The organism is Escherichia sp. TW09308, assembly GCF_000208565.1.
In the GTDB taxonomy this organism is placed as follows: Bacteria; Pseudomonadota; Gammaproteobacteria; order Enterobacterales; family Enterobacteriaceae; genus Escherichia; species Escherichia marmotae.
Genome location: NZ_AEME01000001.1, coordinates 399,923 through 515,265 on the forward strand (window position 1 = coordinate 399,923; position 115,343 = coordinate 515,265).

Here is a 115,343-nt window from a genome sequence, read left to right on the forward strand (position 1 = left end):
GTTTTCTCTCAATTTTTTTATCTAAAACCCAGCGTTCGATGCTTCTTTGAGCGAACGATCAAAAATAAGTGCCTTCCCATCAAAAAAATATTCTCAACATAAAAAAGTTTGTGTAATACTTGTAACGCTACATGGAGATTAACTCAATCTAGAGGGTATTAATAATGAAAGCTACTAAACTGGTACTGGGCGCGGTAATCCTGGGTTCTACTCTGCTGGCAGGTTGCTCCAGCAACGCTAAAATCGATCAGCTGTCTTCTGACGTTCAGACTCTGAACGCTAAAGTTGACCAGCTGAGCAACGACGTGAACGCAATGCGTTCCGACGTTCAGGCTGCTAAAGATGACGCAGCTCGTGCTAACCAGCGTCTGGACAACATGGCTACTAAATACCGCAAGTAATAGTACCTGTGAAGTGAAAAATGGCGCACATTGTGCGCCATTTTTTTTTGCCTGCTAATGACTGCTATTGCGTCGCGCGTAACATATTTCCCTGCTCAGGCTCGCCATTCTGCGCTGACTCAACTGCGGACGCATTGCTGGCTGCGGGCGTCGCTCCGTTGCTCACCGCAACCGGATACCCTGCCCGACGATATAATGCTTTATCAACTAGCGTCTGATCTACCGCCTTATTATCTTTGAATTGTGTAAAACCAACGGGCAGTTTATACGGCATCGTCTGAACGTTCTGCTGTTCCTCTGCCGATAGCGGTCGATGCACTTCCACATAACGCATTCCGTTCGGTTCTACGGAGTATTTCACCGGCTCATTGATCACTTTAACCGGCGTTCCCGTTCTCACGCTGGAGAACAACGCTTTAATATCCGGCGCATTCATACGAATACAGCCCGAACTGACGCGCAAACCAACGCTGTCCGGCGCGCTGGTGCCATGAATGAGATACTCGCCATTACCATGCGCCAGGCGCAGTGCGTAGCGTCCTAGTGGGTTATTTGGCCCGGCGGGTACAACTGGCGGTAATTTGATGCCTCGCTCCAGTGAGCGTTGACGAATACCTGCAGTTGGCGTCCAGGTAGGATTCGGGATTTTTTGCCCTACCCGTGTTTCCATCACCGGCGTTTCCAGTCCCTGCAAACCAATTCCTATCGGGTAGACCTGTACGATATTTTCTCCCGGCGGATAATAATAAAGTCGCAGCTCAGCAAGGTTAACAATAATTCCCTGACGCGGCGCATCAGGTAATAACAATTGCGAAGGGATGGTTATCATCGTGCCAGGTTTTGGTACTGGTGCAATGGTGTTATTGGCTTCAAGGATCAACATTGCCGCAGTATCAAAACGTCGTGCGATAGCCTGAAGGTTTTTATCCCCCTCTTGAACCGTATAGGTTTGATTCTGCCCAACCAGTCGGCTTCCGGTTGGTGGAAGCGGATAATCTACCGCCCAGGCCGCGTGGATGGCGCTAAAAGCACCGATAAGAGTCAGTGTAAGCAGAGACGCGCGTTTCATTGTAAACCTCCTGTATTTGCCGGAGACCCACGCTGAGACGTCGGATGGTGCTTTTGCTTACCTGAAGCCAAAACACTCCTGTGCTGGCCAGAGTAAACATCGACCATCCGGCAATGTGAGTCATCCGGATGAAAGCTGTTCTTTTAGTTTAGCTAAGTGCAGCGGCTTTGGCGCGAATTGCACGAATCATCGCTTCCAGACCTTGTGAGCGAGACGGGGTGAGATGTTGGGTGAGCGCCATTTTTTCAAACCACGGACGCACGTCAAAATTAATAATATCCTGCGGCGTCATCTGGTCGTAGAGAATAAAGACGACCGCGATAAGCCCTTTCACAATGGTGGCATCGCTGTCGCCCTGTAATTCAATAATTCCCTGCGCATTCTGGCGCATCACAATCCACACCTGACTCTGGCAGCCCTGAATGCTATTTTGCGGGCTTCTGTCTTCGTCACGTAATTCAGGCAGACGCTGGCCCAGCTCAATAATGTAGAGGTATTTTTCTTCCCAGTTGGTGCAACGTAAAAAATTACGCAGCAATTTTTCTTTATCTGGCAACACAGCCATAGAGCCTCCCTGTTATCCCAGCAGACGGTGAATACGTTGTAATCCTGTTACCAGACGATCCACTTCTTCATGGGTGTTATACATAGCCAACGATGCCCGACACATAGCGGGCACGTTGTAATACGCCATTAATGGCATCGCGCAGTGATGACCGGTACGCACAGCAATGCCATAGTTATCAAGAAAACTGCCGACGTCATAGGCATGATGTTTACCGAGATTAAAGGCAATAACGCCAAGTCTGTTCTGTGGGCCATAGAGAGTAAGATCCGGCACTGCTGCCAGTTGTGACAGCGCGTAATGCATCAGATTCTGTTCATACTCAGCAATGTGCTTAAGCCCCAGCGCCGAAACATATTCCAGCGCCGCGCCAAGTCCAATAATGCCGCCGGTATTGGGCGTACCTGCTTCAAACCGCCACGGCGCTTTGGCCCAGGTGGTGCCTTCGCTAAGACTAACGGTGGCGATCATTGATCCGCCCCCTTCCCACGGCGGCATCTCCTGCAACAAGGCTTCTTTAACATAAAGAATGCCAATCCCGGTGGGACCATACAGTTTATGCCCGGAGAAAACGTAGAAATCGCAATCCAGCGCCTGCATATCCACCGGATGATGCATCACTGCCTGAGCACCATCCACCAGCACTTTTGCGCCATGCTGATGTGCAAGAGCAATCATTTCCGGTAGCGGATTTTCCGTCCCCAGCACATTAGACACGTGAGTAATCGCCAGCAGGCGGGTTTTCTCATCGAACAGATTAGGCAGCGTCTCCAGTTGCAGCGTGCCATCGGGGTTGAGGGGGATCACCCGCAACTCTGCACCAACGCGCGCACAAAGCATTTGCCAGGGAACGATGTTAGCGTGGTGCTCCATCTGACTGATAATGATGTTATCGCCCGCCCGCACGTTGCTGTTGCCCCAGCTATTGGCCACCAGATTGATGCCTTCCGTTGTACCGCGAACGAACACCAGTTCTTCCGCCGAGCGGGCATTGATAAACAGCGACGCCCGCTTGCGTACGTTCTCCATTTTCTCGGTCGCCTGGGCGCTCAACGTATGAATACCGCGATGCACCGCCGCATAGCCGTGACGATAGAACCCGGCTTCAGCGTCAATCACCTGGCTCGGTTTCTGCGCGCTGGCGGCGCTGTCGAGATAAGCCAGCGGCAGACCGTTCACCTCACGCGAAAGCACCGGAAAGTCGGCCCGCACTTTGTCGACGGAAAAAGTCATCTTGCACCTCCCGGCAGCCGTTGACCGATACGGGCCAGCACCTGCTGTTTAAGCCCCTCATCACGCAATGCTTCTGTCAGTTCAGCAGCAAAGGCGTAGATAATCATCTGCAGGGCATCCTGCTGATTGATCCCGCGCGAACGCAGATAGAACATCTGTTCGTCATTGATGCGCCCGACCGTTGCGCCGTGGCTACATTTCACATCATCAGCATAGATTTCCAGTTGCGGTTTGGTATCCACTTCCGCCAGCTTGCCCATCAACAGATTATTGTTGGTCATCTGGCCGTCAGTTTTAATGGCGTGCTGCGCGACGTTAATCAAACCATTAAATACCGCGCGCCCTTTGTCGCTGACGATGGTTTTGTGCAACTGACGGCTGTTACAAAACCCTTTATTATGTTCAAGCCAGGTGCGGGTATCACATACCTCGTTTTTCACCGGCATCGCCAGGCTATTAATACGTAACGTGCTGTTTTCGCCATTGAGTTGCGTACTGGTGTTATGGCGTAAAACAGCGCCACCAAGCAGGAAACTGTGGCTAAATGCGGTGGCATCGCCCGCCAGCAGCAAATCGTTATGTGCAAAGTGGTGGCTTACAGGATTTTCAAACGCGAGCTTGATATGCTGCAAGTGGGCGTTCGCGGCAACGTTGATAGTGAACCGCGCTCCGGTAAAATGACGAGCGTCATTCAGGCTGACAAAATGTTCAATCACCGTGGCTTCGGCACCTTCCGCCAGATCCAGATGATGCCGATAGTGGGCGGTGTTCACTTCTTCACCTGCCACGCCCTGGGTAATATGCATTAACAGCAATGGCTTCGCGGGCCGTTGACCGCGCTTCACGGCAATATGTGTCACGCTTTGTGCCAGGCTTTCCGTCAGATGCAGAAACACTTCCGGCTGTATGGCATCAGGCAGTCCCTGACGTTCGTCGTTAATACTCACCTCATAGCCGCTGCCTTCGGTCGTATCGCTAAGTGATGGCACGTAGCGTCCATCGACAAACACCAGCCGCACGGCGTCTAAAGTGAGTGCTAAAGCATCTCGCTGTTGCGGGGATATCTCACCCGCAATGCTGACAAACTGGCTATTGGTCAGCCCTTCCAGTGGCGTATATTTCCAGTGCTCATGTTTACGTGTCGGCAGTCCGGTACGCAGCAGTTGTTGTAAATGCTGCTGTGCTTGCGGGGAGCGTTTCGCCCCTCCGACCTCAAACAAGTGATGCCACTGTTGCAGCATGTTACTGCTGTTCGCTAAGCCAGCCATAACCCTGCTCCTCCAGTTGTTTGACCAACGTGAAATCACCGGATTTCACAATTCGCCCCTGATACAAAACATGGACATAATCAGGTTTGATGTAATCAAGAATGCGCTGGTAATGCGTAACGATGATGAACGAGCGTTTGCCATCACGCAGCGAGTTCACACCATCAGCAACCACTTTTAATGCGTCAATATCCAGCCCGGAGTCCGACTCATCAAGAATACACAGTTCCGGCTCCAGCACGGCCATTTGCAAAATATCGTTGCGCTTTTTCTCGCCCCCGGAAAACCCAACGTTAACCGAACGGGTTAATAAATCTTCCGGCATTTTCAGCAGGGCGATTTTCTCTTCCATCAAATCCTGAAAATCGAAGCGGTCGAGTGTTTCCTGGCCGCGATAGCTGCGCACCGCATTGAGCGCCGTTTGCAGGAAAAACTGGTTACTGACGCCAGGGATTTCCACCGGATACTGGAAGGCCATAAAGATACCTTCACCTGCACGATCTTCCGGCGACAACTCAAGCAAATCTTTGCCTTTAAACTCAACCGTCCCCCCCGTCACTTCATAATCTTCGCGCCCGGCAAGCGTTGCCGATAAGGTACTTTTCCCCGAACCGTTTGGCCCCATAATGGCGTGAACTTCACCTGGACGAACGTCGAGGCTTAATCCGCGCAGGATAGCTTTATCTTCCACGCTGACGTGTAAATCTTTAATACTTAACATATTTATTCCTTATCCGACGCTATGTTCAAGACTAATGGCGAGGAGTTTTTGTGCTTCAACGGCAAATTCCAGCGGCAGTTCAGAGAACACATCTTTGCAGAAACCGTTAACAATCATCGAGATGGCGTCCTCTTCACTGATCCCGCGTTGCAGGCAATAAAACAACTGATCTTCGCCAATGCGCGACGTAGTCGCCTCGTGCTCCAGTTGCGCGCTGTTATTGCGACACTCGACATACGGGAAAGTATGCGCCCCGCAGTTAGCGCCAATCAGCATTGAGTCGCACTGAGTGAAATTGCGCGCATTGGTTGCCGTTGGCATGATTTTCACCAGGCCGCGATAACTGTTCTGGCTGTGCCCTGCGGAGATCCCTTTCGAGATAATGGTCGATTTGGTGTTCTTACCGATGTGGATCATCTTGGTGCCGGTATCAGCCTGCTGATGGCCACTGGTCAGCGCCACCGAGTAGAACTCACCGATTGAGTTATCGCCGCGCAGAATGCAGCTTGGGTATTTCCAGGTAATCGCTGAACCGGTTTCCGATTGCGTCCACGACATTTTACTGTTTTCTCCTTCACACAAGGCGCGCTTGGTGACGAAGTTGAGAATACCGCCAGTATTGTTATCGCCTGGGAACCAGTTTTGCACCGTGGAATATTCCACCTCGGCGTTTTTATGGATGATGACTTCCACCACCGCCGCGTGTAGCTGATAGCTATCTCGCACTGGTGCGGAGCAGCCTTCGATGTAGCTGACATAACTGTCTTCGTCGGCTATCAGAATAGTGCGCTCAAACTGCCCGGTTTTTTCCGCGTTAATACGGAAATAGGTCGAAAGTTCCATTGGGCAGCGCACACCTTTAGGTACATAAATAAACGTACCATCGGAAGCTACTGCCGCATTGAGTGCGGCAAAGAAATTGTCATTACCTGGCACCACAGTGCCGAGATATTTCCTCACCAGTTCCGGGTGTTCATGAATCGCTTCGCCAAAGGAGCAGAAGATGATCCCTTGCTCTGCCAGTTTTTCACGGTAGGTGGTGGCAACCGAAACAGAATCGAAAATGGCATCCACCGCCACCTCTTTGCCTTCACGCACCGGTACGCCCAACTGCTCAAATGCCGCTTCCACCTCTTTACTTAAAAAAGCGTTCGCACCCGTTTGTTGCACGGCACCAGGTTCCGACGCACAAGTATCATCACAGTTACCGCACGATGGTGCCGAGTAATAGCTGTAATCCTGATAATTCAGCTTGTCATAGTGGCCTTTCAGCCAGTGCGGTTCTTCCATCTCCAGCCATGCGCGGTAGGCATTGAGCCGAAATTCCAGCATCCATTCTGGCTCATTACGCTTAGCCGAAATTGCGCGCACCACTTCTTCGTTTATGCCCTTAGCCAGCTCATCAGTGGCTAACTGGGTGAAGAATCCTTCTTTATAATTCAGTGGGCCGCCGGTCCAGGTTTTGACATCGTCAGTTGCTTCAGTATTACGAGACATAGTACCGCCTATACCCCAAAGCTTTCGCCACAGCCACATTCATTCTGGGCTTTCGGGTTGTGAAATTTGAATATCTGATTAAGTCCTTCGTGAACGAAATCGACTTCCGTGCCATCAATAAACGGCATCGCTTGCAGCGGGACGAACAACTTCGCGCCGTCGTGTTCAAACAGCAGATCGTCTTTGTCCGGCTCGCTGACGCTGTCGAGTACATAGCCAAAGCCCGCACAGCCCGTTTGTTTAACACCTAATCGCACGCCGACCATGCCCGACTGCTTCGCCACCAACTCACGGATGTGTGCTGCCGCTGCCGGTGTTAGCGTTAAGCCTTGCCAGGCGAAATCCTCTGGATTAAACGTTCCTGAATGCATGTCCATCGATTTACCTCACTTAAATCGCTTACCGCGGATAACAGCATGTTAGTGATAATGATTATCAGTTCAACCCAGCAAACGCAGGGGCTTTCCCATAAAACATGCTTTTTGCCTGCATTTAATAAGCATAGACCCTGATTTGTGGGTTAACAGGCACGCTAAGAATTAGGTATCTCATTGTTAGATAATGATTATTATAGAAATAGAGTTAAGGCGGTGATGGAAAAGGAAAAGTTGTATCGAAAATGACTATTTAAGGGATAGGTAAAAAAGTAGCGAGTTCAGAAATAAGAAAACCCTTAAGTCTGTTCGACACAGACTTAAGGGTTTCTACCCCATCCGGCGCTTATCTCCGGCACTCACAGTGGCTTAGCTCTTGAAGGGGCGATAAGAATAATCTCATAAGACCAGGCCACCGTTTTAACACAAACTGCGATTTGTATTCTTTTTAAGCGAGATCAAGCGGGTAAAATAAGCAGCATTAAGGAAGCCGTCGAGCCTGGACGGAGGTTAATCCAGGTCGATTTGGCGAGCTTTCGGCATTACACCACAATCAATGCACGCCCAGACGCCAGGCGAAGTAGATTTCTTCTTTTAATTCAGCAGAAGAGAGTGTGAGCAGGTCAGCGAATTCAAGTTCTAATTGTTTCAGTCGTTTGAGATATTGGGCAGGAGAAAGATTGCTCTGGTCACGGCGTAAAAATTCCATAGCCAGTTGGGTGGGATCAAGTTGAGTAGACATAGCATCCTCGTTTGTAGACAAGACCTGCACAGTATACCACCGTTTACTGCGCAGATAATAACCAAAAACAATATGCGTCACATTTTTCTGGTGACAACGTCACAAAATGGCGGTCGTCAATCGTGACGAACAGCACAAACGCTCTTTCTCATCGAAGATTTCAATCTGCCAGACCTGGTGCCTTGAACCGAGATGCAGCGGTTTGCAAACGCCGCGAACCCGCCCTTCTCGCGCCGACCGGACATGGTTGGCATTGATTTCCAGACCAACGACTTTTTGCTCGCCTTCGGTACATAAATAACCGGCAACGGAACCGATACTCTCAGCCAGAACCACAGACGCCCCGCCATGCAGCAACCCAAAAGGCTGCTTCGTCCGCTGATCTACTGGCATTGTCGCTTCCAGCGTGTCATCACCAATATGTTCAAAGCGAATATCCAGTAACCCCACCATGTTTCCTTCACCCATGACATTCAGCGCCTCAAGGGTGATTTTACGTTTCCATATCATTTAATAATCTCCAGTAATGCCTGCACAGGATGGCGTACCCCCGTGCCTTCAACCCGTTTTACCTGGCTTCGGCAGGAATATCCGGTTGCCAGGCAGCGATTACGCGGCAGTCGCTGCATCGCCTGATGCCAGGATAACTCATAGATCCCGAGCGAATTTTTATGATTTTTCGCTTCATGTCCGTAAGTCCCCGCCATGCCGCAGCAACCCACACTGACATTTTCCAGCTTCGCGCCAAAACGGGCAAATATCGTGGCCCACTGCGCTGGCGCACCCGGCAAGGCGGTGACTTCGGTACAGTGGCCAAAGAAATACCACGGCTCGCCACTAACCGCTGCCACCGGCTGTGGCTGAAGTGCGTTTGCCAGCCATTCATTTGCCAGTAAGACCTGAAAATCACCGCGCTCCTCGCCCAGCGTCAGCTTATATTCGTCGCGATAACAAAGCACCAGAGCTGGATCGACGCCCACCATTGGCATTCCCAGCTTCGCCATGCGGTTGAGGAAATCCGCCGTCTTTTTCGCTGTCTTTGCAAAACGATTGAGAAAGCCTTTGATATGCTGCGCTTTACCATTTGGTGAGAACGGCAGTAACACGGGCTGGAAACCTAATTTCTCGACCAGACGGACAAAATCCGCTACCACCTGTGCATCGTAATAACTGGTGAAAGGGTCTTGCACCACCAGCACCGTGCGTGCTTTCTGCTCAGCATTAAGCACTTCAAGCTGTTCCAGCGTCATGTTTGCCGAGCGATGCCCCACCATTTGTTGTTGCAACGACGGCACCGAAAGCAGCGGCAAGTCGACCATGCCGATATGTTTTTTCGACAGTTTGCGCACCAGCGGTTGGTTAATGAAGAAGTTAAACGTCTTCGGCGCTCGCGCCATCAGCGGCGCATAACTCTCGACCGTCGCCACCAGATGGTCACGCAGCGGGCGTAAATAACGGGTGTGATAAAGTTGCAGGAAACGAGAGCGGAACTCCGGCACATCAATTTTGATAGGGCACTGGGTTGAACAGGCTTTACAGGCCAGGCAGCCAGACATCGCCTCTTTGACTTCGTGGGAGAAGTCATACTCACCTTTATTGGCATGCCAGCTATTACGAGTGCGGGCAATCAACGTGCGCAAACTGGCTCGCGTTTCAGGCAGTTCTTGTTCCAGTTTTAATGGGTCAACACCACGGTCAGCCAGCAAACGCAACCATTCGCGCACCAGCGTCGCGCGCCCTTTCGGTGAATGGATACGATTCTGGGTTATCTTCATCGACGGGCACATTGGGCTACGAGCATCAAAGTTGAAGCATAAACCGTTGCCGTTACATTCCATTGCCCCGCGCCACTGCTGACGAACTGCGATAGGGATCTGCCGGTCAAACGTACCGCGTTTCACCGCGTCCACTTTCATCATCGGCGCGTCGATACCTTCTGGCGGACAAATTTTCCCCGGATTAAGCCGATTATGCGGATCAAACGCCGCTTTAACTTTGCGCAGTTCAGCGAAAAGTTCCTCACCGAAAAACGCCGGGCTGTATTCGGCACGAAAACCTTTACCGTGCTCCCCCCACAACAAACCACCGTATTTCGCGGTAAGCGCCACCACGTCATCAGAGATTTGTTTCATCAAAATCTCTTGTTGCGGATCGCACATATCCAGCGCCGGACGGACGTGCAAGACCCCCGCATCGACGTGGCCAAACATGCCATAGCTTAAACCGTGACTGTCGAGCAGTGCGCGAAATTCAGCAATATAATCCGCCAGATGTTCCGGCGGTACGCAGGTATCTTCGGCAAATGGGATCGGTTTGGCTGCCCCTTTAGCATTGCCAAGCAGGCCAACAGCTTTTTTACGCATCGCATAAATGCGCTCGACTCCAGCTAGCTCACAACACACCTGCCAGCCGATCACGCCCGCTTGCTGGCTGGCGATCAGCTCATCCAGCCGCGCACAGAGTGCGTCTACCCGCTCGTCGATCAACGCCTCATCGTCCCCGGCAAATTCAACAATGTTCAGCCCGAGCATCTCTTTGTCGGGCACATCGGTAATCAGCTCGCTAACGGAATGCCAGACGATATCTTCCCGCGCCAGATTCAGCACTTTAGAGTCCACCGTCTCTACTGAAAGCGCGCGCGCCTCAACCATAAACGGCGCATTACGCAGCGCGGAGTCAAAAGAGTCATATTTGACATTCACCAGACGGCGCACTTTAGGCAAACGAGTAATATCCAGTCGCGCTTCGGTAATAAAGGCCAGCGTCCCTTCTGAACCCGTCAGAATACGAGTCAGGTCGAACTCGGTCATCTCATCGTTAAAGACATGGCGCAGATCGTAACCGGTAAGAAAACGGTTAAGTTTGGGGAACTTGTCGATAATTAACTGCCGCTGCTGGCGGCAGCGTTGATAAACCGTTTTATAGATACGCCCGATAGCGGTGTTGGTTTTACCCAGCGTTTCAGCCAGTTCTACGGGTAAAGGTTGCGTATCGAGAATATCGCCCCCCAACAACACCGCCCGCACGCCCAGCACGTGATCTGACGTTTTGCCATAGACCAGCGATCCCTGACCGGAAGCATCGGTATTAATCATCCCGCCGAGCGTTGCCCGGTTGCTGGTCGAAAGTTCCGGTGCAAAGAAATATCCGAACGGTTTCAGATACTGGTTAAGTTGATCTTTAATCACCCCAGCTTCAACGCGCACCCAGCCCTCTTCAGGATTAATTTCGATGATGCGGTTCATATGGCGAGACATATCAACAATAATCCCCTGGTTGAGCGCCTGACCGTTAGTGCCGGTGCCACCGCCGCGTGGGGTGAAGATCAGCGATGAATAGCGTTCCTGCGCAGCCAGACGGGCGATTAACGCCACATCTGCGGTTGAACGTGGAAATACCACCGCATCGGGGAGAAGTTGGTAAATGCTGTTGTCGGTCGACATTGTCAGACGATCGGCATAACTTGTCGCCGTATCGCCAGTAAAACCCTGTTGCTCCAGCTCTTGCAAAAAATTAAGCACCAGTTGAACGACGCCGGGTGCCTGGGAAATCTGTGGAATCATTATATTGACCCTTTCCTGCGGTCTGTGATGAGAGATTAATCGTTTGCGTGTTATGTCACTTGTTGTACCACATTTTTTTCTTACACGCCCATCAGAATTAAGGGCAGAATCGGCCTGTTAAAAACCGCTGAAATTGCTCATCATTATGCAGGTGAGTTTCACGTGTTCACGTCGCGTCGACGATTTGACGCACAAAAAAGGTGAAAAGTAGTTATGGTAAATGTTCGTCAGCCCAGGGATGTCGCACAAATTCTGCTTTCGGTGCTGTTTTTAGCCATCATGATTGTGGCATGTCTGTGGATTGTTCAACCCTTTATTCTCGGCTTTGCATGGGCCGGTACGGTGGTTATCGCCACCTGGCCGGTATTGTTACGTTTGCAAAAAATCATGTTTGGCCGCCGCTCTCTCGCCGTTCTGGTAATGACGCTGTTGTTGGTGATGGTGTTTATCATCCCTATTGCCTTACTGGTTAACAGTATTGTCGATGGCAGCGGTCCGGTAATTAAAGCCATTTCCAGCGGTGACATGGCGTTACCCGATTTAGCGTGGCTTAATACCATTCCGGTGATTGGCGCGAAGCTGTATGCAGGCTGGCACAATTTGCTGGATATGGGGGGGACGGCGATCATGGCGAAAGTCCGTCCTTATATTGGCACCACCACCACCTGGTTCGTCGGACAAGCGGCACATATTGGTCGCTTTATGGTGCATTGTGCGCTGATGCTGTTATTCAGCGCCCTGTTGTACTGGCGCGGTGAACAGGTAGCGCAAGGTATTCGCCATTTTGCGACTCGTCTGGCAGGCGCTCGCGGTGATGCCGCTATACTGCTGGCGGCGCAGGCTATCCGCGCAGTAGCGCTGGGCGTTGTGGTGACTGCGTTAGTACAAGCCGTTCTTGGTGGGATCGGTCTGGCCGTTTCCGGCGTTCCTTACGCCACGCTGCTGACGGTATTAATGATCCTCTCCTGCCTTGTCCAGCTTGGTCCGTTGCCGGTGTTGATTCCAGCGATCATCTGGCTTTACTGGACCGGCGATACCACCTGGGGCACGGTATTGTTAGTGTGGAGTGGCGTGGTCGGCACACTGGATAACGTTATTCGCCCGATGTTAATTCGCATGGGAGCAGATTTACCGCTCATCCTCATCCTCTCCGGGGTCATCGGTGGTTTGATTGCCTTCGGTATGATCGGCTTGTTTATTGGTCCGGTACTTCTGGCTGTTTCCTGGCGTCTGTTTGCCGCGTGGGTGGAAGAAGTCCCGCCGCCGACTGACCAGCCGGAGGAAATTATCGAAGAACTGGGCGAAATTGAAAAAACGAATAAGTAAATCTCTCATCAGGCGGCTTTGCCGCCTGATTGTTAATCAGGGCTAATTAATATTTCCTTTTTTTCATTCACCCTCTTGCTTACTGCCATTCAGCAACGCTTACCTGTCGCAAATCCTTTACAGTTTTTAAACTAATGAGACGAATCTGATCGACGCAAAAAGTCCGTATGCCTACTATTAGCTCACGGTTATAAATCAACATATTGATTTATAAGCATGGAATCCCCTGAGTGAAAAACGAATTGCTGTGTGTAGTCTTTGCCCATCTCCCATGATGGGCTTTTTTTTAACACTTTTTCGCCCCAACAACTCGCCTCTCGATATCTCCAGGAATATTGCACAAGATACTGTGATTCTCTTCAAGCCGTTAGCTGGCTGATAGTGTTATTTATATTTTATCCTTTTATTCATGCAGCCATTACACAATGAACGCTTATGAACTCCAGGCACTACGCCATATTTTTGCCATGACTATTGATGAATGCGCGACCTGGATTGCCCTGACGGGTGACAGTGAAAGCTGGAAACAGTGGGAAGACGGCAAACGTGCCATTCCTGATCGCGTTGTTGAACAACTGCTGGCTATGCGTCAGCAAAGAAAAAAACATCTTCACGCTATCATAAAGAAAATAAATAACCGCATCGGCAATAATACCATGCGTTCCTTCCCTGACTTAACTGCGTTTCAACGTGTCTACCCTGATGGCAATTTTATTGACTGGAAGATTTATCAATCGGTAGCCGCTGAATTATATGCGCACGATCTGGAACGCCTGTGTTGATATTTTAACGGGATACGACGGACGTCATGACAAAAATAATAAACGGATGCTGACATAACAACAGCAACTTTTAAGCAATATTGCTAAGTAGATCTTATGAAAAATCCCTATCTCCCTACCGCACTGGGACTGTATTTCAATTACCTGGTGCATGGTATGGGCGTCATTTTGATGAGCCTGAATATGGCCTCGCTTGAGACGCTTTGGCAGACTAATGCCGCGGGCGTCTCGATAGTTATCTCATCGCTGGGCATTGGTCGATTAAGTGTCTTGCTTTTTGCAGGATTATTATCCGATCGCTTTGGTCGCCGCCCTTTTATTATTCTGGGTATGTGCTGCTATATGGCCTTCTTTTTTGGCATCCTGCACACCAATAACATCATTATTGCTTATGTTTTTGGTTTCCTGGCGGGCATGGCGAACAGTTTTCTCGATGCTGGTACCTATCCCAGTTTGATGGAAGCCTTTCCTCATTCACCGGGTACAGCCAATATTTTAATTAAAGCCTTTGTCTCCAGCGGGCAATTTTTATTGCCGCTAATTATCAGCCTGTTAGTGTGGGCTGAAATGTGGTTCGGTTGGTCTTTTATGATTGCCGCAGCAATTATGATCGTTAACGGTCTGTTTTTATATCGCTGTACCTTTCCACCACATCCGGGCCGTCGCTTGCCTGTGGTAAAGAAAGCGACCACTTCTGCGGGGCATCGCTGCTCAATTATTGATTTAGCCAGTTACACCCTCTATGGCTATATTTCAATGGCAACCTTTTATCTGGTTAGCCAGTGGCTGGCACAATACGGGCAATTTGTCGCTGGCATGTCATACACCATGTCGATCAAATTACTCAGTATCTATACCGTGGGTTCGCTGCTGTGTGTATTTATTACTGCTCCACTCATTCGTAAAACCGTTCACTCAACAACATTGTTGATGCTGTACACTTTTATCTCATTTATCGCCCTGCTTACCGTCTGCCTGCATCCCACATTTTATGTGGTGATAATATTTGCTTTCGTCATCGGTTTTACCTCCGCAGGTGGTGTTGTACAAATTGGCCTGACGTTAATGGCGGAACGTTTTCCCCATGCCAAAGGCAAAGCTACGGGGATCTATTACAGTGCGGGCAGTATTGCGACCTTTACTATCCCGTTGATTACTGCCCATCTTTCGCAAAGAAGTATTGCCGATATTATGTGGTTCGATACCGCCATCGCTGCTATCGGCTTTTTACTGGTGCTGTTTATTGGCGTACGCAGTCGAAAAGAAGCACAACATCCATCATTAAAGGAGAATGTTTCTATAGGCGGGTAATGCAATATTCTTTTCAGGTCATGCAAGATTTTACGGATAAATTACTCTTTCTGCGCTAATTAAGGAAAATCGCGATCAAAAACAAACTATCACATGCAATATTCCTGGAAACATAAACTTTATGCCATGTACCCAGAGAAAATTATCTTCAGTATAGTGATTATGAAAACCGTCGAAATACAACACGGACGGTAACAAAATTATCTTTCAGCAAGGAGCTGTGAAAATGTCTCAAAATAAGGCTTTCAGCACGCCATTTATCCTGGCTGTTCTTTGTATTTACTTCAGTTATTTCCTACATGGTATTAGTGTTATTACACTTGCACAAAACATGTCATCTCTGGCAGAAATATTTTCTACCGATAACGCCGGTATCGCCTATTTAATTTCCGGTATCGGTCTGGGTCGTCTGATCAGCATTTTATTCTTCGGTGTAATCTCCGATAAATTTGGTCGGCGAGCAGTAATATTCATGGCCGTCGCCATGTATATGCTGTTTTTCTTTGGTATTCCGGCCTGCCCAAGTTTAGCTCTCGCTTACGGTCTGGCAGTGTGCGTTGGTATCGCCAACTCGGCCCTGGATACCGGTGGATATCCGGCGTTGATGGAATGCTTCCCGAAAGCCTCGGGTTCAGCCGTAATATTGGTTAAGGCGATGATATCGTTCGGACAAATGCTCTATCCGATGCTGGTGAGTTATATGCTGTTGAATAACATCTGGTACGGTTATGGGCTGATTATTCCAGGCATCGTGTTTGTGCTGATCATGCTGATGCTATTGAAAAGTAAATTCCCAGGTCAGTTGGTGGATGCCAGCGTAGCTGGTGAACTACCGCAAATGAACAGTAAGCCGTTAGTCTGGCTGGAAGGTGTTTCATCAGTACTGTTCGGTGTTGCCGCGTTCTCGACCTTTTATGTAATTGTCGTGTGGATGCCCAAATATGCGATGGCATTTGCCGGTATGTCGGAATCCGAGGCATTAAAAACTATCTCTTATTACAGTATGGGTTCGCTGGTCTGTGTCTTTATTTTTGCCGCACTATTGAAAAAAATGGTACGTCCCATCTGGGCTAACGTGTTTAACTCAGCACTGGCAACGGTAACCGCTGCTATCATTTATCTGTACCCTTCTCCACTGGTGTGTAATGCAGGGGCTTTTGTTATCGGCTTTTCTGCTGCTGGCGGTATTTTACAGCTTGGCGTTTCAGTCATGTCAGAGTTCTTCCCGAAAAGCAAAGCCAAAGTCACCAGTATTTATATGATGATGGGTGGTCTGGCCAATTTTGTTATTCCGCTGATTACCGGTTATCTGTCGAATATAGGTCTGCAATACATCATCGTTCTCGATTTTACTTTCGCGCTGCTGGCCCTGATTACCGCAATTATTGTTTTCATCCGCTATTACCGCGTTTTCATTATTCCTGAAAATGATGTCCGGTTTGGCGAACGCAATCTTAGCACCCCGGTTAAACACAATTAAGCAAAGAAATTAGAGGAGTTAATTATGGATGTTACCGCTAAATATGAATTGATTGGCCTGATGGCCTATCCTATCCGCCACAGTTTATCGCCTGAAATGCAAAACAAAGCCTTAGAAAAAGCGGGATTACCATTTACCTATATGGCCTTTGAAGTGGATAACGATAGCTTTGCCGGTGCAATTGAAGGATTAAAAGCCTTAAAAATGCGCGGAACCGGTGTTTCGATGCCAAACAAACAACTGGCGTGTGAATATGTTGATGAATTAACACCTGCGGCAAAACTGGTTGGCGCTATCAATACCATCGTTAATGATGATGGCTATCTGCGTGGCTATAACACCGACGGCACGGGCCATATTCGCGCCATTAAAGAGAGCGGTTTTGATATCAAAGGCAAAACGATGGTGCTGCTAGGTGCCGGTGGTGCATCAACGGCAATTGGCGCGCAGGGCGCGATTGAAGGTTTAAAAGAGATTAAAATCTTCAACCGTCGGGATGAATTCTTCGATAAAGCCCTCGCCTTCGCGCAACGAGTCAACGAAAACACCGATTGTGTCGTCACCGTTACCGATCTCGCCGATCAGCAAGCCTTTGCTGAAGCCTTGTCTTCCGCCGACATTTTAACCAACGGCACAAAAGTGGGTATGAAGCCTCTTGAAAATGAATCATTAGTTAACGATATCAGTTTGTTACATCCAGGACTGCTGGTCACTGAATGCGTGTATAACCCGCATATGACGAAGTTATTGCAGCAGGCGCAACAAGCAGGTTGCAAAACGATTGATGGATACGGCATGTTGTTGTGGCAAGGGGCTGAACAGTTCACGTTATGGACTGGCAAAGATTTCCCTCTGGAATACGTTAAACAGGTCATGGGGTTCGGCGCCTGACAGGCTGACCGCGTGCAGAAAGGGTAAAAAATGAAAACCGTAACTGTAAAAGATCTCGTCATTGGTACGGGCGCACCAAAAATCATCGTCTCGCTGATGGCGAAAGATATCGCCAGCGTGAAATCTGAAGCTCTCGCCTATCGTGAAGCGGACTTTGATATTCTGGAATGGCGTGTGGACCACTTTGCCGACCTCTCCAGCGTGGAGTCTGTCATGGCAGCGGCAAAAATCCTCCGTGAGATCATGCCAGAAAAACCATTGCTGTTTACCTTCCGTAGCGCTAAAGAAGGCGGCGAGCAGGCGATTTCCACTGAGGCTTATATTGCACTCAATCGCGCAGCCATCGACAGCGGTCTGGTCGATATGATCGATCTGGAGTTATTTACCGGCGATGATCAGGTTAAAGAAACCGTCGCCTATGCACATGCGCATGATGTGAAGGTTGTCATGTCCAACCATGACTTCCATAAAACGCCGGAAGCCGAAGAGATTATTGCCCGTTTACGTAAAATGCAGTCCTTCGACGCCGATATTCCTAAAATTGCGTTGATGCCGCAAAGCACCAGCGATGTCCTGACGTTGCTCGCCGCTACCCTGGAGATGCAGGAGCAGTATGCCGATCGACCAATCATCACGATGTCGATGGCAAAAACTGGCGTAATTTCCCGTCTGGCTGGTGAAGTATTTGGTTCGGCCGCAACGTTTGGCGCAGTAAAAAAAGCCTCTGCGCCTGGGCAAATATCGGTGAATGATTTGCGCACAGTATTAACTATTTTGCACCAGGCGTAATAAATAACGTACCGGCGGGAGTAATCTTCCCCGCCGTATTAAAAAAATTTTTTTAAAGAGTATTTGATAAAAATATTCTGTGGGTATCTGTGCGCTATTTTTAATTCTTGCGCAGAGAAATCCACACCTGAATCAGGAAAAAATAATGAAACCTGTAAAACCACCTCGTATTAATGGACGCGTGCCGGTCCTGTCGGCACAGGAAGCGGTAAGTTATATTCCCGACGAAGCAACACTTTGTGTATTAGGTGCAGGTGGCGGTATTCTGGAAGCCACCACATTAATTACCGCTCTTGCTGACAAATATAAACAAACCCAGACACCGCGTAATTTATCGATTATTAGCCCTACAGGGCTTGGCGATCGCGCCGATCGTGGTATTAGTCCGCTGGCGCAAGAAGGTCTGGTGAAATGGGCATTATGCGGCCATTGGGGACAATCACCGCGTATTTCTGAACTCGCAGAACAAAATAAAATTGTTGCCTATAACTATCCACAAGGTGTGCTCACTCAAACATTGCGCGCCGCTGCTGCCCACCAGCCAGGAATTATTAGCGATATTGGTATCGGAACGTTTGTCGACCCTCGCCAACAAGGCGGCAAACTGAATGAAGTGACTAAAGAAGATCTGATTAAACTGGTCGAGTTTGATAGTAAAGAATATCTCTATTACAAAGCGATCGCGCCAGATATTGCCTTTATTCGCGCCACCACCTGCGACAGCGAAGGCTACGCTACCTTTGAAGATGAAGTGATGTATCTCGACGCATTGGTTATTGCCCAGGCGGTGCACAATAACGGTGGTGTCGTGATGATGCAGGTGCAGAAGATGGTTAAGAAAGCCACGCTGCATCCTAAAGCTGTCCGTATTCCAGGTTATCTTATCGATATTGTGGTGGTCGATCCGGACCAAACCCAACTGTATGGCGGTGCGCCAGTTAATCGTTTTATTTCTGGTGACTTCACACTGGATGACAGTACCCAACTTAGCTTGCCTCTTAATCAGCGTAAATTAGTCGCGCGACGCGCATTGTTTGAAATGCGCAAAGGTGCTGTGGGGAATGTTGGTGTCGGTATTGCCGACGGTATTGGCCTGGTCGCCCGGGAAGAAGGTTGTGCTGATGACTTTATTCTGACGGTGGAAACAGGCCCAATTGGCGGTATTACTTCGCAAGGTATCGTCTTTGGCGCGAACGTGAATACCCGCGCCATTCTGGATATGACTTCCCAGTTCGATTTTTATCACGGCGGTGGTCTGGATGTCTGTTATTTGAGTTTTGCCGAAGTCGACCAGCACGGTAACGTCGGTGTGCATAAATTCAATGGCAAAATCATGGGTACCGGTGGATTTATTGATATCAGTGCCACCTCGAAGAAAATCATTTTCTGCGGCACGTTAACTGCGGGCAGTTTAAAAACAGAAATTGCCGATGGTAAATTAAATATCGTCCAGGAAGGACGGGTAAATAAATTTATCCGTGAACTACCGGAAATTACTTTTAGCGGAAAAATCGCGCTCGAACGGGGACTGGATGTTCGTTACATCACCGAACGTGCTGTATTCACCCTGAAAGAAGACGGTCTGTATTTAATCGAAATCGCCCCTGGCGTCGATTTGCAAAAAGATATTCTCGACAAAATGGATTTCACCCCAGTTATTTCGCCAGAACTAAAACTGATGGACGAAAGATTATTTATCGATGCGGCGATGGGTTTTGTCCTGCCTGAAGCGGCTCATTAACAGGAGTATCACGATGGATTTTTCTTTAACTGAAGAACAAGAACTGCTGCTGGCCAGTATTCGCGAACTGATTACGACTAACTTTCCGGAAGAGTATTTCCGCACCTGCGATCAAAACGGGACATATCCGCGTGAGTTTATGCGGGCGCTGGCAGATAACGGTATTTCCATGCTTGGCGTGCCGGAAGAATTTGGTGGTATCCCTGCGGATTACGTCACCCAGATGCTGGCGCTGATGGAAGTGTCAAAATGCGGTGCTCCGGCGTTTTTGATTACCAACGGTCAGTGTATTCACAGCATGCGCCGTTTCGGTTCTGAGGAGCAGCTACGTAAAACGGCAGAAAGCACGCTGGAAACCGGCGACCCCGCCTATGCCCTGGCGTTGACGGAACCCGGTGCTGGCTCAGATAACAACAGCGCCACCACCACTTACACGCGTAAAAATGGCAAGGTTTACATCAACGGACAGAAAACCTTTATTACCGGTGCGAAAGAGTACCCGTATATGCTGGTGTTGGCGCGCGATCCAGAACCGAAAGATCCGAAAAAAGCCTTCACCCTGTGGTGGGTTGAGTCCAGTAAGCCCGGCATTAAGATCAATCCGCTGCATAAAATCGGCTGGCATATGCTTAGCACCTGCGAAGTTTATCTCGACAACGTGGAAGTTGAAGAGAGCGACATGGTAGGCGAAGAAGGAATGGGTTTCCTCAATGTGATGTACAACTTTGAGATGGAGCGCCTGATCAACGCCGCGCGCAGCACCGGCTTTGCCGAATGCGCATTCGAAGATGCCGCCCGCTATGCCAACCAGCGTATCGCTTTTGGTAAGCCAATTGGTCATAACCAGATGATCCAGGAAAAACTGGCACTAATGGCGATTAAGATCGACAACATGCGCAATATGGTGCTGAAAGTGGCGTGGCAAGCTGATCAGCATCAGTCACTGCGCACCAGCGCGGCGCTGGCAAAACTGTACTGCGCGCGTACTGCGATGGAAGTCATTGACGATGCGATTCAAATCATGGGCGGTCTGGGCTACACCGATGAGGCGCGCGTCTCCCGCTTCTGGCGTGATGTCCGCTGTGAACGAATTGGCGGTGGTACTGACGAGATTATGATTTACGTTGCAGGTCGGCAGATCCTGAAAGATTACCAGAATAAATAATCTTCAGGCGGCGCAGCTTCAGATAAAAACTGCGCCGCCACATTTACCCGGCAAAACTTACAGGTGCAGAAAATTCAGACAAGATTTCTTGTTCCGCAAAACAGTTTTTAAATTGCCTGCGATAATCGCCTGGCGAACAGCCGACATGGCGCAAAAACAATTTGGCAAAGTGGTCGACATTTTCATAACCCACGCGCCATGAGATTTCTGCCTGCGACAAATCGGTATTGGTCAGCAGCCATTTTGCTTCGGTCATACGCCGTTGAATCACATAGTTGATGGGAGAAATACGATACTCTTTAGTAAATTCATGGCAAATATAACTGACGCTGGCACGAAATTTTTTCGATAACTGTTCTAAAGTGATTTTTTCGCGGTAATTATTATTAAGATAAAAGAGAATATCTTTTATCAGGACATCTTTTTTAATATACCCCTGCTCCGAACGATAAGCATTTTTAAAGTTTTCGTAATAGAGAATCGCTAACGTATAGGAAAATGCATCCCACACTGAAGATGTGTTGCCATTTTTACTTTGCGGTAAAATCACACTTAATTCATTAAAAAGCGTTTTGATGACCTCTTTTCCCTGCCCTGCGGCAATTACCGGGCAAGAATGCGGTTGCAGTAACTGATTTTCTTCTGCGCCCTGAAACTGAAAACCGTATAGCGCACAGGTACAGGTCGTTGCCGGGTCGTTAGCATCTGAGGCCACCGCGTGCAGCCTGCCACGTTCTATCACTACAATGTCATCGGCATGTGCCACATATAACGAAGAATCAATGGTAAATCTTGCCACCCCTTTCTTAACATAGATCAGCTCGGTTTCATTATCATGAACGTGATGTCCCGACTCCCATTTAGGATCATCACTAAACGCAAAGCGCGAAAGTCGTGGTATTTTACCGGCGACAAACAGCGTTTCGCTGGCATTATCAAAACAGCGTTGATACATGACAACCTCCCTATTCCATAAGCAGGCAAAAGCAATATATGCAGGATAAAATACGGTGTGTACTGCACTTATACAACTGCGTTTAGCGAGAGCTAAACAAGATTATTTACACTGAATGCAAGATAGTACGTCCACGACGGCATAATATTGCCGCTTATTGTGCTTTTGTTTTAACGATCTCATTTTTTTTGCAAGATTGTTTGCAAGGAAAACAGATTGCTCCGTCGAAAACCCCTTCCTGCTATCGCACACTATTTTCAGGCAATTTTTACCTTCCATCGGAGATGGTTCCGTATGCGACCCACAGGAGAAATCATGAAAATAATAACCTGCTTTAAGCTGGTGCCTGAAGAACAGGACATTGTTGTCACTCCCGAGTACACCCTCAATTTCGACAATGCCGACGCCAAAATTAGCCAGTTCGATCTCAATGCCATTGAAGCCGCAAGCCAGCTTGCAATGGATGATGATGAGATAGCCGCGCTGACCGTTGGCGGCTCATTGTTGCAGAACTCAAAAGTGCGTAAAGACGTGTTATCCCGCGGACCGCACTGTCTGTATATGGTGCAGGATGCCCAGCTTGAGCATGCTCTCCCCCTTGATACGGCTAAGGCACTGGCCGCGGCGGCAGAAAAGATCGGCTTCGATTTACTGATCTTCGGTGAAGGTTCTGGCGATCTCTATGCCCAACAGGTTGGTTTACTGGTAGGGGAAATTCTGCAGCTTCCGGTAATTAACGCTGTCAGCGCCATTCAACGTCAGGGCGACAGCCTGATTATCGAACGCGCTCTGGAAGAGGAAGTTGAAGTCGTTGAGCTTTCACTGCCAGCAGTGCTGTGTGTCACGTCCGATATTAACGTGCCACGTATTCCTTCAATGAAAGCCATTCTCGGCGCGGGCAAAAAAACGGTACATCAGTGGCAGGCGAGTGATATCGGCTGGAGCCAGGCCACGCCGCTTGCTGAACTGATCGGCGTTCGCGTACCGCCGCAAACAGAACGCAAACACATCATTCTCGATAACGATTCGCCGGAAGCCATTGCCGAGCTGGTGGAACATCTGAAGAAAGCCCTGAACTAAAGCCAACGGAGAAGAAACGATGAATCAATTAAACAACGTCTGGGTCTTTAGCGATAATCCTGAACGTTATGCTGAACTGTTTGGCGGCGCGCAGCAATGGGGCCAACAGGTTTATGCCATTGTACAAAATACCGACCAGGCACAGGCTGTTATGCCTTATGGTCCAAAATGTATTTATGTTCTTGAGCAAAACGATGCACTGCAACGCACTGAAAATTACGCTGAAAGCGTTGCTGCCCTGCTGAAAGATAAACACACCTCTATGCTACTGTTGGCCGCGACAAAACGCGGTAAAGCGCTGGCTGCACGGTTAAGTGTGCAACTGAATGCGGCGCTGGTGAACGATGCCACTGCGGTTGATGTGGTCGATGGTCACGTTTACGCCGAGCACCGTATGTATGGCGGGCTAGCGTTCGCCCAGGAAAAGATCAATAGCCCGCTGGCGATCATTACCCTTGCGCCCGGTGTTCAGGAACCTTGCACCAGTGACGCCTCGCATCAGTGTCCGATTGAAACTGTGCCTTACGTTGCTCCGCGTCATGAAATTCTTAGTCGCGAACGCCGTGCGAAAGCGGCAAGCAGCGTGGACCTGAGCAAAGCAAAACGCGTGGTCGGCGTCGGTCGTGGTCTGGCGGCGCAGGATGACCTGAAAATGGTCCACGAACTGGCAGCGACACTCAATGCCGAAGTCGGCTGTTCACGCCCGATTGCCGAAGGCGAGAACTGGATGGAGCGTGAACGTTATATCGGTGTCTCCGGCGTGTTGCTGAAATCCGACCTCTACCTGACGCTGGGGATCTCCGGGCAGATCCAACATATGGTTGGCGGCAATGGCGCAAAAGTGATTGTCGCCATCAATAAAGATAAAAACGCGCCAATCTTCAACTATGCCGACTACGGTCTGGTGGGCGATATCTACAAAGTCGTCCCTGCCCTGATTAGCCAGTTGAGTCGCTAATTCCCTTTCAACCACATCTCCCGCTGTAAACGCAGCGGGAAGGGAGCATAACGCATGTCGGATGACAAATTTGATGCCATTGTGGTCGGTGCGGGCGTTGCCGGTAGCGTTGCCGCATTGGTCATGGCGCGAGCCGGACTGGATGTCCTGGTGATCGAACGCGGCGACAGTGCCGGATGTAAAAATATGACCGGCGGGCGTCTTTATGCCCACACGCTTGAAGCGATCATTCCAGGCTTTGCTGCATCAGCGCCGGTAGAACGCAAAGTCACACGCGAGAAAATCTCCTTCTTAACCGAAGAGAGCGCCGTTACCCTCGATTTTCACCGCGAGCAGCCAGATGTTCCGCAACACGCTTCTTATACCGTATTGCGCAATCGTCTCGACCCGTGGTTGATGGAACAAGCCGAACAGGCGGGCGCGCAGTTTATCCCGGGCGTTCGCGTCGATGCGCTGGTTCGTGAAGGTAACAAGGTCACTGGCGTCCAGGCCGGGGATGATATTCTTGAAGCCAATGTGGTGATTCTGGCTGATGGTGTTAATTCGATGCTTGGCCGTTCGCTGGGAATGGTTCCCGCCTCCGATCCGCATCATTACGCTGTTGGCGTTAAAGAAGTCATTGGCATCACGCCGGAGCAAATCAACGATCGCTTTAACGTCACTGACGATGAAGGTGTCGCCTGGCTGTTTGCCGGTTCCCCTTCTGACGGCCTGATGGGCGGCGGATTCATCTACACCAATCACGATTCCGTATCGTTGGGTCTGGTTTGTGGATTGGGTGATATCGCCCATGCGCAAAAAAGCGTGCCGCAAATGCTGGAGGATTTTAAACAGCACCCCGCCATTCGCCCACTGATTAGCGGTGGCAAACTGCTTGAATATTCCGCGCATATGGTGCCGGAAGGCGGTCTGGCAATGGTACCGCAACTGGTCAACGATGGTGTGATGATCGTCGGTGACGCAGCAGGCTTCTGCCTCAATCTGGGCTTTACGGTTCGCGGAATGGATTTAGCCATCGCATCGGCCCAGGCGGCAGCCACAACGGTGATTGCCGCCAAAGAACGCGCGGATTTTTCTGTCACTAGCCTGGCGCAATACAAACGCGAACTGGAACAAAGCTGTGTCATGCGTGATATGCAGCATTTTCGCAAGATCCCGGCGCTGATGGAAAACCCGCGCCTGTTTAGTCAGTATCCGCGCATGGTCGCCGATATCATGAACGACATGTTCACTATTGACGGTAAACCAAACCAGCCGGTACGAAAAATGATTCTCGGACATGCGAAGAAAATCGGGCTGATTAATCTGCTGAAAGATGGCATTAAGGGAGCAACCGCGCTATGAGCCAGAACGCTACGGTCAACGTTGACGTCAAATTAGGCGTCAACAAATTCCATGTTGATGAGGGCCACCCACATATCATTCTGGCGGCAAATCCCGACATCAATGAATTTCAAAAATTAATGAAAGCCTGCCCTGCCGGACTGTATAAGCAGGATGACGCGGGAAACATTCATTTTGATTCCGCCGGTTGTCTGGAGTGCGGCACCTGTCGGGTGCTGTGTGGCAACACTATTCTCGAACAATGGCAATACCCCGCAGGCACCTTCGGTATTGATTTCCGTTACGGCTAATTACGCTTCCCACAGGCTCGCACCTCGGGCCTGACGTTCTGTTTCGAGAGTCCAAAATGAAAGTGACATTAACGTTTAACGCGCAGCGTCGTGCAGCCTATCGACAACAAGGATTGTGGGGAGACGCTTCGCTGGTCGACTACTGGCGGCAGACTGCATGCGCGATGCCAGACAAAATAGCCGTTGTCGATAATCATGGCGAATCGTACACCTATAGCGCACTCGATCACGCCGCGAACTGTCTGGCAAGCTGGTTACTGGCTAACGGTATTGAATCGGGCGATCGTATCGCTTTTCAATTGCCTGGCTGGTGTGAATTTACTGTTATCTATCTTGCCTGCCTGAAAACCGGTGCGGTTTCCGTGCCGTTGTTGCCTTCCTGGCGAGAAGCTGAACTGGTGTGGGTGCTCAATAAGTGTCAGGCAAAAATGTTTTTTGCACCGACATTGTTTAAACAAACGCGTCCGGTAGATTTAATCCTGCCACTGCAAAATCAGCTTCCACAACTACAACAGATCGTCGGCGTGGATAAGCTGGCTCCCGCCACCTCGTCTCTCTCGTTAAGTCAGATTATTGCCGACAATCCCCCGCTGGTCGCCGCAACATCGGTCCACGGCGATGAATTAGCGGCGGTGCTATTTACCTCCGGAACTGAGGGCATGCCAAAGGGCGTGATGCTAACGCATAATAATATTCTCGCCAGCGAACGGGCTTATTGTGCACGGCTTAACCTGACCTGGCTGGATGTCTTTATGATGCCTGCACCACTCGGTCACGCGACGGGGTTTCTGCATGGCGTAACAGCGCCGTTTTTGATTGGCGCCCGCAGCGTGTTGTTAGATATTTTTACCCCGGAAGCCTGTCTCTCGCTGCTTGAGCAACAACGTTGCACCTGTATGCTCGGAGCAACGCCGTTTGTTTATGACCTATTGAATCTACTTGAGAAACAGCCTGCCGACCTTTCTGCGCTGCGTTTCTTTCTTTGCGGCGGCACCACGATCCCCAAAAAAGTGGCGCGTGAATGCCAGCAGCGCGGCATTAAATTATTAAGCGTTTATGGTTCCACAGAAAGCTCGCCACATGCAGTGGTGAATCTCGACGATCCTTTGTCGCGCTTTATGCACACCGATGGTTACGCTGCCGCTGGGGTGGAGATCAAAGTGGTCGATGATGCACGCAAAACCTTACCGCCAGGTTGCGAAGGTGAAGAGGCCTCGCGTGGCCCTAATGTGTTTATGGGTTATTTTGATGAACCTGAATTAACCGCTTGCGCGCTGGATGAAGAGGGCTGGTATTACAGTGGCGATCTCTGCCGCATGGATGAGGCTGGCTATATAAAAATAACCGGACGCAAGAAAGATATTATTGTCCGCGGCGGCGAAAATATTAGCAGCCGTGAAGTGGAAGATATTCTATTGCAGCATCCTAAAATTCACGATGCTTGTGTGGTTGCAATGCCCGATGAACGCTTAGGTGAACGTTCATGCGCCTATGTCGTGCTGAAAGCACCGCATCATTCATTATCGCTGGAAGATGTAGTGGCATTTTTTAGCCGTAAACGGGTCGCGAAATATAAATATCCTGAACATATCGTGGTGATCGAAAAATTACCGCGGACTGCATCAGGTAAAATACAAAAGTTTTTGTTACGCAAAGATATTATGCGGCGATTAACTCAGGATGTCTGCGAAGTGATTGAATAAGTTTCATCTTCAGGGATCACGTAAACCCGGCGACTGAACGCCGCCGGGTATTTATTTTACTTTTTCAGTTCAGCCAGACTTAACCATGTTTGCACCACGGTATCCGGGTTCAGGGACAAGCTATCGATCCCTTCCTCCATCAACCATGCAGCAAAGTCCTCGTGGTCAGACGGGCCCTGACCGCAAATCCCGACATATTTGCCCTGTTTCTTCGCGGCACGGATCGCCATTGATAACAGTGCTTTCACGGCGTCATTGCGCTCATCGAACAATTCAGAAACTACGCCGGAGTCACGATCCAGACCGAGCGCCAACTGTGTCATATCGTTTGAGCCGATAGAAAAACCATCGAAATATTCGAGGAACTGTTCAGCGAGCAAGGCGTTGGACGGAATTTCACACATCATGATGATCTTCAGCCCGTTCTCACCACGTTTCAGCCCCTGACGCGCCAGTTCTTCAACCACCGCTTTCGCCTGCTCAACGGTACGCACGAACGGGATCATGATCTCAACGTTGGTTAACCCCATGTCGTTGCGCACACGTTTCACCGCTTCACACTCCAGCGCGAAGCAGTCGCGGAAACTTTCGGAAACGTAGCGCCCCGCGCCACGGAAGCCAAGCATCGGGTTCTCTTCATGCGGCTCGTAACGCTCGCCGCCCACCAGGTTGGCGTATTCGTTAGATTTAAAGTCCGAGAGACGAACAATGACGCGCTTCGGATAAAACGCAGCGCCCAGCGTCGCGATCCCTTCGGTCAGACGACCAACATAAAATTCACGCGGAGAATCAAAACCTTTCATCATCTCGCGGATTTCGTTTTGCAACTGCGGTTCCTGGTCGTCAAACTCGAGCAGTGCGCGCGGGTGAACGCCAATCATGCGGTTGATGATAAATTCCAGACGCGCCAGACCCACGCCTTCGTTTGGCAGGCAGGCGAAGTCAAACGCACGATCCGGGTTACCGACGTTCATCATCACTTTCAGCGGCAGATCCGGCATGGTTTCCACGCTGGAGCTTTTCACGCTGAATTCCAGCAGTTCGGCATACACGTAACCGGTGTCACCTTCGGCACAGGAAACGGTAACCTTCTCACCGTCTTTCATCCGTTCGGTTGCATCACCACAGCCGACTACCGCCGGAATACCCAGTTCACGAGCGATGATCGCCGCGTGACAGGTACGCCCACCACGGTTAGTGACGATGGCCGACGCTTTCTTCATGATCGGTTCCCAGTCCGGGTCGGTCATGTCGGTGACCAGCACATCACCTGGTTCGATGCGGTTCATTTCGCTGATGTCATGAATGACTTTCACCGGGCCTGCGCCAATGCGATGGCCGATAGCACGGCCTTCTGCGATAATCTTGCCCTGTGAATGCAGGGTATAACGTTCCGTGACCTGGCCGCGTGAACGCACGGTTTCTGGACGCGCCTGCACAATGAACAATTTGCCGGTGTGACCATCTTTTGCCCACTCAATGTCCATCGGGCGACCGTAGTGTTTCTCAATTTGTACGGCCTGTTTTGCCAGTTCCTGCACTTCTTCGTTGGTCAGCGAGAAGATGTCACGCTGTTCCTGTGGCACATCTTCAATTTTAACCTGTTTGCCATGTTCCTGAGTCGGCGCGTAGACCATGCGGATTTTTTTCGACCCCATCGTGCGGCGCACGATAGCCGGACGATTCGCCGCCAGCGTCGGTTTATGCACGTAAAATTCATCCGGGTTAACCGCGCCCTGCACCACCATTTCACCGAGGCCCCATGCGGAAGTGATAAACACCACCTGGTCGAAACCGGATTCGGTATCAATGGAGAACATCACGCCAGAGGATGCGAGGTCGGAACGCACCATCCGCTGAACACCGGCGGAGAGCGCCACGCCACGGTGATCGTACCCCTGGTGAACGCGATAAGAGATAGCGCGATCATTAAACAGGGACGCAAAGACATGTTTCACAGCTACGAGGACGGCGTCAAACCCCTGAACGTTAAGGAAAGTTTCCTGCTGACCGGCAAAGGAGGCATCCGGCATGTCTTCTGCGGTGGCGGAGGAACGCACTGCAAAAGAGGCGTTTTCGTCATCGGCAGAAAGCTGGGCATAGGCTTCGCGGATGGCATTTTCCAGCTCAGGCTGGAAGGGAGTGTCGATAATCCACTGGCGGATTTGCGCGCCCGCTTTCGCAAGCTGGGTAACATCGTCAATATCCGTTTTATCCAGCAGTTCATAAATGCGCTGGTTTACGCCGCTTTGATCCAGAAACTGGTTAAACGCATCGGCGGTTGTGGCAAAACCATTCGGAACGGAAACACCCATTCCGGAAAGGTTAGTAATCATTTCACCCAGGGAGGCATTTTTGCCCCCAACCCTGTCTACATCATTCATGCCGAGTTGGTTATACCAAAGCACCAGCGGTGACGAGCCATTGTTGGACATCGAACAATCCTTTTGTGATAAATGAACGGTTTGAGAAACACATTTCTGCGCATTTATCTTTGCATATTTAACCAGATGAAAAAAACGGTGAATCGTTCAAGCAAATATATTTTTTTGCTTTTTAAGACTGCTCCCAGCGTTGCGCAAATCCACTATCTTCGATAATTCCCACATAAACCATCGGTATAAACGAAACCATAAAAATGAAATGCTATTTTCATAAAAAATAAAATTGAAGGTTCATTTTATAAACCAGTCATAACGTTCTACGCTTCTGTGCATTTTTAATTTATGCTTTCATAGAATTATGTCTGCATCTCGGGAAGAACAAAATGGATAATGCTGTTGATCGCCACGTTTTTTATATTTCTGATGGTACGGCAATTACTGCGGAGGTATTAGGTCACGCAGTCATGTCGCAATTTCCCGTTACTATCAGCAGCATTACGCTGCCGTTTGTCGAAAATGAGAGCCGTGCACGGGCAGTGAAAGATCAGATCGACGCGATTTACCAGCAGACGGGCGTGCGCCCGCTGGTCTTTTACTCCATTGTGTTACCGGAGATTCGCAACATCATTTTGCAAAGCGAAGGGTTTTGTCAGGATATTGTTCAGGCGCTGGTTGCTCCGCTACAACAAGAGATGAAGCTGGACCCGACACCAATTGCTCACCGTACCCACGGCCTGAACCCTAATAATCTTAATAAATATGATGCGCGCATTGCGGCGATTGATTACACCCTCGCCCATGATGACGGCATTTCGTTGCGCAATCTGGATCAGGCGCAAGTGATCCTGCTCGGCGTCTCTCGCTGTGGTAAAACACCTACCAGCCTTTATCTCGCGATGCAGTTTGGCATTCGCGCAGCAAACTACCCCTTTATTGCCGATGATATGGACAACCTGGTCCTGCCTGCGTCGCTCAAACCACTTCAGCATAAGTTGTTCGGCCTGACTATTGACCCGGAGCGGCTGGCAGCCATTCGCGAAGAACGTAGAGAGAACAGCCGCTATGCCTCGTTGCGTCAGTGCCGGATGGAAGTCGCAGAAGTGGAAGCGTTGTACCGTAAAAATCAGATCCCGTGGATCAACAGTACCAATTATTCGGTAGAAGAGATTGCCACCAAAATCCTTGATATCATGGGACTTAGTCGGAGAATGTACTAGAAAACTAGTATAGAAGTTCGTTTTTTTGTTACTATGCCGTCAATTGCGCGGGGTGTTGCCTGCCTCGCACTTGAAATCAACAGGGATTGGTTTATCGTGATGCGCATCACTTCCTGGCAACCCTGCCGTTGAAGCAACAAATTTCTGAGACTTGTAATGAACAGAACTGACGAACTCCGTACTGCGCGTATCGAGAGTCTGGTAACGCCCGCTGAACTCGCGCTGCGGTATCCCGTAACGCCTGGCGTTGCCAGCCATGTAATTGATTCCCGGCGCAGAATTGAAAAAATATTGAATGGTGAAGACAAGCGACTGTTGGTCGTTATTGGTCCCTGTTCGATCCACGATCTTACCGCTGCAATGGAGTACGCCACCCGTCTGCAGGCGCTGCGTAATCAGTACCAGTCACGGCTGGAAATCGTAATGCGCACTTATTTTGAAAAACCGCGCACCGTTGTCGGCTGGAAAGGATTAATTTCCGACCCGGATTTAAACGGCAGCTATCGCGTAAATCACGGCCTCGAACTGGCGCGCAAGTTACTGTTGCAGGTGAATGAACTGGGTGTGCCCACTGCCACTGAGTTTCTCGATATGGTGACCGGTCAGTTTATTGCCGATCTGATTAGCTGGGGGGCGATTGGCGCACGCACAACCGAAAGCCAGATACACCGTGAAATGGCTTCAGCTCTCTCCTGCCCGGTAGGTTTTAAAAATGGCACTGATGGCAACACGCGGATTGCCGTAGATGCAATCCGTGCTGCCCGCGCCAGCCATATGTTCCTCTCGCCAGACAAAAACGGCCAGATGACCATTTACCAGACCAGCGGCAACCCGTATGGCCACATTATTATGCGTGGCGGCAAAAAACCGAATTACCATGCCGATGATATCGCCGCCGCCTGCGATACATTGCACGAGTTTGATTTACCAGAACATCTGGTGGTGGATTTCAGCCACGGCAATTGCCAGAAGCAGCATCGTCGCCAGTTAGAAGTCTGTGAAGATATTTGTCAGCAAATCCGCAATGGCTCTACGGCGATTGCCGGCATTATGGCGGAAAGTTTCCTACGCGAAGGTACGCAAAAAATTGTCAGCGGTCAGCCGCTCACCTATGGCCAATCCATTACCGACCCGTGTTTAGGCTGGGAAGATACCGAACACCTGATCGAAAAACTCGCCTCTGCGGTAGATACCCGCTTCTGAATGCGTGCCCATTCCGTCGGGAATGGGCATTTCTGCTCAACCTGTTGTCTTCACAACGAATTATTACTTGCCCTGACGCAATATTATATTGATAATAAGAATCATTGTTATATCAATTATTATTAATTTTTATGAGCTATACGGATAGCAGCAGACTCACGCCTAAAACGGATGCAAATCAGAAGGCTCCTTCCCCACAGCCCATTCGGCGGATTGCCAGCCAGACACTGCTAGGTCCGGATGGCAAGCTCATCATTGATCATGACGGACAAGAATATCTGCTACGTAAACACAGGCAGGCAAACTGTTGCTGACCAAGTAGCGTTTAACTTGAACAACTGACTTCCAGCCGTTTGCCCCAGTCCGGTGGACGGCTGACATAATCATCATCTCTGTCGCTGAAAGGATTTCGCAACGCCTCATGCAGGCGATGTAACTCCGTCATATCGCCTTGTTCTGCCGCCTCGATGGCCCGTTGTGCCAGCCAGTTACGCAACACCAGCGCCGGATTGACGCTCTGCATAAGTTGCTGACGTTCGCTGTCGGTGACTTCATCTTGCTGCAAACGCGCCCGATAACGCGCAAACCAGTTATCAAACGCCGCACGATCAAAAATTCATCACGCAGTGGTGATGCCGCGCTGTGCTGCCCGGTCAGACTCAACATGCGGAATGTGCGGGTATAATCGCTGCGCTCTCGCGCCATCAGGCTGAATAATTCACTCAGCAAAACGTTATCCTCTTTTTGTTCCGTCATGAAGCCCAGTTTTCGGCGCATCCGTTGCCCATATTGGCTCAACAAAACCTGCTGATAGCTGTCCAGTGCCTCATTCAACGCATCCACAGAAATAAATGGCGATAATGTCTGTGCCAGACGCTGTAAATTCCACAACGCGACGGCAGGTTGATTATCAAAACTGTAACGCCCTTGATGATCCGAGTGATTACAGATAAAGCCCGGTTCGTAATCATCAAGAAAACCAAACGGTCCGTAATCGAGCGTCAATCCGAGAATTGACATATTGTCAGTGTTCATCACGCCATGTGCAAAGCCGACTGTCTGCCAGTTAGCAATTAACGACGCGGTACGTGCGACAACATCGGTAAACCAGAGACGGTATTTGTTCTCATCATCCTGAAGGTGCGGCCAGTAATGACGAATGGCAAAATCAGCCAACTGGCGAACTTTTTCCGGCTCGCGGCGATAATAAAAGTGCTCGAAGTGGCCAAATCGTAAGTGACTGCGCGCCACACGCATCAGCATCGCGCCCGATTCCACCGTTTCCCGATAAACCGGCGTATCGCTGGTGACAATACTTAAAGCGCGCGTCGTTGGAATGCCCAGGTAATGCATCGCCTCGCTGGCGAGGCTTTCGCGAATCGTAGAGCGTAATACCGCCCGTCCATCGCCCATTCGCGAATAAGGCGTCAGCCCCGCACCTTTCAAATGCCAGTCCATTGTGGTGCCATCGGCAAGCTGTTGCTCACCAAGTAGAATGCCGCGCCCGTCACCCAACTGGCCCGCCCAGACGCCAAACTGATGACCACTGTAGACCTGCGCCAGTGGTGACATGCCCGGTAGTAATGTTTCTCCTCCCCAGACGCCCGCGCCACTTTCAAACAGCGACGATGGAATACCCAGCGTATTAGCCAGTTCGGCGTTATACCAGATCAGCCGGGCATTATTTAAAGGCGTGGGGGAAAGTGATGTATAAGTTGCAGGTAATTCATCACGCCAGCGAGTAATAAAAGACAGGGTCATAGATCCTCCTGTCTGATAGTGTAGACGGTAACCCTCGTCTTAAACACCAGCAAACAAAGGGGTTATCGCTGAACCAGAGTTGTTACCTTGCTTACGGGAACGGCTGGCCATAAGCTTCCTTGTAGGGCATGGAAACCATACGGCGTTATTTTCGCCAACATTCCTGAGGTATCAATACCCGCCGCAATGATATAGTTGCAACAGGGTGATATTTGCGCATGAATAGCACGAATAAATGGCGCGAAGGATGTATTAGCTATTTGTTGCTGAACAAAGCCTTTATCCAACATAACTCGGGTGAAAAGACCATCAAATATCGCTTTCATGGTACTGTTTCCCGCACCTAAATTTCCCAATACCAATGGAAAAATTTGCGATAAGTGCAAAAGGTTGTAATTATCTTTCCCCTCATTAAGCTGTGGATAATTTTCATTAATCCGCAATTCAACAAAGGGAATTTTTAATAGTTGGGCTGCGTAATTATTATCAATTAATAATAACCTTGCCACTTGCGGTGTCAAATTAACCCATGCAAAGAGTTTGTGTCGAATAAAAAAATGTTGGCATGATTTAAGTAATTCCAACTGCTCGACAAATAACTGCCAATGCTGCTCCTCGGAAAGTTGCGCCATAACCCGCGTCGTCGGGATGCGAACCGTACCGTCTTCACTGGAGAAATGGGTTATTAATTCAATCCCAACAAGATTTTGCTGACTATCTCTTATCGGCAGAAAATAGCAATCAGAATGATAAACATTCTCCAGTAGAACCTTCATGGTAACCACCCTTCTCCAGGAATGTTTTTGCAATTCCGGCTAAAAAAGATGAGACCATAAGGCATAAAAAATACAGATCGGATAACTTTCATTTTTTCCTTGTTAACCACTTTTTCAGGGGTCCCTTTTAAGATTATCCTAATTATAAACGAATATTCCATTTACGGAATTTTTGTCTGAAAAATACTACTTTATTCAGAAGTAAAAGGACGGCGATGTATCATCACCGTCCTTTTTGACATACTAGATCCGTCTTGCTTGCCAGAAATTTTTCTGCCAGTAGACATTATCAAGGGAAGAGCGCATCACCCCTTTGCTGGTAGAAGCATGAATAAATTGGTTGTTGGTATCATAAATACCCACATGTAAACCATTTTGCCCGGAGCCAGTTTTGAAAAAAACCAGATCGCCTGGCAGCAACTCTTCTTTATCAATTTGAGTACCGATAGAGGCCTGCTGCTTTGTTTCACGCGGCAACTGCAAATCGAAACGATCGCGCATCGTTACGACCACAAAGCCTGAGCAGTCCACCCCACGACGACTCATGCCGCCATAACGATAAGGTGTGCCATGCCAGCTTTGTAGTTGATCGTTCAAACCGGCAATGACGGTAATAGAGTCAGAAAGTCTGGCATTTGGCGGCGGCGCTTTGTGATGGCTACACCCAACCAGAAACAGTGCTGTGATTAAAATAAGGCAGAAACGCATTCCGTACGAATCCTCTGTTTTTTATTCTTGCATTAATTTAGCGTCGAAATTACCCGATTTTCAAGATGCTATTGCTATCAGGCAGTCGAAATCAGCATTCTGTGTCCTTCAATGTCCAGACGGCGGAAATTCATCCCGTAAGCCTGGGCCAGGTTCGGCGGCGTCAAAACTTCATCCCGGCGTCCACTGGCTAACAGTTTCCCTTGTTTAAGTAACCAGGCCCGATGCGCGTGACGCAATGTGTGATTGAGATCGTGACTGCTCATCACTATCGCCAGTCCTTGCTGGCACAGCGCGCTCAGAATTTTGTCTAACGCACTTTGCTGGGCAACATCAAGGCTGTTCATGGGTTCATCGAGAAGCAGCAATTGACCATCAGGATTGGCTTGCGGCGTGATTTGCAGTACCACCGCAGCAAGACGCACTCGTTGCCATTCACCGCCGGAAAGTTGATTAGTGTTACGTCCGAGCTTGTCATCAAGGGCCAGCGCCCCGGCAACATCATTTAGCAGGTCAGTACGCGTTTTATCATGCTGATGCATGGTCAGGTAATGCCATACCGGCATAGCAAATGGCGGCGTTTGTTGCTGCGAAAGGTAAGCACGATGCAGCGCGAGCTTCGCCGCGGACCATGCTTCCAGTGGCTGGCCAGCAAACTGAATGTTTCCCATACCGCTGGTCATTCCGGCCATCCGCGCCAGCAACGTACTCTTGCCTGCGCCGTTCGGCCCCACCAGATGCAGGATCTCCCCTGCCCGGACTTCGCCAGAAAGCGGCCCCAGGCGGGTTGATTCCGCAACATCCTGTAACTGCATCACAATAGACATTATTTCGCCAACGCCAGTTTAATGCTTTCCATCACAATAGGATCTTCCGGCGTCATATCCGGGGAAAAACGCTGGATAACCTTACCATCCCTGCCCACTAAGAATTTTTCAAAATTCCATAAAATATCATCAGGATACAGTGGTGCCCGCCCCTTACTGGCCAGGCGCGTATAGAATCCGCTTTCTTCCGGCGCAACGGCGGTCGGCGCTGCGGCAATCAATTTTTGGTACAGCGGATGACGACCTTCGCCATTAACTTCAACCTTACTGAACATCGGGAACGTCACACCCCAGGTCGTTGTACAGTAAGTTTTAATTTCTTCATCGCTGCCCGGCTCTTGCTCAAGAAACTGGTTGCACGGAAATCCCAATACTATAAAACCACGATCGGCCCAAGCTTTCTGAATGTTCTCTAACTGTTCATATTGCGGCGTTAAGCCACACTTTGAGGCGACATTGACAATCAGTAGCACATTACCGGCATATTTCTCCAGCGTGGTCACTTCACCGTCAATCGTCTTCACTACGGTGGTCAGTATGGAATCTTGCATCGTGTCTCCTGGATGAGGTCAGTAAAAATCTTAGCTTTTAATCATAGACCGTCTTTTGCGGCTAACGCCCTGCTTTTAACAATAACCAGATAAACACCGGCGCTCCCAGGGTTGCGGTGACCACACCAATGGGCAACTCGGCGGAAACCAGCGCCAGGCGAGCGACAATATCAGCGAGAAGCAATGCGGTAGCTCCCGCCAACGCACAGCCGGGAAGCAATACACGATGATCGGTTAACCCGCACAGCCGCAGAATATGCGGGATCACCAACCCAATAAATCCGATAGCACCAGCAAGCGCCACACTGACGCCGACCATCCAGCCGGTCGCGGCCACCAGCACATTGCGCCAGAACCACAGAGGCAAACCTAACTGTCGCGCCGGGATCTCACCAAGCGCTAACATATTCATCGGTCTGGACTGGCAGCAGACCCACAGCAGCACGGGAATCAACGCCAGCATCAACCAACTTTGCCGCCACTCAACGCCGCCAAAGCCGCCCATCATCCAATACATCAACTGCCGTAAATCAACAGAAGTGGAAAAGTAGATGGCCCACGTCATTAATGCACTACAGATAATCCCTAATGCAACCCCCGCCAGCAATAATCGGCTGGTCGAAAGATGACGACGAGCAAAACGTAAGAGAATTAAAGTGATAATGAGCGCACCAGCAATAGCACAAAGTCCCAGCGCCCACTCAGGTAATTGCCCTTGCCCCAGCAATACAGCAGCAATAAGCCCCACACCTGCACCGTTAGAGACGCCGAGTAGCCCGGGTTCTGCCAATGGGTTTTCAAATAACGCCTGCATCACTGCACCGGACAATGCCAGCGCCGCTCCAACCAATAGCACAGCCAGCGTGCGCGGAAGACGTATTTGCCAGATAAAAAGCTCGCCTCGGGGGGTAAACCAGTCATCTGGCGAGATCCATTGTTCACCAGCACAAAGGCTTAAAAGAAGCGCCAGCAGCATTAATGCTGACAAGGTAAATAACCAGCGTACATTTTGTCGCTGTTGTTGGCGGGCAAGTGTCAGCATGATATCCGTTCAGCTTCAGAATAATGCTGTTGATTTTACGGTGACTCAGCGGGAGTGAAAAGAAAAAAGGCCGCAGAGCGGCCTTTTTAGTTAGATCAGATTACTCGTCTTTGGGCGAAGCGTTTTCGACCCGGCTTTTTAACTTCTGCCCTGGTCTGAAGGTCACCACGCGCCGTGCTGTAATGGGAATATCTTCGCCCGTTTTCGGGTTACGTCCCGGACGTTGATTCTTATCACGCAGATCGAAGTTACCAAAGCCAGAGAGTTTTACCTGCTCGCCGTTTTCCAGAGCGCGACGGATCTCTTCGAAAAACAGTTCAACCAGTTCTTTGGCATCCCGCTTGCTAAGCCCAAGCTTATCAAACAGATATTCTGACATTTCAGCTTTTGTAAGCGCCATAGGTTCAATCCCTCAATGATGCCTGGAATCGCTCTTTTAATGCCTCTACACATTTGGCGACGGTAGCGGCAATCTCCTCTTCTTCGAGTGTACGGCTGGTATCTTGCAGGATCAGGCTTATGGCGAGGCTCTTATACCCCTCCGCAACACCCTTACCGCGGTACACGTCAAATAAGTTTACGCCAACTACCTGATTTACGCCAACTTTCTTACATTCGGATAAAATATCCGCAGCGGGAACGTTTTCTGCGACCACAACCGCGATGTCGCGACGGTTCGCCGGGAAGCGAGAAATCTCGCGCGCTTGAGGCACCACGCGGTCTGCGAGCTTGCTCCACTCCAGTTCGAACACCAGAGTGCGACCGTTGAGATCCAGTTTACGTTCCAGTTCAGGATGAACAACCCCAACAAAACCAATGCGTTCACCTTTCAGATAAATCGCTGCGGATTGTCCAGGATGCAGCGCCGGATTCGCTTCTGCACGGAACTCAACCTCATTCAGTTTACCAGTCAGGTCGAGAACGGATTCCAGATCACCTTTCAAATCATAGAAATCAACGGTCTCTTTTGCCAGGTTCCAGTGCTCTTCATAACGGTTACCGCAAATAACACCAGCTAACATCAGATCCTGACGAATGCCCAATGGTGCCTGGGTGTCCGGAACAAAACGCAGACCACTTTCGAAAATACGCACACGGTTTTGCTGACGGTTCTGGTTGTACACTACCGTTGCCAGCAGGCCAGTCCACAAAGAAAGGCGCATTGCTGACATTTCAACCGAGATCGGACTTGGCAGCAGTAACGCTTCTGCACCCGGGTGGATCATCTGCTGAACTTTCGGATCCACGAAGCTGTAGGTGATCACTTCCTGATAGCCTTTGTCGTTGAGAAGCGTTTTCACACGCTTGAGCGACAGGTCAGCTTCGCGGTGAGTGCCCATAATCAGGCTCGCCTGCACCGGCTCGTCCGGAATGTTGTTGTAGCCATAAACACGAGCGACCTCTTCGACCAGATCCTCTTCAATCTCCATGTCGAAACGCCAGCTCGGCGCAACTGCCTGCCACTCGTCCTTACCTTCGGTCACTTTGCAGCCGAGGCGGCGCAGAATGTCGGTAACCTGCTCATCGGCAATATGATGGCCGATCAGGCGATCCAGTTTGCTGCGACGTAAAGTGATAGTCGCACGCTTCGGCAGCGTTGCTTCGTTGGTGATATCGATAACCGGACCTGCTTCACCGCCGCAAATGTCAATCAGCAGACGAGTCGCACGTTCCATTGCTTTATGCTGCAGTGCCGGATCAACACCACGCTCGTAACGGTGAGACGCATCGGTATGCAGGCCATGACGACGAGCACGACCGGTGATAGACAGCGGGCTGAAGAAAGCGCATTCCAGCAAAACGTTTTGCGTTTCTTCATTTACGCCAGAATGTTCGCCGCCGAAGATGCCACCCATTGCCAGTGCCTTGTTGTGGTCAGCAATAACCAGAGTGTCAGCATTCAGCTTCGCTTCAGTGCCATCGAGCAACACCAGCGTTTCACCCTCTTTCGCCATCCGCACCACAATACCGCCTTCAATGCGATCTTTATCGAAAGCGTGCATCGGTTGACCCAGTTCAAGGAGCACGTAGTTGGTCACGTCAACGACCGCATCGATAGAACGAATGCCGCAGCGACGCAGTTTTTCTTTCATCCACAGCGGAGTTGGGGCTTTAACGTTAATGCCTTTTACGACGCGACCAAGATAACGCGGGCAGGCTTCAGGCGCTTCTACTGCAATCGGCAACGTATCGTCAATGGTTGCACCAACCGGAATGATTTCCGGTTCAACCAACGGCAACTGGTTCAGCACAGCAACGTCGCGCGCAACACCAATGATGCCTAAGCAGTCGGCACGGTTTGGCGTAACGCTGATTTCGATAGTGTTATCATCGAGTTTCAGGTATTCACGAATGTCAGTACCAATCGGCGCATCCGCTGGCAGTTCAATAATGCCGTTATGATCGTCAGAAATGCCCAGCTCGGAGAAAGAGCACAGCATCCCTTCAGACGGTTCGCCACGCAGTTTCGCCGCTTTAATTTTAAAATCACCCGGCAGAACAGCACCAATGGTCGCTACCGCCACACGCAGGCCCTGACGGCAGTTTGGTGCGCCACAGACAATATCCAGCAGGCGATCACCACCAACGTTGACTTTCGTCACTCGCAGTTTGTCAGCGTTTGGATGCTGTGCGCACTCAACTACTTCACCAACAACCACGCCATGGAAGCTACCGGCAACCGGTTCTACACCGTCAACTTCCAGACCCGCCATAGTGATTTGATTCGCCAGCGCATCGCTATCAATCGCTGGGTTCACCCATTCGCGTAACCACAGTTCACTGAATTTCATAATCTATTCCTGCCTTATTTAAACTGTTTGAGGAAACGCAGATCGTTTTCGAAGAATGAACGCAGGTCGGTGACGCCGTAACGCAACATAGTCAGGCGCTCCATCCCCATCCCAAAGGCAAAACCGGAGTAAACTTCCGGGTCGATACCGACGTTACGCAGCACATTTGGATGCACCATGCCGCAACCCAGCACTTCCAACCATTTGCCGTTTTTACCCATAACGTCCACTTCTGCAGACGGTTCGGTGAACGGGAAGTAGGAAGGACGGAAGCGGATCTGCAAATCTTCTTCAAAGAAGTTACGCAGGAAGTCGTGCAGTGTGCCTTTCAGGTTGGTAAAGCTGATGTTGGTGTCAACAATCAGGCCTTCCATCTGATGGAACATCGGTGTGTGAGTCTGGTCGTAGTCGTTACGATAAACACGGCCAGGTGCGATGATACGAATCGGTGGCTGCTGGGCTTTCATGGTGCGGATCTGTACGCCAGACGTCTGGGTACGCAGCAGGCGAGTAGCATCAAACCAGAAAGTGTCGTGGTCAGCGCGCGCCGGGTGGTGACCTGGAATGTTCAGAGCATCAAAGTTATGATAATCGTCTTCGATTTCCGGCCCGGTAGCCACGGTAAAGCCAAGCTCACCGAAGAAACTTTCGATACGGTCGATAGTACGGGTCACCGGATGCAGACCGCCGTTTTCAATACGACGCCCCGGCAAGGAGACATCAATAGTCTCTGCTGCCAGACGCGCATTCAACGCCGCGCTTTCCAGCTCGGCTTTACGCGCATTCAGCGCCTGCTGCACCTGCTCTTTTGCTTCGTTGATAACCGCACCGGCTGCCGGACGCTCTTCTGGCGGCAGCTCACGCAGGGTCGTCATCTGAAGGGTCAAGTGCCCTTTTTTACCCAAATATTCGACGCGCACATTGTCTAACGCGGCAACATCTGACGCCTGGCTAATGGCCGCCTTCGCACTGGCAACCAGTTCTGCGAGATGTGACATGGTTTTCCTCATTGTGTCGGTGGTGACACTGGTTCGTTGGACTTAGAGCCTATCCCATCAGGCTATTTTACTTGCCATTTTGTCCCGGACAGTGCTCGAAATCCTCACGTACTTAAGTACGCTCCGGTTTCTCCGCGCTGGCCGTGTCCAAACTGACTGCGACAATTACGCCTGATGAGACAGGCTTTTTATTTTTCAGAACGCGCATACAAAAAAAGCCTCCACTGGGAGGCTTTCAGGCGCTGTTTTCCGTTTCTCTTCTCACGCGCTAGCCTCCTGGAGTCAGGTGCTAAAGTAAAAAAAGAAGCGGAAAATAGCAGCATTCATTGCTTGCGTTACCTTTTGGAACTTTTCAAAAGACCTTTATTGAAAAGGCTACGACGATAAAAGTCAATGTTCTGATAGTGTTGAAACGAAAAGAGGGAGACAAGCTCCCTCTTTCAACTGGCTTATGCCAGAGCTGCTTTCGCTTTTTCAACCAGAGCGGTGAACGCTACTTTGTCGAATACTGCGATGTCAGCCAGGATCTTACGGTCGATTTCAACAGAGGCTTTTTTCAGGCCATTGATGAATTTGCTGTAAGAAATACCGTTCTGACGTGCTGCTGCGTTGATACGCGCAATCCACAGTTGACGGAACTGACGCTTACGTTGACGACGGTCACGGTAAGCATACTGACCAGCCTTGATAACAGCCTGGAAGGCAACGCGGTATACGCGAGAACGCGCACCGTAGTAGCCTTTAGCTTGTTTCAAAATTTTCTTGTGACGTGCGCGTGCAATAACACCACGTTTTACGCGAGCCATATGTGCTCTCCTGTATCTATTCTAATTAAAAAGTTAAAAAACGTTAACGGCTTATGCGTACGGCAGGCACGCGATTACCAGGCCCAGATCGCCTTTAGAAACCATGGCTTTCGGACGCAGGTGACGTTTACGTTTGGTCGCTTTTTTGGTCAGAATGTGACGCAGGTTAGCGTGCTTGTGCTTAAAACCACCTTTACCGGTTTTTTTGAAGCGCTTAGCAGCACCGCGTACGGTCTTAATTTTTGGCATTTTAATAACTTCCACTTCGCATTGTTGATAAACAGAAACAAAGGCGAATCACCCTGTGAGCCGAGGCCCACAGGAATGATTACTTGATGGCCTTACTGTTTCTTCTTAGGAGCGAGCACCATGATCATCTGGCGGCCTTCGATCTTCGTTGGGAAGGATTCGACCACTGCCAGTTCTTGCAAATCGTCTTTCACGCGATTAAGCACTTCCATACCGATTTGCTGGTGCGCCATCTCACGACCGCGGAAACGCAGTGTGATTTTGGCTTTATCACCCTCTTCCAGAAAGCGAATCAGGCTGCGGAGTTTTACCTGATAGTCGCCTTCATCTGTACCAGGACGGAATTTAATTTCCTTAACCTGGATAACTTTTTGCTTTTTCTTCTGTTCCTTAGAAGACTTGCTCTTTTCATAGAGGAATTTGCCGTAATCCATGATACGACAAACCGGCGGCTCGGCGTTAGGGCTGATCTCGACTAAGTCTACTCCGGCTTCTTCAGCTTTCTCCAGAGCTTCTCTCAGACTCACAATACCAAGCTGCTCGCCTTCCAGACCTGTTAAGCGAACTTCCTGGGCGCGAATTTCGCCATTAATACGGTTAGGGCGCGCCGTTTGAACTCGTTTTCCGCCTTTAATACCTTATTCCTCCAATTGTTTAAGACTGCGGCTGCGAATCTCTTGTTGCAGCTTCTCGATCACTTCATTTACGTCCATGCTTCCCAGGTCTTTACCACGGCGGGTGCGAACGGCAACTTTGCCAGATTCCACCTCTTTATCACCACAGACCAACATATACGGGACGCGACGCAAAGTGTGCTCGCGGATTTTAAAGCCAATCTTCTCATTTCTCAAGTCTGCTTTAACACGAATGCCCGCATTTGATAGTTTTTGCGTCAATTCGTTAACGTATTCAGACTGCGAATCAGTAATGTTCATGATAACAACCTGAACCGGCGCAAGCCAGGTCGGGAAGAAACCAGCGAACTCTTCGGTCAGGATACCGATGAAACGTTCCATAGACCCCAGAATTGCGCGGTGAATCATTACCGGAACCTTACGCTCGTTGTCTTCGCCCACATAGGAGGCGCTCAGACGAGACGGCAAGGAGAAGTCCAGCTGTACCGTACCGCACTGCCATGCACGATCGAGGCAGTCATACAGGGTAAATTCAATTTTCGGACCGTAGAAAGCGCCTTCACCCAGTTGATATTCAAACGGGATGTTGTTTTCTTCCAGCGCAACTGCCAGGTCCGCCTCAGCACGATCCCACATTTCGTCGCTGCCAATACGTTTTTCAGGACGAGTGGAAAGTTTGACCACGATTTTCTCGAAGCCAAAAGTGCTGTACATATCATAGACTAAACGGATACATCCGTTAACTTCATCGCGAATTTGTTCTTCAGTACAGAAGATATGCGCGTCATCCTGGGTGAAACCACGTACACGCATCAGTCCATGCAGAGAACCTGACGGCTCGTTACGGTGGCAGCTACCGAACTCGGCCATACGCAGCGGCAGATCGCGATACGACTTCAGCCCCTGGTTGAAAATTTGTACGTGACCCGGGCAGTTCATCGGCTTAATGCAGTATTCACGGTTCTCTGAAGACGTGGTGAACATCGCATCTTTGTAGTTTTCCCAGTGTCCGGTTTTTTCCCACAGGACGCGGTCCATCATGAACGGACCTTTTACTTCCTGATACTGGTACTCTTTCAGTTTAGAACGTACGAACACTTCCAGTTCACGGAAGATTGTCCAGCCGTCGTTGTGCCAGAACACCATACCCGGCGCTTCTTCCTGCATATGGTACAGGTCAAGCTGCTTACCGATTTTACGGTGGTCGCGTTTCGCGGCTTCTTCCAGGCGCTGCAGGTAAGCGTTGAGGGCTTTTTTGTCTGCCCACGCAGTACCGTAAATACGCTGCAACATTTTGTTGTTGCTATCGCCGCGCCAGTAAGCCCCTGCCGTTTTCATCAGTTTGAAGTGATGGCAGAAACGCATGTTCGGTACGTGCGGACCGCGGCACATATCGACATATTCTTCATGAAAATAGAGACCCGGCAGGTCATCATGGGCAATATTTTCGTCCAGGATGGAGACTTTATAGCTCTCGCCGCGTTTAACAAACGTTTCACGCGCTTCGTGCCAGCTAACTTTCTTCTTAATGACGTCGTAGTTTTTCTCAGCAAGCTCATGCATCCGCTTCTCGAGTGCTTCGACATCTTCCTGGGTTAACGTGCGGTCAAGATCAACGTCATAATAGAAACCGTTGTCAATAACCGGGCCGATTGCCATTTTGGTATGCGGCCAAAGTTGTTTAATTGCGTGCCCTAACAGGTGCGCGCAGGAGTGACGAATGATCTCCAGACCTTCTTCGTCTTTAGCGGTAATGATCGCCAGTTTAGCGTCGTTTTCAATCAAATCGCACGCATCTACCAGTTCGCCATTAACGCGCCCTGCGATACAGGCTTTCGCCAGACCTGGACCAATGTCCAGCGCAACATCCATGGGGCTTACAGCGTGGTCGTAATGGCGTTGGCTGCCATCAGGAAGAGTAATAACAGGCATGTTATATCCTTATTTGCAGTGGTGACCCACACGAAAGATCACATACAAAGATTCATATGAAATTTACCAAAAAGGTTTGGATTGATTCCCGCTTCACTCTGCGAAATATGTCACAGCATACCGGTTGGTGATGCCAGACCTACACCCACTTTCTGATAATACCGCCTGGCAGTTTACACGGTATTTGTTGTCGGGCAAAGCGACAATCACCATGATCGATATGATATAAATCAACACAGGCAACACCTGCCCATTTTGTTACACTCGATTATCGACTACTCGAAATACGCAGGAAAATCGCATGCCGACAAAACGTTTTGACAAAAAACACTGGAAGATGGTGGTGGTACTACTGGCTATCTGTGGCGCGATGCTGTTACTGCGTTGGGCAGCAATGATTTGGGGCTGAATGGTAAGACTCTATCCGCTAACGTAAAAGCCAGACCGCACGTCGCAGTCCGGCAGTAATAGTTACATTTTATATCCCAGCGATAACGTTGTTCGGCGGTCAGTATGTTCTGGGGCCGATTCAGGCGGTTCAGAGTTCCACGTGACGTTGTAAGCCACTTTAAGACCGAAATGCTCATTGATGGCAACATTCAGCGCACTTTCCGAGTTTAACGTCGTGTCTTCCGCGCCAAAGACGGAAACACCTTGGGTAAATTTAGTGTTGTCGGTCAACTGCCACGCATAAGCCCCGGAAGCATAACCCAGCGGCTGAGTTTCACTGGCATTGTCGGTATATTTGTCGTAACGCACGCCAGGACCGAATTCAAAGCGGAAACTGTGTACCGGACCATTCAAAAACTGGCGACCATAACCCGCAGTCAGCACATCGCGTTCGCGATAACCGTTATAACGGTCTGTCAGCCAACTAGCCTGACCAAATAAATAGTCATAGTCAGTTAAATTAAAACGGCTACGCCCGCCCACCGCATATTTTTCCGAAGAACGTTCATCATTAGAAGACGTATTGCTGGCGTTCCCCCACAGCGACCAGGCAGTAGTATACCCATACCAGGTCATAGTGGTATCAGCCGTTAGTGAAGAACTTTTCGTGTTACCTGATTGTGCAAGGTAACCTGCATTCAGATTACCTTCGAAAGGTTTTTTGGCGCTGGCAGGGTCGTCCATGACAGTAAAAACGGAATCATCGGCAGTTGCATTCAGAGACGCAAACATACCCCCCGCCAACATAACGATGGCAGGAACTGTCTTCAAAAGCTTCATTTATTAAAAGTCCGTACAACAAAAAAAGAGACCATCGCGGTCCCGGAAACTTTCTTGAGGATCAAAGAGTAGCGTCCCTGGAAAGGTAACAAATTATAAAAAGGAGTGAAAAACTTAGCAATGACTTCTTATTTCATTTTTTGAATAAGCACATTGCGAAAACAGATATTTATTTATATATCTTTACCCGATTAATTTTATATAAATATCCAATAAATCATATTGTTAATTTCTTCACTTTCCACTGATTCAGTGCCAGACTGAAATCAGCCTATAGGAGGAAATGATGGTACGTATCTATACGTTGACACTTGCGCCTTCTCTCGATAGCGCAACAATTACCCCGCAAATTTATCCCGAAGGAAAACTGCGCTGTACCGCCCCGGTGTTTGAGCCTGGTGGCGGCGGTATTAACGTCGCCCGCGCCATTGCTCACCTTGGGGGTAGCGCCACGGCAATCTTCCCGGCTGGCGGCGCAACCGGCGAACATCTGGTTTCACTGCTGGCTGATGAAAATGTCCCGGTCGCCACTGTCGAAGCAAAAGACTGGACCCGCCAGAATCTGCACGTACATGTAGAATCTACGGGTGAGCAGTACCGATTTGTCATGCCTGGCGCGACGTTAAGTGAAGATGAATTTCGTCAACTTGAAGAACAGGTTCTGGAAATTGAATCTGGGGCTATCCTGGTCATAAGCGGCAGTCTGCCCCCAGGTGTGAAGCTGGAAAAATTAACTCAACTTATCTCCGCTGCACAAAAACAAGGGATTCGTTGCATTGTCGACAGTTCCGGCGATGCACTAAGCGCGGCACTGGCCATTGGCAATATCGAACTGGTGAAACCTAACCAGAAAGAGCTCAGCGCACTGGTCAATCGCGAACTCACCCAGCCAGATGATGTGCGCAAAGCCGCGCAGGAAATCGTAAATAGTGGTAAGGCCAAACGGGTTGTTGTTTCTCTTGGCCCGCAAGGGGCGTTGGGAGTGGACAGCGAAAACTGCATTCAGGTAGTGCCGCCACCGGTGAAAAGCCAGAGTACCGTCGGTGCAGGTGACAGCATGGTCGGCGCGATGACGCTGAAGCTGGCGGAAAATGCCCCTCTTGAAGAAATGGTTCGTTTTGGCGTAGCCGCAGGTAGTGCCGCCACGCTCAATCAAGGAACTCGCCTGTGCTCCCATGACGATACGCAAAAAATTTACGCTTACCTTTCCCACTAATAGAGATATTCCCCCAACATTGGGGGAATCACCACAAACCTGTCGGCAACGCGTTTCTCCGACTATGCTAAAAAATCACGTGATAACAAAGAGGTGAATTATGGCCGGTGGCGACCTTGTCCGCTATGTCATTACCGTCATGTTGCATGAAGACACATTAACTGAAATTAATGAGTTAAATAACTTTCTGACACGCGACGGTTTTTTACTGACCATGACGGATGATGACGGAAATATCCATGAGCTGGGAACGAACACCTTTGGGCTTATCAGTACTCAAAATGAAGATGAAATAAGAGAGCTGGTTGCCGGGCTTACCCAAAGTGCAACCGGCAAATCCCCGGAAATCACAATCACCACCTGGGAGAAATGGTATAGCGACAGAAAATAAATGGTTTTTGGGCAATAATCAGTCTGTGGTGTGCGTTAGCTCGTGTTTTTTCACCGCATTCTTGCGCTAACTTTATGATCTGGCAGACAACATGGGAGAGACATCATGTGGCAGGCAATCAGTCGTCTTTTGAGCGAGCAGTTAGGTGAAGGCGAAATCGAACTGCGTAATGAACTGCCTGGCGGGGAAGTCCATGCCGCATGGCATTTGCGCTATGCTGGACGTGATTTTTTCGTCAAATGTGATGAAAGGGACCTGCTTTCCGGTTTTACCGCCGAAGCCGATCAACTGGAATTATTATCACGCAGTAAAACCGTTACTGTGCCCAGAGTCTGGGCTGTTGGCGCTGACCGGGACTACAGTTTTTTGGTGATGGACTATCTCCCGCCTCGCCCATTGGATGCACACAACGCATTTATTTTAGGGCAGCAAATTGCGCGCCTGCATCAATGGAGTGATCAGCCACAATTTGGCCTCGATTTCGATAACGCACTTTCGACTACTCCACAACCCAACACCTGGCAACGTCGCTGGGCAACGTTTTTTGCTGAACAACGTATTGGCTGGCAACTGGAACTGGCGGCAGAAAAAGGGATCGCCTTCGGCAATATCGACGCCATCGTCGAACACATTCAGCAACGTCTGGCCTCACATCAGCCGCAGCCGTCACTGTTACACGGTGATTTATGGTCCGGAAACTGTGCGCTGGGTCCGAATGGCCCGTACATTTTCGATCCCGCTTGTTACTGGGGCGACAGAGAGTGCGATCTGGCGATGTTGCCGCTGCACACTGAACAACCGCCGCAAATCTATGACGGCTATCAGTCAGTTTCACCGCTACCGGCAGATTTCCTCGAACGTCAACCAATTTACCAGCTCTACACGTTACTTAATCGTGCAAGGTTGTTTGGCGGGCAGCATTTGGTTATTGCTCAGCAGTCACTGGATAGATTATTAGCGGCGTGATGTGAGTTGATGATAATGGCCGCTTCGCGCGGCCTTTTGATTAAATAAACCCAAGCAGAGAAAAAAACACATACCCAGCAGCAATACAAATGACCGGCAGGATATAGAGTGAAAAAAACTGCAAGAAAATGGTATGGTGCGGAACAACAATGCGTGACTCAATCTGTTCACGCGTTAACCCCTCGTCTCCTTTAGCCTTCTCCAGAATGAGTTGATCCTCAACACCTTCACGTAAGAAACGCGCCTGGCGGCTCATACGGGCACCGGAATCTTGCAACGCAAGTCCAACAAATATCAGGATGAAAATCACCCAGAACATAATATTCACACCGCCATTAAAATTGGGCGTCGGTGAGTTGTACCAGAACAGATTCAAAAAAGGCGTATTCGCCTGCATCATATCGATCATGACATGGGTAAAGTCGAGCATGACCGCATTAATGCCTTCCTGATTTTCCTGCCGGGTATTCATAAATTTCAGCAAAGAAATCAGCGTAGAGATCAGTGCGGGTATAAAAATCACCCAACCGAAAATCCTTTTCAAAACAGCAATGCGTCCAGCTTGTTGATACGTCATGAGTTCTCCTTGATTAAGACGCGTCGATTCACTTAGTTTACCTGTAGATATCTGTTTTCGCCCATTCTTTAAAGGCGATATGATAGGCGCTTAATCATAAGCACTGCTTAATACCTTACACTTAATGCTCTAAAGGAGAGGTTGTAATGTCAACCCCGCGACAGATTCTTGCTGCAATTTTCGATATGGATGGATTACTTATCGACTCTGAACCTTTATGGGATCGAGCCGAACTGGATGTGATGGCAAGCCTGGGGGTGGACATCTCCCGTCGTAACGAGCTACCGGACACCTTAGGTTTACGCATCGATATGGTGGTTGATCTGTGGTACGCCCGGCAACCGTGGCGTGGGCCGGGTCGTCAGGAAGTGGTAGAACGGGTTATTGCTCGTGCCATTTCACTGGTTGAAGAGACTCGGCCATTACTGCCTGGTGTGCGTGAGGCCGTTGCGCTGTGCAAAGAACACGGTTTATTGGTTGGCCTGGCCTCTGCGTCGCCGTTACATATGCTGGAAAAAGTGCTGACCATGTTTGACTTACGTGACAGTTTCGATGCCCTCGCCTCCGCAGAAAAACTGCCTTACAGCAAACCGCACCCGCAAGTGTATCTCGACTGCGCAGCAAAGCTGGGTATTGATCCGCTGGCCTGCGTGGCGCTGGAAGATTCTGTAAACGGTATGATCGCCTCTAAAGCAGCCCGTATGCGTTCCATCGTCGTTCCTGCGCCAGAAGCGCAAAATGATCCACGTTTTGTGTTGGCAAACGTGAAGCTTTCATCTCTCACCGAACTCACCGCGGAAGACCTCCTCGGCTAATAAAAATCGGGCAGTGTCATCACTGCCCCTGGTTTTTTATCTGAATTTTTATTCAACTGGCGGATTTATCATCATTTTGTGATAAAGAGTTACACCGTCACCACTTCCGCGCACTGTATAAAAATCCTATACTGTACGTATCGACAGTTTAGTGAGTTTTATCATGACGGCGGAAGGTCACCTTCTTTTTTCTATTGCTTGCGCGGTATTTGCCAAAAATGCCGAACTAACGCCCGTGCTGGCACAGGGTGACTGGTGGCATATTGTCCCTTCCGCAATCTTAACGTGTCTGTTACCGGACATCGACCACCCAAAATCGTTTCTTGGGCAGCGATTAAAGTGGATATCAAAACCCATTGCCCGGGCATTTGGACACCGTGGATTTACCCACAGTCTGCTGGCGGTCTTTGCGTTGCTGGCGACCTTTTATCTTAAAGTTCCGGAAAGCTGGTTTATTCCGGCTGATGCTTTGCAAGGTATGGTGCTGGGTTATTTGAGCCATATCCTTGCCGATATGCTGACACCGGCTGGCGTTCCCCTCCTCTGGCCATGTCGCTGGCGCTTCCGCCTGCCAATTCTGGTGCCACAAAAGGGCAATCAACTGGAACGTTTTCTCTGCATGGCATTATTTGTCTGGTCGGTGTGGATGCCCCATTCATTGCCCGAAAACAGTGCCGTGCGTTGGTCATCGGAAATGATCAATACCTTGCAGATCCAGTTTCATCGCCTTATTAAGCATCAGGTTGAATATTAAAGCGGCAAAAACCGTCTTTCTGGAATAAGCAATTCCATTTGAATATAAGAGCCAGCTCACAGTTCTGTTAATCTTGCGACAACACTATGACTGTTACACAGTGATAGAAATAATAAGATCAGGAGAACGGGGATGAACTTTCCATTAATTGCGAACATCGTGGTGTTCGTTGTGCTGCTGTTTGCGTTGGCCCAGACTCGCCACAAACAGTGGAGTCTGGCAAAAAAAGTGCTGGTGGGTCTGGTGATGGGCGTGGTCTTTGGCCTTGCTCTGCACACCATTTATGGTTCTGACAGCCAGGTACTTAAAGATTCTGTACAGTGGTTTAACATTGTCGGTAACGGCTATGTTCAGCTACTGCAAATGATCGTCATGCCGTTAGTATTCGCCTCTATTCTGAGCGCGGTTGCTCGCCTGCATAACGCATCTCAGTTAGGCAAAATCAGTTTTCTGACCATCGGTACGCTGCTGTTTACCACGCTGATTGCGGCGCTGGTCGGTGTGCTGGTGACCAACCTGTTTGGTCTGACTGCTGAAGGTCTGGTTCAGGGTGGCGCAGAGACGGCGCGTCTGAACGCTATCGAAAGCAACTATGTTGGTAAAGTTGCAGACTTAAGTGTTCCGCAACTCATTCTGTCCTTTATCCCGAAAAACCCGTTTGCCGATTTGACTGGTGCCAATCCGACGTCAATTATCAGCGTGGTAATTTTTGCCGCCTTCCTTGGTGTCGCCGCGCTAAAACTGCTGAAAGATGATGCGCCGAAAGGTGAACGCGTCTTAACCGCTATCGACACGCTGCAAAGCTGGGTGATGAAACTGGTTCGCCTGGTCATGCAATTGACCCCTTACGGCGTGCTTGCGCTGATGACCAAAGTCGTTGCCGGTTCCAATCTGCAAGACATCATTAAGCTGGGTAGCTTCGTTGTCGCGTCCTACCTGGGTCTTATCATTATGTTTGCGGTACATGGCATTCTGCTGGGTATTAACGGCGTAAGCCCGCTGAAATACTTCCGTAAAGTATGGCCAGTACTGACGTTTGCCTTCACCAGTCGCTCCAGCGCCGCGTCTATTCCGCTGAACGTAGAAGCGCAAACGCGTCGTCTGGGTGTTCCTGAATCCATTGCCAGTTTCGCCGCTTCTTTCGGTGCGACCATTGGTCAGAACGGCTGTGCTGGTTTGTATCCGGCAATGCTGGCGGTGATGGTTGCACCTACAGTTGGCATTAACCCGCTGGATCCAATGTGGATTGCGACACTCGTCGGTATCGTCACGGTGAGTTCAGCAGGTGTTGCAGGTGTTGGTGGTGGTGCGACATTCGCCGCGTTGATTGTTCTGCCAGCAATGGGCTTACCGGTAACGCTGGTGGCTCTGCTAATCTCCGTTGAACCGCTTATCGATATGGGCCGAACTGCATTGAACGTTAGCGGCTCAATGACCGCAGGTACGCTGACCAGCCAGTGGCTGAAGCAAACCGATAAGTCCATTCTGGACAGCGAAGACGACGCCGAGCTGGCACACCGTTAATCCTGGTTTATAACGCAAAACGCCTGTCATCCGACAGGCGTTTATTTATTCTTCGATCTCATTTTCTTGCCGCACCTGATTTGCCCAACGCTGGGCCGACTCCGGTACGCTAAACGCCGGTGAGCGCAGGAATGATTCCCCCACCAGGACAAACGCCACATACTTGCCGCGCAGTATCCAGACATCACGAAACGAATCCATTTTAACCGCATGTTCTGGCGGCGCGGGTTCTGTGCGCGGAACATAGCTAATAATCGGGCGGTTTTGCTGACGTAGCGGTTTCTTCATTACTGGCTTCACTAAACGCATATTAAAAATCAGAAAAACTGTAGTTTAGCCGATTTAGCCCCCGTCCGTCCTGCTTTGCGTACATTCCCAAAAACCTTCTCTGGCACCACTTCCAGAGCGAGATCCCCCTGGTGGTCTATAGTTAGAAGGTTTTTTGACCAAAACAGCGGCCCTTTCAGCAATGAAATAAGGAGACGAGTTCAATGTCGCAACATAACGAAAAGAACCCACATCAGCACCAGTCCCCCCTGCACGATTCGAGCGAAGCGAAACCCGGGATGGACTCACTGGCACCTGAGGACGGCTCTCATCGTCCAGCGGCTGAACCGACCCCGCCTGGTGCACAACCTACTGCGCCAGGTAGCCTGAAAGCGCCGGATACGCGTAATGAAAAAATAAATTCCCTGGAAGATGTGCGTAAAGGTAGCGAGAATTATGCACTGACCACCAATCAGGGCGTACGCATAGCCGACGATCAAAACTCCCTGCGTGCCGGTAGCCGTGGGCCTACGCTGCTGGAAGATTTTATTCTGCGTGAGAAAATCACTCACTTTGACCACGAACGCATCCCGGAGCGTATTGTTCACGCACGCGGTTCTGCTGCTCACGGCTATTTCCAGCCGTATAAAAACTTGAGCGACATCACCAAAGCCGATTTTCTGTCTGATCCGAACAAAATCACTCCGGTATTTGTGCGCTTCTCTACCGTTCAGGGAGGCGCTGGCTCGGCAGATACCGTGCGTGATATCCGTGGTTTCGCCACCAAGTTCTATACCGAAGAAGGTATTTTTGATCTCGTTGGCAACAACACGCCGATCTTCTTTATTCAGGATGCACACAAATTCCCCGATTTTGTTCATGCGGTAAAACCGGAGCCGCACTGGGCGATCCCACAGGGAGGCAGCGCCCACGACACTTTCTGGGATTATGTTTCCCTGCAACCTGAAACCCTGCATAACGTAATGTGGGCGATGTCAGACCGTGGGCTCCCCCGCAGTTATCGCACAATGGAAGGCTTCGGCATTCACACCTTCCGCCTGATTAACGCCGAAGGTAAAGCAACCTTTGTGCGTTTCCACTGGAAACCACTGGCAGGTAAAGCCTCGCTGGTATGGGATGAGGCGCAGAAACTGACGGGGCGAGACCCGGACTTCCACCGTCGCGAACTGTGGGAAGCGATTGAAGCGGGCGACTTCCCGGAATATGAACTTGGCTTCCAGTTAATTGCGGAAGAGGATGAATTCAAATTCGACTTCGACCTGCTTGACCCAACAAAACTTATCCCGGAAGAGTTAGTCCCCGTTCAGCGCGTCGGTAAAATGGTACTCAATCGTAACCCGGATAACTTTTTTGCCGAAAATGAACAAGTGGCTTTCCATCCTGGACACATTGTCCCCGGTCTGGATTTCACCAACGATCCGCTGTTGCAGGGGCGTTTGTTCTCCTACACCGACACACAAATCAGCCGTCTTGGCGGGCCGAATTTCCATGAAATTCCAATTAACCGCCCAACCTGCCCGTACCACAATTACCAGCGTGACGGCATGCATCGGATGGGAATCGACACTAACCCAGCAAACTACGAACCGAATTCGATCAACGATAACTGGCCGCGAGAAACACCGCCGGGGCCGAAACGCGGAGGTTTTGAATCCTATCAGGAGCGCGTAGAAGGCAATAAGGTGCGCGAGCGTAGCCCATCGTTTGGCGAATATTATTCCCATCCGCGCCTGTTCTGGTTAAGCCAGACACCATTCGAACAGCGCCATATTATCGATGCTTTCAGCTTTGAGTTGAGTAAAGTTGTACGCCCATATATTCGTGAGCGCGTTGTTGACCAGCTAGCGCATATCGATCTCAACCTGGCGCAAGCGGTAGCAAAAAATCTCGGTATCGCACTGACAGACGACCAACTGAACATTACGCCACCACCGGACGTGAACGGGCTGAAAAAAGATCCTGCGTTAAGTCTGTATGCCATTCCGGATGGGGATGTGAAAGGCCGTGTGGTCGCGATTTTGCTTAATGATGAGGTGAGATCGGCAGACCTTCTGGAAATGCTCAAGGCACTGAAAGCTAAAGGCGTTCATGCCAAACTGCTTTATTCACGGATGGGAGAAGTGACAGCAGATGACGGTACACTATTGCCAATAGCCGCTACCTTTGCTGGAGCCCCCTCACTGACGGTTGATGCGGTTATTGTCCCATGCGGCAATATCGCGGATATCGCAGACAACGGCGACGCAAACTACTACCTGATGGAAGCCTATAAACACCTTAAACCGATAGCCCTGACGGGAGATGCACGCAAGTTCAAGGCAACAATCAAGGTCGATGACCAGGCTGAAGAAGGGATTGTTGAAGCCGACAGAGCTGACGGCAATTTTATGAATGAGTTACTGACTCTGATAGCGGCGCACCGCGTCTGGTCACGTATCCCTAAGATTGACAAAATCCCTGCCTGAATATAGGCGGCGCAGTTGCGCCGCCTTTGCCTGATGCACTGCGCTTATCAGGTCTAGCGTAATAATTCATAATATATTGAAATTGCGACACTTTGCTGGCCGGATAAGGTATTTACGCTACATCCGGCAAAACAACATTACCTACACATCAAGATAACTACCCAACCGATAACCTCGCTCGGCAATGGCATACTTCAACGATGCTGATGTCAACACTTCCAGCTCCGTTAACCGTGGAAAACAGTAAGCACTCTGGCGAATCGTATTATCAATAAACGCCGGATGGCACATCACTTCCAGCGAGCGCTCACCGCGATGACTGGAATCATCCACCGCTTGCAGGAACAGGGACTCGCTGATCTCTTCACCATAGAATGCGCTACTGAAGCCCTGCGAACTGCGCAATTTAGCCGGTAAATCACTATCGTTAAATACTGGCTGACGATCGATGCGCAACGCAATCCCCTCTTCAGCGGCAAACCTGGCCACAATCGGGAAAATCTGCGGAAACATATGCACATGATGATGACTATCAAGATGGGTAGGTTTGCGCCCAAACAGCTCAATGAAACGCAGATACTGGCTGGCAAGTTCCTGAGCAATTTCCTCCAGTGGTAAAGCATCTTCTTTTGCCAGTTGCCAGATCCATTTCCCCAACACGCCTTCGCGGGTTAAACCGGGCATTGCAGTTAGCGGCTTGCCCAGGGTGAGGACAAAATGCATCCCGACGGCCAGGCTCGGCTCATCACGACTCAACTGCACCGCATGGTCGATGGCTTCACCATTTACCAGCGCCGTCGTCGACGTGACAATCCCGTTGCGACAGGCCTCGATAATGCCGTAGTTCTGACCTTTACTTAAGCCAAAATCATCTGCATTAACAATCAGTAAGCGTTCCATAATCAGCCCCGGTTAATGTGCTTTTTTGAGATCTACAATACAGTCAGCAAAGTTTGGTAGCCACTTCTCGTGCGCCAGAATCATCTCACGTGCCAGCAACTCTGCGTCATGATCGGAATGCACCAACGGGCTAAGGTTTAGCGCCAGTAACACATCGTTAAATTCACCGCTAAGTGCTGCGTTGCTGGCGGCAATTTCAAAGCCTTTAATGGTGTGGATCAGCCCCATGACTTTGTCATCAAAATGGGTAATTCGCGGATGTGGCGTCGCGCCATTGCGACCCAGCGTACAGGTCATTTCTACCGCCCAGTCAGTCGGAATATTATCAATATGCCCATGATGCGGGATATTAATGTAATGTTCCGTTTGCTTGTCGTTGTAGATAGCGTTAATCACCTCGCACGCCGCGTCTGAGTAATAAGCCCCACCGCGCTGCTCCAGCTCTTTCGGTTTAACTTTCAGCTCCGGGTTTTTATACAGCTCAAAGAGTTGTTTCTCGACTTTCTGCACTATCTGCGCACGCGCACCGCCTTTGTAGTATTCACCCATTTCAATCGCCAGCATCTCTTTTTGCTTGAAGTAATAAAGCAGATAAGAACATGGCAACAGATTCAGCGAACGAATTAAGCCTTCGCTAAACGGCAGATCGAAAATGTTTTTTACGCCAGACGCTTTTAACTGCCCGGATGCCACGCCGTCGAGCAATTCGGCAAAGCGCGATTTGCCATTTACCAGCACATCCTTAATAAACACCATATGGTTCAGGCCGAACAGATCGATAGATAAATCATCGCTCTCATTCAACGCTAAAACATCGCTGATAAACATTTTCATACCCACAGGAATATTACACACGCCGATAAAGCGTTTAAATCCAGTGTGACGATAAACCGCTTCAGTGACCATTCCCGCCGGGTTAGTAAAGTTGATAACCCACGCATTCGGACATAGTTCTTCAACATCGTTCACAATATCGAAAATCACCGGAATGGTGCGCAGACCTTTAAACAGGCCTCCCGCACCGTTGGTTTCCTGGCCAAGATAGCCATGACTTAACGGAATGCGTTCATCCAGTTCACGTGCCGGTAATTGACCTACGCGCAGTTGGGTAGTGACAAAATCAGCCCCTTTCAGCGCCTCACGACGATCAAGCGTTTTATAAAGCTTTATCGGTACGCCAGCGTTATCAATCATGCGCTGACAGAGTTCAAAAATAATATCCAGTTTCGCTTTACCACCTTCGACATCCACCAGCCATAATTCAGTAACCGGCAATTCGTGATAACGCTTAATAAACCCTTCCAGTAACTCCGGGGTATAACTACTCCCGCCACCAATAGTGACGATTTTTAATTTCTGGTTCATAATTTCTCCCTTCATCAGGAAATACTGATATTCTTCATGCCTGCCTCTGTGTCAGGAATATCCCGGTTTCCCCAGGATAAACAAGGCACGCATGTAAATTTAATGATCAGCGATAACAGCTACTGATTAAATTCAGTCAATTTCTTACGATAGCTATTTGGCGTAAAAGACGTTAGTTTCTTAAACGTTTTAATGAACAGACTTGGGCTACTATAACCAGCTTCAAATGCAATATCCGTCACAGAATAGTTGGTCATTTCCAGTTGTTTTTTGGCAAAGTTAATGCGGATTTCATTAATAATCTGCATCGGCGTTTTGCCATAGTATCGCTGAGTCGCACGCGTCAAATACTCCTGCGATTTAGCCGATAACGTCACCATGTTTTCCAACGCATTTTCACTGAACTGCACTTTATCATGCATCTTTTCAACCGTATTTTTTAGCCACTGTGGCACATCATCAATCACCTGTTCTTCGCGGTAATGGCGTAAACGGTTAATGACATAAAAAGTGACTATCTCAACAAATTCTTCCAGCCCGGTTTCACTGAAATTCAATGAAGAAATTACCGTTTCCACATAAGTGAGAAAAGCATTATTAGTGCGGTAAACCTGTGAAGCAACAAAGCAATAAGGTAACAACGGTAAATAATGCTGTTCAAAAAAATGTTTACTGATCCCAACGTTCAATATGCGCGTGGCACCAAACTCATAAAAACTTTGATGGTGTGATCCTAACGGAATAAAAACAAAATCGCCCCGTTCCAGCAACATACGCTTGCCGTTAATCTCCTGGAAATAACGACCGGTTAAAACCAGGGTAAATTCATAATAGTCATGCTGATGCAACCCAGTAATACTTTCGGTTTTATTGTAGATAAACACATGGAAATTTTTGCCATTAAATAATTGCTGCTCACGGGCAGTGGCAATTTCCGGCGCGTTAATCACTGGCTGCATCATTGACTCCTTATGCTTTCAGTTTTTCATGAAGCTCAATTAATTCACTAATCAGTTCACGCGCGAGCATTGAAGTCATTAAATGATCCTGCGCGTGGACCAGCACCAGGCTAACTTTCATCTTTCCTTCGCCCTGATCGCCTTCAATCAGCTTTGTCTGTACCAGATGCGCTTCATTCAAGGCCATCCGCGATTGATCCATCATCGTTCTGGCGGCTGCAAAATCGCCCTGCTTCGCCTGCTTCAGCGCGGCATACGCCAGACTACGTGCCTGTCCGGAGTTGATGATAAGCCCCATCACCACTTCTTCCAGTTCTTCGGTTTCGGTTTGCGTGTCAGGAATGTTTTCGAGATTCATCATACATCGTTCCTCTCTATTCTTACCGGCACGAGTTGCCCGCGCCGGTGTCGATTAAAATTTCAGGGCGTTAGCAATATCTTCTTCACTCTCTTCTTTATCAATCACGTTCTGCGCTTTGTTCGCCACCACAACAAATGGCAGATAAATCAGCGTTGCGATACCAAGGTTGAAGAGTGCGACCAGCAATGCGGCGACGCTACCGTTAGTATTAAAGAAGGCTCCCAGACCGGTTGGCATGGTCCACGGCGCAATGTTGGTCACCGGCGGGATAATGCCCATGTAGTACGTCGCCAGGGTAATTGCCGCCAGAATTGGTTGCACCAGCACGAACGGGATAAACATTACCGGATTCATGATAATCGGCAGACCAAACAGAATCGGTTCGTTAATCTGGAAGATGCCTGACGGCAGTGCCAGTTTTGCCACCTGACGATAGTCAGCACGACGAGAAGCGATAAAAATGGCCAGGATAAGCCCCAGGGTCGCGCCGCTGCCGCCGAGGAAAATAAAGGAGTCCAGCATCGGCTTGGCCCAGATATGGAAAGTCTTACCGGCTGCCAGCGCCGCTTCGACGGAACCATATTGCTGGTAGGTGGCGATGTTTTCCAGCGCCCACGGCGTCATAATGCCGTTGTCCAGGGCGGTCAACGCCAGCGCGCCATGAATACCGAAGAACCAGAGCAGCGGAACAAAGATCACATAGGCCCAGCCAACCACGCTACCCAACGATGCCAGCGGCGTCGAAATGGTATCCATAATAATCTGGTGGAAGTTAGTGCCCCAGGTAGTCAGCGCCCAGGCAATAATCCCCATCATGGAAAGAATAATAAAGCCGGGAATTAATGCAGAGAAAGAACGCGATACCGATGTCGGTACGCTGTCGGGTAATTTAATGACCCAGTTGCGGCGGACAATAAAGGTAAACATTTCTGCTACCACCAGGCCGATAATAATCCCGGAGATAATATTCGCGCCGCCTAACCAGTTTGCGCCGACCGCATAGGCTTCACCGACGCTATAAGGAGTGACGGTCATAAATGCCGCAACGGATAACAATCCTGCCGCCAGTGCATCGACTTTACGCTCTTCTGCCAGCGCCATGCCGATAAAGAACGGTGTCATTAAAGACATAATCCCTAACGTTGCCGCCAATACCCTTCAGCCCATTGAGTGTTTCAATAGTTGAGGCATCAAGGCGAATACCTAACGAGTAAAAAAACGACCCCTCCCCAAAGCTCAGAAAAACGTTATTGATTAATACAAACATGGCCCCTGCGAGGGTTAACGGCATTAAGCGAATAAAGCCGTTTTTGATTGCATTAACGTGTGGCTGCTTTCCTATTTTGACTGCAAAAGGGAGGAGTACCTTTTCAAGCGATGCAATAACATTACTCATAGAAAAATACCCTTAAAAACCGCAATTAAAATATTGCGGTATAGATTTATGAAATAACTCTTTGACGGAAAATTTAAAAATTAATTTGCTGCGGCTTTTTTAATTGCTGCAACTGCAGCCTTAAGCACGCCTAAACCATCGACTTTGCCATATAACAGTGAGTCAATTACTTCAACCGGTTTGTTGGGTAACAAACGCTGGATTTCGGGCAACATATAAGCAATCTGCGGCCCCAATAACACGACATCGGCATTCTGACCTTTTTCACCAGCCAGTGTTTCCGGAAATGCTTCAATAATGACCGGAACTTCATATTTTTCTGCCTGAGCGCGCATTTTTGATACCAGTAAAGAGGTAGACATGCCCGCAGAACAAAACAGATAAATGTGTTTCTTTTCCATAAAACTGCCCTCATCAACGACTATCTGTCAGCCAGACACTCCGCAAGTCTTAACCTGCTTCCATGCTCTGGGTAACTTGCGAAACCAACATGACTTTTTTTGGTGGCTGAAAAGAGTATACGGTATTGACCTGAACGATAGTATTTCCTTGACCTCATAAATTGTCTCTCCTTGACCTGCCGTTATGACCTTCTTCACATTTCAGTTAAATAATTCGCGACAATAAATAAGAACAAGGGTCAAAAAAAAACCGGCGCAATGGCCGGTTTCTGTTGTAACTCAAGCTTTCTGGCGAAGAAATTACTTCGCTGCTTGTGGATCGGTGTCGTATTCGGCACAGGTCTGATAGCCGGAGTTGATGACATGTCCGGTATCATCTAACGCGACAAAATAGGTTTCTGCTTTACCATCACGTTGACCCAGGATATAGGTCTGGCAAGTACCACGAGCATGGATCATGCTCACTTCAGACGAAGGTTTACCCGCAATTTGTGCAACCTGCGCCCGGCTCATGCCTTTTTTGACGTCTTTCACCACAGGCTGTACAAACTGGTCTTTGGTACGATCATACGCCGTACAACCTGCCAGCATGGTTAATACCGCCGCTGCACCCAGAATTCCTGCCATATTCTTGTTCATATTTCGTCCTCTTGTTTATCAGCGTGTTAGATAAGCCTGGAATACATCGGGGGCTTTTTCAAGCCCGTGAACGAAACGGCTCCGCTTTCAGAGGATTCCTGTATGACGTTTTAACCGCCATTCAACTTGCTGTCGCTTGTCGTTTCTGTAGCAACGGGTTAGCTTTAAGGAAGTTTTATTTTTTGTCTGGAGGGGTTCAATGACATTGCAACAACAAATAATAAAGGCGCTGGGCGCAAAACCGCAGATTAATGCCGAAGAGGAAATTCGCCGCAGTATCGATTTTCTGAAAAGCTATCTGCAAACCTATCCGTTCATTAAATCACTGATACTTGGTATTAGTGGCGGTCAGGACTCCACGCTTGCCGGGAAACTGTGTCAGATGGCGATTAACGAACTTCGTCAGGAAACGGGCAACGAGACACTGCAATTTATTGCAGTACGCCTGCCCTACGGTGTTCAGGCCGATGAACAGGATTGTCAGGATGCCATTGCCTTTATTCAACCGGATCGCGTATTAACCGTTAATATCAAGGGCGCGGTATTGGCCAGCGAACAGGCACTGCGCGAAGCGGGTATTGAATTAAGTGATTTCGTTCGTGGCAATGAAAAAGCACGTGAGCGGATGAAAGCACAATACAGCATTGCAGGCATGACCCACGGCGTCGTGGTGGGCACCGATCATGCGGCAGAAGCCATTACCGGATTCTTCACTAAATACGGTGACGGAGGCACTGACATTAACCCGCTATACCGTTTGAACAAGCGTCAGGGTAAACAATTACTGGCAGCGTTAGGTTGCCCGGAGCATCTCTATAAGAAAGCACCAACCGCCGATCTGGAAGATGATCGTCCGTCACTGCCGGATGAAGTCGCGCTTGGCGTCACTTATGACAACATTGATGACTATCTGGAAGGGAAAACCGTACCGGAACAGGTCGCCAGAACCATTGAGAATTGGTATCTGAAAACCGAGCATAAACGCCGCCCGCCCATTACCGTTTTTGATGATTTCTGGAAAAAATAACGCAGACATGCTGTGTCAGATATCACCAGTGTTATCGGGCGCAGCATTCTAATAATGAATCACTGAACTTGATCCGGTGAATAGCCTGCAAGCCAGCTAATTTCACTGAACAGCAGTTTGCCTTGCGGTTGTAAAAGCCGCAGGGTGTGCCTGCCATCGTACCAGCATGCGCCCTGGTCGGTAGTCAACAGCTTGTCGCCCAGTTGCCACGCTCCGCTAATAACAAACACCACCCCACCACGTGAGCCAAAAGTGGTGAACGTGCGATCGGCAATTCTGACTTTCGCCTTACAGGCATCAAGGCGCGTCATAATGTTGAAATCCAACGACATCTGCCCTTCGGTCAGTTTTGCTTTTACCACCTGGTCCGCCGCGAAGGCAAAAGGCTGTAACGGTTTTAAGGTATGGCTAAAATGGCCTGCGCTTTCAAGGAGCATCTCGCCACCTTCCAACAGCGTCACACTCCTTTCCATGCCCGGAAACAAAGAAAACTCACCATTTGCGGCAATGGAAGCAATGCTGGCGCGCCAGTAAAAATCACGTTTTGCCGGGGGAAAGCTACAGATTTCGCGAGTTTCACCGGCAGCGTTTCGCCACAGGTTCACCGACATTTTACGCATATCAAAGTATTCCATACTCGCTCCCGGCATGCTCTTTTCATTGTTATCGTTCAGGCAACCGGGGATTGTTATCGGCAACTCGGGTGATTTACCTTAGTGGTGATTAGGCTTTTTTTGCAAAAGTTGAGCAGCAGAAAAGAAAACCGCCGATCCTGTCCACCGCATTACAGCAAGGTAGTGGACAAGACCGGCGGTCTTAAGTTGTCAGGCTGAAAGATTATTCAGCAGTTGCAGGCATTTTACCCTTTGCCGCAGGGCGTTCTGTCAGACGCTTCTCAAAATTGGCATTAAATTGCTTTTTCTGCTCCGGCGTCAGGATGTTGTAAATCTTGTTCTGGGTTTCCAGGTGCGCCAGCATGTTAGCTTTGCGCTGCTCTTCCATTTTTGCGATCTGCGCTTCAGCTTTTGCTTTGTCGAAGGTATCGCTGGCAATAATGTCATGCATTGCGCGGCGTTCTTCCAGCGGCGGACGTTTCATCTGATCACGCTGACCTTTCATGATTTCGCGGATCTGCTGTTTCTGCGCGTCGGTCAGGTTCAGGTCTTTAAACATCATGTCGTGATGTGGACCAAATTTACCTTTATGGTGCATCATCGGCTTGGCGTCAGCCGGTGCTGCGGTAGTGGTATCAGCGGCATGGGCCAGGTTAGCCGCGCCAAAAGCCAGGGTAGAGGCAACAAACAGTGCAGTTAATTTACGCATATTCAATATCCTTCCTTTCAGTTATTTATTACGGCTTTCTTAAGTAACGTGCCGTGTTGACGAGATTAACTTTACTGACTTTAGCGTCAATTAATCAGAGCAACGGTAAATCAATGAAAGTGTAAAAAACACTTTTGCGCCAATTATGGAGAAAAAAAGAAAATTTGATGGAGAGTGATGAATAAATATTACAACACGCTGATTTTGCAGGAATTATGAAAAACTATACCTGATAGCTGGTGATAATTAAAGCAAATAACCAGGATTAATCCGTATTATTTCATTAAAAACCCAGTAAATACCCGCAGATGATTTCTGCAGGTAAGCATCAGATTATTTGCTCCAGCATTAACCCTGCACGCAATCCCAGCGCCACCAATGGATTAGGGAATAACACATATTCAACATCATGAGTCACCGTAAAGCGTTCTTCGCCATCCTGCGCTAACAACGTCCCCTTCTTAAACGCCGTGAAGTTCAATGTCTCGCTCGCCATATGCAGTTCAAAATCAGTGGAGTGGCGGGTAATTTGCGAAACCACCCGGTAACGTAATGGCGGCTTTTTATCAAAACCGACGCTCATCCCGGATAACAGCGCGGCAATCGCGCTGGACGTTGGCGCAAACTGGCAAAGATCGTTTTGCCCAAACGGCAACGCTTTGCCAAGTTCCAGCGTACACGCCTGGGTGCCAAAATGTTCGGCGCTAAAATGGGTAAACGTGCCGCCAGGCGTCTGGTGAAACACCAGTGCCTCCAGCCCCGCTGCGCCAGCCACGTCAGAAACTTCTCATCCCAGGGAATGTCACGTTGCGGTAAAACACCAAAACGCGGATGGTATGAACCACGAATTGCGGTATGCAAATCAAGGTGCCAACGAACGGACTCTTTACCCTGTTGATAAAAATCTTCCAGACTCTGTTCCAGTTCGCGGGCGCGACAGGTTTCGCCGCTTTCGGCAAATAGCTGCCAGCGTCCGCCAAACATTCGATTCATATCGCTATGACAATAACGCTTACCTTGCTTCAGGGCAGGAGGATTTCCGAGGATCGCCAGCAGCCGCCAGCGCAACTGAATCTCACCGTGATAAATTGCCCCAAGCAACGCCACCAGCATCTCAACAGGTGCCGTTTCATTACCGTGGATCCCCGCTGATATCACCAGCGCACCTTGCGGTGGGGTGACTGGCGTCAGTTCCAGCAGCCCGTCACCCAGCCAGCGCCAGTGGACACCGTTGCTTTCTCTCGCTGTTACGGCTGGTTTTTTACCCGTTAACGTCAGGGCAAGAAAATTATCCATTGCCACTCCCCTCCCGTTGGAACGGGTAAACCGAACCGAGATTCAGCAAACGAGTCAGTGCATCCAGAGCTTCCCTTCCTTCGCGCAGCAATTGCGGATCGGCAAGATCGGCAGCGGTAAGACGATCGCGGTAGTAACGATCCACCCAGTCATTGAGCGCATTAAACTGTGTCTCGTTCATCATCACCGCCGGATTCACCGCCTGACGTTCTTCTGCCGTCAGCACCACGCGCAAACGCAGGCACGCAGGGCCGCCACCGTTTGCCATACTTTCGCGTAAATCAAAAACTTTCAGTTCACTGATCGGGTTATCGGCAACAAGTAATTCATTGAGATAACGCCATACCCCGGCATGTTCCCGACACTCCTGCGGCAGTACCAACACCATCGAACCGTCATCACGGCTCAACAACTGGCTGTTAAACAGATAGGTCGAGACAGCATCCGCTACGGAAACCTGTGCCGACGGAACTTCTATTGCCATAAAGCCGCTCACCCGCGCACACAGATTTGCCAGTAATTGCGCCTGACGGGCGAATGCCTGCTGATGGCAAAACAGCACCTGGCGGTTGCTCACGGCAATCACATCATTATGAAAAACCCCCTGATCGATAACTTCCGGGTTTTGTTGAGCGAAAATTACCTGTTGTGGATTAACCTGATTCAGCCTTGCTACCGCCTCGCTGGCTTCGCGGGTTTGCCGCGCCGGATAACGGGAAGGTCGCGTGCCAGTGCCCTCTTCCCGGCCATAGACGAAAACCTGTATACCCGGATCACCATAGTTACCACTGAGCCGATTGTGGTTTGCCGCCCCTTCATCACCGAGCAGCGCCACTTGAGGCAGTGCCGAATGCACGGTGAATTTCTCTTCATCAATAAAAATGGCTTTTAACAGCAATTCGGTGGTCGGTGCTTCCAGCGAACGGTGAAATTTGTTGTTCAGATTGGCAACCGTCAGGTGCACTTTGCCATCCAGCGTGTCGGCAGAAGGTGCCACCGTCGCCGCATTCGCGACCCACATTGGCGAAGCGGAACTGACACTGGAAAGCCAGTGCGGCGCCTGACGAGCAACCTTTTCCAGCACTCGCTCATCGCTGCCGCTGAATCCCAGTTGACGCAAAACCGGAATAAACGGGCGCTCGTGAGGCGGGATCACCGCCTGCGGGAATCCCGCATCGGCAAGGGCTTTCATTTTCAGCAAGCCCTGTTTTGCCGCCAGTCGCGGGTTAGATACCTGAAAACGGTGGCGGGTAGAAGCTTCATTACCAAACGACAGGCCAGCGTAATGATGCGTCAGCCCCACCAGCCCGTCGAAATTAACTTCCCGGGCGTTCATGGCACCACCTCATCGGAAAAATCCAGCCCGGGGTTAAGCGTAGTGGGCAACGTTAACGAGTCCGATTCCAGGCTTGCCATCGGCCAGGCACAATAATCAGCGGCATACCATGCACTGGGGCGATGATTGCCGGAAGCGCCTACGCCACCAAATGGTGCAGTACTGGCCGCACCGGTCAGCGGTTTGTTCCAGTTAACGATCCCCGCTCGTGCCTCCAGTAACAGTTGTTCGAATTTTTCCCGCACCGGTGAAACCAGCCCACAAGAGAGGCCAAAGCGAGTGTTGTTCGCCATCTTAATCGCCTCATCGAAGGTGTCATAACGCCAGACACGCAGTAACGGCCCGAACACTTCTTCATCCGGCACGCCAGAAATGCCCGTCATGTCAATGATTCCAGGTGAAAGCAGTGAAGTACCTGGTTGCAGTAAGCGTGGCGTAAGCAACGTCCGTCCGCCCATGTTTTCCAGCTCCTGCCAGGCGGTAACAACATGCTGCGCGGCCTGTTCAGAAATCAGCCCGCCGATAAACGGCTGTGGTTCGTCATCCCAGTTGCCCGGTGTTAATCGCTGGCTGACGGCAACCAGGCGAGCAAGAAACGCATCGCCCTGCGCTCCACTTTTCAACAATATACGACGGGCGCAGGTGCAGCGTTGTCCGGCAGTGACAAATGCCGACTGGATAGTCAGATGCACTGCGGCGTCGATATCCGCCACTTCATCAATAATCAGCGGGTTATTGCCGCCCATTTCGAGGGCGAGGATTTTTTCTGGCTGACCGGAAAGCTGACGATGCAACTGGTAGCCAGTGTTGGCGCTACCGGTAAACAGCAAACCATCGAGATCTTCCAGCGCACTCAGCGCCTGACCGGTTTCGCGCCCACCCTGCACCAGATTCAGCACCCCTGGCGGCAATCCAGCCTGCTGCCATAAGCGCATTACCGCTTCGCTGCTCCACGGTGTCAGCTCACTGGGTTTAAAGATAATTGTGTTGCCTGCCAGCAACGCCGGAACAATATGCCCGTTAGGTAAATGCCCAGGAAAATTGTACGGACCAAACACCGCCAGCACGCCGTGTGGGCGATGGCGTAAGCTTGCCGCCCCGTCTGGCATTTCACTGCGCTGATCACCCGTGCGCACGTGATATGCCTTGATTGAAATAGCAATTTTATTAATCATCGCCGTCACTTCGGTTGTCGCCTCCCAACGCGGCTTACCCGTTTCTCTGGCAATAATCGTCGTTAATTCAGCTTTATTGCTTTCCAGCAGTCCGGCAAATCGTTCAACTCTTACCTGACGATCGCCAAAGGAGAGCCGCGCCCAACGCGGAAACGCTGCGCGAGCAGCACGACATGCCAGCGCCACCTGAGCAGCATCGGCATCATTGCCTTGCCATAAAACGTCGCCAGATACCGGATTACGCTTCACGCGCAGCGCACCCAGGCCCGTCACCCAGTCGCCGTTGATCCATAAAGTCATACTGTTTTCTCCTCTGCGCACAGGCGTACCAGACGAACGTGATCCCCGGCATGACACTTGAGAGCGTCCAGTTGTGCGGCGGTTAAAATCAAACGCTCGGTAGCCGGATCGCTACGCACCAGCACCACGCGGAAATGATGATAATTTTCATTGGCGACCAGACAGGCCGGAAAATCGCCCTGTGCGGGTTGCCCTTCTGCCACTTCCACCAGCCGGCTTTTGCGAATGGCGCGAACGCGGTCGATGTCACACTCCAGCGTCGGCCCACCGTCGAAAATGTCGATATAGTTGCGGTAGCGAAAGCCCTCTTTTTCCAGCACCGCCCGCGCGGGTGCCGTTTGCGGATGTACCTGACCGATAACGTCTTGCGCTTCCTGGGATAAAAAGTCCGTATAGATCGGATGTTTTGGCATCAACTCAGCAATAAATGCCTTTTGACCAGTACCGCAGAGAAAATCGGCTCGGCTAAAATCCATCGAAAAGAAGCGTTTACCGAGGCTTTGCCAGAACGGCGAATAGCCGTGTTCGTCAATCACCCCACGCATTTCGGCAACCACTTTGTCGTTAAACTTGTCGCGAAAGGCTGCCATAAACATGAAGCGAGATTTCGACAACAAATAGCCGTTGCCCTCTTTGCGCCAGTCCGGATCGAGAAACAGCGTGCACAATTCGCTACTTCCGGTGTGATCATTACTGAGAAAAAGCGTCGGTAGCGCGTTATAAACATTCAGCTCTTTCGAAGCATGAACCAGCGTGCCGACGCGATAGTTGTACCAGGGATCGTTTAGCCCAACAGCCACCTCAATGGCGCAAATGCCCGCCACCGTACCTGTTTCACTCTCTTCCAGCACGAACACATAACCCTGCTCACTTTTGGGTAATTCGCCTTGCCATGTTTTGATGGCTCTATCGATACGCGCCAAAAGTGTGGCTTCATTGGCAGGAAGCGACGTTAAACCGCCGCCCGTTTTACTGGCAAGTTGCATTAACGCCGCGACATCGCTGCGCTCAACGGGACGGATGACCATCATGATGAACCTCGGCTAACAACGCGTTCACAGGCCAGCGCAAAGCGATCCAGCCCGGTAGCCATATCTTCTTCGCTGACATTCAGCGCCGGAGCAAAACGCACAACGCTGCCGCCCGCAATCAGCACCATCACGCCTGCTTCTGCCGCTTCCTGAGAAATCTGTTTCGCTTGTCCGGCATAGTCGGCATTCAGAACACAGCCAATCAGCAGACCCAGGCCACGAATTTCACTGAACAAACCGCAGCGATGATTAATAGCGTTAAGCCGCTCAACAAACCCGTCGTGGCGCTGTTTGACGCCATTACGCATTTCCGGCGTATTGATAAGATCCAGCACTTTGCCCGCCACTGCTGATGCCAGCGGATTACCGCCATAGGTGGTGCCGTGGGTGCCAACGGTCATCACGCTGGCGCACTCCTCCGTTGCCAGCAGCGCACCAACGGGGAAACCGCCGCCCAGCGCTTTGGCGGTGGTCAGCAGATCGGGGGTTACGCCGTAGTGCATATAGGCATACAGTTCACCGGTACGCCCGACGCCGGTTTGTACCTCATCAAAAATCAGCAATGCATTGTGGCGGTCACACAATTCTCGCAGCCCCTGTAAAAACGCTTTGCTGGCTGGCACCACGCCGCCTTCACCCTGCACTGGCTCGACAATTACCGCGCAGGTGGCGTCGTCAATCAGCGCACTGGCAGAATTGAGATCGTTATACGCGGCATGACGGATGTCCGGCGGCAGTGGCGCAAAATCCTGAGAATAGGCTGGCTGGCCACCTGCGCTAACGGTAAACAGCGTGCGCCCGTGGAACGCATTGTTAAACGCCACGATGCCGCTCTTATGGCTGCCGTAGCGGTCATGGGCGAATTTGCGCGCCAGTTTCAACGCTGCTTCGTTGGCCTCCGCACCGGAGTTACAAAAGAACACGCGATCGGCAAACGTCGCGTCGATAAGTTTTTTCGCCAGTCGCAGCACTGGTTCGTTGGTATAGCCGTTACCGGTATGCCAGAACTTACTCGCTTGCTCGTTTAGCGCCTCGCGCAATTCCGGATGCGCATGGCCCAGCGCGTTCACTGCAATGCCACCCGCGAAATCGATATACTCTTTCCCCTGCTGATCCCACAAGTGCGAACCTTCACCGCGTACCGGAATAAACGGTGCCGGAGCGTAAACAGGTATCATCCATTCATCAAAGTTTTCACGCGTAATTGACTGAGACATAGCGACCCCACAGTAAATAAATAGTTATTTATATGTTAATTATAAGTAATGTTTTCGCTGTAAATGTAGATTGCAGGGTTCGTGCCAGCCAGGGGTAAAATTGCATAAGCGACGGCGGCCAACTGAAAATCAACGAGTTATAACCAACTGATATGCACTTAAAGTGCATATAAAGTGAATACGTTTGCGATACGGATGAATAAAAAGAATAAAAAACGCAATGTTATGCAGAAGTAAAATATAATTCTGGAATTGTGATCATTGACGAAATTTACTGGAAATTACTGCGCCATTCTGACGCAGACCGCACCAAAAGCGGGCATTTTTTGCGCCATCGTTGACATCATTAACAACCATCGATCAAATCACTTAACAACGGGCGGTAAGTACAGCGAATTTCTGCTACCATCCACGCACTCTTAATATGAATAAACGGCAGCGACTATGAAATTTGTCTCTTTTAATATCAACGGTCTGCGCGCCAGACCTCACCAACTTGAAGCCATCGTCGAAAAGCACCAACCGGATGTGATTGGTCTGCAGGAGACAAAAGTTCATGACGATATGTTTCCGCTCGAAGAGGTGGCAAAGCTCGGCTACAACGTGTTTTATCACGGGCAGAAAGGCCATTATGGCGTGGCGCTGCTGACCAAAGAGACGCCGATTGCTGTGCGTCGCGGCTTCCCGGGCGACGGCGAAGAGGCTCAACGGCGGATTATTATGGCAGAAATCCCCTCGCCGCTGGGCAATGTCACCGTGATCAACGGCTACTTCCCACAGGGCGAAAGCCGCGACCATCCAATTAAATTCCCGGCAAAAGCGCAGTTCTACCAGAACCTGCAAAACTATCTGGAAACTGAGCTTAAGCGCGATAATCCGGTGCTGATTATGGGCGATATGAACATCAGCCCCACCGACCTGGATATCGGCATTGGCGAAGAGAACCGCAAACGCTGGCTGCGTACCGGTAAATGCTCCTTCCTGCCGGAAGAACGCGAATGGATGGACAGACTGATCGGCTGGGGGCTGGTAGATACCTTCCGTCACGCTAATCCGGAAACAGCAGATCGCTTTTCGTGGTTTGATTACCGCTCAAAAGGTTTTGACGATAACCGTGGTCTGCGTATCGACCTGCTGCTCGCCAGCCAGCCTTTGGCGGAATGCTGCGTAGAAACCGGCATCGACTATGAAATCCGCAGTATGGAAAAACCGTCAGATCACGCACCTGTGTGGGCGACCTTCCGCCGCTAATTTATCTGCTCTCCTGACCCGCACGAGGTCAGGAGAATTAACCTTGAGAAAAATCAACAAACTGTCAGTAATGATTTGTTGCCTGCCGTCCTTTGTTATACCGTCACTGCGTTTTTAGTTGTCTGACCACTTCTCTATTATCAAGTTTGATATAGGAAACTCTACGATGAACGCTGAGCGTAAATTTCTTTTTGCCTGTCTGCTTTTTGCACTGATAATTTACGCTATCCACGCTTTCGGTTTATTCGATCTGGTCACCGATTTACCCCACTTACAAACGCTCATTCGCCAGAGCGGATTTTTCGGTTATAGCCTCTATATTCTGTTATTCATTATCGCTACCCTCTTTCTGTTACCCGGTAGCGTACTGGTGATCGCCGGTGGAATAGTCTTTGGCCCGTTGTTGGGAACGCTACTTTCGTTAATTGCCGCTACGCTGGCCTCGTCGTGCTCATTCCTGCTGGCGCGCTGGCTGGGGCGTGACTTGCTGCTGAAATACGTCGGTCATAGCCATACTTTTCAGGCTATTGAAAAAGGTATTGCGCGTAATGGTATCGATTTTCTTATTCTGACCCGCTTAATCCTGCTGTTTCCTTACAATATTCAAAATTACGCTTACGGATTAACTGCTATAGCCTTCTGGCCTTTTACCCTTATTTCGGCATTAACTACCCTGCCTGGGATTATTATTTATACCGTGATGGCCAGCGATCTCGCCCGTGAAGGCATTACCGTGCACTTTATTTTAAACCTCTGTCTGGCTGGACTGACGCTGTTTATTCTCGTCCAACTCGCCAAACGCTACGCCCGCTTTAAACACGTGGATCTGACTGCTTCTGACAGCCAACCGCTTACTCACCCTAAAAACGAAGGATAGAACGATGTTGCAACAATATTCAGTGTCATGGAAAAAAGGACTGGCTGCGCTGTGTTTACTGGCAGCGGCAGGGCTTAGCGGCTGTGATCAAAAAGAGAATACCGAGGCCAAAGTGGAATACGATGGGCTTTCGGCCAGTGAGCCACTGCGCGTCGATACACAGGCACATACGGTAACTATGCTGGTGCAAATTAATGGTCGTTTCCTCACCGACGATACCCGTCACGGCATTGTGTTTAAAGACGGCTCCAATGGGCATAAATCACTGTTTATGGGATATGCCACCCCGAAAGCATTTTATGACGCTCTGAAACAGGCCGGTGGCACACCGGGCGAAAATATGACTATGGATAACAAAGAAGCTACCCATGTTGCAGGCAGCAAACTGGATATTTCGGTGAACTGGCAAGGGGCGGCAAAAGCGTATTCCTTCGATGAAGTGATTGTTGATAGTAATGGCAAGAAACTGGACATGCGCTTTGGTGGCAATTTAGCGGCGGCAGAAGAGAAAAAAAACCGGTTGTCTGGTGTGCCTGGATAGCTGCCCGGTCGGTATTGTCAGCAATGCGACATACACTTATGGTGCGGTGGAAAAACGTGGCGAAGTGAAATTCAAAGGCAATGCGTCAGTTCTCCCGGCAGATAGCACGCTGGCAACGGTGACCTTTAAAATCACAGAATAAAACATGGATAAAGGATGATGAAGATGCATTCGCGTAAAATCTGGTACTACCGTACAGCCATCATCATCCTGTTGTTCGCTACGCTGCTCGCATGGGCGCTGGTTCCTGGCGTCCATGACTTTATCAACCGCAGCCTTGCGGCGTTTGCCGCTGTGGACCAACAGGGTATAGAACGATTTATTCAGTCTTACGGCACACTGGCGGCAGTTGTCTCATTCTTGTTGATGATTTTGCAGGCCATTGCCGCACCGCTGCCTGCGTTTTTGATCACCTTTGCCAATGCGTCGCTGTTTGGCGCGTTCTGGGGGACTTGCTGTCGTGGACCAGTTCGATGGCGGGTGCGGCGCTGTGCTTTTTTATCGCCAGAGTGATGGGCCGCGAAGTAGTGGAAAAGTTAACCGGTAAAACCGTGCTCGATAGCATGGACGGTTTTTTCACTCGCTACGGCAAACATACCATCCTGGTATGTCGGTTATTGCCTTTTGTCCCTTTTGATCCAATCAGCTATGCTGCCGGCCTGACATCAATACGTTTTCGTCCGTTTTTTATCGCCACCGGGCTTGGTCAGTTACCCGCAACCATTGTCTATTCCTGGGCGGGCAGCATGTTAACGGGCGGCACATTCTGGTTTGTTACCGGACTGTTTATCCTGTTTGCCCTGACTGTGGTGATTTTCATGGCGAAAAAAATATGGTTTGAGCGCCAGAAGAGGAATGTCTGATGGGTTTACCGCCGCTTAGCAAAATTCCTTTAATTTTACGTCCGCAGGCGTGGCTACATCGTCGCCATTACGGTGAGGTGCTAAGTCCGATTCGCTGGTGGGGGCGGATCCCATTTATCTTCTATCTGGTGTCGATGTTTGTCGGCTGGCTGGAGCGCAAACGCTCCCCGCTCGATCCGGTGGTGCGATCGCTTGTCAGCGCACGCATTGCGCAAATGTGCCTGTGTGAGTTTTGCGTAGACATCACCAGCATGAAAGTCGCTGAACGAACCGGCAGCACCGATAAACTGCTGGCGGTGGCCGACTGGCGGCAAAGCCCGCTGTTCAGCGATGAGGAGCGGCTGGCGCTGGAATACGCCGAAGCCGCCAGCGTTACGCCGCCAACGGTAGATGATGCCCTGCGCACCCGACTGGCAGCCCATTTTGACGCTCAGGCGCTCACCGAACTGACGGCATTAATCGGCCTGCAAAACCTGTCGGCCCGTTTTAATTCTGCTATGGCCATTCCCGCCCAGGGACTGTGCCGACTTCCTGAAAAACGTTCTTAAGGAGAAATGATGCGCCATTGTGGGTGGTTGCTGGGACTGTTATCGCTGTTTTCTTTGGCAACACATGCCAGTGACTGGCAGGAAACTAAGAACGACGCCAAAGGGCAAACCGTCTGGTTTAACGCCTGGGGCGGCGACACCGCGATTAACCGCTATCTCGACTGGGTCAGCGGTGAGATGAAAACGCATTACGATATAAACCTGAAGATTGTTCGCCTGGCTGATGCCGCTGACGCAGTAAAACGCATTCAGACCGAAGCCGCAGCCGGACGTAAAACGGGCGGCTCGGTAGATCTCTTGTGGGTAAATGGTGAAAATTTCCGCACGTTAAAAGAGGCGAATTTGCTGCAAACCGGCTGGGCGGAAACATTACCTAACTGGCGTTATGTCGACACGCAACTACCTGTACGGGAAGATTTTTCTGTCGCTACCGAGGGGGCAGAATCCCCCTGGGGCGGCGCACAACTTACGTTTATCGCTCGCCGCGATCTGACACCACAACCACCGAAAACACCGCAAGCCTTGCTGGAGTTTGCCAAAGCCAATCCAGGCGCAGTTACCTATCCACGCCCACCAGACTTTACCGGCACAGCATTTCTTGAACAGTTGTTGATTATGCTGACGCCAGATCCCGCTGCATTAAAAGAAGCGCCGAACGATGCTACTTTCGCCCAGATTACTGCACCGCTGTGGCAGTATCTCGATGCGCTGCATCCGTATTTGTGGCGCAAAGGAAAGGATTTCCCCCCTTCGCCCGCGCGAATGGATGCCCTGCTGAAATCCGGCACATTGCGCCTGTCGCTGACCTTTAACCCCGCTCATGCCCGGCAAAAAATAGCCAGTGGCGATTTGCCAGCGAGCAGTTACAGCTTTGGCTTTAGCGAGGGAATGATTGGCAACGTGCATTTCGTCACCATTCCTGCCAACGCCAGTGCCAGTGCTGCGGCGAAGGTGGTCGCCAACTTCCTGCTCTCACCCGAAGCGCAACTGCGTAAAGCGGATCCTGCGGTCTGGGGCGATCCTTCTGTTCTTGATCCACAAAAACTGCCTGCCGGGCAGCGCGAGACATTACAATCAAGAATGCCGCAGGATCTGCCGCCAGTACTGGCGGAACCGCATGCTGGTTGGGTAAATGTGCTGGAACAAGAATGGCTACGCCGTTACGGTACGCATTAATTTTATTGCTGTGGGTGGTGATGGCGGTGATTTACGCACCGCTGATCCCGGCAGCTCTCACGCTGATAACGCCTGCCTTGTCGTTGACACACTGGCAGGCGTTATTTGCCGATCCGCAGTTATCACAGGCAATACTGGCAACGCTGGTGTCGACAACTATCGCGGCGGTAGGTGCGTTGTTGATTGCCCTGCTGGTGATTGTGGCGCTGTGGCCTGGCGCGAAATGGCTGCATTTGTGCGCCCGTCTGCCGTGGCTGCTCGCCATCCCCCACGTCGCTTTTGCCACCAGCGTCCTGCTACTGTTTGCCGAAGGCGGCCTGGTTTATCAGTTTTTCCCTTTCCTCACTCCGCCGACAGACAGATTGGGTATCGGTCTGGGCATTACTCTGGCGGTGAAAGAAAGCGCATTTCTGCTGTGGATTTTGGCGGCAGTATTGAGTGAAAAAAGGCTGTTGCAACAAGTCATCGTGCTGGATTCACTGGGCTACAGCCGCTGGCAATGCCTGAACTGGCTGCTGTTACCCTCAGTCGCTCCCGCACTGGCAATGGCGATGCTGGCAATTGTGGCCTGGTCGCTATCGGTCGTGGATATCGCAATTATCCTTGGGCCGGGTAATCCACCGACGCTGGCGGTAATTAGCTGGCAGTGGTTAACCCAGGGCGATACCGATCAACAGATAAAAGGCGCACTTGCCAGCCTGCTGCTGATGCTGTTACTCGCCACCTGTGTTTTGCTGGGCTATCTTTTATGGCGCACCTGGCGGCGCACAATTCCCCGCAAAGATGGCGTTCGCAAACCAGCCACGCCTTTATTGCCCGGTAGTACGCTGGCGAGATTATTACCATTAACTGGCGTGCTCTGTGTGGTTCTGCTGGCGATCCTTGCAGATCAATCGACGATCAATGACGAGGCGCTATTCAATAGCCTGACGATGGGACTGGCAACGACATTCATCGCTTTGATCCTATTACTGCTGTGGCTGGAATGGGGAGCAAAGCGTCGCCAGTTGTGGTTATGGCTGCCCATTTTATTACCAGCGCTGCCGCTGGTGGCAGGCCAGTACACGCTGGCGCTGTGGTTACATCTGGATGGCTGCTGGGCTGTGGTGGTGTGGGGACATCTGCTGTGGGTGATGCCGTGGATGTTGTTTATCCTGCAACCGGCCTGGCGGCGTATTGACTCACGGTTAATTCTGATTGCCCAAACGCTGGGTTGGTCGCGAGGCAAAATATTCTTTTACGTGAAATGCCCACTCATGCTGCGTCCTGCGCTTATTGCCTTCGCTGTCGGATTTTCAGTCAGCATTGCGCAATATATGCCGACGCTGTGGCTGGGTGCGGGGCGCTTCCCGACGCTGACGACTGAAGCAGTGGCGTTAAGCAGTGGCGGCAGCAACGGTATCCTCGCCGCTCAGGCTTTATGGCAACTGCTATTACCACTTATTATTTTTGCCCTTACCGCCCTGCTTGCAAAATGGGTAGGTTTTGCCAGACAAGGACTCCGTTAATGCTCTGCGTAAAAGATGTTTCGCTACGTTTGCCTGAAACCTGCTTACTGGAAAACGTTAATTTCACAGTCAATAAAGGTGACGTTGTCACGTTAATGGGCCCGTCTGGCTGCGGAAAATCTACGCTGTTTTCCTGGATGATTGGCGCACTGGCGGGACAATTTTCTTGCACCGGTGAGCTATGGCTCAATGAGCAACGCCTCGACACCCTGCCCACCGCCCGGCGTCAGATTGGTATTCTTTTCCAGGATGCGCTGTTGTTTGATCAGTTCAGCGTTGGACAAAATTTACTACTGGCACTACCGTCAACGCTCAAAGGTGCCGCAAGACGCAATGCAGTGGATGATGCGCTTGAGCGTGCGGGACTTGGCGGAACTTTCCATCAGGACCCGGCCACGCTGTCTGGTGGCCAACGTGCGCGGGTGGCTCTGCTGCGCGCCCTTCTCGCCCAGCCAAAGGCATTATTGCTTGATGAACCGTTCAGCCGTCTTGACGTAGCTCTGCGCGATAATTTTCGTCAGTGGGTATTCAATGAAGTCCGCGAACTGGCGATCCCCGTCGTTCAAGTCACCCACGATTTTCAGGATGTTCCTGCCGATAGTCCCGTTCTGGATATGGCTCAGTGGTCAGAAAATTACAACAAACTGCGATAACGCAAAGTTTTTCCCGATGCGTCAGTTCAGAATGGCGCACTCAAAACTACAATGTCGGGATTTTCGATGAAACGTGTTTCTCAAATGACCGCGCTGGCAATGGCTTTAGGGCTGGCTTGCGCTTCTTCGTGGGCCGCTGAACTGGCGAAGCCTCTTACACTTGACCAGCTTCAACAACAAAATGGCGCAGCAATAGATACCCGCCCAAGCGCGTTTTATAACGGCTGGCCACAAACCTTAAATGGCCCTTCCGGCCATGAACCTGCCGCCTTAAACCTTTCTGCAAGCTGGCTCGACAAAATGAGCACTGAACAGCTCAACGCGTGGATTACGCAACATAACCTGAAAGCCGATGCGCCGGTGGCGTTATACGGTAATGACAAAGACGTCGAAGCCGTTAAAACGCGTCTGCAAAAAGCAGGCTTTACGCATATCTCCATCTTGAGTGGCGCGCTAAGCGAACCTTCCCGTCTGCAAAAATTGCCGCACTTTGAGCAACTGGTTTACCCGCAATGGCTGCATGACCTGCAACAAGGCAAAGAAGTTACGGCGAAACCTGCGGGTGACTGGAAAGTGATCGAAGCAGCATGGGGCGCTCCGAAACTTTACCTCCTCAGCCATATTCCTGGTGCCGATTACATTGACACCAACGAAGTGGAAAGCGAACCACTGTGGAATAAAGTCTCTGACGAACAACTTAAAGCAATGCTGGCAAAACATGGCATTCGTCATGACACCACAGTAATTCTGTACGGGCGTGACGTTTACGCCGCCGCACGCGTGGCGCAGATTATGCTCTACGCTGGCGTGAAAGATGTGCGCTTGCTGGACGGTGGTTGGCAAACCTGGTCTGATGCGGGTCTGCCCGTTGAACGCGGTACGCCACCGACAGTGAAACCCGAACCTGACTTCGGCGTGAAGATCCCGGCGCAACCGCAACTGATGCTCGATATGGAACAGGCGCGCGGTCTGCTGCATCGCCAGGATGCGTCACTGGTCAGCATTCGTTCATGGGCTGAATTTATCGGCACCACCAGCGGCTATGACTACATCAAGCCAAAAGGTGATATCCCTGGCGCACGTTGGGGTCATGCGGGCAGCGACTCAACGCATATGGAAGATTTCCATAACCCAGACGGCACTATGCGTACTGCGGATGACATCACAGCGATGTGGAAAGAATGGAACATCCTGCCGGATCAACAAGTCTCGTTCTACTGCGGCACCGGCTGGCGCGCATCAGAAACCTTTATGTATGCGCGGGCAATGGGCTGGAATAATGTCTCTGTTTACGACGGCGGTTGGTACGAATGGAGCAGCGATCCGAAAAACCCGGTAGCAACCGGTGAACGCGGCCCGGACAGTAGCAAATAACACTGCAATTACTGACGCTGAAGCCCCTTCAGCGTCAGATACCCACTCCACACCCGTGTAAATGTCGTCATCCAGCACAGCGCGCCAAATATCCACGCAAACCACGGGAAATACGCTGGAAAGAGGCAACTCAGAACAAACAGCAAAATCGTCTCGCTGCCTTCAGTTAATCCCCCCAGATAGTAAAACGATTTGTGCGCATAACCGGGGTTATCAATCTGATGCTTCGCCGCCAGCGCAGCAAAAGCAAGAAAACTGCTGCCCGTGCCGATAAACGCAAACAGCAGCCAGCCGCCCGCCAGCGCATTTTGTTCTGGTGCCGCGAGAATAAAGCCAAACGGCACCAGCGCATAAAAGAGAAAATCGAGAGAAATATCAAGAAAACCGCCTGCGTCAGTTAATCCTCTACGCCGCGCCAGCGCGCCATCCAGACCATCAAGTAATCTGTTCAGCAAAATGGCGATCAGCGCAGGCAGATACCAGCCCAACGCCAGAAACGGCAGTGCCAGCACACCAACAGCAAACCCGACTAACGTTAAACCATCTGGCGTGATGCCGGGTTTATCAAGCACCTGCACGCATTGATGCAGCAAAGGTTTAATCCGGGGGTGAAGATGGCGGTCTAACACGGGCACTCCTTAAATATAAAGCCCTTCAGCTCGGGCAACACTGCGGATATTATGGCATTTTTCGCTTATCTGCCTGTGGGTAATTTATGAAAATGATTGATGTTGTTGCCGCCATTATCGAACGGGATAGCAAAATTTTACTCGCACAGCGCCCCGCTCATAGCGATCAGGCGGGGTTATGGGAGTTTGCAGGTGGCAAAGTCGAGCCGGATGAAAGCCAGCCGCAGGCGCTGGTGCGGGAATTGCGCGAAGAACTCGGCATCGAAGCTACTGTCGGTGTTTACGTTGCCAGCCATCAGAAGGAAGTGTCTGGCCGGATTATCCATCTTCATGCCTGGCACGTACCGGACTTCCACGGTACGTGCCAGGCACTCGAACATCAGGCGCTGGTCTGGTGTTCGCCAGAAGAGGCTTTGCAATATCCGCTGGCTCCTGCTGATATTCCACTTTTACAGGCGTTTATGGCTTTACGCGCCGCCAGACCAGCGGATTGGTGCTAATGGTTTTGTCATCCCGCTGGCATTGCAGCAATATCCCCTCCGCTTTAATCACTGCCCCCTCCGAATAGTTTTGATCCTGATAAACGCAGCACTGGTTACAGGGCTGCACCGATTGTCCGCCAGAACTAAACACCTCCGGCGGCACATTCACCTCTACATCCGGACGATATTGCGGGTTGGCCAGCGCAAAGAATGGAAATGCCAATGTTACGGCGAATAATGCTCTACTCACAGGAAACTCCTTATATTCGTTGTCTCTGCTACTGATAACGGTAACCGGGCAGAAAAACTTTAGCGTCTGGTTGCCGGATGCGACGTGCACGTCTTATCCGCCTCGAACCACTCTTGAAAATGCGCACGGTTTTCCAGGTCTGATAAAACGCACCAGAGTCACAGCAAACATTAGGTGACGTTTATAAAACCCGCAGATCATTAATTTGCTTTCCTGCGTCATTTTTTTCTTGCTTACCGTCACATTCTTGATGGTATAGTCGAAAACTGCAGAAGCATCTAAAACAAACAACACCAGCACAATCGTATTAATATATAAGGGTTTTATATCTATGGATCAGACATATTCTCTGGAGTCATTCCTCAACCATGTCCAAAAGCGCGACCCGAATCAAACCGAGTTCGCGCAAGCCGTTCGTGAAGTCATGACCACACTCTGGCCTTTTCTTGAACAAAATCCAAAATATCGCCAAATGTCGTTACTGGAGCGCCTGGTTGAACCGGAGCGCGTGATTCAGTTTCGCGTAGTCTGGGTTGACGATCGCAATCAGGTACAGGTTAACCGCGCATGGCGTGTCCAGTTCAGCTCCGCCATCGGCCCGTACAAAGGCGGTATGCGCTTCCATCCTTCAGTAAACCTCTCCATCCTTAAATTCCTCGGCTTCGAACAAACCTTTAAAAATGCTCTGACTACCCTGCCAATGGGCGGTGGTAAAGGTGGTAGCGATTTCGATCCGAAAGGGAAAAGCGAAGGCGAAGTGATGCGTTTCTGCCAGGCGCTGATGACTGAACTGTATCGCCACCTGGGCGCGGATACCGACGTTCCGGCGGGCGATATCGGCGTTGGTGGCCGTGAAGTCGGCTTTATGGCGGGGATGATGAAAAAACTGTCTAACAATACCGCCTGCGTCTTCACCGGTAAGGGGCTTTCTTTTGGCGGCAGTCTGATTCGTCCGGAAGCCACCGGTTACGGTCTGGTTTATTTCACTGAAGCGATGCTGAAACGCCACGGTATGGGTTTTGAAGGAATGCGTGTTTCCGTTTCTGGCTCCGGCAACGTCGCCCAGTACGCTATCGAAAAAGCGATGGAATTTGGCGCTCGCGTGGTTACAGCATCAGACTCCAGCGGCACCGTGGTTGATGAAAGTGGATTTACCAAAGAGAAACTGGCGCGTCTTATCGAAATCAAATCCAGCCGTGATGGTCGCGTTGCGGATTACGCCAAAGAATTTGGTCTGGTCTATCTCGAAGGCCAACAACCGTGGTCTGTGCCGGTTGATATCGCCCTGCCGTGCGCGACTCAGAACGAACTGGATGTTGACGCTGCACATCAGCTTATCGCCAACGGCGTTAAAGCGGTGGCCGAAGGGGCAAATATGCCAACGACCATCGAAGCGACTGAGCTGTTCCAGCAGGCAGGCGTGCTGTTTGCGCCAGGTAAAGCGGCTAATGCAGGTGGCGTTGCAACATCGGGGCTGGAAATGGCGCAAAACGCTGCGCGTCTGGGCTGGAAAGCCGAAAAAGTTGATGCGCGTTTACACCACATTATGCTGGATATCCACCATGCCTGTGTTGAGCATGGTGGTGAAGGTGAGCAAACCAACTACGTGCAGGGCGCGAATATTGCTGGTTTTGTGAAGGTTGCCGATGCGATGCTGGCGCAAGGGGTGATTTAAGTCATCAGGCGTTTGTGCCGGATGCGGCGTGAACGCCTTATCCGGCCTACGAAAACCCTCTGAATCAGAGAACAGCTCTGTAGGCCTGATAAAGATGCGCAAGCGTCGCATCAGGCATTTGTCCGGGTGCGACGTAAACACCCTGAAAATCTTCAGCATCACGCCTTTATGTTATCGCTCCACTGCCCGCATCTTCCGATGGTGGGCTTTTTTTCGGCGTTCGCTTGCGTGGTGAAGCCTTTTTCTTCTCTTCGCCGCTGCCCGGAGCCACTATGCCGCGAAACTGCCGCACCGGCGTGCGCTTAGCCTGATCAATCAGTTGGTACAGCGTCCCCACCAGCGGCTGCATAAAGTCCTTGTAGCGGCACTTGTTTTTCGCTGATTTGCGTCAGCACCGATTCCCAGTGCGCTGTCATGTCCGGTCGCGTCGCCATTTCTGGCAGCGAATGGAATAACGCTTTTCCGGCATCAGTAGAGTGGATGTAGCGCCCTTTTTTGGTCAGGAAGCCGCGCTTGAACAGCAGTTCAATAATCCCCGCGCGAGTCGCTTCTGTGCCCAGACCATCGGTCGCACGAAGGATCTTCTTCAGATCTTTGTCCTGCACAAAGCGCGCAATCCCGGTCATTGCCGAAAGCAGTGTTGCATCGGTGAAATGGCGCGGCGGCTGGGTTTGCCGCTCTACCACTTCGCCCTTCTCGCACAGCAACTCATCGTCTTTTGCCACCACAGGAAGTGGCGTGCCGTCGTTTTCTTCGTCACGCTCTTTGCTGCCTAACAGCGTGCGCCAGCCCGCTTCGGCAAGAAAACGTGCTTTTGCAACAAATTTGCCTTTTGCTATGTCCAGTTCGATCACACACTTGCGGAACACCGCGTCCGGGCAGAATTGCATCAGATACTGACGAGCAATCAGACTATAAACCTTCGCTTCGTTCTCCGTCAGGTTGATAGCCGAACTCCGCGCGGTCGGGATGATGGCGTGGTGGGCATCCACCTTTTTGTCATCCCAGCAGCGGTTGCGTAAATCTGGATCAACCACGGGCTGCGGCAGAAGACTCGGCGCATGGACACTGATGGCATTCATCACCGCATGGCGTCCGGCAAAATGTTCCTCCGGCAAATAACGACAATCGGAACGTGGATAGGTAATCAGCTTGTGCGTTTCGTACAATTTCTGACAGATATCAAGCACGTTCTGCGCACTCAGGCCAAAACGTTTTGCCGCTTCAATCTGTAACGTCGAAAGCGAAAATGGCAGCGGCGCGGATTCTGATTCCCGTTTATCGTTATAACTGGTGACAATCGCCGGTTGGCCGCTGATGCGGTTAACGACATGCTCCGCCAGCGGACGATGCAACAAACGCCCCTCTTCATCCTGGTACGGCTCACACGCTTCGCTCGGTTGCCAGATGGCGGTAAACCGCTCATCGGCAGGCGTCACGATATGCGCTTTGACTTCAAAGAAATCTTTCGCGACGAAGTTTTCAATCTCTTCGTCGCGGCGCACCACCAGCCCAAGCACTGGCGTCTGCACGCGCCCAACGGAAAGTACCCCCTGGTAGCCAGCATTACGCCCCAGAATGGTATATGCGCGGGTCATATTAATGCCGTACAACCAGTCGGCACGCGCTCGCGCCAGCGCAGAAACGCACAACGGTACAAACTCACTGTTGGAACGAAGACGATCGATCGCCCGCTCAACCGCCTGCGGGTTCAGGTCGTTGATTAAACAACGCTGAACTTGCTGGCGCTTTTCCGGCGCAAGTTGCAGGTAATCCAGCACTTCATCCACCAGCAATTGCCCTTCACGATCCGGGTCTCCGGCATGAACTATTTCGCTGGCTTCGTGCAGAAAGCGTTTGATGACGTTAAGTTGTTTGGTCACGGAAGGCCGCGGTTGCAATTGCCACTTTTCCGGGACAATCGGCAGATCTGCCAGATTCCAGCGCGCATAGCGGCTGTCGTAGGCGTCTGGCTGCGCCTGCTCAAGCAGGTGACCGATACACCAGGTCACCACCTGACCATTGCCGCATTCGATAAAGCCATCGCCTTTACGGTGCGGTTTGGGCAGGACATCAGCAATAGCGCGCGCCAGACTCGGTTTTTCGGCAATAAATAACCGCATTGAATTAACGGATCTCAACCATGGCACGACCACCGCGCGCAGGCACCAGTTCGCCAATCGCTGTCAGTTCGATACCAAATTCGGCTGCGGTAGCTTTAACTTCGTTTTCCGCCTCTGGCATAACCGCCAGTAGCAGGCCGCCGGAGGTTTGCGGATCGCACAGCAGATCGCGCACTTCGCGTGGCATTTCACCCATCAGATGACCGTAGCTGGCAAAGTTGCGTTCGGTGCCCCCCGGCACAGCGCCCAGCTTAATGTACTCTTCCACGCCCGGCAGTTTCGGGATTGCTTCATAGTCAATGCGCGCCTGCACGCCTGCGCCCTGGCACATTTCGCTTAAATGGCCCAGCAGACCAAAACCGGTAACGTCGGTCATCGCTTTTACGCCTTCAATGTTGGCAAAGGACGCTCCCGCGATATTCATCCGACACATCACTTCCGTCGCCAGTCCCTGATGTTCCGGTTTCAGCAGTGATTTTTTCTCGGCAGTGGTAAGAACACCAATCCCCAGCGGTTTCGTCAGGAACAGTTTACATCCCGCTTGTGCGGTACTGTTTTTCTTCACCCGTTCAGTCGGTACGATCCCCGTCACCGCCAGACCAAAAATCGGTTCCGGCGCGTCGATGGAGTGACCACCGGCCAGCGCGATACCCGCCTGACGGCATGCATAACGGCCACCTTCGGTCACTTCACGGGCAATTTCCGGGGACAGTTTGTTAATCGGCCAGCCGAGGATCGCAATTGCCATAATCGGTTTGCCGCCCATCGCAAAAATATCGCTGATGGCGTTAGTCGCCGCAATGCGACCAAAATCGAAAGGATTATCAACAATCGGCATAAAGAAGTCGGTGGTGCTGATGACGCTGGTGCCATTGCCCAGATCGTACACCGCCGCGTCGTCGCGGGTTTCGTTACCCACAAGCAAATTCGGATCAACAAACTTCGCCTGCTCACTGTGCAGGATGGTTTCCAACACTTTTGGGGAAATTTTACAGCCGCAACCAGCTCCGTGGCTGTATTGGGTCAAACGAATCGAGTTCTCGCTCATGGACATCTCCTGTCAATGCAATCCGGGTATGGTAACCCTCATTCCGTGAAGTGATAAGTGAGAGTGTCTGAATTCCTGCGTCTTTGCTCACAATCCACTCAGTTTCACCGCAATTATCAGAAATAAGTCACAAACGGTGTCGGGTCCGGAACGTTAATTGACGTTGACGCTTTCAACTGCGGTGTGCCGAGGTAGAGAAACCCGACGATTTTATCCTGCTCCCGACAACCGAATGCATCACGTACCACCGGGCTTTCGGTTAACGCCCCACTACGCCAGATCCCGCCAAAGCCCTGGGCAACCGCAGCCATTTGCATTGCCATGACCGCGCAACCGGCAGACATTTCCTGTTCCCAGCGCGGGACTTTATGATTTTCTTCGCATTTCGCCACCACCGTTATGATAAGTGGCGCGCGGAACGGCGCATTACGGGCTTTGTCGATCGCTTTCTCATCACTCCCCGCAGCAACTGCGCCCTGTTCCAGAACGGCGCTGAAACGTTCGCGCCCTTCCCCCTCAATCACAAAAAAATGCCACGGTTGCATGGACTTATGGTCCGGCGCACGCATCCCCGCACGCAGGATGTTTTGCAGTTGCTCACCTGTTGGTGCGGGTTCCGCCAGGCGGGAGGCGCTACGGCGATTGATCAATAGTTCGAGTGCATCCATTTGATTAACTCCTGTCATGATGTTTATTCACAAAATTAACACGAGAGTGGATTTTGTTACAGCACAGGCCGCGATTCCTGCTGACAAGTGCCGGTTGGGTCATTACGATAACCACATCTATTGCACCTGCGACAGGTGTAACTTTTAGTCTGGGAGAATACATGCGAACCCTTTGGCGACTTATTGCCGGATTTTTTAAATGGACGTGGCGTCTACTGAATTTTGTCCGTGAAATGGTACTTAACCTGTTTTTTATTTTTCTCGTGCTTGTTGTCGTGGGTATCTGGATGCAGGTCAGTGGTAGCGATAGCAAAGAAACCGCCAGTCGTGGCGCGTTGCTGCTCGATATCTCCGGCGTGATCGTCGATAAGCCTGACAGTTCGCAGCGGTTTAGCAAGCTGAGCCGTCAGTTACTTGGTGCCAGTTCTGATCGTTTGCAGGAAAACTCACTGTTTGACATTGTAAACACCATTCGCCAGGCAAAAGATGACCGGAACATCACCGGTATCGTGATGGATCTGAAAAACTTCGCGGGCGGCGATCAGCCTTCCATGCAGTACATTGGTAAAGCCCTGAAAGAGTTTCGTGACAGCGGCAAACCGGTTTATGCCATTGGCGAGAACTACAGCCAGGGGCAATATTATCTTGCCAGTTTTGCCAACAAAATCTGGCTATCACCACAAGGCGTGGTTGATCTGCATGGTTTTGCGACCAACGGACTGTATTACAAGTCATTGTTGGATAAGTTAAAAGTTTCCACCCATGTGTTCCGCGTCGGTACGTATAAATCTGCCGTTGAGCCGTTTATTCGTGATGATATGTCACCGGCAGCCCGCGAGGCTGACAGCCGCTGGATTGGTGAGCTGTGGCAAAACTATCTCAACACTGTGGCTGCTAATCGTCAGATCACCGCCCAGCAAGTATTCCCTGGCGCACAAGGGGTGCTTGATGGCTTAACCAAAACCGGTGGCGATACCGCGAAGTACGCGCTGGATAACAAACTGGTCGATGCACTGGCATCAAGTGCCGAAATCGAAAAAGCCCTGACCAAAGAGTTCGGCTGGAGTAAGGCGGATAAAAATTATCGCGCCATCAGTTATTACGATTATGCTTTGAAAACTCCGGCAGATACCGGCGACAGCATCGGTGTCGTCTTCGCAAATGGCGCAATTATGGATGGCGAAGAAACCCAGGGTAATGTTGGCGGCGACACAACCGCAGCGCAAATCCGCGACGCTCGTCTTGACCCGAAAGTGAAAGCGATTGTTCTGCGTGTTAATAGCCCTGGCGGCAGCGTTACTGCGTCTGAAGTGATTCGATCTGAACTGGCAGCAGCCCGAGCGGCTGGCAAGCCTGTGGTTGTATCGATGGGCGGCATGGCGGCATCTGGTGGTTACTGGATCTCCACGCCGGCCAATTACATTGTGGCTAACCCCAGCACTCTGACCGGTTCTATCGGTATCTTCGGCGTGATCACTACCGTAGAAAACAGTCTGGATTCGATTGGTGTACATACTGATGGCGTTTCAACCTCACCTCTGGCGGATGTTTCCATTACTAAAGCACTGCCGCCGGAAGCGCAGCAGATGATGCAGTTAAGCATTGAGAACGGTTATAAACGCTTCATCACGCTGGTTGCGGATTCGCGTAACTCGACGCCAGAGCAGATCGATAAAATCGCTCAGGGGCACGTCTGGACTGGTCAGGATGCGAAAGCTAACGGTCTGGTCGATAGTCTCGGTGATTTCGATGATGCAGTTGCCAAAGCGGCAGAACTGGCCAAAATGAAACAGTGGCATCTGGAATATTACGTCGATGAACCAACCTTCTTCGACAAAGTGATGGACAACATGTCAGGTTCTGTACGGGCGATGTTGCCAGATACGCTCCAGGCTATGTTGCCTGCACCGCTGGCCTCGGTGGCTTCAACCGTTAAAAGCGAAAGCGACAAGCTGGCGGCCTTTAACGATCCGCAAAACCGTTACGCGTTTTGCCTGACCTGCGCCAACGTGCGGTAATCCCTGCAAATATGTGGCCGATATGCTGTCGGCCACACTCCTGAACCGGACTGTCTTTCACTTCCTCTCTCCACTACATTGCCTTGCTCATTCTGCATCTGATAAGGAGTCATCAGTGAATAAGGCACCCTCTTTAATTGCCGCTATTGTCCTCGGACTGGGGATCAGCGCCTGTGGTTATTTCGTTGGCGATGGAGTTAAGCATTTAAAAACTAACAACCGTTATGTGAACGTGCGGGGGCTTTCGGAAAAAGAAGTTCGCGCAGATACGGCTGAATTAACCATTGCGATTAACTTTAAGGGCAATGTTCCCGGCGAGCTTTTCCCAAAACTGGAAGACGCGCAGAAAAAAATTGTTGCCGAACTCAACGCTCAGGGGATTAGCAGCACAGAGATAAACCTGGGCCAATGGACAAGCAAGCGAACGGACTCCTTTTATCTCAAAGATGATCCAACGATGCCTCGCTATAATGCCGACGGGTCAGTGACGATAAAAACCCATAACGTTGCTGCCGTCGAAAAAGTCGTCGCTAAACTAAACGAACTGCAAGTCGCCACGGATGGTGCTATCGCTGATAGCAAAATCGCCTATCGTTTTAATGGCATTGGCGCACTTCGCGCTGAGATGATTGCCGCCGCGACAAAAGACGCACGCAACGCAGCATTACAGTTTGCGACGGATTCAGGTAGTCAGGTGGGGTCAATCAGCGATGCTTCGCAAGGGGTGTTCCAGATCTTCGCCAGTGGCAGTGATGAAGATGATCCTACGGCGATTAATAAAACGGTGCGCGTGGTAACGACCGTAACCTATGCGTTGCAGGATTAATCACTTTTCTCCGGCGGGACGCTACACCCTCTGTTCCGCCAGACTTTTCTCATATCCACAGAGTATCCAGGTGCGCTCCCTGCCCCTCACGTATATACTTTTGCTCTTTCGATATCATTCATATCAATATCATGCAAAAGAAATCAATTTACGTTGCCTACACGGGCGGAACCATCGGGATGCAGCGTTCCGAGCAGGGTTATATTCCAGTGTCAGGTCATCTGCAACGCCAGTTGGCGTTGATGCCGGAATTCCATCGCCCGGAGATGCCAGATTTCACTATTCATGAATATACGCCGCTAATGGATTCTTCCGATATGACGCCGGAAGACTGGCAGCATATCGCTGAAGACATTAAAGCGCACTATAACGAGTACGATGGTTTTGTCATTCTGCACGGCACCGATACCATGGCATATACCGCCTCTGCACTGTCGTTCATACTGGAGAATCTTGGTAAACCGGTCATTGTGACAGGGTCACAAATCCCGTTAGCCGAGCTACGCTCTGACGGACAAATCAATCTGCTGAATGCGTTGTACGTTGCTGCTAACTACCCGATCAACGAAGTAACGCTGTTTTTTAATAACCGCCTGTATCGCGGAAACCGAACCACTAAAGCCCATGCCGATGGTTTTGATGCCTTTGCTTCCCCCAATCTTCCACCGTTACTGGAAGCAGGTATCCATATTCGTCGTTTGAATACACCACCCGCCCCGCACGGTGATGGAGAACTGATCGTTCATCCAATTACGCCACAACCGATCGGCGTGGTGACAATTTATCCGGGGATCTCTGCCGATGTTGTGCGTAATTTCCTGCGCCAACCGGTTAGGGCGTTGATTCTTCGCTCTTACGGCGTGGGTAATGCGCCGCAAAACAAAGCTTTCCTGCAAGAATTACAGGAGGCCAGCGATCGCGGTATCGTGGTGGTTAATCTGACGCAATGTATGTCCGGTAAAGTGAATATGGGGGGATATGCCACCGGTAACGCCCTCGCCCACGCCGGCGTTATTGGCGGCGCGGATATGACTGTGGAAGCCACTCTCACCAAGCTGCACTATCTACTTAGCCAGGGACTGGATACTGAAACCATTCGCAAGGCTATGAGCCAAAACCTACGCGGCGAGCTGACGCCGGATGATTAAGCAACTGTCTTGTTCGGGTTTCAGATGAGTGGCTCAGTGTATGCGCCAAACGCTTAATCACGGGCTATAAACCCCAGGAGACAACAGGCTGCATACACATTGCCAAATCTAATCGCTGTTATATTAACCAATTTTCAAGATACAAGGAGATTGCAATGCCCCATCGCGCCCTGTTACTGGTCGATTTACAAAATGATTTCTGTGCCGGTGGCGCGCTCGCCGTGCCAGAAGGTGACAGCACTGTGGATGTCGCTAACCGCTTGATTGACTGGTGTCAGTTGCGCGGTGAACCAGTTATCGCCAGTCAGGACTGGCATCCGGCTAATCACGGCAGTTTTGCCAGCCAGCATCAGGTGGAGCCATACAGCCAGGGGACGCTCGACGGTTTGCCGCAAACATTCTGGCCTGAACACTGCGTGCAGAGCAGTGAAGGCGCGCAATTACATCCGTTACTCAATCAAAATGCGATCGCAGCAGTGTTCCATAAAGGCGAAAACCCTTTAGTTGACAGTTACAGTGCTTTTTTTGATAACGGACGTCGGCAGAAAACCGCGCTCGATGGCTGGTTACGCGACCATGAAATCAATGAATTGATCGTTATGGGGCTGGCTACTGACTATTGTGTGAAGTTTACCGTGCTGGACGCGTTGCAGTTAGGTTATAGCGTGAGCGTGATTACCGATGGCTGTCGTGGCGTAAATATTCAGCCGCAGGACAGTGCACACGCATTTATGGAGATGTCAGCGGCTGGAGCAACACTGTACACGCTGGCGGACTGGGAAGAGACGCAGGGATAATTTTGCTGGCCTACGATTCAGTACTGACGTTGTAGGCCAGATAAGACACATCAACGGCGCATCTGGCGTGCTCGTAGTTAAATCAAACAATCAACTCGTAACAGTAAAGATTATCCCTCTCTTCATAAACGTCTGATAAAGGGAACAAATCTCTTACTTAAACATGGCTATCGGCTTTGCCGAGATACCAAAATCTTCTTTCAACTGTTGTTTGCTCTTCATGACCATCTGACCGTTAGTGTCGATTGTCATATGCTGCGCATCGGTATTGTTTCGGGCCTGCCATAACATCACCAGTTGCAGGCAGTTCTCTTTTTGTTCTTCAGTCAGCGCAACACCATCTGGCCATTTTCCCAGTTCAACGGCAGTCGATAAACGCTGGTAAACCTCAGGCGTCATGCTGTTGATTATTTCATCAAGATCCATAATTTTCCCGCTCCTGTGGAATAAGTTGCTGAATCGTTTTTTCAACCGTTGATTTCTTCGCCATTTTCGTCATCAGTAAAGCGCAATGATGCCGAGTTAACACAATAACGTTCGCCTGTGGGTTGCGGGCCGTCGGGAAAGACGTGCCCCAGATGGGCATCACAGTTTCCGCAACGAATTTCTATCCGCTGCATACCATGTGACAAGTCTTTGATATAACGGATCGAATCTTCACTCACCGGCTCATAAAAACTGGGCCAGCCACAGCCTGAATCATACTTGGTTTGGGAGTGAAACAGAGGTGCATCGCAAATCAAACAGTGGTAAACACCGCCGCGCTTGTTATGCAGTAAACGTCCAGTGAATGGCGGCTCCGTCCCGTGATTCTGAGTCACGTAAAACTGCATCTCGGACAAATTTTTTTTCAGTTCTTCTGCCGAAGGTTTGTTAGCCATTTGCTCACATCTCACTTTAATCACGCTCACATTACGTGACTTATTCTAACAAAACATTAACACCTACTGGCAAAATTTTGTCCTAAACTTGATCTCGACGAAATAGCTGCACCTAAATCGTGATGAAAATCACATTTTTATCATAATTGCCCTTTAAAATTCTGGGCGCCGCCCTCATGTGGTTTCAAGCCCAAAGGAAGAGTGAGGCGAGTCAGTCGTGTAATGCCAAGGCACAGGATTGATTTGTCGCAATGATTGACACGATTCCGCTTGACGCTGCGTAAGGTTTTTGTAATTTTACAGGCAACCTTTTATTCACTAACAAATAGCTGGTGGAATATATGACTATCAAAGTAGGTATCAACGGTTTTGGCCGTATCGGTCGCATTGTTTTCCGTGCTGCTCAGAAACGTTCTGACATTGAGATCGTTGCAATCAACGACCTGTTAGACGCTGATTACATGGCATACATGCTGAAATATGACTCCACTCACGGTCGTTTCGACGGCACCGTTGAAGTGAAAGACGGTCATCTGATCGTAAACGGTAAAAAAATCCGTGTTACCGCTGAACGTGATCCGGCTAACCTGAAATGGGACGAAGTTGGTGTTGACGTTGTCGCTGAAGCAACTGGTCTGTTCCTGACTGACGAAACTGCTCGTAAACACATCACCGCTGGTGCGAAAAAAGTGGTTATGACTGGTCCGTCTAAAGACAACACTCCGATGTTCGTTAAAGGCGCTAACTTCGACAAATATGCTGGCCAGGACATCGTTTCTAACGCTTCCTGCACCACCAACTGCCTGGCTCCGCTGGCTAAAGTTATCAACGATAACTTCGGCATCATCGAAGGTCTGATGACCACCGTTCACGCTACTACCGCTACTCAGAAAACCGTTGACGGCCCGTCTCACAAAGACTGGCGCGGCGGCCGTGGCGCTTCCCAGAACATCATCCCGTCCTCTACCGGTGCTGCTAAAGCTGTAGGTAAAGTACTGCCAGAACTGAATGGCAAACTGACTGGTATGGCGTTCCGTGTTCCGACTCCGAACGTATCCGTAGTTGACCTGACCGTTCGTCTGGAAAAAGCTGCAACTTACGAGCAGATCAAAGCTGCCGTTAAAGCTGCTGCTGAAGGCGAAATGAAAGGCGTTCTGGGCTACACCGAAGATGACGTAGTATCTACCGATTTCAACGGCGAAGTTTGCACTTCCGTGTTCGATGCTAAAGCGGGTATCGCTCTGAACGACAACTTCGTGAAACTGGTATCCTGGTACGACAACGAAACCGGTTACTCCAACAAAGTTCTGGATCTGATCGCTCACATCTCCAAATAAGTTGAGATGACTCTGTGATCTAAAAAGAGCGACTTCGGTCGCTCTTTTTTTTACCTGATGAAATGAAGTTAAAGGACTGCGTCATGATTAAGAAAATTTTTGCCCTTCCGGTCATCGAACAAATTTCCCCTGTCCTCTCCCGTCGTAAACTGGATGAACTGAACCTTATTGTGGTCGATCATCCCCAGGTAAAAGCCTCTTTTGCATTACAGGGCGCACACCTTCTTTCCTGGAAACCTACAGGTGAAGAAGACGTTCTGTGGTTGAGTAATAACACGCCGTTTAAAAATGGCGTCGCCATTCGCGGCGGCGTGCCGGTTTGTTGGCCGTGGTTTGGTCCGGCAGCACAGCAAGGTCTGCCTGCTCACGGTTTTGCCCGCATTCTGCCGTGGACGCTGAAATCGCACAGTGAAGATGCCGATGGCGTAGCGCTGACTTTTGAACTGACACAAAGCGACGAGACGAAAAAATACTGGCCGCACGACTTTACGCTGTTAGCGCATTTCCGCGTGGGTAAGACTTGTGAAATTGATCTTGAAGCGCACGGCGAATTTGAAACCACCTCTGCCCTGCATACCTACTTTAACGTGGGTGATATTGCTAAGGTGAGCGTCAGTGGCCTGGGCGATCGCTTCATTGATAAAGTCAATGACGCGAAAGAAGGCACTTTGACCGGGGGGATTCAGACATTCCCGGATCGTACCGATCGCGTGTATCTGAATCCGCAAGATTGTAGTGTGATTAATGACGAAGCGTTGAATCGCATTATTACCATTGGTCACCAGCATCATCTGAACGTTGTTGGCTGGAATCCAGGTCCGGCGCTTTCAGTCAGCATGGGCGATATGCCAGATGACGGCTACAAAACCTTTGTCTGCGTAGAAACCGCTTACGCCTCTGAAGCACAAAAAACGTCCAAAGATATGCCCTCTCGTCTGGCACAATCCATCCGCGTTGCCAAACGCTAATCTGCGCTAGTTTTGTGTGCCGGATGCGATGTATCCGGCACTGCTCAGCATCACACCATATCCAGCGCAGTTTTTACTTTTGGTGCCGGATACGCTTTGTCCAGCATCGCTAATTCTTCTGGCGAAAGCACAATCTCCAGCACAGCCGCATTTTGTTGAACATGCGCGATAGTTGCCGCTTTTGGAATCGCCATCACGCCTTGATGGCTGATTACCCACGCCAGCAGAACTTGCGCCGCGCTGACATTGTGGGCATGTGCGATTTCGTTGACGACCGCGTTTTTTAGCAGTCCATTGCGCAACCGCCCAGCCTGGGCTAACGGGCTGTAAGCCATCACCGGCATCTGCTGTTGCTGGCACCAGGGGAGTAAATCGAACTCAATACCCCGTGAGCCAAGATGATAAAGCACCTGATTAGTCGCACACTGATTTCCCCCCGGCACCTGCCAGAGCTCCTGCATATCGGCATAATCAAGATTAGAAACGCCCCAGCGGCGGATTTTGCCCTGGGCGATCAATTTTTCCATCGCGGCAACAGTTTCTTCAAAAGCGAAACTGCCAGACCAGTGTAATAAATAAAGATCGAGATAATCGGTATTAAGACGGCGTAAGCTGGCTTCGCAGGCATTAATCGCTTTTTGTCCGCCAGCATTCCACGGATAGACCTTAGAGACGAGAAAGGCCTTATCACGCAGGCCAGTTAATGCTTCACCAACTACCTTTTCAGCACCACCGTCCGCATACATTTCGGCGGTATCAATGAGGGTTAAACCGAGTTCAATGCCCGCGCGCAGTGCAGCGACTTCTGTTTTGCGCTGACTGACATCTTCGCCCATAAACCATGTTCCCTGCCCTATGGCTGGCACTGAGTCCCCATCACTAAACTGAATCATTTTTTGTTGCATTGTTTCCTCCCAGGTTACGCACCACCGTAATGCAAAACAGGGCGTGACGCCCTGTTTTTATGCACAAAATGCCCTGGAAAGATGCACTATCAGAATTTGTAGGTGATCCCGGTCGAAATCAGACCTGTCCAGGACTTATCAACCATCGGGCTATCGGTAACTTCATCGGACAGACGGGTGTAGCGCGCAGTACCGTAAATGCTCCAGTCGCCCATGAAGTTGTAGTTGGCGCTCAGTTCCAGATACGGACTCCAGCTATCATTCGGGTTATAGCCACGCAGACCGCTGCGCGCAGACTCTTTACGCGATACGCCATAATAGTATTCGTTATGGTTTTCGCTGTTCCACTGCACACCGATACCCGGGGTCAGAGTCAGACCACCGTTAGTGTAACGGTACAACCAGGCCGTATCCCAGACGATACCGTTGCTGTTATCCAGTGTGTCGGCTGCCAGAGAGGTACGCAGATAACCGTACTGGGTAAAGTGAGCGTAGGACAGACCGGCCATCATAGTGCTCTTACGGTCATCCAGGTGGCGCATCTGGTGGTTGCCACTGTCTTTAGCTTTGAAGTAGAGCGGCGACCAGTAAGCGGTAATCGAAAGTTTATCCGTTGCATCGTTCCACAGGTAGTAACCACCACCTAAGCCACGGAACCAGAAGTTATCGCCTTCATAGTTGATTACCGGTACTGGGTAAACATCGGTATCGTAATCTTTATAAGGGTGTTCAACGACACCTACGCCTGCGCCCAGGGAAAATTTACCTTCAGCGTGTGCTACGCCTGCAGACGTTGCGATAAGCACTCCAAGTGCCAGAAGTTTGAGTTTGGTCACAATTAATCATTCCTTAAACAAATGTTTAGCGGGCGACAAAGTTTACCCGTTAATACATCGAAACCCAACCTTTTTACATTTTCATTTCTAAAGGTAACTGTTTAATTTTCCTGACGCTGGTGACATCAGGCTTACACCTGAATGAATTTTGCATTACCGACGGCAATATTCTTTACATTAGTTATGCAATTTTTATGGGTGAGTTGTTGATATGCCATTGAAATCCAGAAAGCCGTGCAGGCAAGTTTTCCATTTGCCATCTACGCTTAATTTTGAAGGTGTATCACCGGGCACGTTCTTCTCGCAGTCGGTAAGATGGCATGAGAGTTGCTGTGTTTTAGCAAGAGACGTCGTTCAGTTTACCTCTTCCGGGAGCCTCTACTATTCATATGAACGGCTCTTAACCTGTGCTAAAAAACGAAAGGACGGCATACCATGAATATATTCGATCACTATCGCCAGCGATATGAAGCTGCCAAGGACGAAGAGTTCACACTGCAGGAGTTTCTTACCACTTGTCGGCAAGATCGCAGTGCTTATGCCAACGCGGCTGAGCGGCTACTGATGGCTATTGGTGAGCCTGTCATGGTCGATACAGCCCAGGAACCCAGACTTTCTCGACTCTTCTCGAACCGGGTCATCGCACGTTATCCGGCGTTTGAAGAGTTTTACGGCATGGAAGACGCGATTGAACAGATTGTCTCTTATCTGAAACACGCGGCTCAGGGGCTGGAAGAGAAGAAACAAATTCTGTATCTGCTGGGGCCTGTGGGTGGAGGGAAATCGTCGCTTGCGGAGCGACTGAAATCATTAATGCAACTCGTGCCTATTTATGTATTGAGCGCCAATGGTGAGCGCAGCCCGGTCAACGATCATCCGTTCTGTCTGTTCAATCCACAGGAAGATGCGCAGATCCTCGAAAAAGAGTACGGCATTCCGCGCCGCTACCTCGGCACTATCATGTCGCCGTGGGCCGCGAAGCGCCTGCATGAATTTGGTGGCGATATCACTAAATTTCGGGTTGTGAAGGTCTGGCCGTCGATTCTACAACAAATTGCCATCGCTAAAACGGAGCCCGGCGATGAGAACAACCAGGATATCTCAGCGCTGGTAGGGAAAGTCGATATTCGTAAGCTCGAACACTACGCGCAGAACGATCCAGACGCCTATGGTTATTCCGGTGCGCTGTGTCGCGCCAACCAGGGGATCATGGAATTTGTCGAGATGTTTAAAGCACCGATTAAAGTGCTGCATCCTCTGTTGACCGCCACCCAGGAAGGCAACTACAACGGGACGGAAGGTATCTCCGCCCTGCCGTTCAACGGGATTATTCTCGCCCACTCGAACGAATCCGAATGGGTCACTTTCCGTAACAATAAAAACAACGAGGCCTTCCTCGACCGTGTCTATATCGTGAAGGTGCCGTACTGCTTGCGCATTTCCGAAGAGATTAAAATCTACGAGAAATTACTTAATCATAGTGAACTGACTCACGCACCATGCGCACCTGGCACGCTGGAAACTCTGTCACGTTTTTCCATTCTTTCGCGTCTGAAAGAGCCAGAAAACTCCAGCATTTATTCAAAGATGCGCGTTTATGATGGCGAAAGTCTAAAAGATACCGATCCGAAAGCCAAATCGTATCAGGAGTATCGGGATTACGCGGGCGTCGATGAAGGGATGAACGGTCTGTCCACACGTTTTGCGTTTAAAATCCTCTCTCGCGTGTTCAACTTCGATCACGTGGAAGTGGCAGCTAACCCGGTCCATCTGTTCTACGTTCTTGAACAGCAGATTGAGCGCGAGCAGTTCCCGCAAGAGCAGGCAGAACGCTATCTGGAGTTCCTGAAAGGTTATCTGATCCCGAAATATGCCGAGTTTATCGGCAAAGAGATCCAGACGGCTTATCTGGAGTCTTATTCCGAATATGGACAGAACATTTTCGATCGTTATGTCACCTATGCGGTATTTCTGGATCCAGGATCAGGAGTATCGCGACCCGGATACCGGTCAGTTGTTTGATCGCGAGTCGCTGAACGCCGAACTGGAGAAAATCGAAAAACCAGCGGGGATCAGCAATCCGAAAGATTTCCGTAACGAGATTGTCAACTTCGTGCTGCGCGCCAGAGCAAATAACAGCGGACGCAATCCGAACTGGACCAGTTATGAAAAACTGCGCACGGTTATTGAGAAAAAAATGTTTTCCAATACCGAAGAATTACTGCCAGTCATTTCGTTTAACGCTAAAACCTCAACCGACGAGCAGAAGAAACACGACGATTTTGTCGACCGTATGATGGAGAAAGGCTACACCCGTAAACAGGTGCGTTTACTGTGCGAATGGTATTTGCGCGTACGTAAATCCTCTTAACAACCATGGCCCGGAGCACATGCTCATGGGCCTACAACGACAGCGAACCGTAGGCCGGATAAGCGAAGCGTGTCCGGCAATACAGGTGCAGCATACAGTTGGCAAATGCAGTACGGGGGGCATATGACCTGGTTTATTGACCGGCGTCTGAACGGCAAAAACAAAAGCATGGTGAATCGCCAGCGTTTTTTACGCCGTTATAAAGCGCAAATTAAACAGTCGATCTCCGAGGCCATTAATAAGCGTTCGGTGACTGACGTCGACAGCGGCGAGTCCGTCTCCATTCCAACGGAAGATATTAGCGAACCGATGTTTCATCAGGGGCGTGGCGGCCTGCGCCATCGCGTTCACCCGGGTAACGACCATTTCATCCAGAACGATCGCATTGAACGTCCCCAGGGCGGCAGCGGCGGTTCCGGTAGTGGTCAGGGCCAGGCTAGTCAGGACGGTGAAGGTCAGGATGAATTTGTCTTCCAGATTTCGAAAGACGAATATCTCGACCTGCTGTTTGAAGATTTAGCCTTACCGAATTTAAAACAGAACCAGCAACGCCAATTGACCGAGTTTAAAACGCATCGGGCGGGTTATACCGCTAACGGCGTTCCGGCCAATATCAGCGTGGTGCGTTCATTGCAAAACTCACTGGCGAGACGTACCGCGATGACCGCAGGTAAACGGCGGGAACTTCATGCTCTGGAAGAAGATTTGGCAATCATCAGCAACAGTGAACCTGCGCAATTGCTGGAAGAGGAACGGCTACGCAAAGAGATTGCCGAATTACGCGCCAAAATTGAACGCGTTCCGTTCATCGACACCTTCGATTTACGTTATAAGAACTACGAAAAACGACCCGATCCCTCCAGTCAGGCGGTAATGTTTTGTCTGATGGACGTTTCTGGTTCAATGGATCAATCCACCAAAGATATGGCCAAACGTTTTTATATTTTGCTGTATCTGTTCCTGAGCAGAACTTACAAGAACGTGGAGGTCGTTTACATCCGCCACCATACCCAGGCGAAAGAAGTCGATGAACATGAGTTTTTCTACTCGCAGGAAACGGGTGGCACCATTGTTTCCAGCGCTCTGAAACTGATGGATGAGGTGGTGAAAGAGCGTTATAACCCGGCACAATGGAATATTTATGCCGCGCAGGCGTCGGACGGTGATAACTGGGCCGATGACTCTCCGCTTTGCCATGAAATTCTGGCGAAAAAATTGTTGCCCGTTGTTCGTTATTACAGCTATATCGAAATTACCCGTCGCGCTCATCAGACATTGTGGCGGGAATATGAGCATCTGCAATCTACATTCGAAAACTTTGCGATGCAGCATATCCGCGATCAGGATGATATTTATCCGGTGTTTCGCGAACTATTTCATAAACAAAATGCAACTACTAAAGACTAAAACCATCAGCCAGGTCATTATTCCCTGGCTGATTTTTAGTTAATTGTAAATACAGTTATTTATTATCTACATTAGCTTACAAACAACTTAAATATAACAGCGTAACCTTTACAGAACTTAGTTTCATGAAACAATCATTCGGAAAAATGATTCTGTTAGCACGCTTTTCTCAATGCTATACTTTAATTCTTTTTTACTGATAATGATAATTGATCCCGGTCAAAACTCCATTTCTCTGCAATCAATAAAATCGACTACTCAGATTGCTCTCCTTTTTTATGGTTCCCATGGGTACACAAAAATTAAAAGCACACAGCTTTTTTATTTTCAGCTTACTATTGACATTAATTTTATTTTGCATTACCACCTTATATAATGAAAACGCCAATATAAAGCTCATCCCTCAGATGAACTACCTGATGGTCGTTGTGGCTTTATTTTTCCTTAACGCCGTCATTTTCCTTTTCATGTTAATGAAGTATTTTACTAATCGAGATATTTTCCCAACCCTAATTTTAAGTCTTGCTTTTTTAAGTGGCCTTGTCTATTTAACTGAAACGATCGTTATTATTCACAAGCCTATCAGCGATAGTACGCTGATCCAGACGAAATCGAATGACGTTTCCATTTTCTATCTTTTTCGCCAACTAAGTTTTATTAGCTTAGCATCGCTGGCTCTTTTCTGTTATGACCGAAACAGCATTCTGACAAACAACAAGAAAAAAACCTGCATCCTGTTGCTGGCACTAATACCTTTTATGTTGTTTCCATTACTGGCGCACAACCTGAGCAGTTATAATCCTGACTATGCCTTATATGTCGTAGATTACTGCCCGAATAATAATACTGCGAGTTGGGGTATTAACTACACCAAGATTCTGGTTTGTCTGTGGGCATGTTTACTATTTTTTATTATCACACGGACAGGTTTAGCGAGCGAACTTTGGCCGTCAATCGCGTTATTATGTCTGGCCTCACTCTGTTGTAACTTGTTGCTACTGACTCTGGATGAATATAATTACACCATCTGGTATATCAGCCGCGGTATTGAGGTTTCCAGTAAACTGTTTGTGGTTTCTTTCCTGATTTATAACATTTTTCAGGAACTACAACTTGCCAGTAAACTGGCGGTTTATGATGTACTGACCAATATTTATAACCGCCGTCACTTTTTCAACAGTGTAGAGTCATTACTCTCTCGCCCTGTTGTGAAGGATTTTTGTATCATGCTGGTAGATATTAACCAGTTCAAACGCATAAATGCTCAGTGGGGTCATCATGTGGGCGATAAAGTTCTGGTTTCAATTGTCGATATTATCCAGCAAAGTATCCGCCCCGATGACATCTTCGCGCGTCTGGAAGGTGAAGAGTTCGGTTTACTATTTACCGAATTGAATGCTGCCCAGGCAAAAATTATCGCCGATCGGGTGCGTAAAAATGTCGAACTACTGACCGGTTTTAGTAATAGATATAATGTCCCTGAACAAATGACCATCAGCATTGGCTGTGTTTTTTCCACTGGCGACACGCGTAATATCTCGCTTGTCATGACGGAAGCTGATAAAGCGTTACGAGAAGCGAAAAATGATGGTGGCAACAAAGTGATTATTCATTATATTTGAGTGCAAAATTATTCACAGCCATGCGTTTTGCGTGGCTTTGGCATACAATTTATTATCAATACCCCTAAATTTCCCCTCCCCAGCGGCGCAGAGATGAGTATAATTAGCGCCCCTGTACCAGGCCGCAATCGAACTTTATCTGGTTTTCTCGTTTCACTAACCGAAGGAGTGCCATTTATCATGAAATTGCACCATAGAATGCTCCGGCATTTTATCGCCGCAAGTGTCATTGTGCTGACATCTTCCTTCCTTATTTTTGAACTTGTCGCCAGCGACAGGGCAATGAGTGCTTATTTGCGCTATATCGTCCAGAAAGCAGATTCCTCCTTTCTCTACGACAAGTATCAAAATCAGAGTATCGCCGCACATGTGATGCGCGCGCTTGCTGCGAAACAGTCTGAAGTGTCGCCAGAACAGCGACGTGCCATCTGTGAAGCTTTTGAATCTGCCAACAATACCCATGGCTTAAACCTGACAGCCCATACTTACGCGGGTTTACACGGAACATTGCAGACTGCATCCACTGACTGCGACACGATTGTGGAAGCTGCGGCGCTATTACCGGCATTTGATCAGGCAGTTGAAGGCAACCGCCATCAGGATGATTATGGTTCCGGTCTTGGCATGGCCGAAGAGAAATTTCACTATTATCTCGATCTCAATGACCGCTATGTCTATTTTTATGAGCCAGTCAATGTTGAATACTTCGCGATGAATAACTGGTCCTTCCTGCAATCAGGAAGCATTGGCATTGATCGTAAAGATATTGAAAAAGTGTTTACCGGACGTACTGTGTTATCGAGCATTTACCAGGATCAGCGTACTAAACAGAACGTGATGAGTTTGCTGACACCGGTTTATGTTGCAAGGCAGTTAAAAGGTATTGTACTGCTGGATATTAATAAGAATAATCTACGAAATATCTTTTACACTCATGATCGCCCTCTCCTCTGGCGTTTTCTTAATGTCACGCTAACCGATACAGATTCGGGACGGGACATTATTATCAACCAGAGCGAAGATAACCTGTTTCAGTATGTCAGTTACGTCCACGACTTACCTGGCGGTATTCGCGTTTCGTTATCCATTGATATTCTTTACTTTATCACGTCTTCGTGGAAAAGCGTTCTGTTCTGGATTTTGACAGCGTTAATTTTGCTGAATATGGTCCGGATGCACTTCCGCTTGTACCAGAACGTGACGCGCGAAAATATCAGTGATGCGATGACCGGACTGTATAATCGCAAAATATTAACGCCTGAACTGGAGCAGCGTTTGCAGAAACTGGTGCAATCCGGTTCTTCTGTCATGTTTATTGCAATTGACATGGACAAGTTAAAGCAAATTAATGACACCCTTGGTCATCAGGAGGGCGATTTAGCGATTACATTATTAGCCCAGGCGATTAAGCAGTCGATTCGTAAAAGCGATTATGCCATCCGTCTCGGTGGCGATGAATTTTGCATCATTCTGGTCGATTCGACGCCGCAAATTGCCGCGCAACTGCCTGAACGTATCGAAAAACGCCTGCAACATATCGCGCCGAAGAAAGAGATCGGCTTCTCTTCCGGTATTTACGCGATGAAAGAAAACGATACGTTACATGATGCGTATAAAGCTTCTGATGAACGTTTATATGTCAATAAGCAGAACAAAAACAGCCGTTCATGATAATCTTCTGTGGTTATTTGGTTATAATTCCAGGAGCGTGAAATGACTGAAATGACTAAAGGAAGCGTGACGCATCAGCGGTTAATCGCTTTATTATCACAAGAAGGTGCTAACTTCCGCATCGTTACCCACGAAGCGGTAGGTAAATGCGAAGCGGTGTCAGAAATTCGTGGCACCGCTTTGGGTCAGGGAGCTAAAGCACTGGTGTGTAAAGTCAAAGGTAATGGCGTAAATCAGCATGTTCTGGCGATCCTCGCAGCCGATCAACAGGCTGATCTTAGTAAACTCGCCAGTCACATCGGTGGGCTACGCGCTTCGCTGGCCAGCCCGGCGGAAGTCGATGAACTGACAGGCTGTGTCTTTGGCGCTATCCCCCCCTTCAGCTTCCACCCAAAACTCAAACTGGTTGCCGACCCACTACTCTTTGAGCGATTCGATGAGATTGCCTTCAACGCAGGCATGCTGGATAAATCTGTAATTCTGAACACCACAGATTACTTGCGCATTGCGCAACCAGAACTGGTCAAATTCCGCCGTACTGCGTAACTAGCTGGTCCGTTCAATAAGCAGAACGGACAGTACTAACACAACTGCAATGGCAAAAAACGTGACGTGATAATCAGTGTCTCAACGAGCATTTGATCGTTCATGGTTTTCCCCCAGAAGATACCTGTTTTCACGTTATTGTTAGCGTGTACAAGTGGCAATTTGATGACAATTTGCCTGATTTTTTATGCATAACACGTAATTTTTTTCTGCTTCCTTTCAGCAGCAGGCGTAAAGTAGGCGGGGTTATTATTTTTTGGCAAGGAAACCACGATGTTTGATGTCACTTTGCTGATCCTGCTCGGCTTAGCTGCGCTGGGCTTTATCAGCCACAACACCACTGTCGCCGTTTCAATTCTGGTGTTGATCATTGTCAGCGTCACACCGTTAAGCACCTTTTTTCCGGGATCGAGAAACAGGGACTGAGTATCGGGATAATCATTCTGACCATTGGCGTAATGGCCCCTATTGCCAGCGGAACACTGCCCCCCTCGACACTGATTCACTCGTTTCTGAACTGGAAATCGCTGGTAGCGATTGCCGTGGGAGTGATTGTCTCCTGGCTTGGCGGACGCGGCGTGACGTTAATGGGCAGCCAGCCGCAACTGGTCGCCGGGCTGCTGGTAGGCACAATTTTAGGTGTGGCACTGTTTCGCGGTGTACCGGTCGGCCCGCTTATTGCCGCGGGACTGGTCTCTCTGATCATCGGGAAACAGTAGACTGTTTTCGAACTCAAAACTGGCACAACAAAAAACCAACAGCCACAAAGTGCTATAGTGACGTGGTAAATCATGCGTGAAAGGGAGAACAAACACGATGAATATTCAGTGTAAACGCGTTTATGATCCGGCTGAACAGAGCGATGGTTATCGCGTACTGGTCGACCGCCTCTGGCCGCGTGGTATCAAAAAAACTGATTTAGCATTTGATGAGTGGGATAAAGAGATCACACCATCAACAGAGTTGCGCAAAGCCTTTCACGGAGAAGTGGTCGATTTTAAAACCTTTCGCGAACAATATCTTGCTGAACTGGCGCAACACGAGCCGGAAGGGAAACGGCTGGCGGAAATCGCTCAAAAACAGCCGCTGACCCTGCTCTACTCGGCAAAAAATACCACGCAAAACCATGCACTGGTCCTGGCCGACTGGCTACGCAGCTTGTGATTTTAGCATGGCATCCGGCTGTTATTTTTCACCAGCCGGATGCTCCCGCCGCCATAACGCCCATTCATCAATCGTTTCACCACCCGGCAATTTGCAATTGTTACTGACCCCTTGCGGTGTCTGCACCGGAATGGGCGTACCGCCTTTCTGCTGACAGTAGACCGAAGCCGGATTCGCCATGCCTACCTGCGGCGGTTTTGGCGCATCCGGCTGAGAAGTAGTTGAACACCCTGCCAGAATTAGCAGGCAAGGCAGAGCAAAACTGAGAATTTTCATATATTGATCCCGCACATTTATCTACGCCTTAGAATATCGCGGTATCGTTTTGTTTTGCAGCACTATTTCTTTTACATTCACTTAAAATATATTACAGCTAGTTTCATCTTCGTTGATGATGTTTTATCATGCCTGTAAAGATTAAATAATCAGCATTTTACCCGCAGCATCCTGGAGTTCTTTCGTGTCAGATCAGATCATTGCCCGCGTTTCGCAGTCACTCGCCTCAGAACATTCTCTCGAAAGTCTGGTTCGGCAGCTTCTGGAGATGCTGGAAATGGTCACCGACATGGAGTCGACTTATCTGACAAAAGTGGATATTGACGCGCGCCTGCAACATATTCTGTTCGCCCGTAATAGCCAGAAAATGCACATTCCGGAGAATTTTACTGTCTCGTGGGATTACTCGTTGTGCAAACGCGCCATTGATGAAAACTGTTTTTTCAGCGATGAAGTTCCCGATCGTTGGGGTGACTGCATCGCAGCCCGCAATCTCGGCATCACGACATTCCTGAGCACGCCGGTTCACTTACCGGATGGTTCATTCTATGGCACGCTTTGCGCCGCCAGCAGCGAGAAGCGTCCGTGGAGTGAGCGCGCAGAGCAGGTTTTACAGTTATTCGCCGGGCTGATTGCACAATATATTCAAAAAGAGGCGCTGGTTGAGCAATTACGTGAAGCCAATGCCGCTTTGATTGCGCAGTCGTATACTGACTCTTTAACTGGGCTACCTAATCGGCGGGCGATTTTTGATAACCTGAAGACGCTGTTTTCTCTTGCCCGGCATCTGAAGCGTAAAGCCATGATTGCCTTTATCGACCTGGATAACTTCAAACTAATCAATGACCGTTTTGGCCACAATAGCGGCGATCTGTTTCTTATTCAGGTTGGTGAGCGCCTCAATAAGCTGCATCAAAATGGCGAGATTATTGGTCGTCTCGGCGGCGATGAATTTTTAGTCGTATCTCTGGTTAATGAAAACGCGGATATCCCGTCACTGCGTGAGCGTATTCAACAGCAAATACGTGGAGAATATCACTTGGGCGATATTGAGCTGTTTTATCCTGGTGCCAGTCTTGGCATAGTTGAAGTGGATCCTGAAACAACCGACGCAGACAGTGCCCTGCACGCTGCCGATATCGCGATGTATCAGGAGAAAAAACACAAGAGAAAACACCTTTTATCGCGCATTCAGACAGGCATTCCTGAGGCATATTCACATCCTTTTCTTTGGTGGTAACATGCGAATCGGTATTATCTTTCCCGTCGTAATCTTTATTACGGCAGTCGTATTTTTAGCGTGGTTTTTTATTGGCGGCTATGCGGCCCCAGGGGCATGAAGATGAAAAAAACAACGATTATCATGATGGGCGTGGCGATTATTGTCGTTCTTGGCACCGAGCTGGGATGGTGGTAACACTACGTCGGTAAAAATAGCAAAGGCTGCCTGTCGGCAGCCTTTGTGTTTTTCAGCATTAACTTTTGACTTTTCTGTAGATAAACAACACGACAAGCGCACCAATCACGGCAACAACAAAACTACCAAAGTTAAAGCCATCGACTTTGCCAAAACCAAACAGTGTACTGATCCATCCACCAACTACGGCACCGATAATTCCCAGCAGGATGGTCATAAAGAATCCACCACCATCTTTACCTGGCATGATCCACTTCGCCAGAATACCGGCAATAAGTCCAAAAATAATCCATGACAGAATGCCCATTGTTTCCTCACTTATCTGTTTTGCATTAGCGGGTTAGTCGCTGATAAAAAGCATAGCACAACATAAGAGAAGCAAGAATTGTGATGTGTGTCACAGAGGATTTTTTTGCGATGGCGCTGAATTAGCGCCATCTGACATTAGCAATTATTACCAACCACAAACATCATGTTCGTTTTCCGTGTCATATGAACGCACGGTATTGACAAGATCTTTTATTACTTCAGCCGCCACTTCTGGTACCAGCAAGGTCATCGGCGTCTCTGTTTCGTAATCGACAGAAACACCATTACTGTTATTGGTGACGGTTACGGTATACGTTGCTTTGCCCATGATTCATTTCCCGCTATGAATGACTTTCCGTTGTTTTGCACCTTCCATCAGGACTTCAGGAGCAACGAAGAAGTCAATGTTGAAATAAGTATCGTCAGTCATGGCTTCAATATTGTGCCACTTTTCTGGCGGGAACACCGCGAATTGACCTGCTTCGATGAGGATCACCTGATCAGGTTCTGCGCTGTGTTCATCGGCGTAGCCGAGATATTTGACCGCCCCATGCATAACGGACAGGCGTGGATAAACACCCGGACGCGTTCCTTTATCAAGATGACGTTCGAATATTCCGGCAGGCGCAGTTTGTTTATTCCAGAAAGGTGTTGAGCGCGTATGAATGTAGTTCTGTGGGATTTGCAGCATCCTTTTCCCTCCTTCAGTAAATATGCTGAAAACCATTTATTTCAGCCGTTTCAGAGTACGCCTGATAATTTGCATTTTAAATACCATTTATTGGTTACTTTTTAGCATCATCAAACGGTGAATACAGATGCATTTCAGGAGGGAAGCCCGCAGCATCGCGGGCTGAAAGCATTAAGACTGCAGCGTCGCCAGTCGTGCGGCAAAACCAACAAACATCAGACCAATCAGCGAGTTGCCCACTTTGGCTAGTTTCTTCTTGGTGCGAATGTATTGCGTGACAAATGCACCTGAAATAATCAGGAAGCTCAAATAACAGAAGCTTACCAATTCCAGTGTTGTCGCCAAAATAAAGAATGAAATCCCAGTATGTGGCGCATTGACATCAATAAACTGTACGAAAAACGACACATAGAACAAAATGGCTTTCGGATTGGTCAGACTCAAAATTAATGCGCGCTTGAAGATGGCACCATATTGTGGCTCATCTGATTTAGCCTCGTTATTTTTACCTTTCAGGGTGGCGTAAAGAATTTTACCCCCCAGATAGAGCAAATAAAACGCGCCAAGATAACGTACGATATTGAATAATATCGGTGTGGTCTTAATTAAGGTTGCGACACCAGCCCACGCCAGAAACATCAATACCGCGTCACCGATAAATACACCGCAGGCCGCAAGATAACCGCCTTTCACTCCACTGCTGACGCTATTTTTAAGCACAAACAGGGTATTCGGCCCTGGCACCAACACGATAAAAATGGCACCAACCAGATAGGTCCAGTAATTCAGAACCCCATATTCTGCGAACACATTAACCTCTTTAATTCTCTTTGGATCATGCGCGATTAAAGGTGAATATGCTAACCAATCCGCAACGGCTTAGAAAGGAGAAAATCAGGTTTTAACCTGACAATAACTGGACAATTGAATTGTTATTCATGCCTGGTCCAGTGAAAAATTCGGATAGTGTTGGGAAAAATACTGGCGTAAAAACTCTACCGTTATCCGCACCTTCGCTGACATCGCCAGCCTTGATACATATACCGCCCAGACATTCGCTGGCTGGTAATATTCCGGTAGCACTTGCGCTAAATGACCACTGGCAATATTTTCACTGACATCCCACCAGGAGCGCAGCGCAATCCCCTGGCCATCGAGGCACCACTGATGCACAATTTCCCCATGGTTAGACAACATCGGCCCGGTAACTTTAATCGTATGCTGCCCTTCTTTATTGCACAATTGCCAGACACCAAACCTGGCAGCGATTGAAGAAGTGATTACTCACGGGCCAAAAACACCGGATATGAAAGGCAATGCCACCACGCCACAATTTACTGACGCTATTTGCAAAATTATTTTGCGTTAAGGTCAAACCAGTTTATTTGAACCGACTGGTGTTGGATTTGTAGTTTATCCGAAGCCGGATGCAGCGCATAACGCACCTTGTCCGGCTTACGCACGTTTTATTGCGGATATTCCTGCAATAAATTGTGTAATGCTTCCGCCATCAGCGCACCACGCCAGCCGGAAATCAGCTCTGGCAAATTATTCTGTGGTTTTAATTTCCAGTGCCAGTTCAGCAGTTGGTTGATTTGCCGACGCGATGCCAGCAATTCGACGCTGATCTTGTGCGTTTCACTCACGTCAGTAATCAGCGACTTAATCGCTTTAAACGCTTTGCGATAACCGGGCATATCCATCAGGTTAAGCATCGGCTGCGGCAAGGCCTCTTCTGGCAATGCCTGCGCTTTCTCTACCAGCGCCAGCAACGTCTTACCGTGGAAGCGGATTTCGCTACCGGATAAGCCCAGGCTATCCAGCTCGCCCAGACTGCCCGGCATATAACGCGCTACCGACCACAAATGCTCTTCACGCACGACAAAGTTCACCGCCAGATCGCGCTCCCGAGCCTTACGCAGCCGCCAGTCGGCTAGCAGTTGCAGACAGGCGAGTTGGCGCGTGCGTAATTGCCAGGCATTGGTGATATCACGCCATGCGTCTTCTGGCGCAACGATCTCCTGACGACGCGTTTGCATCAGGCGGCATTCATCCAGTGCCGCAGGTAGCCAACCAGAGGCTTCCGTTTCAACCATCAGCTTTGCGGCGATCGGTAACAGATACCAGACGTCCGCCGCCGCGTATTCGCATTGACGCTCGGTTAGCGGTCTGGCCAGCCAGTCGGTGCGCGATTCGCTCTTGTCGAGCGTAACGCCGGAATACTCTTCCACCATAGAGGCAAAGCCCCATGACATCGGGCGTCCACAGAATGCGGCGAGGATTTGCGTGTCAATCAGAGGTTGTGGTAACTCACCAAAGACATTGAGGAACACTTCCAGATCTTCACTGCCCGCATGGAGAAATTTGGTGATGGAAGGATCGCGCAGGATCGCTTTCAGCGGTGACCAGTCGGTGATCCCGAGTGGATCGATTAGCGCCAGATGTTCGCCATCAAAAAGTTGAATCAACCCAAGTTGCGGGTAATAGGTGCGCGTACGTACAAATTCAGTATCCAGGGCTATCGCCGGAAAGGCACGGACGGCTTCACACAAAGAAGCCAGCGCATCGTCCGTGGTAATCATTTGGTAATTCAAATTGTATTCTCTTTAGTGGGCGTCAAAAAAAACGCCGGATTAACCGGCGTCTGACGACTGACTTAACGCTCAGGCTTTATTGTCCACTTTGCCGCGCGCTTCGTCACGTAATTCTCGTCGCAAAATTTTTCCGACGTTAGATTTCGGTAACTCATCACGAAACTCCACCAGCTTCGGTACTTTATAGCCTGTGAGCTGACGGCGGCAAAAAGTCACCAGTGATTCTTCCGTGAGTGACGAGTCTTTTTTCACCACGAAGATTTTCACCGCTTCACCGCTGGAACCGGAAGGTACGCCAACAGCCGCCACTTCCTGTACACCTGGGTGCTGCATGACCACATCTTCAATCTCATTGGGGTAGACGTTAAAGCCAGAAACCAGAATCATGTCTTTTTTACGATCGACAATGCGCAGGAATCCTTCTTCATCCATCACCGCGATGTCGCCGGTGTGTAACCAGCCATTTTTGATGATTTCATCGGTAGCATCCGGACGCTGCCAGTAGCCCAGCATCACCTGCGGCCCTTTGACACAAAGCTCACCCGGTTGACCCGGCGGTACTTCGTTATCGTCGTCATCAACCAACTTGGCTTCGGTCGACGGCACCGGCAAACCAATGCTACCGCTATGATAATCAATATCATACGGGTTAACGCTGACCAGCGGTGCACACTCGGTCAGGCCATAACCTTCCAGCAGATATTGTCCGGTCAGTTTCACCCAGCGTTCTGCCACCACTTGCTGAACAGGCATCCCACCACCAGCGGAAAGATGCAGACTGGAGAAATCCAGTTGCTGGAATTCTTTATTGTTCAGCAACGCGTTGAACAACGTGTTAACGCCGGTGATCGCGGTAAACGGATATTTCGCCAGCTCTTTCACCAGCCCCGGAATATCACGTGGGTTAGTAATAAGCAGATTCTGCCCGCCCAGTTCGATAAACAGCAGGCAGTTAATGGTCAATGCGAAAATGTGATACAGCGGCAATGCCGTCACCACCAGCTCTTTACCCGGATACAACAGCGGCCCGTAGGTCGCGTTAACCTGTTCCAGATTTGCCAGCATGTTGCGGTGAGTCAGCATTGCGCCTTTCGCCACGCCAGTGGTGCCGCCGGTGTATTGCAGGAAGGCTAAATCTTCCGGCACCAGTTCAGGTTTTACGTACTGCATCCGGTAACCATTATGCAGAGCGCTACGAAATGAAATGGCATCTGGCAGATGATATTTCGGCACCAGACGCTTGATGTATTTAACAACGAAGTTAACCAGCGTCCCTTTCGCCGTAGAAAGCTGATCGCCCATACGAGTCAGAATCACGTGCTGGACAGCGGTTTTATCAACCACTTTTTCCAGGGTATGGGCAAAGTTGGACACGATGACAATCGCAGATGCGCCGCTGTCGTTGAGCTGATGCTCAAGCTCGCGCGGGGTATATAACGGATTGACATTTACGACGATCATCCCGGCGCGCAAAATGCCGAACAGCGCCACCGGATATTGCAATAAGTTAGGCATCATCAGCGCAACGCGATCGCCCTTCTTCAGCCCCAGCCCTTGTTGTAAATACGCGGCGAACGCACGACTGCGCTCTTCCAGTTTGCGGAAGGTCATCACCTCCCCCATATTCACAAACGCGGGCTTGTCGGCATAGCGCGCGACCGATTGCTCAAACATATCTACCAGAGATTGATAACGGTCAGGGTTGATCTCCGTCGGAACATCCGCGGGATAACGGTTAAGCCAAACCTTCTTCAATTCTTCACCTCTAAAATGCGTGTTCGTCGTCATCGCAACCCCAAGTGATATACATGTTATTAACATAATATTAACTCATCATACCAGCTTGATAATTCCCCAACGAAAAGGTTGCGAAGCGCGTCACTATTTATTTTTATCTTTACTCTAAGAATGCAGAAACAGCGGACCAGCCGCTGTTTCTTTTTCTTTAAAAACAAGCAATTATTCAGTTACAACTGTTTGTACTCTTGCAGGGCCGGGATTATACCAGCCCCATCCGCCGTAGCCATAGGGCCAGCCACGGCCACCATAAAACCACGGATCAATCGGCTGCGGCGGCATAATCACCTGCTGGGTTAAATGCCAACGCTTATAACCCGTTACCTGCATAACCATAAATTTATAGGGTGTATTGCCGATTTTACCGTCAACCGTACCGGTGATTGGCCCGACAACCGTCACCAGTTGTCCGCGGAAATCAACTGGATCAAGAAAACCGTTCACATCGGCATAAATGCGCCCGCGAGAAGGTTCCCCCAGCGTCGGCCTGGCTCCGCTATCGAGCGGTACGGTGGCAATTTCCAGACGGGTTTTCCCCTGCTGGTTTTGTACCGCGACCACTTTGCCGCCAAAGCGCGCTTCCTGACCAACATACAATTGCGGCGCGCTCATCACCCGAACTAAATCTTGTTGCGGCGTGGGACTGCTGCCTTTAATGGCATCCGGCACAGTGACACAACCGCTCAACATTAGCGCAAACGTACCTGCCAGTATGCCTTTGATAACATTCTTTTGAACCGCCATGATGCGACTCCTTTTTTTCTCAGGGCATACTCTTAAGATTCATTCTTTGCCCGGAAGTTTCTTCCACGCGACGTTGTTACGCAAATAAACCGGCTCGGCATGTTCCACTGCCACCGTTTTGCCTTCAGCAAAGAGCTGGCAGGCAATCGGCAGCATATCTTCTGCGGCGGGCAGTAACACTTCGCCATCGCGCAAAACCAGCCCGCTCTCTTTACCGAGATCCGGCCAGGCTTGCCAGCCTGTCCCCACCGTCACCCATTCACCGGAAAGCTGCTGCATCCGCTCATGAACGAGTTCTGGTTTGAGTACAGCTTCGGTTTCTTCACCGTGCCAGATACCATTTTCATCACGCTGATATTCGGCCCAGTAAACTTCGCCCATTCGCGCGTCAATGGCCGCCAGCACGCGGGTCGCGCCATTTTTGCGCCATGCCCCTTGCGCCATGGTCATTAGCGTGGAGACGCCAATCATCGGCAGCTCCGCGCCAAGCGCCAGCCCTTGTGCAATACCAATACCGATACGCACACCGGTGAAGCTACCGGGACCACGCCCGTAAGCTAATGCGTTTATGTTAGTCAGGGAGGTTCCGCTGGTGGTCAGGATATCCTGCACCATCGGTAAGATTCGTTGAGTATGTTCACGTGGGCAAAGCTCAAAATGAGCGTTGACAGTGCCGTCATTCCACAGGGCGACAGAGCAGGCCTCTGTCGCGGTATCGATAGCCAGAATTCGCATGGGTCTTCGTGCTTAGATCAATAAAAAGGCGCGCATCATACCATACTCCATCACAAATTACCTGGAGGAAGGTATCGCAAGGAAACGAACCGCACGGGCTATATCACGGGTGCGCGGCGCAGGCGGCAGGCTGGCGAGGAACGTCGCGCCGTAAGGGCGCATCACCAGCCGATTGTCGCAAATCACCAGCACACCGCGATCGTCGGCGTCGCGAATCAGTCGCCCTACCCCCTGTTTGAGAGTAATGACCGCATCTGGCAGTTGCACTTCATCGAACGGGTCGCCACCGCGCAAACGACAATCTTCCATTCGCGCTTTTAGTAGTGGGTCGTCCGGCGAGGTAAACGGCAACTTGTCGATAATCACCAGTGACAGCGTATCGCCGCGCACATCCACCCCTTCCCAGAAACTACTGGTTGCGACAAGAAGCGCGTTACCGGCACTGACAAACTGCTGCAACAATTGCCCTTTACTGGTTTCACCCTGCAACAAAACGGGAAGCGTCATGGTGGCACGGAACTGCTCGGCCAGATCGCGCATCATGGCGTGTGAGGTGCAAAGCATAAAGCAGCGCCCATTGTTGGCTTCGATGAGCGGTCGCAACATTGCTGCCAGTTGCCGTGCGGAACCCGGTTGATTAGTTTGCGGCAGGTTACGCGGCACACAGAGTAACGCCTGGCGGCTGTAATCAAATGGGCTGGGTAACAGCAACGACTCGGCCTGTTCGATGCCAAGCCGGGAGGTAAAATGATGCAGATCGTCATTCACTGACAACGTTGCCGAGGTAAAAATCCAGCTTCCGGGTTTTTGTGCCATTAACTCTTTGAATTTATCCGCCACGCTGAGCGGCGTCAGCGCCAGAGTGAAATGACGTGAGGTGCATTCGTACCAGTAACTGTAGCCCGGTTGGTTGATCTCTTTCAGCCGCTTCAGACGTGTGCGATATAACGTGGCACGTTCAAATGCCGCATCCAGCAACGCGGAACGACCCAGCGACAATTTCGCCACGTCGTAACAGAGTTCAAGCGTGTCATCGAGCAGTAAAAACGCCCGCTGAATTTGCGGATTGGCTAACAATTCGCGCAGATTGCCACGATAACCCGGCTCACCGAGTTGCAGGCGAAAATCCTGCGCACTCTGAGCAAGGCGGTCGGCGCACTTTTGTAACTGTTGAGTGTCTTTTAATTCAGTGCGATAGGCGATGGTGATGTCTTTTGCCAGGTCGAGCAGTTGTCGGCTGGAAAGTGACTGACCAAAGTACTGGCTGGCAATATCCGGCAACTGATGGGCTTCGTCGAAGATCATCACGTCCGCTTCCGGGATCAGTTCGCCAAATCCGCTCTCTTTGACCACCATATCCGCCAGAAACAAATGATGGTTTACCACCACTACATCGGCGTCCATCGCTTTTTTGCGTGCTTTGACCACAAAGCAATCTTTATACATCGGGCAGTCGCTGCCGAGGCAGTTATCGTTAGTGCTGGTGACCAGCGGCCATGCCTGAGAATCTTCCGCAACGCTGACGCAGGTGCTGATATCACCATCGACGGTTTGATTGGACCAGGAGCGTAGCAGGATCACATCGCTTAAGATTTGTACCGGCAGATCGCCGCCCGCCAGCGCCTGCTGTTCGAGACGTTCGAGGCAGAGGTAGTTTGAACGTCCTTTCAACAATGCCACATTGCCGGTGTATTTCAGCGCCTTTGACACCGTCGGCAAATCACGGCTGTAGAGTTGATCTTGTAATGCTTTCGAGCCAGTCGAGATAATGACTTTCTTTTTCGCCCGCAGCGCAGGGGCAAGGTAAGCGTAGGTTTTGCCCGTACCGGTTCCCGCTTCCACCACCAGCGGTTGGCTTTTTTCTATCGCCCCGGTGACGGCTACCGCCATCTGTCGCTGTGGTTCACGCGGCTTAAAGCCTGGTATCGCTTTCGCCAACTGACCGTCTGGTGCAAAATCGTCCGTCACACTACCCCCTGTTGATTTGAACAGGGATTATGTCAGGCCAGGCTATTTTTCGCCAGTTGAAGTGATGACGGCGACTTCACATTGTGGCAGTCTTTGCAGCACAAAAATGGAATGATAATGAGGACAAAATGATGACTATCGTTCGTATAGACGCCGAAGCCCGCTGGTCTGATGTGGTGATCCACAACAACACGCTCTACTACACTGGCGTACCGGAAAACCTCGACGCCGATGCTTTTGAGCAAACGGCAAATACACTGGCGCAAATTGACGCGGTGCTGGAAAAACAGGGCAGCAATAAGTCGAGCATTCTGGATGCCACCATTTTCCTGGCCGATAAAAACGACTTTGCGGCAATGAATAAAGCGTGGGATGCCTGGGTTGTCGCGGGTCATGCTCCGGTACGCTGCACGGTGCAAGCGGGACTGATGAATCCGCAGTATAAAGTTGAAATTAAGATTATTGCGGCGGTTTAATTCCGGAAGAGAATTATCGAAAATACTGGTCGATCATGAACAAATCGACCAGTGCTTAAGCTCTTACTTTAGATGGACGGTGCCCCAGTCGG

Annotated in this window: 105 protein-coding genes, 1 other RNA gene, 14 pseudogenes and 1 other annotated feature; of the genes and pseudogenes, 56 read left to right on the forward strand and 64 right to left on the reverse strand. The window is 50.0% G+C overall.

The window, feature by feature from the left end; translation table 11 throughout:
- The first annotated feature begins 164 nt into the window (after window positions 1-164).
- A complete protein-coding gene (gene lpp, locus ESM_RS0102055) occupies window positions 165-401 on the forward strand; it encodes a murein lipoprotein Lpp (protein WP_000648420.1) in 237 nt (78 codons plus the stop codon).
- A 64-nt stretch (window positions 402-465) separates the two neighbouring features.
- On the opposite strand, the gene ldtE is transcribed toward lpp, so the two are convergent.
- The 10 genes from ldtE to ydiJ all read right to left on the reverse strand — a co-directional run bounded on the left by ldtE (window position 466) and on the right by ydiJ (window position 11,433).
- A complete protein-coding gene (gene ldtE, locus ESM_RS0102060) occupies window positions 466-1,470 on the reverse strand; it encodes a L,D-transpeptidase LdtE (RefSeq protein ID WP_000817073.1) in 1,005 nt (334 codons plus the stop codon).
- Window positions 1,471-1,618: 148 nt separating this feature from the next.
- Entirely contained in the window at window positions 1,619-2,035 is a 417-nt protein-coding gene (gene sufE, locus ESM_RS0102065) for a cysteine desulfuration protein SufE (RefSeq protein WP_000279743.1), read from the reverse strand.
- A 12-nt stretch (window positions 2,036-2,047) separates the two neighbouring features.
- Entirely contained in the window at window positions 2,048-3,268 is a 1,221-nt protein-coding gene (sufS, locus tag ESM_RS0102070) for a cysteine desulfurase SufS (protein WP_000144599.1), read from the reverse strand.
- On the reverse strand, window positions 3,265-4,536 hold the full coding sequence (gene sufD, locus ESM_RS0102075; RefSeq protein WP_000907679.1) for a Fe-S cluster assembly protein SufD: 1,272 nt from the start codon (window positions 4,534-4,536) through the stop codon (window positions 3,265-3,267). Before sufD ends, sufS begins: the two co-directional genes overlap by 4 nt.
- Window positions 4,511-5,257 (reverse strand): Fe-S cluster assembly ATPase SufC, encoded by a 747-nt coding sequence (gene sufC, locus ESM_RS0102080; protein WP_000948879.1) that lies wholly within the window; start codon window positions 5,255-5,257, stop codon window positions 4,511-4,513. Before sufC ends, sufD begins: the two co-directional genes overlap by 26 nt.
- A gap of 9 nt (window positions 5,258-5,266) precedes the next feature.
- Window positions 5,267-6,754, reverse strand: coding sequence for a Fe-S cluster assembly protein SufB (sufB, locus tag ESM_RS0102085; protein ID WP_010375989.1), 1,488 nt, complete (start codon window positions 6,752-6,754; stop codon window positions 5,267-5,269).
- Between the two features lie 8 nt (window positions 6,755-6,762).
- On the reverse strand, window positions 6,763-7,131 hold the full coding sequence (sufA, locus tag ESM_RS0102090) for a Fe-S cluster assembly scaffold SufA (RefSeq protein WP_000367150.1): 369 nt from the start codon (window positions 7,129-7,131) through the stop codon (window positions 6,763-6,765).
- Window positions 7,132-7,681: 550 nt separating this feature from the next.
- Entirely contained in the window at window positions 7,682-7,870 is a 189-nt protein-coding gene (locus ESM_RS0102095; protein WP_001516321.1) for a YdiH family protein, read from the reverse strand.
- Window positions 7,871-7,969: 99 nt separating this feature from the next.
- Window positions 7,970-8,380 (reverse strand): 1,4-dihydroxy-2-naphthoyl-CoA hydrolase, encoded by a 411-nt coding sequence (menI, locus tag ESM_RS0102100; protein ID WP_000637992.1) that lies wholly within the window; start codon window positions 8,378-8,380, stop codon window positions 7,970-7,972.
- Window positions 8,377-11,433 carry a D-2-hydroxyglutarate dehydrogenase YdiJ gene (gene ydiJ / locus ESM_RS0102105; RefSeq protein WP_000613014.1) on the reverse strand — a complete coding sequence of 1,019 codons (3,057 nt, stop codon included), beginning with the start codon at window positions 11,431-11,433 and terminating at the stop codon, window positions 8,377-8,379. The genes menI and ydiJ overlap by 4 nt, the downstream gene beginning before the upstream one ends.
- Before the next feature lie 213 nt (window positions 11,434-11,646).
- Here ydiJ and ydiK point away from each other — a divergent pair, with 213 nt between their 5' ends.
- From ydiK to ESM_RS0102145, 9 genes and pseudogenes are all read left to right on the forward strand, one after another.
- Window positions 11,647-12,759 carry an AI-2E family transporter YdiK gene (ydiK, locus tag ESM_RS0102110; protein ID WP_000248649.1) on the forward strand — a complete coding sequence of 371 codons (1,113 nt, stop codon included), beginning with the start codon at window positions 11,647-11,649 and terminating at the stop codon, window positions 12,757-12,759.
- 184 nt (window positions 12,760-12,943) lie between these two features.
- Window positions 12,944-13,049, forward strand: an RNA gene (gene rprA / locus ESM_RS1000000126105) — antisense sRNA RprA.
- A 135-nt stretch (window positions 13,050-13,184) separates the two neighbouring features.
- Window positions 13,185-13,541, forward strand: a complete 357-nt coding sequence (locus tag ESM_RS0102115) for a YdiL family protein (protein ID WP_000995294.1) — start codon at window positions 13,185-13,187, stop codon at window positions 13,539-13,541.
- 96 nt (window positions 13,542-13,637) lie between these two features.
- Window positions 13,638-14,852: an MFS transporter gene (locus tag ESM_RS0102120; RefSeq protein ID WP_000795540.1), complete on the forward strand. Its 1,215-nt coding sequence runs from the start codon at window positions 13,638-13,640 to the stop codon at window positions 14,850-14,852.
- 226 nt (window positions 14,853-15,078) lie between these two features.
- Window positions 15,079-16,345 (forward strand): annotated as a pseudogene (locus tag ESM_RS0102125) (MFS transporter).
- Between the two features lie 11 nt (window positions 16,346-16,356).
- Window positions 16,357-17,223 carry a quinate/shikimate dehydrogenase gene (gene ydiB / locus ESM_RS0102130; RefSeq protein ID WP_000383450.1) on the forward strand — a complete coding sequence of 289 codons (867 nt, stop codon included), beginning with the start codon at window positions 16,357-16,359 and terminating at the stop codon, window positions 17,221-17,223.
- Window positions 17,224-17,253: 30 nt separating this feature from the next.
- Window positions 17,254-18,012 (forward strand): type I 3-dehydroquinate dehydratase, encoded by a 759-nt coding sequence (gene aroD, locus ESM_RS0102135; RefSeq protein ID WP_000860190.1) that lies wholly within the window; start codon window positions 17,254-17,256, stop codon window positions 18,010-18,012.
- A 145-nt stretch (window positions 18,013-18,157) separates the two neighbouring features.
- Window positions 18,158-19,753 carry an acyl CoA:acetate/3-ketoacid CoA transferase gene (locus ESM_RS0102140; protein ID WP_000805718.1) on the forward strand — a complete coding sequence of 532 codons (1,596 nt, stop codon included), beginning with the start codon at window positions 18,158-18,160 and terminating at the stop codon, window positions 19,751-19,753.
- Between the two features lie 13 nt (window positions 19,754-19,766).
- Window positions 19,767-20,918 (forward strand): acyl-CoA dehydrogenase, encoded by a 1,152-nt coding sequence (locus ESM_RS0102145; RefSeq protein WP_000347861.1) that lies wholly within the window; start codon window positions 19,767-19,769, stop codon window positions 20,916-20,918.
- 43 nt (window positions 20,919-20,961) lie between these two features.
- On the opposite strand, the gene ESM_RS0102150 is transcribed toward ESM_RS0102145, so the two are convergent.
- Window positions 20,962-21,873, reverse strand: coding sequence for an AraC family transcriptional regulator (locus ESM_RS0102150; RefSeq protein ID WP_000284772.1), 912 nt, complete (start codon window positions 21,871-21,873; stop codon window positions 20,962-20,964).
- A gap of 315 nt (window positions 21,874-22,188) precedes the next feature.
- Between ESM_RS0102150 and ESM_RS0102160 the strand changes: the two genes are divergently transcribed.
- From ESM_RS0102160 to fadK, 5 genes are read left to right on the forward strand one after another with little or no spacing between them, the layout of a single operon-like run.
- Window positions 22,189-22,953, forward strand: a complete 765-nt coding sequence (locus tag ESM_RS0102160) for an electron transfer flavoprotein (RefSeq protein WP_000692120.1) — start codon at window positions 22,189-22,191, stop codon at window positions 22,951-22,953.
- Between the two features lie 19 nt (window positions 22,954-22,972).
- The gene (locus tag ESM_RS0102165; protein ID WP_001072708.1) at window positions 22,973-23,911 is read left to right on the forward strand and encodes an electron transfer flavoprotein subunit alpha; all 939 of its coding nucleotides are present in this window, start codon (window positions 22,973-22,975) and stop codon (window positions 23,909-23,911) included.
- Between the two features lie 54 nt (window positions 23,912-23,965).
- Window positions 23,966-25,255 carry an FAD-dependent oxidoreductase gene (locus tag ESM_RS0102170; protein WP_001278500.1) on the forward strand — a complete coding sequence of 430 codons (1,290 nt, stop codon included), beginning with the start codon at window positions 23,966-23,968 and terminating at the stop codon, window positions 25,253-25,255.
- Window positions 25,252-25,545, forward strand: coding sequence for a ferredoxin family protein (locus ESM_RS0102175; protein ID WP_000081086.1), 294 nt, complete (start codon window positions 25,252-25,254; stop codon window positions 25,543-25,545). The genes ESM_RS0102170 and ESM_RS0102175 overlap by 4 nt, the downstream gene beginning before the upstream one ends.
- A gap of 56 nt (window positions 25,546-25,601) precedes the next feature.
- On the forward strand, window positions 25,602-27,248 hold the full coding sequence (gene fadK / locus ESM_RS0102180; RefSeq protein WP_000869242.1) for a medium-chain fatty-acid--CoA ligase: 1,647 nt from the start codon (window positions 25,602-25,604) through the stop codon (window positions 27,246-27,248).
- 56 nt (window positions 27,249-27,304) lie between these two features.
- On the opposite strand, the gene ppsA is transcribed toward fadK, so the two are convergent.
- Entirely contained in the window at window positions 27,305-29,683 is a 2,379-nt protein-coding gene (gene ppsA / locus ESM_RS0102185) for a phosphoenolpyruvate synthase (protein WP_000069391.1), read from the reverse strand.
- Between the two features lie 332 nt (window positions 29,684-30,015).
- Between ppsA and ppsR the strand changes: the two genes are divergently transcribed.
- From ppsR to hemP, 3 genes and pseudogenes are all read left to right on the forward strand, one after another.
- Window positions 30,016-30,849, forward strand: a complete 834-nt coding sequence (gene ppsR / locus ESM_RS0102190; protein WP_000368060.1) for a posphoenolpyruvate synthetase regulatory kinase/phosphorylase PpsR — start codon at window positions 30,016-30,018, stop codon at window positions 30,847-30,849.
- Between the two features lie 156 nt (window positions 30,850-31,005).
- Window positions 31,006-32,052: a 3-deoxy-7-phosphoheptulonate synthase AroH gene (aroH, locus tag ESM_RS0102195; protein WP_001082210.1), complete on the forward strand. Its 1,047-nt coding sequence runs from the start codon at window positions 31,006-31,008 to the stop codon at window positions 32,050-32,052.
- Between the two features lie 131 nt (window positions 32,053-32,183).
- A pseudogene (gene hemP / locus ESM_RS01000000123780) lies at window positions 32,184-32,374 on the forward strand (hemin uptake protein HemP).
- 3 nt (window positions 32,375-32,377) lie between these two features.
- On the opposite strand, the pseudogene selO reads toward hemP, so the two are convergent.
- The 14 genes and pseudogenes from selO to thrS all read right to left on the reverse strand — a co-directional run bounded on the left by selO (window position 32,378) and on the right by thrS (window position 45,129).
- Window positions 32,378-33,813: pseudogene (selO, locus tag ESM_RS01000000123785) on the reverse strand (protein adenylyltransferase SelO).
- Between the two features lie 62 nt (window positions 33,814-33,875).
- Entirely contained in the window at window positions 33,876-34,589 is a 714-nt protein-coding gene (locus tag ESM_RS0102210; protein ID WP_000866247.1) for an EAL domain-containing protein, read from the reverse strand.
- A gap of 243 nt (window positions 34,590-34,832) precedes the next feature.
- Window positions 34,833-35,297: a C40 family peptidase gene (locus tag ESM_RS0102215; RefSeq protein ID WP_001209789.1), complete on the reverse strand. Its 465-nt coding sequence runs from the start codon at window positions 35,295-35,297 to the stop codon at window positions 34,833-34,835.
- A gap of 77 nt (window positions 35,298-35,374) precedes the next feature.
- The gene (gene btuD / locus ESM_RS0102220) at window positions 35,375-36,124 is read right to left on the reverse strand and encodes a vitamin B12 ABC transporter ATP-binding protein BtuD (RefSeq protein WP_000029478.1); all 750 of its coding nucleotides are present in this window, start codon (window positions 36,122-36,124) and stop codon (window positions 35,375-35,377) included.
- On the reverse strand, window positions 36,124-36,675 hold the full coding sequence (gene btuE, locus ESM_RS0102225) for a bifunctional thioredoxin/glutathione peroxidase (RefSeq protein ID WP_001154204.1): 552 nt from the start codon (window positions 36,673-36,675) through the stop codon (window positions 36,124-36,126). Before btuE ends, btuD begins: the two co-directional genes overlap by 1 nt.
- Before the next feature lie 61 nt (window positions 36,676-36,736).
- Entirely contained in the window at window positions 36,737-37,717 is a 981-nt protein-coding gene (btuC, locus tag ESM_RS0102230) for a vitamin B12 ABC transporter permease BtuC (RefSeq protein WP_000956546.1), read from the reverse strand.
- Between the two features lie 100 nt (window positions 37,718-37,817).
- Window positions 37,818-38,117, reverse strand: a complete 300-nt coding sequence (gene ihfA, locus ESM_RS0102235) for an integration host factor subunit alpha (RefSeq protein WP_001229265.1) — start codon at window positions 38,115-38,117, stop codon at window positions 37,818-37,820.
- Between the two features lie 4 nt (window positions 38,118-38,121).
- On the reverse strand, window positions 38,122-40,509 hold the full coding sequence (gene pheT / locus ESM_RS0102240) for a phenylalanine--tRNA ligase subunit beta (RefSeq protein WP_000672317.1): 2,388 nt from the start codon (window positions 40,507-40,509) through the stop codon (window positions 38,122-38,124).
- Window positions 40,510-40,523: 14 nt separating this feature from the next.
- Window positions 40,524-41,507: a phenylalanine--tRNA ligase subunit alpha gene (gene pheS, locus ESM_RS0102245; RefSeq protein WP_000018588.1), complete on the reverse strand. Its 984-nt coding sequence runs from the start codon at window positions 41,505-41,507 to the stop codon at window positions 40,524-40,526.
- 208 nt (window positions 41,508-41,715) lie between these two features.
- Window positions 41,716-41,840, reverse strand: a sequence feature (Phe leader region).
- The gene (gene pheM / locus ESM_RS1000000128260) at window positions 41,790-41,834 is read right to left on the reverse strand and encodes a pheST operon leader peptide PheM (protein WP_001386830.1); all 45 of its coding nucleotides are present in this window, start codon (window positions 41,832-41,834) and stop codon (window positions 41,790-41,792) included. (Overlaps the previous feature by 45 nt.)
- A gap of 116 nt (window positions 41,841-41,956) precedes the next feature.
- Complete coding sequence (gene rplT / locus ESM_RS0102250) at window positions 41,957-42,313, reverse strand: 50S ribosomal protein L20 (protein ID WP_000124850.1); 357 nt, start codon at window positions 42,311-42,313, stop codon at window positions 41,957-41,959.
- A gap of 51 nt (window positions 42,314-42,364) precedes the next feature.
- The gene (gene rpmI / locus ESM_RS0102255; protein WP_001124225.1) at window positions 42,365-42,562 is read right to left on the reverse strand and encodes a 50S ribosomal protein L35; all 198 of its coding nucleotides are present in this window, start codon (window positions 42,560-42,562) and stop codon (window positions 42,365-42,367) included.
- Between the two features lie 92 nt (window positions 42,563-42,654).
- Window positions 42,655-43,197, reverse strand: coding sequence for a translation initiation factor IF-3 (gene infC, locus ESM_RS01000000123795; protein ID WP_001700733.1), 543 nt, complete (start codon window positions 43,195-43,197; stop codon window positions 42,655-42,657).
- Between the two features lie 3 nt (window positions 43,198-43,200).
- Window positions 43,201-45,129, reverse strand: coding sequence for a threonine--tRNA ligase (gene thrS / locus ESM_RS0102265; protein ID WP_001144185.1), 1,929 nt, complete (start codon window positions 45,127-45,129; stop codon window positions 43,201-43,203).
- A 301-nt stretch (window positions 45,130-45,430) separates the two neighbouring features.
- Here thrS and yniD point away from each other — a divergent pair, with 301 nt between their 5' ends.
- Window positions 45,431-45,538, forward strand: a complete 108-nt coding sequence (gene yniD, locus ESM_RS01000000123800; protein ID WP_001142445.1) for a small membrane protein YniD — start codon at window positions 45,431-45,433, stop codon at window positions 45,536-45,538.
- Between the two features lie 62 nt (window positions 45,539-45,600).
- Here yniD and ESM_RS0102275 read toward each other — a convergent pair whose 3' ends face one another.
- Window positions 45,601-46,359 carry a DUF481 domain-containing protein gene (locus ESM_RS0102275; RefSeq protein ID WP_000771407.1) on the reverse strand — a complete coding sequence of 253 codons (759 nt, stop codon included), beginning with the start codon at window positions 46,357-46,359 and terminating at the stop codon, window positions 45,601-45,603.
- Window positions 46,360-46,645: 286 nt separating this feature from the next.
- Here ESM_RS0102275 and pfkB point away from each other — a divergent pair, with 286 nt between their 5' ends.
- The 3 genes from pfkB to ESM_RS0102290 all read left to right on the forward strand — a co-directional run bounded on the left by pfkB (window position 46,646) and on the right by ESM_RS0102290 (window position 48,932).
- The gene (gene pfkB / locus ESM_RS0102280) at window positions 46,646-47,575 is read left to right on the forward strand and encodes a 6-phosphofructokinase II (protein ID WP_000251744.1); all 930 of its coding nucleotides are present in this window, start codon (window positions 46,646-46,648) and stop codon (window positions 47,573-47,575) included.
- A gap of 100 nt (window positions 47,576-47,675) precedes the next feature.
- Entirely contained in the window at window positions 47,676-47,966 is a 291-nt protein-coding gene (gene ghoS, locus ESM_RS0102285) for a type V toxin-antitoxin system endoribonuclease antitoxin GhoS (RefSeq protein WP_000896961.1), read from the forward strand.
- Window positions 47,967-48,071: 105 nt separating this feature from the next.
- The gene (locus ESM_RS0102290; RefSeq protein WP_000267664.1) at window positions 48,072-48,932 is read left to right on the forward strand and encodes a fructosamine kinase family protein; all 861 of its coding nucleotides are present in this window, start codon (window positions 48,072-48,074) and stop codon (window positions 48,930-48,932) included.
- Window positions 48,933-48,972: 40 nt separating this feature from the next.
- Here the strand turns inward: ESM_RS0102290 and ESM_RS0102295 are convergent, their stop codons facing one another.
- A complete protein-coding gene (locus tag ESM_RS0102295) occupies window positions 48,973-49,509 on the reverse strand; it encodes a YniB family protein (RefSeq protein WP_000222161.1) in 537 nt (178 codons plus the stop codon).
- Between the two features lie 146 nt (window positions 49,510-49,655).
- Here ESM_RS0102295 and hxpB point away from each other — a divergent pair, with 146 nt between their 5' ends.
- The 3 genes from hxpB to tcyP all read left to right on the forward strand — a co-directional run bounded on the left by hxpB (window position 49,656) and on the right by tcyP (window position 52,602).
- Window positions 49,656-50,324: a hexitol phosphatase HxpB gene (hxpB, locus tag ESM_RS0102300; RefSeq protein WP_000106844.1), complete on the forward strand. Its 669-nt coding sequence runs from the start codon at window positions 49,656-49,658 to the stop codon at window positions 50,322-50,324.
- A 163-nt stretch (window positions 50,325-50,487) separates the two neighbouring features.
- A complete protein-coding gene (locus tag ESM_RS0102305) occupies window positions 50,488-51,078 on the forward strand; it encodes a metal-dependent hydrolase (protein WP_001516308.1) in 591 nt (196 codons plus the stop codon).
- 132 nt (window positions 51,079-51,210) lie between these two features.
- The gene (tcyP, locus tag ESM_RS0102310; RefSeq protein ID WP_001010689.1) at window positions 51,211-52,602 is read left to right on the forward strand and encodes a cystine/sulfocysteine:cation symporter; all 1,392 of its coding nucleotides are present in this window, start codon (window positions 51,211-51,213) and stop codon (window positions 52,600-52,602) included.
- Between the two features lie 45 nt (window positions 52,603-52,647).
- Here the strand turns inward: tcyP and cedA are convergent, their stop codons facing one another.
- Window positions 52,648-52,911, reverse strand: a complete 264-nt coding sequence (cedA, locus tag ESM_RS0102315; RefSeq protein ID WP_001241549.1) for a cell division activator CedA — start codon at window positions 52,909-52,911, stop codon at window positions 52,648-52,650.
- 182 nt (window positions 52,912-53,093) lie between these two features.
- Between cedA and katE the strand changes: the two genes are divergently transcribed.
- A complete protein-coding gene (gene katE / locus ESM_RS0102320) occupies window positions 53,094-55,355 on the forward strand; it encodes a catalase HPII (RefSeq protein WP_000077827.1) in 2,262 nt (753 codons plus the stop codon).
- Between the two features lie 141 nt (window positions 55,356-55,496).
- Here katE and chbG read toward each other — a convergent pair whose 3' ends face one another.
- The 7 genes and pseudogenes from chbG to osmE form a co-directional block, all read right to left on the reverse strand.
- Window positions 55,497-56,255, reverse strand: a complete 759-nt coding sequence (chbG, locus tag ESM_RS0102325) for a chitin disaccharide deacetylase (RefSeq protein WP_000440424.1) — start codon at window positions 56,253-56,255, stop codon at window positions 55,497-55,499.
- Window positions 56,256-56,267: 12 nt separating this feature from the next.
- On the reverse strand, window positions 56,268-57,620 hold the full coding sequence (gene celF, locus ESM_RS0102330; RefSeq protein WP_001072165.1) for a 6-phospho-beta-glucosidase: 1,353 nt from the start codon (window positions 57,618-57,620) through the stop codon (window positions 56,268-56,270).
- Between the two features lie 119 nt (window positions 57,621-57,739).
- The gene (gene chbR, locus ESM_RS0102335) at window positions 57,740-58,582 is read right to left on the reverse strand and encodes a transcriptional regulator ChbR (protein ID WP_000983662.1); all 843 of its coding nucleotides are present in this window, start codon (window positions 58,580-58,582) and stop codon (window positions 57,740-57,742) included.
- Between the two features lie 7 nt (window positions 58,583-58,589).
- Window positions 58,590-58,940: a PTS N,N'-diacetylchitobiose transporter subunit IIA gene (chbA, locus tag ESM_RS0102340; protein WP_000981441.1), complete on the reverse strand. Its 351-nt coding sequence runs from the start codon at window positions 58,938-58,940 to the stop codon at window positions 58,590-58,592.
- 51 nt (window positions 58,941-58,991) lie between these two features.
- A pseudogene (gene chbC / locus ESM_RS01000000123805) lies at window positions 58,992-60,336 on the reverse strand (PTS N,N'-diacetylchitobiose transporter subunit IIC).
- 80 nt (window positions 60,337-60,416) lie between these two features.
- Window positions 60,417-60,737 (reverse strand): PTS N,N'-diacetylchitobiose transporter subunit IIB, encoded by a 321-nt coding sequence (gene chbB, locus ESM_RS0102350; protein ID WP_000412169.1) that lies wholly within the window; start codon window positions 60,735-60,737, stop codon window positions 60,417-60,419.
- 300 nt (window positions 60,738-61,037) lie between these two features.
- A complete protein-coding gene (gene osmE, locus ESM_RS0102355; RefSeq protein WP_001039038.1) occupies window positions 61,038-61,376 on the reverse strand; it encodes an osmotically-inducible lipoprotein OsmE in 339 nt (112 codons plus the stop codon).
- Window positions 61,377-61,575: 199 nt separating this feature from the next.
- Here osmE and nadE point away from each other — a divergent pair, with 199 nt between their 5' ends.
- Window positions 61,576-62,403, forward strand: a complete 828-nt coding sequence (gene nadE, locus ESM_RS0102360; protein WP_000175007.1) for an ammonia-dependent NAD(+) synthetase — start codon at window positions 61,576-61,578, stop codon at window positions 62,401-62,403.
- Between the two features lie 59 nt (window positions 62,404-62,462).
- Here the strand turns inward: nadE and ves are convergent, their stop codons facing one another.
- From ves to astC, 7 genes and pseudogenes are all read right to left on the reverse strand, one after another.
- Window positions 62,463-63,038, reverse strand: coding sequence for an environmental stress-induced protein Ves (gene ves / locus ESM_RS0102365; protein ID WP_001516300.1), 576 nt, complete (start codon window positions 63,036-63,038; stop codon window positions 62,463-62,465).
- A gap of 202 nt (window positions 63,039-63,240) precedes the next feature.
- The gene (gene spy, locus ESM_RS0102370) at window positions 63,241-63,726 is read right to left on the reverse strand and encodes an ATP-independent periplasmic protein-refolding chaperone Spy (RefSeq protein ID WP_001228965.1); all 486 of its coding nucleotides are present in this window, start codon (window positions 63,724-63,726) and stop codon (window positions 63,241-63,243) included.
- A 328-nt stretch (window positions 63,727-64,054) separates the two neighbouring features.
- Window positions 64,055-65,022, reverse strand: a pseudogene (gene astE / locus ESM_RS01000000123810) (succinylglutamate desuccinylase).
- Window positions 65,015-66,358: an N-succinylarginine dihydrolase gene (astB, locus tag ESM_RS0102380; RefSeq protein WP_000993902.1), complete on the reverse strand. Its 1,344-nt coding sequence runs from the start codon at window positions 66,356-66,358 to the stop codon at window positions 65,015-65,017. Before astB ends, astE begins: the two are co-directional and overlap by 8 nt.
- Window positions 66,355-67,833, reverse strand: a complete 1,479-nt coding sequence (gene astD / locus ESM_RS0102385) for a succinylglutamate-semialdehyde dehydrogenase (protein ID WP_000177297.1) — start codon at window positions 67,831-67,833, stop codon at window positions 66,355-66,357. The genes astB and astD overlap by 4 nt, the downstream gene beginning before the upstream one ends.
- A complete protein-coding gene (gene astA, locus ESM_RS0102390) occupies window positions 67,830-68,864 on the reverse strand; it encodes an arginine N-succinyltransferase (protein ID WP_000989393.1) in 1,035 nt (344 codons plus the stop codon). The genes astD and astA overlap by 4 nt, the downstream gene beginning before the upstream one ends.
- Complete coding sequence (gene astC / locus ESM_RS0102395) at window positions 68,861-70,081, reverse strand: succinylornithine/acetylornithine transaminase (RefSeq protein WP_000083390.1); 1,221 nt, start codon at window positions 70,079-70,081, stop codon at window positions 68,861-68,863. Before astC ends, astA begins: the two co-directional genes overlap by 4 nt.
- Window positions 70,082-70,525: 444 nt before the next feature.
- Between astC and xthA the strand changes: the two genes are divergently transcribed.
- From xthA to ynjE, 9 genes and pseudogenes are all read left to right on the forward strand, one after another.
- Complete coding sequence (gene xthA, locus ESM_RS0102405) at window positions 70,526-71,332, forward strand: exodeoxyribonuclease III (protein WP_000673938.1); 807 nt, start codon at window positions 70,526-70,528, stop codon at window positions 71,330-71,332.
- 166 nt (window positions 71,333-71,498) lie between these two features.
- Window positions 71,499-72,209, forward strand: coding sequence for a TVP38/TMEM64 family protein (locus tag ESM_RS0102410; protein WP_010376067.1), 711 nt, complete (start codon window positions 71,499-71,501; stop codon window positions 72,207-72,209).
- Window positions 72,210-72,213: 4 nt separating this feature from the next.
- Window positions 72,214-72,892: pseudogene (ydjY, locus tag ESM_RS01000000123815) on the forward strand (lipoprotein YdjY).
- A gap of 14 nt (window positions 72,893-72,906) precedes the next feature.
- A pseudogene (locus ESM_RS01000000123820) lies at window positions 72,907-73,613 on the forward strand (TVP38/TMEM64 family protein).
- A complete protein-coding gene (locus tag ESM_RS0102425) occupies window positions 73,613-74,161 on the forward strand; it encodes a carboxymuconolactone decarboxylase family protein (protein WP_000524099.1) in 549 nt (182 codons plus the stop codon). The pseudogene ESM_RS01000000123820 and the gene ESM_RS0102425 overlap by 1 nt, the downstream one beginning before the upstream one ends.
- 9 nt (window positions 74,162-74,170) lie before the next feature.
- A complete protein-coding gene (locus ESM_RS0102430) occupies window positions 74,171-75,337 on the forward strand; it encodes an ABC transporter substrate-binding protein (protein WP_001215375.1) in 1,167 nt (388 codons plus the stop codon).
- On the forward strand, window positions 75,310-76,845 hold the full coding sequence (locus ESM_RS0102435) for an ABC transporter permease subunit (RefSeq protein ID WP_000235013.1): 1,536 nt from the start codon (window positions 75,310-75,312) through the stop codon (window positions 76,843-76,845). Before ESM_RS0102430 ends, ESM_RS0102435 begins: the two co-directional genes overlap by 28 nt.
- Window positions 76,845-77,498, forward strand: coding sequence for an ATP-binding cassette domain-containing protein (locus ESM_RS0102440; protein ID WP_000882815.1), 654 nt, complete (start codon window positions 76,845-76,847; stop codon window positions 77,496-77,498). Before ESM_RS0102435 ends, ESM_RS0102440 begins: the two co-directional genes overlap by 1 nt.
- A gap of 66 nt (window positions 77,499-77,564) precedes the next feature.
- Window positions 77,565-78,872: a thiosulfate sulfurtransferase YnjE gene (gene ynjE, locus ESM_RS0102445; RefSeq protein ID WP_010376084.1), complete on the forward strand. Its 1,308-nt coding sequence runs from the start codon at window positions 77,565-77,567 to the stop codon at window positions 78,870-78,872.
- An 8-nt stretch (window positions 78,873-78,880) separates the two neighbouring features.
- On the opposite strand, the gene ESM_RS0102450 is transcribed toward ynjE, so the two are convergent.
- Window positions 78,881-79,501, reverse strand: coding sequence for a CDP-alcohol phosphatidyltransferase family protein (locus ESM_RS0102450; RefSeq protein WP_001516289.1), 621 nt, complete (start codon window positions 79,499-79,501; stop codon window positions 78,881-78,883).
- A gap of 86 nt (window positions 79,502-79,587) precedes the next feature.
- On the opposite strand from ESM_RS0102450, the gene ESM_RS0102455 reads away from it, so the two are divergent.
- Window positions 79,588-80,001, forward strand: a complete 414-nt coding sequence (locus ESM_RS0102455) for a pyrimidine (deoxy)nucleoside triphosphate diphosphatase (protein WP_000781858.1) — start codon at window positions 79,588-79,590, stop codon at window positions 79,999-80,001.
- Here the strand turns inward: ESM_RS0102455 and ESM_RS0102460 are convergent.
- Window positions 79,961-80,233: a YnjH family protein gene (locus ESM_RS0102460; protein WP_000085224.1), complete on the reverse strand. Its 273-nt coding sequence runs from the start codon at window positions 80,231-80,233 to the stop codon at window positions 79,961-79,963. The two genes, ESM_RS0102455 and ESM_RS0102460, sit on opposite strands and share 41 nt — an antisense overlap.
- Before the next feature lie 331 nt (window positions 80,234-80,564).
- On the opposite strand from ESM_RS0102460, the gene gdhA reads away from it, so the two are divergent.
- Entirely contained in the window at window positions 80,565-81,908 is a 1,344-nt protein-coding gene (gene gdhA, locus ESM_RS0102465; RefSeq protein WP_000373052.1) for an NADP-specific glutamate dehydrogenase, read from the forward strand.
- A 166-nt stretch (window positions 81,909-82,074) separates the two neighbouring features.
- On the opposite strand, the pseudogene topB reads toward gdhA, so the two are convergent.
- From topB to ESM_RS0102480, 3 genes and pseudogenes are all read right to left on the reverse strand, one after another.
- Window positions 82,075-84,031, reverse strand: a pseudogene (gene topB, locus ESM_RS01000000123825) (DNA topoisomerase III).
- Between the two features lie 4 nt (window positions 84,032-84,035).
- Window positions 84,036-85,079: a selenide, water dikinase SelD gene (selD, locus tag ESM_RS0102475; protein WP_001516286.1), complete on the reverse strand. Its 1,044-nt coding sequence runs from the start codon at window positions 85,077-85,079 to the stop codon at window positions 84,036-84,038.
- A 116-nt stretch (window positions 85,080-85,195) separates the two neighbouring features.
- Entirely contained in the window at window positions 85,196-85,747 is a 552-nt protein-coding gene (locus tag ESM_RS0102480) for an NAD(P)H nitroreductase (RefSeq protein WP_000339299.1), read from the reverse strand.
- A gap of 161 nt (window positions 85,748-85,908) precedes the next feature.
- On the opposite strand from ESM_RS0102480, the gene sppA reads away from it, so the two are divergent.
- From sppA to pncA, 4 genes are all read left to right on the forward strand, one after another.
- Complete coding sequence (gene sppA, locus ESM_RS0102485) at window positions 85,909-87,765, forward strand: signal peptide peptidase SppA (RefSeq protein ID WP_001259890.1); 1,857 nt, start codon at window positions 85,909-85,911, stop codon at window positions 87,763-87,765.
- Between the two features lie 115 nt (window positions 87,766-87,880).
- The gene (locus ESM_RS0102490; RefSeq protein ID WP_001030440.1) at window positions 87,881-88,591 is read left to right on the forward strand and encodes an SIMPL domain-containing protein; all 711 of its coding nucleotides are present in this window, start codon (window positions 87,881-87,883) and stop codon (window positions 88,589-88,591) included.
- A 131-nt stretch (window positions 88,592-88,722) separates the two neighbouring features.
- Window positions 88,723-89,739 carry an asparaginase gene (ansA, locus tag ESM_RS0102495; RefSeq protein WP_001170182.1) on the forward strand — a complete coding sequence of 339 codons (1,017 nt, stop codon included), beginning with the start codon at window positions 88,723-88,725 and terminating at the stop codon, window positions 89,737-89,739.
- 155 nt (window positions 89,740-89,894) lie between these two features.
- Entirely contained in the window at window positions 89,895-90,536 is a 642-nt protein-coding gene (gene pncA / locus ESM_RS0102500) for a bifunctional nicotinamidase/pyrazinamidase (RefSeq protein WP_001120524.1), read from the forward strand.
- Between the two features lie 153 nt (window positions 90,537-90,689).
- Here pncA and ESM_RS0102505 read toward each other — a convergent pair whose 3' ends face one another.
- Both ESM_RS0102505 and msrB read right to left on the reverse strand, forming a co-directional pair.
- A complete protein-coding gene (locus ESM_RS0102505) occupies window positions 90,690-90,962 on the reverse strand; it encodes a YeaC family protein (protein ID WP_010376102.1) in 273 nt (90 codons plus the stop codon).
- A gap of 41 nt (window positions 90,963-91,003) precedes the next feature.
- Entirely contained in the window at window positions 91,004-91,417 is a 414-nt protein-coding gene (gene msrB / locus ESM_RS0102510; protein WP_001284624.1) for a peptide-methionine (R)-S-oxide reductase MsrB, read from the reverse strand.
- A gap of 341 nt (window positions 91,418-91,758) precedes the next feature.
- On the opposite strand from msrB, the gene gapA reads away from it, so the two are divergent.
- Together gapA and ESM_RS0102520 are read left to right on the forward strand one after the other, a co-directional pair.
- Complete coding sequence (gene gapA, locus ESM_RS0102515; protein ID WP_000153502.1) at window positions 91,759-92,754, forward strand: glyceraldehyde-3-phosphate dehydrogenase; 996 nt, start codon at window positions 91,759-91,761, stop codon at window positions 92,752-92,754.
- An 83-nt stretch (window positions 92,755-92,837) separates the two neighbouring features.
- Complete coding sequence (locus ESM_RS0102520; protein WP_010376107.1) at window positions 92,838-93,722, forward strand: D-hexose-6-phosphate mutarotase; 885 nt, start codon at window positions 92,838-92,840, stop codon at window positions 93,720-93,722.
- Window positions 93,723-93,772: 50 nt separating this feature from the next.
- Here the strand turns inward: ESM_RS0102520 and yeaE are convergent, their stop codons facing one another.
- Window positions 93,773-94,627 (reverse strand): methylglyoxal reductase YeaE, encoded by an 855-nt coding sequence (gene yeaE / locus ESM_RS0102525; protein WP_001186329.1) that lies wholly within the window; start codon window positions 94,625-94,627, stop codon window positions 93,773-93,775.
- Window positions 94,628-94,716: 89 nt separating this feature from the next.
- Complete coding sequence (gene mipA / locus ESM_RS0102530; RefSeq protein ID WP_000163778.1) at window positions 94,717-95,463, reverse strand: scaffolding protein MipA; 747 nt, start codon at window positions 95,461-95,463, stop codon at window positions 94,717-94,719.
- 435 nt (window positions 95,464-95,898) lie between these two features.
- Here mipA and yeaG point away from each other — a divergent pair.
- From yeaG to yeaK, 5 genes and pseudogenes are all read left to right on the forward strand, one after another.
- Window positions 95,899-97,834, forward strand: a pseudogene (gene yeaG / locus ESM_RS01000000123840) (protein kinase YeaG).
- Between the two features lie 123 nt (window positions 97,835-97,957).
- On the forward strand, window positions 97,958-99,241 hold the full coding sequence (locus ESM_RS0102540) for a YeaH/YhbH family protein (protein ID WP_000219671.1): 1,284 nt from the start codon (window positions 97,958-97,960) through the stop codon (window positions 99,239-99,241).
- A 278-nt stretch (window positions 99,242-99,519) separates the two neighbouring features.
- Window positions 99,520-100,863 (forward strand): sensor domain-containing diguanylate cyclase, encoded by a 1,344-nt coding sequence (locus ESM_RS0102545; RefSeq protein WP_001516280.1) that lies wholly within the window; start codon window positions 99,520-99,522, stop codon window positions 100,861-100,863.
- A 180-nt stretch (window positions 100,864-101,043) separates the two neighbouring features.
- Window positions 101,044-102,534 carry a diguanylate cyclase DgcJ gene (dgcJ, locus tag ESM_RS0102550; protein WP_001516279.1) on the forward strand — a complete coding sequence of 497 codons (1,491 nt, stop codon included), beginning with the start codon at window positions 101,044-101,046 and terminating at the stop codon, window positions 102,532-102,534.
- Window positions 102,535-102,576: 42 nt separating this feature from the next.
- Window positions 102,577-103,080 (forward strand): mischarged aminoacyl-tRNA deacylase, encoded by a 504-nt coding sequence (yeaK, locus tag ESM_RS0102555; protein ID WP_000138169.1) that lies wholly within the window; start codon window positions 102,577-102,579, stop codon window positions 103,078-103,080.
- On the opposite strand, the pseudogene yoaI reads toward yeaK, so the two are convergent.
- A pseudogene (gene yoaI / locus ESM_RS1000000125860) lies at window positions 103,081-103,184 on the reverse strand (small membrane protein YoaI). It abuts the gene before it with no gap.
- A gap of 169 nt (window positions 103,185-103,353) precedes the next feature.
- On the opposite strand from yoaI, the pseudogene ESM_RS01000000123850 reads away from it, so the two are divergent.
- Together ESM_RS01000000123850 and ESM_RS0102565 are read left to right on the forward strand one after the other, a co-directional pair.
- A pseudogene (locus tag ESM_RS01000000123850) lies at window positions 103,354-103,799 on the forward strand (DUF441 domain-containing protein).
- 97 nt (window positions 103,800-103,896) lie between these two features.
- On the forward strand, window positions 103,897-104,244 hold the full coding sequence (locus ESM_RS0102565; RefSeq protein WP_010376127.1) for a DUF488 domain-containing protein: 348 nt from the start codon (window positions 103,897-103,899) through the stop codon (window positions 104,242-104,244).
- Between the two features lie 21 nt (window positions 104,245-104,265).
- Here ESM_RS0102565 and ESM_RS0102570 read toward each other — a convergent pair whose 3' ends face one another.
- Entirely contained in the window at window positions 104,266-104,520 is a 255-nt protein-coding gene (locus tag ESM_RS0102570; RefSeq protein ID WP_000698781.1) for a putative hemolysin, read from the reverse strand.
- A gap of 184 nt (window positions 104,521-104,704) precedes the next feature.
- Between ESM_RS0102570 and ESM_RS01000000123855 the strand changes: the two are divergent.
- The 3 genes and pseudogenes from ESM_RS01000000123855 to yoaJ all read left to right on the forward strand — a co-directional run bounded on the left by ESM_RS01000000123855 (window position 104,705) and on the right by yoaJ (window position 105,937).
- Window positions 104,705-105,729, forward strand: a pseudogene (locus tag ESM_RS01000000123855) (sensor domain-containing diguanylate cyclase).
- A gap of 32 nt (window positions 105,730-105,761) precedes the next feature.
- Window positions 105,762-105,860, forward strand: coding sequence for a YoaK family small membrane protein (locus tag ESM_RS01000000123860; protein WP_001219350.1), 99 nt, complete (start codon window positions 105,762-105,764; stop codon window positions 105,858-105,860).
- Window positions 105,861-105,862: 2 nt separating this feature from the next.
- Window positions 105,863-105,937, forward strand: coding sequence for a protein YoaJ (gene yoaJ, locus ESM_RS1000000127580; protein ID WP_001386836.1), 75 nt, complete (start codon window positions 105,863-105,865; stop codon window positions 105,935-105,937).
- Window positions 105,938-105,995: 58 nt separating this feature from the next.
- Here the strand turns inward: yoaJ and ESM_RS0102585 are convergent, their stop codons facing one another.
- The 5 genes and pseudogenes from ESM_RS0102585 to ESM_RS0102605 form a co-directional block, all read right to left on the reverse strand.
- Complete coding sequence (locus tag ESM_RS0102585) at window positions 105,996-106,244, reverse strand: GlsB/YeaQ/YmgE family stress response membrane protein (RefSeq protein WP_000512152.1); 249 nt, start codon at window positions 106,242-106,244, stop codon at window positions 105,996-105,998.
- A gap of 147 nt (window positions 106,245-106,391) precedes the next feature.
- Entirely contained in the window at window positions 106,392-106,574 is a 183-nt protein-coding gene (locus tag ESM_RS0102590) for a DUF1869 domain-containing protein (protein WP_000513737.1), read from the reverse strand.
- A 3-nt stretch (window positions 106,575-106,577) separates the two neighbouring features.
- Complete coding sequence (gene yeaR / locus ESM_RS0102595) at window positions 106,578-106,937, reverse strand: DUF1971 domain-containing protein YeaR (RefSeq protein ID WP_000939314.1); 360 nt, start codon at window positions 106,935-106,937, stop codon at window positions 106,578-106,580.
- A 171-nt stretch (window positions 106,938-107,108) separates the two neighbouring features.
- Window positions 107,109-107,747, reverse strand: coding sequence for a leucine efflux protein LeuE (leuE, locus tag ESM_RS0102600; protein WP_000457213.1), 639 nt, complete (start codon window positions 107,745-107,747; stop codon window positions 107,109-107,111).
- A 126-nt stretch (window positions 107,748-107,873) separates the two neighbouring features.
- A pseudogene (locus ESM_RS0102605) lies at window positions 107,874-108,194 on the reverse strand (LysR substrate-binding domain-containing protein); the annotation flags it as partial.
- A 1-nt stretch (window position 108,195) separates the two neighbouring features.
- Here ESM_RS0102605 and ESM_RS1000000128975 point away from each other — a divergent pair.
- A pseudogene (locus ESM_RS1000000128975) lies at window positions 108,196-108,306 on the forward strand (tartrate dehydrogenase); the annotation flags it as partial.
- A gap of 97 nt (window positions 108,307-108,403) precedes the next feature.
- Here the strand turns inward: ESM_RS1000000128975 and rnd are convergent.
- The 5 genes from rnd to ESM_RS0102630 form a co-directional block, all read right to left on the reverse strand.
- Window positions 108,404-109,519, reverse strand: coding sequence for a ribonuclease D (rnd, locus tag ESM_RS0102610; RefSeq protein ID WP_001516274.1), 1,116 nt, complete (start codon window positions 109,517-109,519; stop codon window positions 108,404-108,406).
- A gap of 81 nt (window positions 109,520-109,600) precedes the next feature.
- The gene (gene fadD, locus ESM_RS0102615; RefSeq protein WP_010376141.1) at window positions 109,601-111,286 is read right to left on the reverse strand and encodes a long-chain-fatty-acid--CoA ligase FadD; all 1,686 of its coding nucleotides are present in this window, start codon (window positions 111,284-111,286) and stop codon (window positions 109,601-109,603) included.
- Window positions 111,287-111,490: 204 nt separating this feature from the next.
- Window positions 111,491-112,072, reverse strand: coding sequence for a Slp family lipoprotein YeaY (yeaY, locus tag ESM_RS0102620; RefSeq protein WP_000290579.1), 582 nt, complete (start codon window positions 112,070-112,072; stop codon window positions 111,491-111,493).
- Between the two features lie 39 nt (window positions 112,073-112,111).
- On the reverse strand, window positions 112,112-112,807 hold the full coding sequence (gene tsaB, locus ESM_RS0102625) for a tRNA (adenosine(37)-N6)-threonylcarbamoyltransferase complex dimerization subunit type 1 TsaB (RefSeq protein WP_001221005.1): 696 nt from the start codon (window positions 112,805-112,807) through the stop codon (window positions 112,112-112,114).
- 57 nt (window positions 112,808-112,864) lie between these two features.
- Complete coding sequence (locus tag ESM_RS0102630) at window positions 112,865-114,775, reverse strand: ATP-dependent DNA helicase (RefSeq protein WP_000128825.1); 1,911 nt, start codon at window positions 114,773-114,775, stop codon at window positions 112,865-112,867.
- A 131-nt stretch (window positions 114,776-114,906) separates the two neighbouring features.
- Here ESM_RS0102630 and ESM_RS0102635 point away from each other — a divergent pair, with 131 nt between their 5' ends.
- A complete protein-coding gene (locus ESM_RS0102635) occupies window positions 114,907-115,251 on the forward strand; it encodes a RidA family protein (protein WP_010376144.1) in 345 nt (114 codons plus the stop codon).
- The last annotated feature ends 92 nt before the right edge of the window (window positions 115,252-115,343 follow it).

Coding starts and splice junctions, on each gene's coding strand:
- ESM_RS0102120 (WP_000795540.1), top strand. CDS start 13,638: ATGAAAAATCCCTATCTCCCTACCGCACTGGGACTGTATTTCAATTAC.
- ESM_RS0102275 (WP_000771407.1), bottom strand. CDS start 46,359: ATGAAGCTTTTGAAGACAGTTCCTGCCATCGTTATGTTGGCGGGGGGT.
- nadE (WP_000175007.1), top strand. CDS start 61,576: ATGACATTGCAACAACAAATAATAAAGGCGCTGGGCGCAAAACCGCAG.
- ESM_RS0102480 (WP_000339299.1), bottom strand. CDS start 85,747: ATGGATGCACTCGAACTATTGATCAATCGCCGTAGCGCCTCCCGCCTG.
- osmE (WP_001039038.1), bottom strand. CDS start 61,376: ATGAACAAGAATATGGCAGGAATTCTGGGTGCAGCGGCGGTATTAACC.
- dgcJ (WP_001516279.1), top strand. CDS start 101,044: ATGAAATTGCACCATAGAATGCTCCGGCATTTTATCGCCGCAAGTGTC.
- ves (WP_001516300.1), bottom strand. CDS start 63,038: ATGGAATACTTTGATATGCGTAAAATGTCGGTGAACCTGTGGCGAAAC.
- astC (WP_000083390.1), bottom strand. CDS start 70,081: ATGTCTCAGTCAATTACGCGTGAAAACTTTGATGAATGGATGATACCT.
- aroD (WP_000860190.1), top strand. CDS start 17,254: ATGAAAACCGTAACTGTAAAAGATCTCGTCATTGGTACGGGCGCACCA.
- cedA (WP_001241549.1), bottom strand. CDS start 52,911: ATGCGTTTAGTGAAGCCAGTAATGAAGAAACCGCTACGTCAGCAAAAC.
- ynjE (WP_010376084.1), top strand. CDS start 77,565: ATGAAACGTGTTTCTCAAATGACCGCGCTGGCAATGGCTTTAGGGCTG.
- msrB (WP_001284624.1), bottom strand. CDS start 91,417: ATGGCTAACAAACCTTCGGCAGAAGAACTGAAAAAAAATTTGTCCGAG.
- chbA (WP_000981441.1), bottom strand. CDS start 58,940: ATGATGAATCTCGAAAACATTCCTGACACGCAAACCGAAACCGAAGAA.
- ESM_RS0102140 (WP_000805718.1), top strand. CDS start 18,158: ATGAAACCTGTAAAACCACCTCGTATTAATGGACGCGTGCCGGTCCTG.
- gdhA (WP_000373052.1), top strand. CDS start 80,565: ATGGATCAGACATATTCTCTGGAGTCATTCCTCAACCATGTCCAAAAG.
- fadK (WP_000869242.1), top strand. CDS start 25,602: ATGAAAGTGACATTAACGTTTAACGCGCAGCGTCGTGCAGCCTATCGA.
- ESM_RS0102440 (WP_000882815.1), top strand. CDS start 76,845: ATGCTCTGCGTAAAAGATGTTTCGCTACGTTTGCCTGAAACCTGCTTA.
- rplT (WP_000124850.1), bottom strand. CDS start 42,313: ATGGCTCGCGTAAAACGTGGTGTTATTGCACGCGCACGTCACAAGAAA.
- lpp (WP_000648420.1), top strand. CDS start 165: ATGAAAGCTACTAAACTGGTACTGGGCGCGGTAATCCTGGGTTCTACT.
- ESM_RS0102455 (WP_000781858.1), top strand. CDS start 79,588: ATGAAAATGATTGATGTTGTTGCCGCCATTATCGAACGGGATAGCAAA.
- yniD (WP_001142445.1), top strand. CDS start 45,431: ATGCCGACAAAACGTTTTGACAAAAAACACTGGAAGATGGTGGTGGTA.
- chbR (WP_000983662.1), bottom strand. CDS start 58,582: ATGATGCAGCCAGTGATTAACGCGCCGGAAATTGCCACTGCCCGTGAG.
- btuE (WP_001154204.1), bottom strand. CDS start 36,675: ATGCAAGATTCCATACTGACCACCGTAGTGAAGACGATTGACGGTGAA.
- chbG (WP_000440424.1), bottom strand. CDS start 56,255: ATGGAACGCTTACTGATTGTTAATGCAGATGATTTTGGCTTAAGTAAA.
- ppsR (WP_000368060.1), top strand. CDS start 30,016: ATGGATAATGCTGTTGATCGCCACGTTTTTTATATTTCTGATGGTACG.
- ESM_RS0102435 (WP_000235013.1), top strand. CDS start 75,310: ATGGCTACGCCGTTACGGTACGCATTAATTTTATTGCTGTGGGTGGTG.
- ppsA (WP_000069391.1), bottom strand. CDS start 29,683: ATGTCCAACAATGGCTCGTCACCGCTGGTGCTTTGGTATAACCAACTC.
- ESM_RS0102430 (WP_001215375.1), top strand. CDS start 74,171: ATGCGCCATTGTGGGTGGTTGCTGGGACTGTTATCGCTGTTTTCTTTG.
- spy (WP_001228965.1), bottom strand. CDS start 63,726: ATGCGTAAATTAACTGCACTGTTTGTTGCCTCTACCCTGGCTTTTGGC.
- tsaB (WP_001221005.1), bottom strand. CDS start 112,807: ATGCGAATTCTGGCTATCGATACCGCGACAGAGGCCTGCTCTGTCGCC.
- ydiK (WP_000248649.1), top strand. CDS start 11,647: ATGGTAAATGTTCGTCAGCCCAGGGATGTCGCACAAATTCTGCTTTCG.
- btuC (WP_000956546.1), bottom strand. CDS start 37,717: ATGCTGACACTTGCCCGCCAACAACAGCGACAAAATGTACGCTGGTTA.
- ESM_RS0102170 (WP_001278500.1), top strand. CDS start 23,966: ATGTCGGATGACAAATTTGATGCCATTGTGGTCGGTGCGGGCGTTGCC.
- celF (WP_001072165.1), bottom strand. CDS start 57,620: ATGAACCAGAAATTAAAAATCGTCACTATTGGTGGCGGGAGTAGTTAT.
- ESM_RS0102175 (WP_000081086.1), top strand. CDS start 25,252: ATGAGCCAGAACGCTACGGTCAACGTTGACGTCAAATTAGGCGTCAAC.
- ESM_RS0102290 (WP_000267664.1), top strand. CDS start 48,072: ATGTGGCAGGCAATCAGTCGTCTTTTGAGCGAGCAGTTAGGTGAAGGC.
- ESM_RS0102410 (WP_010376067.1), top strand. CDS start 71,499: ATGAACGCTGAGCGTAAATTTCTTTTTGCCTGTCTGCTTTTTGCACTG.
- selD (WP_001516286.1), bottom strand. CDS start 85,079: ATGAGCGAGAACTCGATTCGTTTGACCCAATACAGCCACGGAGCTGGT.
- gapA (WP_000153502.1), top strand. CDS start 91,759: ATGACTATCAAAGTAGGTATCAACGGTTTTGGCCGTATCGGTCGCATT.
- chbB (WP_000412169.1), bottom strand. CDS start 60,737: ATGGAAAAGAAACACATTTATCTGTTTTGTTCTGCGGGCATGTCTACC.
- ESM_RS0102150 (WP_000284772.1), bottom strand. CDS start 21,873: ATGTATCAACGCTGTTTTGATAATGCCAGCGAAACGCTGTTTGTCGCC.
- tcyP (WP_001010689.1), top strand. CDS start 51,211: ATGAACTTTCCATTAATTGCGAACATCGTGGTGTTCGTTGTGCTGCTG.
- ESM_RS01000000123860 (WP_001219350.1), top strand. CDS start 105,762: ATGCGAATCGGTATTATCTTTCCCGTCGTAATCTTTATTACGGCAGTC.
- yeaR (WP_000939314.1), bottom strand. CDS start 106,937: ATGCTGCAAATCCCACAGAACTACATTCATACGCGCTCAACACCTTTC.
- ESM_RS0102115 (WP_000995294.1), top strand. CDS start 13,185: ATGAACGCTTATGAACTCCAGGCACTACGCCATATTTTTGCCATGACT.
- sufB (WP_010375989.1), bottom strand. CDS start 6,754: ATGTCTCGTAATACTGAAGCAACTGACGATGTCAAAACCTGGACCGGC.
- ESM_RS0102540 (WP_000219671.1), top strand. CDS start 97,958: ATGACCTGGTTTATTGACCGGCGTCTGAACGGCAAAAACAAAAGCATG.
- ESM_RS0102145 (WP_000347861.1), top strand. CDS start 19,767: ATGGATTTTTCTTTAACTGAAGAACAAGAACTGCTGCTGGCCAGTATT.
- ESM_RS0102425 (WP_000524099.1), top strand. CDS start 73,613: ATGGGTTTACCGCCGCTTAGCAAAATTCCTTTAATTTTACGTCCGCAG.
- pfkB (WP_000251744.1), top strand. CDS start 46,646: ATGGTACGTATCTATACGTTGACACTTGCGCCTTCTCTCGATAGCGCA.
- ghoS (WP_000896961.1), top strand. CDS start 47,676: ATGGCCGGTGGCGACCTTGTCCGCTATGTCATTACCGTCATGTTGCAT.
- yeaK (WP_000138169.1), top strand. CDS start 102,577: ATGACTGAAATGACTAAAGGAAGCGTGACGCATCAGCGGTTAATCGCT.
- astD (WP_000177297.1), bottom strand. CDS start 67,833: ATGACTTTATGGATCAACGGCGACTGGGTGACGGGCCTGGGTGCGCTG.
- menI (WP_000637992.1), bottom strand. CDS start 8,380: ATGATATGGAAACGTAAAATCACCCTTGAGGCGCTGAATGTCATGGGT.
- btuD (WP_000029478.1), bottom strand. CDS start 36,124: ATGTCTATTGTGATGCAGTTACAGGATGTTGCGGAATCAACCCGCCTG.
- ESM_RS0102570 (WP_000698781.1), bottom strand. CDS start 104,520: ATGAAAATTCTCAGTTTTGCTCTGCCTTGCCTGCTAATTCTGGCAGGG.
- astA (WP_000989393.1), bottom strand. CDS start 68,864: ATGATGGTCATCCGTCCCGTTGAGCGCAGCGATGTCGCGGCGTTAATG.
- xthA (WP_000673938.1), top strand. CDS start 70,526: ATGAAATTTGTCTCTTTTAATATCAACGGTCTGCGCGCCAGACCTCAC.
- sufS (WP_000144599.1), bottom strand. CDS start 3,268: ATGACTTTTTCCGTCGACAAAGTGCGGGCCGACTTTCCGGTGCTTTCG.
- ESM_RS0102295 (WP_000222161.1), bottom strand. CDS start 49,509: ATGACGTATCAACAAGCTGGACGCATTGCTGTTTTGAAAAGGATTTTC.
- ydiB (WP_000383450.1), top strand. CDS start 16,357: ATGGATGTTACCGCTAAATATGAATTGATTGGCCTGATGGCCTATCCT.
- ESM_RS0102165 (WP_001072708.1), top strand. CDS start 22,973: ATGAATCAATTAAACAACGTCTGGGTCTTTAGCGATAATCCTGAACGT.
- sufA (WP_000367150.1), bottom strand. CDS start 7,131: ATGGACATGCATTCAGGAACGTTTAATCCAGAGGATTTCGCCTGGCAA.
- ESM_RS0102305 (WP_001516308.1), top strand. CDS start 50,488: ATGACGGCGGAAGGTCACCTTCTTTTTTCTATTGCTTGCGCGGTATTT.
- hxpB (WP_000106844.1), top strand. CDS start 49,656: ATGTCAACCCCGCGACAGATTCTTGCTGCAATTTTCGATATGGATGGA.
- ESM_RS0102585 (WP_000512152.1), bottom strand. CDS start 106,244: ATGGGCATTCTGTCATGGATTATTTTTGGACTTATTGCCGGTATTCTG.
- sufD (WP_000907679.1), bottom strand. CDS start 4,536: ATGGCTGGCTTAGCGAACAGCAGTAACATGCTGCAACAGTGGCATCAC.
- ihfA (WP_001229265.1), bottom strand. CDS start 38,117: ATGGCGCTTACAAAAGCTGAAATGTCAGAATATCTGTTTGATAAGCTT.
- katE (WP_000077827.1), top strand. CDS start 53,094: ATGTCGCAACATAACGAAAAGAACCCACATCAGCACCAGTCCCCCCTG.
- pheT (WP_000672317.1), bottom strand. CDS start 40,509: ATGAAATTCAGTGAACTGTGGTTACGCGAATGGGTGAACCCAGCGATT.
- ESM_RS0102635 (WP_010376144.1), top strand. CDS start 114,907: ATGACTATCGTTCGTATAGACGCCGAAGCCCGCTGGTCTGATGTGGTG.
- ydiJ (WP_000613014.1), bottom strand. CDS start 11,433: ATGATTCCACAGATTTCCCAGGCACCCGGCGTCGTTCAACTGGTGCTT.
- ldtE (WP_000817073.1), bottom strand. CDS start 1,470: ATGAAACGCGCGTCTCTGCTTACACTGACTCTTATCGGTGCTTTTAGC.
- rnd (WP_001516274.1), bottom strand. CDS start 109,519: ATGATTACCACGGACGATGCGCTGGCTTCTTTGTGTGAAGCCGTCCGT.
- ESM_RS0102160 (WP_000692120.1), top strand. CDS start 22,189: ATGAAAATAATAACCTGCTTTAAGCTGGTGCCTGAAGAACAGGACATT.
- sufE (WP_000279743.1), bottom strand. CDS start 2,035: ATGGCTGTGTTGCCAGATAAAGAAAAATTGCTGCGTAATTTTTTACGT.
- ESM_RS0102505 (WP_010376102.1), bottom strand. CDS start 90,962: ATGGATCTTGATGAAATAATCAACAGCATGACGCCTGAGGTTTACCAG.
- ESM_RS0102215 (WP_001209789.1), bottom strand. CDS start 35,297: ATGCGTTTCTGCCTTATTTTAATCACAGCACTGTTTCTGGTTGGGTGT.
- ESM_RS0102095 (WP_001516321.1), bottom strand. CDS start 7,870: ATGTCTACTCAACTTGATCCCACCCAACTGGCTATGGAATTTTTACGC.
- sppA (WP_001259890.1), top strand. CDS start 85,909: ATGCGAACCCTTTGGCGACTTATTGCCGGATTTTTTAAATGGACGTGG.
- ESM_RS0102590 (WP_000513737.1), bottom strand. CDS start 106,574: ATGGGCAAAGCAACGTATACCGTAACCGTCACCAATAACAGTAATGGT.
- ansA (WP_001170182.1), top strand. CDS start 88,723: ATGCAAAAGAAATCAATTTACGTTGCCTACACGGGCGGAACCATCGGG.
- thrS (WP_001144185.1), bottom strand. CDS start 45,129: ATGCCTGTTATTACTCTTCCTGATGGCAGCCAACGCCATTACGACCAC.
- pncA (WP_001120524.1), top strand. CDS start 89,895: ATGCCCCATCGCGCCCTGTTACTGGTCGATTTACAAAATGATTTCTGT.
- astB (WP_000993902.1), bottom strand. CDS start 66,358: ATGAACGCCCGGGAAGTTAATTTCGACGGGCTGGTGGGGCTGACGCAT.
- yeaY (WP_000290579.1), bottom strand. CDS start 112,072: ATGGCGGTTCAAAAGAATGTTATCAAAGGCATACTGGCAGGTACGTTT.
- yeaE (WP_001186329.1), bottom strand. CDS start 94,627: ATGCAACAAAAAATGATTCAGTTTAGTGATGGGGACTCAGTGCCAGCC.
- pheS (WP_000018588.1), bottom strand. CDS start 41,507: ATGTCACATCTCGCAGAACTGGTTGCCAGTGCGAAGGCGGCCATTAGC.
- ESM_RS0102210 (WP_000866247.1), bottom strand. CDS start 34,589: ATGAAGGTTCTACTGGAGAATGTTTATCATTCTGATTGCTATTTTCTG.
- ESM_RS0102565 (WP_010376127.1), top strand. CDS start 103,897: ATGAATATTCAGTGTAAACGCGTTTATGATCCGGCTGAACAGAGCGAT.
- ESM_RS0102520 (WP_010376107.1), top strand. CDS start 92,838: ATGATTAAGAAAATTTTTGCCCTTCCGGTCATCGAACAAATTTCCCCT.
- aroH (WP_001082210.1), top strand. CDS start 31,006: ATGAACAGAACTGACGAACTCCGTACTGCGCGTATCGAGAGTCTGGTA.
- rpmI (WP_001124225.1), bottom strand. CDS start 42,562: ATGCCAAAAATTAAGACCGTACGCGGTGCTGCTAAGCGCTTCAAAAAA.
- sufC (WP_000948879.1), bottom strand. CDS start 5,257: ATGTTAAGTATTAAAGATTTACACGTCAGCGTGGAAGATAAAGCTATC.
- ESM_RS0102545 (WP_001516280.1), top strand. CDS start 99,520: ATGGTTCCCATGGGTACACAAAAATTAAAAGCACACAGCTTTTTTATT.